This window comes from Daejeonella sp. (genome assembly GCF_030695525.1).
Classification (GTDB): Bacteria; Bacteroidota; Bacteroidia; order Sphingobacteriales; family Sphingobacteriaceae; genus Daejeonella.
This window is the reverse complement of sequence record NZ_JAUYSS010000046.1, coordinates 1-102,294: the sequence shown is the minus strand read 5'-3', so window position 1 is coordinate 102,294 and position 102,294 is coordinate 1. Positions and strand designations below refer to the sequence as shown.

Sequence of the window (102,294 nt, the reverse complement as noted above, 5' to 3'; positions counted from 1 at the left end):
CTTCTGCGATTAAACATACTATTCCGGGCGACTTAAATCATGCAACTTTATCAGAAGTTAAAGATCTGGTAGGTGGTGATGGTTCAGGACGTGTTCAGCGTTAAAGAATAATATTTATCAGAAAATCCGCCAGCGTTCCTGGCGGATTTTTAATATTCAGAAATTAATAAATAGAAAGACCATGATTATAGATACCCTTGAAAACGCTGGAAAATACACCTCCGTGCATCCTCTCTTTGCAAAAGCATTTGAATTTTTAAATTCAATTGACCTGAAACAGGTTGAAGCTGGAAAATACGAGATCAGCGAAGGCTTAAATTATGTAGTGGTAGAAAAAGAAGGAATGACAGCAGAAGAGTCTATCGCTAAATTTGAATGTCATAATAAGAATATTGACATTCAGCTTTGCATTAGTGGGAAGGAAAAACTGGGTTGGAAACCACGCAATAGCTGTAAATCGCTTAAAGGTGAATACAATTCTGAAAAGGATGTTTTGTTTTACAACGATACACCCGACACCTATTTCGAGTTAACAGACAATCAATTTGCAATCTTCTTTCCTGAAGATGTACATGCACCTATGATTGCTGATGGAATAATCAAAAAATTGATCGTAAAGGTCAGATTATAATAGTCAGAAAAGGGAAGGCAATATTGTTTAATCCCTTTTCTGATCAATTTAAATCAGGATGGGTAAATAATCCTGTTGTATTCCAAAGCCAAAGCCCGGCTCACTTCCCCCGGCTTCCCATCAGCTATTACATGTCCATCTACCTGAACCACCGGCAGAATATTTTTAGTAGTACTGGTAATAAAAACTTCTTTGGCATTTCTAAACTCTTCCATGCTAATATCCCGGGTTTCAGTTTCATAAGCGTCTGCTGAGATTTCAAGTACCTGCTTTCTTGTAACCCCTTTTAACATCCCTGATTCGGGAGTAAGTACTTTTTGGTCCTTTGTAACAATAAATATGTTCGCCCGCGGGCATTCACGAATCATTCCATCGGAATAATACAATACATCATCTGCCTTTTTCTCCTTCAGGATAGGCTGCAGCCAGATGGCCTGAAGATAATCCAGCGTTTTAGCATCCGAAAACTGCCGCTGATATTCATGGGTCAGGATACTGATGCCTTTCTCTGACATTGATCGCGGGATTTGAAAAGCCTGCTGGCTAATGATCAGGTTTGGTTCTGCGATATTGAATCCATCAGAAGAAAAACCACCTGTAAGAATAACTTTTATACCTGAATCATTCAGGTTATTCCTTTCAATGAGCCTTTTGATCCTGACTTTTATTTCATCACGGCTTTGCTTAAGCTCAAGCCGCATCAGTACAGCAGATCGGAATAAACGATCCAAATGATCTTCAAGAAAAACAGGTTTTCCATCTATGGTCTTAAAAAAATCAAAGATTCCGTAGCCTCTCTGTACTGCGAGGTCGGCAATATTTACGTTCGCTTCATCAGAAGGAATCAAAGAATCATTTACCCAAACGAATAATTTACTCATTTTATAGTCTATTGTATTTTTTAAGTATCGGAATCACTTTATTCAGGGGAAGGGATTCGATCTTACGCCCATTATTTCCTGTGCTAGTCTTAGCAGCAAAAAGGGAATTAATAACAGCCTCTTCCGTTGCTTCGATAGCCGCCATGAATAACTGTGAGGTAAAATCATTATGCAGATATCCTGACTGAATTACAGGCTGGGCAGGCTGATGAGGAACACGCAGAGTTTCGGCAGTAGAAAAAGCGATCACATAATCGCCGCTTCCGTTCGATGCAATCCCTCCCGACTTGGCCATTCCCATGAAGGCCCGCTTAGCTAAACGTTCCAGATTTCTCGAATCCAGGGGTGCATCTGTTGCCACAACAATCATACAGGAACCATCCACATTATTCAGCAATTTATCACTGAATGAGAACATTCCCAATTCCTCTCCCACCGGAACTCCGCCAATCTGCAAGACCCCTCCAAAATTTGTTTGAACGAGTACACCTACTGTATATCCTCCAAGACTCTGAGGTAATTTTCTTGAGGATGTACCTATTCCACCTTTATATCCGAAACATACCGTGCCTGTTCCTGCGCCAACATTCCCTTCAGAAACAGGACCAGCTGAAGCAGATTGAATGGAATATAGTACATCTTCCTTTTTTACATGACGGCCACGAATATCATTTAAATTACCATCATTGGTTTCTCCTACCACGGCATTTACAGACTGTACCATTTCATTGCCTTTCTGTGAAAGTGTATATTCAATCACAGCCTGAATACCCTCGGCAACATTGAGGGTATTGGTTAGTATAATCGGACTTTCCAAAGTACCCAGTTCATCAATCTGGGTAGTTCCGCTCAGTTTTCCGAAACCATTTCCTGCAAATACAGCCGCAGGGACTTTGGACTGAAAAAGATTTCCATCATGAGGAAGAATCGCAGTCACCCCTGTACGAACTGACTCTCCGATGATCAGGGTTTTATGCCCAACCTTAACACCGGGAACATCTGTTATAGCATTCAATGCGCCTGCCGGCAAAACTCCGATCTTCAATCCCATTTCTCTGGGCCGCAGGGAATTCTGAGCCATCAAAAGAGTCGGGATAAGGCTAAAAAGAACAATAATAAAGAGTTTTTGCATAGACACAATATTAAACAATAATCTTAAATAAAAAGTATTAAGGCTGACAGGGCTTAGGAAAAGGTTGACAGGGTTTAGAACCCTGTCAGCCTTTTATTTGTTCTTTTATCTTTCAAGGTGGAACGCTATCTTGCATAAAATTATCCCTGCTCCAAAACGAACAGATCAGCCATTTTATCAAAAAAAATAATTAACTAAAACTCTTGAAAAAGATCATTCCGGAAAACTTAAATAAAAACATGATGAACGCTTTATTATGTTTGTTCATTATGCTTTTATTCAGTACGGGCACTGAAGCACAGAAATTAAATAAACGAAAAGTAGCCAGAGTCTTTGCGGGTTCAGAGATTCTTCAAAACCACTATACCGGCTTCTCTCTTTATGATCTCAAAACCATGAAACCGGTATATGAACTGGATGCAAACAAACCTGCAATACCTGCATCAAATACCAAGCTTTTTACTTTATACACCGCAGTCCGTATGCTGGGTGATTCTATTCCCGGACTTCGATATATTAACAAAGGTGATTCCCTGATCTTCTGGGGGACAGGTGACCCTTCACTTCTTCATCCTGATCTGAAATCAACGCGGGTATATGACTTCCTCAAAAATTCAGGCAAAAAACTGTTTTACTCGCATAGTAATGCTGGTACCGAATTCAACGGTTACTCTATTTACCAGATCGCAATGGTTTCATTACCGGTAGGCGAAAACAGAGCTTTGGCATATGCAGATAATAACGGAAATTTAGCGATCAAACCTGCTTTTTTAAAGCAATACCTGCAAGCGGATACTTCTTACCATCCAAGAACATTCAATGTTCGCAGGGATGATAAAACCAATACCTTCATTTATCCACAAATGACCATGCCTGCAAATTACAGGCAAACACTTTACCTTGTACCGGGAGCAGATCTCACAGCCGCAACACTTAGTGATACACTTAAGCTAGCTGTCAATATCATCCATATGAATATGCCTCAAAATGCAAAGACCATTTATAGCGTACCATCAGATAGCCTGTACAGAAGAATGATGCTTCCAAGTGATAATTACCTCGCCGAGCAGATTCTGTATCTCTGCTCCTCCCTTCTTCCGGGAAAACTAAGTGTTGATTCGGCCATCTCCTATAGCTCAAAGAATTTCCTGAATGACCTGCCTGACAAATTCCAATGGAGAGATGGGTCAGGATTATCGAGATATAATTTGTTCAGTCCGCGTTCGATCATCAGGATTTTGACCAAATTAAAGGAAACGCTTGGCACTGAAGATAGGCTGCTTAATTTGCTGCCTGCCGGCGGAGTAAGCGGTACACTTCGAAATGCTTATGAAACTGATAATGGTCGACCATTTGTCTGGGCAAAAACAGGCACCCTTCAAAACGTTCATCTGCAAGGAGGATTTTTTGTTACCCGAAAAGGCAAAAAATACATGTATTCATTTATGAATAATAACTTTTTGATTCCAACGGCAGATATCAGGAACGAAATGGGCCGGATAATCACTTATTTTCATGAAAACTATTAATTCTGTCCATTATTCTAATATCAAATTCTCATGTATATTCTAAAACACAGAAAATTCTTTAAAATAAAGGCGATTTTATTACTAATTCTTGTTGGACACTTCCAAAATACTTTAGCGCAGCAGAATTCAACTAAAAATACTTTAAATGGTAAAATAATCTGTATCGACCCCGGTCATGGCGGTTCTGCGGCTACCGACAGTTACCGTCAGGGGCCTACTGGCGAAAGGGAGGAATGGATAGACCTTCGGGTTGCCTTGCTTTTAAAAGAAATTCTGGAAGAGAAAGGAGCAAAAGTACTAATGACCAGAAGCAGCGATGTTCCCTTCCCTCTTGCAGAACGCTCTAAAATGGCCGTTGAAAACAAAGCTGATTTCTTTATTTCCATTCATCATAACGCAACTGCCGACCCATCAGTTAATTTCCCTATCATTTACTATCATGGCCTTGCATCAGAAAACCAGGCGGGCGTGGCTTTTGGAAAAATGCTTGCAAAGAATCTTAAGAAATACATGTACAAAACAAAAACCCCCTACAGTGTAGTTTCTGATTTTACCATTTTTTCAGGTGCAGGATCTTCTGTATTGAGAGGTACCTATGGTATACCCGGTGTTCTTGCCGAAGCATCCCTGTTCACTAACCCGGAGGAAGAAGCCCGTTTAAAAACCAGGGAACATAATTATAATGAAGCTCATGCCATCGCCAAAGCAATTGAGAAATTCTTTAAAAAAGGGAATCTTACCATCAGCCCGAAAACACCATCCAAATTTCCTCCGCAGTTTGCCACCTTACAGGAGGCCGACCGGATGAGTGCCATTGCCAGACGCTGGCACCAGGATTATATTGACGGTAAAAAACTGATGAAGAAAAAAGATGCTGAGTCGCAGCAAAAAGCTTATGACTTATTCACACAATCTGCACGATCTTTTCCAGACTCTTATGTAGCCGCAAAATGTCATAAATACAGGGCCGCAATTTTGAGAAAACAGGGCAAAATTGAAGAAGCTTTAAAGGAAGAAATAAGGGTAAAGGAATTCTATCCAAATTGATAACAATCCACCGATTCTAAAATGAATAAGCAAATTCTATTGTCCATTTGTTTGGCAGTCCTTTTCTCGCAGGCACAGGCCCAGTCAAAGAAAAAATCGAATTTCAAAGTTGTTGGATACTATTCACTGAAAGCGGCAATGACTGCCGATTTAAAGACTGTCCCCTTTGATAAACTGACACATATCAATCTTTCATTTCTGAATCCCGATACCCTGGGCAATTTTAATCAGGATCTTTCTGCACTTGAACCCTTTATTAAAGCGGCGCATAAACACGGTGTTAAGGTCCTTCCATCAATTGCAGGCGGCGGAAGACATGAATATTACCATAAACTCCTGAGGGATGAGAATCGGGCTAGATTCATTAACGACCTCCTGCTTATTAGCTTAAAATACAATTTTGATGGTATTGATGTTGATATTGAGGGAAGTGACATTGATGAGAATTACGAAAATTTCGTAATCGGACTTGCCAGTGTACTGAGGCCTCATAAAAAACTGATTACTTCGGCGATCGCCATCTTTTATAAAGATCAGCTAAGTGACAGGGCTTTGGCTCAATACGACTTCATGACCCTGATGAGTTATGATCATACCGGTCCATGGAGACCTTCCAAACCTGGTCCACATTCAAGCTATGAGCATGCCCTTGCGGATCTTGACTACTTTAGAACCCAAAGAAACATCCCCAAAGAAAAAATTGTTCTGGGCGTCGGTTTTTATGGTTATGGATTCGGTCCTGAGCTGACTTCTAAAGCTTCAAGCATGAACTACAGACAGATCGTTACCACTTTCCCGGGAGCTGAAAAAACTGATGAGATAACAATGCCTGACGGAATGATCATGTATTACAATGGTGAAGATACAATCCGTAAAAAAACTCTGCTTGCAAAAGAAAATGCTTCCGGAATAATGATCTGGCAAATATTAGGGGATGCTGCAGGTGATCGATCTTTACTAAGTCTGATCAATAAGATTGCTTATTCAAAGTAAGATTTTATCGCGCTAGCGAGTCTGAAGACTCTTTTTTATTTAGCATCCGGAGAGACGCTGCGCTAAACTCTCCGGACAGCTGAGACAGCTGAGAGGTACGAGAAAACTCCCATATGCTTTTACAGAACAGGGGGTAGCTATGTTATCAGTAGTATTACGTAGCGAAAGAGCTATTCAGGTAAACATCCGGATAATGAGAATTTTCCTGAGATCGGATTTAAGGTTGGAAAGGGCTAAATTCAATAAAAAATCTCTCAATACCCAAACACATTTGGCACTGTTGTCACATCTTTAGTCAAATCCAATACATAACCATTAAGCAGTGCGTAAACGGGTTTTCCATCCCTGCTTAGCAAAAATTGAGCTTGCTGACCTATCGAAGCAGTTTGAATTGTATTATTTTTCTTATTGGTCAGGTTTAGGAGCCTTCCGTTCAAGGGGCCTGAGGGCGATGTCCCATCCGTCCATTTTACAAATAGATAGCCTGTTCTGATCAGGTCAAGCTCCTGCTGCGGACTTAATGCTTCCCATTCTCTTTTACGCATTAGTTTGATATTACCCGGAGTAAATGTCAGGCCTGAGGCTTCAATTTCGTCATAGCCATGAGTAAGTTCAACATCTCCCAGTTCTTCGATACGTCCATTATATGACATACTTCCGGAATCAGGACCTTTGATTTGGGAACGAACAATCCCCAGGTTGGTACGGAACTGGATACCTTCCTTATTTATACTTACATTTCTGACCAATACATCATACAAAGATCTGCTGTTTTCAGGAATAGCCTGATAATCAGCCAGCTTTTGACTTGCATAAGTTTTCTCAGCGATCGACACAAAAGCATTCAGAAGGGCATAAAAATTTAGTTTCCTGATAAATTGTTTTTCAGGGTCGGCATAATACCCTCCTGACTCAACCAGAATAGTTGAAATGCCCATCCCCTGAAAGGTATCCCCAAAACAACGGGGATCAAAAGCATCATCATATTTGGCGATCTTACCCGGAACTTTGGTCTGCAGTGCTTTATTCATCGTCAAAATCAATTGTGTGGCTCTTTTCCTGACCTCATTCATGCTCTTCGGATAATCATAAGCCGGAGCCAGAAAAGATATAGTAGCGGTATTTTCGTTTCTGCCGGCAGCATATAAGGTGCTTTGATCATGAAGATTAAAGCCAATTTCGGGTTGTATTTTCTTCGCAAGGCTCATCAATGCCCTACCCTCAGGTGTGACAAGCATACGGGCATCCCTGTTTACGTCAATTTCTATATCATTTCTTCTTTTCCATTGCTGAGCCCCATCGGGATTGAGCATCGGAACAATGTGGAGCTCCAGATTGCCCAGAATCAGCTTTCGCAGATCGTTATGTTCATCATCCGCTGCCAGAAAATTGAACAGATCGAATAAAGCCATGGTAGCCGTCGACTCATCACCATGCATTTGTGACCATAATAGAACCTTTGTTTTACCAGTTCCGATTGTCAAATGATTAATACTTCTTCCCCTAACAGACTGGCCAATCTCTTCGGAAATAAATAAGCCGGATGCAGTATGTTTATTTATCAGGGAAACGACATCGGAATGCTTAAGAAATCGATTTGTAATTACTGTTTCCTTGTATCGCTCGTAATGATCCCATACCTGATCTACACTTTTCAGATCTACCTGGCACATGGCTGCCTGAAACATCGTTAGCAGCAAAGCACACAACAATAAACTATTTGATCTGATCATATTTTCATAATATTTATGGGAACTAAAAATACAAATTATACTATTGTTATATTCGCCATTACTCCATTAAATTACGGAGTATTATGATGTATTCATTAATCCTGCCAATTCTACTTTTCATGTTACCATCAGGGCCAAAAGATCCGGAAGAACTCAGGAATAAGATAAAAGCAGAACTCTCAAAAAATAAGGGAGTATTTGCCATGGCTTATAGAAATCTGGCTAGCGGGGAAGAAATCCTGATCAATGAAAAGATAAATTTTCATGCCGCAAGTACGATGAAAACCCCGGTACTAATTGAGGCCTTTAAGCAGGCTAATTCCAGAAAATTTTCTATTAATGACTCGCTGATTGTTAAAAATGAATTCAAAAGCATAGTTGACGGAAGCACTTATTCACTAAATCCAAAAGACGATAGCGAAACTGAATTGTATACTAAAGCAGGCAAAAAAGTAAAGATTTATGATTTGCTTTATCTTATGATCATTCAAAGCAGTAACCTGGCCACTAATATTGTCATCGATCTCGTGGGGGCACATAATGCAAACAAAACCATGCGTGAGCTGGGAGCCAATGACATACAGGTTTTGCGAGGTGTGGAAGATACCAAAGCCTTCCGTGCGGGACTGAACAATACGACAACAGCCTACGACCAGATGCTTATATTTTCAAAAATGGCCAATGGACTTGCCGTTGACAAATCTTCTTCTGATGCGATGATCAATATCCTGCTCGATCAGAAATTTAATGACAAAATCCCTGCAAAACTACCCAAAAAAGTAAAGGTAGCGCACAAAACCGGCTGGATCACCGGAGTAAATCATGATGCCGGAATCGTGATACTTCCGGATGGGAGAAAATATGTTCTGGTATTATTATCGAAGGAATTGGATAACGATAAGTCAGCGGTGAAATCGATGGCGAGAGTGTCGAGGATGATATATGATTATTTTGTGAACAAGGAGTAGTTTTTTTGAGCCAGGAACCAGGAATCAAGACATTTTTGTTTATATTATATGAACTACTCTTTTGAAACAGATAGTCCGTAACATAAAGATTCCTCCTTCGTCAGGGATAACAGATTACTTCACCCCAAAATCTAAGACACAAAATTTATGTCTTAATACAGTTGGTCTTGATTCCTGATTCTTGGTTCTTAACTCAGGGAAGTACTCTATCAATCTCCTTCAAAAGATATTCATCCGGATCAGAAAAATACTCCCAAAAAAAAATACCTGCAAGTTTATGCTTTCTGATATACTTAGCTTTCATTCTGATTGAGCGTTCATCGTCGTAGGTAATAAAAACTTTTGTATCCGGATTAAAAAGGTATGGAGCTTTTGCATGCCTGTCCCAATGTCGTGTGTAACCATTCTTATTGATAAACTCATTCCTCATTTTGGTATAGCCTCCTCCCTGCCCGGCAGTTGCCTTCGAACCTGAAACTTGCGGCTGATTAAGTCCATTTTTTATTGCGTTCTCTGACTCCCTGCTCTTGCTGTAAAATGCAGCACCAAGTCCGATTTTATGGGCAGGCACTCCTCCCTCTATAAAATCCATCACCGATTTATGCGCTGAACTGGAATTCTCCATCCCTTTCGAAGGATAGAGATTGGTATGATGCGCTACCGTTTTACCCCCATAATCATAGGTCATGATCAGGATATAATCGAGAATTTTGGCAACTTCAGCCATTTCTGTATTGTTTACGAAGGATTTGGATCCACCTACTGCTGCTGTCAGAAGATATTTCCGATCCTTTTCAGCTTCCAGTTTATCTAATTCGGCACGAATCTCCCTGAACATGAGGGTGAAATTCTGCTTATCTTCAGGCCGGTACACATTCCCTTCCTCGCCCCTCATAGCCGGGTATTCCCAGTCGATATCCACCCCATCCAAATCAAATTGCCTGACAATATCCACGCTGCTTTTTGCAAATAATTTTCTGGATGTTGGGGTCAAGACCGCATCAGAAAAATTTTCACTCCATGACCATCCGCCGATGGAAATTACGATTTTAAGATCGGGATTGATTTTTTTCAGTCCGTTTAGCAGTCGGAAATTAGTAGAATCAGTCTTCAGATTGGTAAGAAATGCCAGGCTATCTTTTACATTCACAAAAGCGTAATTGATATGAGTTAATTTATCGGCATCAATCTCATCAACTTTAACTAAGCCACGATAGCCCCCAACGTAGCCATTCACTATAAATTTTTTAGGCTTTTGGGTCTGGGCATTGACTGTAGATACAAGCAAGACGATCAGCATAAAAAATGCAGGGATGAATTTTCTGAATAGTATAAGCGGATTACTCATTTTGAACAGAATGAATATGTAAATGATTAAATATATAAAAATACAGGATTAATCAATTCTCTTATATTTGATTAAGTTCAATTCTTGTAGAAAAATTCGTTAAATAATTAAGCCCGAATAAAAAAATGGCAATTCAAATTTTCAAAAAACAAAATTTTATTAACACTCTGTTAAAACCCGAATCTATTCTCTTCTCACTGGCATTTCTTTTATTTAGTTTATTTTCGATACAGAGTTTTGCCCAAAATGCTCCGATCAAACTTATCGTTCTGGATCCCGGCCATGGACATGCAACTTATATGCAGGGCAGAATGTATGAAGGGCTAGATCCAGAAGTGCATGTGTATGCACCCGCTGGTCCGGATGTAGAAACCTATTTAAAAAGCATCAATGGAATGAATTCCCGCTCTTCCAATCCCACTAAATGGAAAATGGTGGTTTATACCGGCGCAGATTACCTGGAAAGGATGCTGGCCGAAAAAAAAGGCAATGCGGTAATTATTTCAGGGAATAACAGCAAAAAAGCTGAATACATGCGCCGTTCCATTGAAGCGGGAATTCATGTTTTAGCGGATAAGCCACTGGCAGTAACACCAAAAGATTTTGAAATGCTGAAAAAATCCTTCAAACTGGCAAAGAAAAAGAAAGTCCTGATATTTGACCCGATGGATCTACGTTATGATATCAGCAATATTCTGCAGAAGGAACTGGCAGAAATGCCGGAACTGTTTGGAACACTCAAAAAAGGAAGTGTGGATGATCCCTCACTGATCCAGGAAAACTTACACCATTTCCTGAAATTCTCAGGCACAGAACCTGCCCGTCGCCCGGCATGGTTCTTTGACATTGAGCAGCAAGGTCATGGAATTACTGATGTGAGTACGCACCTTGTCGACATGACGCAATGGGCCGGATTTCCGGAAGTTAAACTCAAATACAAAAAGGACATCAAAATCCTGAGTTCAAAGGAGTGGGCTACTGATCTGACACCTTCCGAATTTAAAAGGGTTACCCGCGTCGATTATCCTGATTACCTGAAAAAATATCTAAAAGACAGTATTCTATCAGTCTTAGCCAATGGAGAAATCAATTATACCATCAAAGGGGTGCATGCTAAAGTGACTGTTAACTGGAAATACAGGGAGCCTGCAGGCTCAAGCGATACCCACTTTGCCCTGATGCGAGGTACTAAAGCCGACCTTGAACTCAGACAGGGAGCAGAGGAGAATTACCGGGCTACATTATACATCAAATCCGCTACAGGAATTCCGGCTGCTGAATTCACACCGGCCATCGAAAAGGTAAAAAACAAACTGCAGCAAAAATACCCCGGCTTGGACATCATTCAAAAAGGCAATGAATGGATCGTAAAACCAGGTACATTCAAACGCACAAACTCTGCTGAAGTGGCAATCGGGTATATTCTGAACAATACTATGCCTGCATGGGAAGTACCGAACATGATTGCGAAATATTATACTACGACTGGCGCATTAGGATATTAGGATTAGAGGATTTTAGGATTATAAGATTTTAGGATGTGTAGGGTTTTTAAGCAGGGTAAGATTTTGAGTATAAAAAATATTGTAATCCTACCAATCCTATTAATCCTACTCAGTTGTGGTAATAGAAGATTTCCATCTTACTCCCAATTCCAAATTTCCGGGTTCGCGCAGGGCACCAGTTATCAGATTACCTATTATGCCGCGGATGTAATTATCAGCTCACAATCAATCGAACAAAAATTTACTGAACTTGACAGCTCCCTTTCAATCTACAAGGCCTATTCCCTGATCAATCAGTTCAATAGTTCTGAAAAAGGAATAGAGATGGATGAGCATCTGTATAAGGTGGTGAAGCGATCTTTAAAGATCTGGAAGGAAAGTGATGGGGTGTTCGATATCAGCATTCTTCCCATCGTAGAGGCCTGGGGTTTCGGGGCGCAACGGCACAGTAATCAGCCATCAGATGAAATAATCAGCAAGGCAATTGCATGTTCAGGTTCAGATAAGCTACATATCATTGGCAGGCAATTGGTTAAAGATACTCCCTGCTTGAAGATTGATGTGAATGGTATTGCCCAGGGTTATAGTGTGGATGTGATTGCGGATTATATCGAATCGCAGGGCGTTCAAAATTACCTGATAGAAATTGGAGGAGAGATTAGAGTCAAAGGACGTAAACAGCCCGGAAATCAGATCATGCGGATCGGAATTGAACAGCCTTCTGAGGATAAGGATGAAGAAGCAGGTATCCAGAAAATCATCGAATTAAAAGGCGGTGCAATCACTACTTCCGGCAATTACCGAAAATATATCCAGAACGGATCAAAAAAGCTTTCCCACCTGATGGATCCGAAAACCGGCAGGCCGATTGAAAATGAAATGATCAGCGTGACTGTCAGAACCAGAAACGCGATGAGCGCTGATGGCTATGATAATGTTTTGATCGGCAAGGATTTAAAAAATGCTTTTACCTTTCTGAAAAAGCATAAAGGACTGGAGGCTTATTTCATCTATCAGGATAAACATGGCGCAATTAAAGATACGTCCAGTGCGGGATTTTTCAGATGAAATGCCGGCATAATAGTTCTTTGCCCTTACATCAATAGCAAAAGCTGAGCATAAAGCTTTGTGTCTAATCAAAAATAGATTAGCTTTTTGTTCTGTTCAGGGTATAAATTCCCCCGGCAAAAAGTGCAACCGCAAGTCCCAGAAAGAGGAAGCCCTCTGTTTTGCCCGAATTATCTGAGGCTTCGATTTTTATACCCAAAAAACTAACAGATTCTGTGCTTTGCGAAATTTTAGTAATTCCGATATAAGCAATTGCTAAACTGGCAATAATTAATACTGCCCCGATAACTTTATTCATAGCTTTATGATTAGATGTATTTATAAACTTAAGAAAAAAACGTTAAAATAGCCTGCCTTTAAACAAACATGAAATTGGTATTTAATTTGTAATCTTTAGATTCACGCAAAATTCCTTACAGTAGCGTAAATTTCTATTCATCGTCCTTTGTACTTGCTCGTGGGGCGCCTGGCACTGTTTTCAGTACTTCAGGCTTTTCATCCGACACCGGAATTCCAGCCTGTTCTGGCTGTTCTAAATCTTCAGGGTTTAACTTACTTTTTCTTTCGTTTGGATCGCTCAAAGAAGGTTTGCGATTATTGAAGTCCTGAAAGGTTTTTTGTTCTAACATAGTGCCGGCTTTATTCAGCCCCTGGCTATTTTTTCTTTTTGCCATTTTTTTTTTATAGTATCAATGTCATACTTTTTAAAAACATCAAGCACTAAATTTAATTCAGTTTATCTGAACTTTCAATTAGTGCTTGAATTTTAGGAATAAGCATTTGTGAAAAATCACTCTTTTAGAATTACACTATAGCATCTCTTAAAGCTTTCACTTTGTCATGATCAGCAACAAGTAATGTGTGTTGTGCCTTAATCATAGTTTGAAGTTCGGTACTTAAATGTTCTGTATCATTTTTTAATGCATGTTCATATGTGCCTTTCGCAACATCCTCACCATATTCACATGAGTTGAGAATAGCTTTGCGGTCTTTACCAGTGAGTGCTGCTTTTACATCCATCCATACTCGAAAGAACTTACCTGAGACCATGGTGCCTTCGGCCGGTGTACCGTTTAACTTGCTCACTTCAATGCTTAATTCTTGCTTGCATTTTTGGCTGGTTGAACTTAGTTGTGCAAACAGGATTTTTAAGTCCTGCTCTTCGGTTTCATTTGATGCTGTTTCATAACCTTCAATTCTATCGTTATTGATAGTGATGAGCGTATTTAGCACATCAATTGTCTTTGAATTTTCCATTGTTTTGTTTGTTTAATAGTTTTTACAGGTTGTATGAAATTTCAGCTTTGATTGTCCTACAGATTAGAAAACAATGACCTTGTGTCCGCAAAAAATATTTACACCCGGCAAGCAGACATCATTTTTAAAAACAGATCTTGTTTCCTGCAAAACCTTTGTTTTATGTTCTACAAAAGTGCAGTTCTATATTGAGGTAAATATTATAGAATTTCTGAAAAGAGTTGCAAGATTCTCATGTTCACAGGAATGATTATCATTACATTACTGTCTTAAGAACCCGCAAATGGCGAACCAAATACTCCAACTGCAAGTTCAGCCCAGATGAGAAAGAATACGAATAATACAGCTCCACAGATAATAATTCTATTAAGCCTGCCCTTTACTTTTCTCATTACGAGTTCACACAACAAGCCTGTGCCCGACAATAGGACGCCCATAATTAAAAAGTCAAAGATGTTCCAGTCGACTTCATTCGTGAACTGCATTGCAATCAGAGGAATGAGCAGAAGTATTCCTGCTATTGATAAAATGATAATTAATCTTCTGTTTTTCATTTTCTATTTATTTAAAAGTACTTTGAATTGCAAAGTAAATTATAAAATAGATATTTGCAAGCTTTTGCAAAAAAATAGCTGGATCTCTGGCTTTACACCACAGCAAGATGACGGATTGGGCTTTTTTATTTATTATGATAGATTCATGGGACAAACCTTATTTGGCCGAACAGGGAATTTACTGGAAGCTATCAAATATGAAATACGTGGAAAGGGAATATTATCCGAAGGTTTTGACACATTATCGGGTTCAGTGGGAATGTTTTCACAATTTAGCCGGCAAGCAGAAAATTAATTCAAAAATGGAGAAGAAATAAAAAATTATTCCAGAATTCCTGCTGTAGCATTTTATTTAAATTTAGCACGGGAGATCTCAACACCTTCTGGGGCAGTCAAATTTCCTTGCTTTTCTGCTGTAATAAAAATCTCCTTAACGTTAAATGGTGTTAAAGTTCTCAAAACAGTTTTTCTTGCATTTTTATTGGATAATTGCCCAACATTTTTTGTATCACCATTAGATGTGACAATCCAGACGCTATAATTATTCATAGGAGGATCTAACCTGCTTGCTTCCGCTAAATTTTCAGCTATCAATTCAATGACATAATTATTATTTGGATCTTGCTTTTTTGTTGCTTTGATTACTGCTGCTGGTACTGTAACTGATACAGGAAACATTGCTGTACTGGCACAGGAAGATATCAGAGCTATAAATCCGATTATTACTAAATTTTTGATTGTTTTCATTTTTCTAGATATAAATGGAGCAAGCAGCACCTTATGCACTTTCATCAAACATAATTTCGTCTGAACTGTCTGTTTTATGCAATGGTTTCTCAATAGGCAGGGTAAAATAAAATGAGGATCCTTCACCTTCAACACTTTCAACCCAAATTTCACCTCCATTTTTTTCTAAAAATCCTTTTACAAGTAACAATCCAATTCCAGCACCCTTATTTAATTTCCTTGCTTCAGAAAGAACTTTCATTTGCGGAGTAAAAAGTTTTTTCATTATTTCTTCTGACATTCCAGTTCCTGTGTCTTTAACCTGGACAATAATTTTATCATCCTTAGCATGCGCTGAAATAGTAACTGTATCTCCTCTATTAGAATGTTTTATCGCATTGGAAACGATATTTTGAATAATGGAAATCAACATTTTACCATCTGCAAATACTGCAGTATCGGGCTCAATTTCGTGATGAAGATTTATAGCGTTTATGGAAGCTGTGTCGGATAAAGTTTCAAAGACTTTATCAATGTATTGGGTTAATTTAATTTTTGTTGGAGTATATGCCTCAGATGCGTATTTGATTCTTGCCCATTCTACCAAATAGTCTAACATTTCTAAGCCATCCTTTGACGATTGAAAAAGCAGGTCAAGCATTTCCTGAACATCTTCGCCTTTCATTTTTTGAAAATCTTCTTTTAAATAGGCTAGAGTACCGACAATAGATGAAAGGGGGCTTCTCAAATCGTGCGAAAGTATTGCTAAAACACTCTCTTTATGAGTATTAAGTTCTTCCAATTCCCTGATATAATTTTTAATGGCATCTTCCGATTTCTTCCTTTCTGTCAAATCCCGTAAAATCTTAACATAGCCCAACAATTCTCCTTCAGTACCCATCAGTGGAAAAACCAGTCCATAAGCAAAAAAGAGACTTTTGTCTTTGGTAATGTGCCATCTATTATCTGTTGCCCTGCCTTCCTTTAATGCAGTATCAATTTCTTTTTTCTGAATACCATTTTTTAAATCTTCATCCGTAAATATTAAATCGAAGGGTTTTCCGATAGCTTCATCCGCTTCGTAACCAAATATTTTTGTTGAGCCAGAACTCCAACTATTTATTTTGTATTCTTTATCTAATGTAAAAATTGAATAATCCTGTAAGCTGTCAATAATTTGGCTATAAAACTCAGTAGTTGGTACATATCTATTTTTAAGAATTATCTGATTGTCCTGTTTGTTTTCCATTAGATTAATTTTTTCATTACATTAAATTAAAATGTAAAGGTTTCTGCGGCTTGGTGTATGAAATTTTCTTCCTGCTATAAAGACACCAAAACCGGTCAATTCCAGCAGTATTACGACAATTTTATTAAAATTTAAAAATATTCATTCTCTGAAACACTGTATACAACGTGTTTACTACACTCCCTGTATAATTGCTTAAAATAGATCAAGGATTATACACACATGACCATTTGAACTCATTTCACACATTCAAAGTTAGCTGTTAATGATTCAAGGTGGAATAACTCATAACTATATACAAATCCGATGCCGTACTTTATGAGAGCTGCTATATTTAGGTAGAATGTTGTTCTAATGTATTACTGGCTTCTGAAATATTCACTCTCTGATCGGGAGAAGGACTGAGAGAATAAATTTTACCCCCCCCGGTAAAATGGGTATTTGACGGTCATAATTGACCCTTTTCCTTTCCAGCATTCAACTTTAAGCTTTCCGCTTTAAGCTCTACTGAATCGCCCGGTCAAGATGGACGTAACCTCCATCCACATGGATCAATTGTCCGGTAGTATGTGAAGATCGCTCAGACAGTAAAAAGGCAACGGTATCTGCGATTTCCTTCGCTGTGGTCATGCGGTTCCCGAGGGGAATTTTACTAACAATGTTTTTCAACTTTTCTTCAGGGTTTTGAAGGGTTTTGATCCAGCTTTCGTACAGGGGAGTCCAGCATTCTGCAACAATTACGGCATTGACCCGAATACCATAGGGCAATAATTCAACTGCCCATTCGCGGGTTAAGGCATTGCGCGCGCCATTTGCTGCGGCATAGGCCGAGGTACCTCCCTGCCCCGTTTCGGCTGTTTTCGAACTGATATTTACGATCGCAGCATTTTTTGATTTTTTAAGTGCAGGCAAGGCATGAAGTGCAAGTAAATAATAATGAATCATATTCTTATGCAGACTGGCTACAAAACCTTCGTAAGAACCGTTCTCTAAACCAACACTATCATTTACCCCGGCATTATTTACTAATGAATCAATCCTTCCGAATTTTTCCAGTGTCAATTTAATCACCTTCTCACATTCTTCGGGCCTGGTTAACTCTGCCCTAATCTGAAAAGCCTCTGACCCTAAAGATTCGAGTTCAGCAAGTACCTTCAGATTATCAGTCTCATTTCTTCCAATGATCACTGGAATGGCACCTTCAGAAGCCAAAACTTTAACAATTGCCTTACCGATGCCCTTAGCACCTCCACTGACCAGAATTACCTTATCCTTTAATTTTAAATCCATTTGTTTGCTTTTTATTAAGCAGAATCCCCTCTAGTCGGTGTTATCACCGTACCATAAGTACACTCATATCTCCTGGTCGGTGAAAACACCGACCAGAGGAGCAATAACAAAGTACTGTGCTACCATTGACAGACGAAATGTACTAAAGTTTATAGAATTGTTCCGCATTCTTCGCCCAAACCAATTCCTGTTCCCTGATACTTAATTTACTCAGATATTCCTCCAGCAATCCACAAACCTCATCATACTCCCCTGCCAGTTTGCATACCGGCCAATCGCTGCCAAACATCAGTCGTTCTGCTCCAAAAAAATCGAAAACTTTATCCATGTAAGGAAATATATCTTCCTTCTTCCAGTTTCTCAGATCGGCTTCGGTTACCATGCCCGAAAGCTTGCAGTAAACATTTTCGAATGAAGCAATATGTTTCATTTCGGTTTCCCAATTGCCAAGAAGACCATTTTTGATATCCGGTTTTGCGAGGTGATCGATGATGAAGGCTTGATTGCCATGGCTCCTGAGCAAGTCCGGGATGACAGGCAGGTGCTGAGGGTAGATGAGAATATCATAGGTAAAGCCGAAAACATGTAAAGCCGATATTCCTCTTTGAAATTCTGGTTTGAGTATAAATTCAACAGGCTCGGACTGCAGAATATGTCTGAATCCTTTTAACGTTGAGAATTGAGAATAATGTTCGAGCCGTTCATGAATGTTGGGGGAGCAAAGATCCACCCAACCTACTACTCCTTTAATGAAATTATGCTCTTTAGCCTGAGCGAGGAGAAAATCTGTTTCGCTTTCCGACTGATCGGCCTGCACCGCGATGCAGCCCTCTATCCCATTGGCATAAAGCAGTGGTTTAAGATCAGGAGGAAGGAAGTCATGACGTATGACCTCCATTTCCTCTGTGATCCAATTATCTCTTATTGAATTAAATTTCCAAAAATGCTGATGGGAATCAAGCTTTAGCATAGGCTTTGGCAACTTGTCTGGATTCACCTAGTCCGTCGATACCCAGCTCAATCACATCACCATCTTTCAGGAATATTGGTGGTTTAAATCCTAATCCCACCCCTGCAGGTGTTCCTGTTGAAACGATATCGCCCGGAAGAAGGGTCATGAAATTACTCAGATAAGATACCAGAAAAGGAATATTGAAGATCAGATCGTCGGTATTGCTATCCTGCATGATCTTACCATTCAGTTTTAACCACAATCTTAATTTATGCGGATCAGCGATCTCATCTTTTGTCGCCAAAAATGGGCCAACCGGTGCAAAGGTATCGCAGCCTTTACCTTTATCCCAGGTACCGCCTCGCTCCAACTGCCATTCACGCTCAGAAACATCATTATGGAGGCAATATCCGGCTACGTAATCCATTGCTTCCGCCTCTGTAACATAGCTTGCTTTTTTACCGATTACAAAGGCCAGTTCTACTTCCCAGTCTGATTTTACCGAATTCCTGGGAATAGTAATATCGTCATATGGGCCTACTAAGGAGGTTGTTGATTTCATAAAAAGAATTGGTTCTGCCGGAATAGCCATTCCCGACTCTTCTGCATGCTTCACATAATTTAACCCGATACAAAGGATCTTGGAAGGACGGGCAACCGGAGAACCCAGACGCTCTGAATCAGCAATTACTTTCAATTTACCCTCATTTGTTTTCAAAAATGCAGACAAACGATTCAGTCCGTCGTTTTCAAAGAATGCCTCATTGTAATCTTCACCAAAAGCAGATGTATCGTATTTTACATCATTGATAATTACTCCTGTTTTTTCCTGTCCGGGTTTCCCCCATCTGATTAATTTCATCTGTTTATTGAATTTTGTATGGATGATCCTTTCTGTTTAGGCAACAAATAGTCCATCCGTTTAAAAAAATAGGCCCTGCGGCATTGTTTGAGTTGTATAGATTAGCTATTCAGCTTAATAAAACCTCCATCTATCGGATAATCATTCCCTGTTACGAAGCTGGCTTCATCCGAACACAAGTATAGTGCGATAGCTGCGATATCCTCAGGCCTTGCCATTCTGCCAACAGGCTGTGTTTTAGACAGTTTCTCGAACATTTCTTTTTCCTGACCAGGATAGTTTTTGGCAATAAATCCATCTACAAAGGGTGTATGTACCCTTGCAGGTGAGATACTATTGCAACGGATCTTATCATCAAGATAATCTTTTGCTACCGAAAGTGTCATTGCATAAATTGCACCTTTACTCATTGAATAGGCAAAGCGATCAGCTACACCCACAATAGCCACGATAGATGCCAGGTTCAGAATGGCACCACCGCCGCTTTTCTTCATCAATGGAATTGCAGCGAAAAGGCAATTGTAGGCGCCTTTCACATTGACATTATAGATCCTGTCCATATCTGCTTCAGAAGTCGTGTCGGCTCTTCCTACATGCGCAATACCTGCATTATTAACCAGAATATCGATCTGACCGATACTGTTAAACAGCGAAAGCACATCTGCCTGTTTTGAAACATCACAAGCATGTGCAGAAGCTATTCCACCATTATCTGTAATCTCTTTTACTACTGCAAGACCCGCATCCTGGTTCAATTCAATGATCTTCACATTGGCACCCTGGGCTGCAAACACCATTGCGATACCTCTTCCGATACCACTTCCGCCTCCTGTAATTACGGCTGTTTTTCCTTTTAAGCTAAACATAATATTTAAAAATTTGATAAAATTATAATGAAACACCACGTTTCCATGGGATAAAATCGTCCTGACCCAATTGCATAGCTTTAGGTTGCTCTTCGCCGCTAGCAACCCTGATCACATAGTCCAAAATCCGATGGGCGTTCTCCTTTATGGTCTCCGAACCGTCGATAATCGTTCCGCAGTTAATATCGATAATATCAGGCATTTTCAGAAATGTTTTTGTATTGGTACTCAGCTTGATAACCGGTGTAACCGGATTCCCCGTCGGGGTACCCAATCCTGTAGTAAAAAGCACGATATTGGCACCTGCGGCCACTTCTGCAGTGGTACTTTCAACATCGCTTCCAGGAGTACACAGTAGGTTCAGTCCCATTTTATTAATCTTTTCAGGATAATCAAGAACAGCTGTTACTGGTGAGGATCCACCTTTTTTAGCAGCTCCGGCAGATTTCATTGCATCAGTAATCAACCCGTCGCGTATATTTCCGGGGGATGGATTGGCATAAAAACCGGATCCATCAGCTACCGCCCTCGCATTATAAGTATTCATCAGATGCATAAATCGGGTTGCAGTTTCTTCGTCCACACATCGATCACTAAGTTCCTGTTCTACTCCACAAAGCTCCGGGAATTCTGAAAGAACAACTGATCCGCCCAATGATACCAGAATATCTGACACATATCCAAGCGCAGGATTTGCCGATATACCCGAAAATCCATCCGAGCCACCACACTCCAAACCGATACAAATCTTCGAAATTGGTGCCGTTTTCCGTTCATTTTTATTCGCTTCAATCAGACCAGCAAAAGTACGTTTCAAAGCCTCCTGCATTAAGTTCGTTTCAGTCCCCAATGCCTGTTGTTCGAGAATAGCCATTGGCTTACTGAATTGCGGATCACGCTTCCTTATTTCGTTCTGTAAGGTGCTGACCTCCGAATGCTGGCAACCTAAACTCAGTATTGTAGCCCCCGCAACATTTGGATGGGTTATATATCCGGCTATCAGCCCGCATAAACTATCCGCATCCAGCTTTATACCTCCACAGCCCATATCATGGGTAATGAATTTCACTCCATCCACATTAGGGAATAAACGGATTCTCTTTGCTTCATTGGGTGTAGCCTGTAAATCGGCATTCAGAATTTCTTCGGTTGATTTTCCTGTTTTGTAAAGGGAGATCAGACTTTCGACTTCATTTTCATAACTTTGAACCTTCTTGTAGCCCAATTTTTCATCCAGAGCTTCCTTGAGTACATTTACATTTCTGTTTTCACAAAAAACCAGAGGAATTACCAGCCAAAAATTCCGTGTTCCAACCGAACCATCTGCACGGTGAAATCCATTAAATGTTTTAGACCTAAAGGCCGAAGTATCGGGCTTATCCCAATGAGTTTTGCGCTTCCCAAGGGCATACTCACTGGAAGCATGATCTACATTATGCACTGAAATGGTTTCACCCTGCCCAATTTCCTGATTGGCTATACCAACAAGGACCCCGTACATGATAATCCTCTCCCCTTTTTTAAATGGCAGGAGCGTAAACTTATGTTTCGATTCTACAGCAGTACTGAGTACCAGTGTCTTTCCTCCAAAATCTATTACTTCGCCCTTAGCAAGATCCTGCAATGCAACCAGAACATTATCCTGTGGATGAATCTGCAGAAATCTGTGTTTTTTCCCCTCTTCGAAATTAGTATTCATTTGTAATTATAGTTGAAATATTTTTTCCATTAAAACCCATTTTTCACCCGGCTTTGCTCCCGGAATAGCTTGCTGAAAATTCCACATAAATTCCTCCCATTCCTGAACTTTGGGATCCGAAAGGTCGGCCGCAGCCTTTTTTTCAAAGCTGAATTCATCATTTACCTCCATAATCATGAAAAGACGGTTTGAATAACGGTATATTTTCATGTCCTCAATCCCTGAAGAACGGATACTCTGAATGATTTCGGGCCAGACTTTTTTATGCCATAATTCATATTCTTCAATGAGTTTAGGATCGTCCTTTAAATCGACGGCAAGACAATATCTACGCATAGTTTTTAATTTGAGGTTTTATGACTTTATATCCTTTTACTGCAAAAGCCAGGATCACGCAAAAACAAAGCAAACTCACAATCTGACCATATTGAACCTTCCCGCTAAGATCCGAAATATAGCCAAAAACCAAGGGCAGAACAGCTCCACCAAAAATAGCCATTACTATTAAACTGCTACCATATTGGGTATCACTTCCTAATCCCTTTATTCCCAATGAGAAAATTGTTGGAAACATAATAGACATAAAGAATGTAATTCCAATTACAGCGTAAATAGCTATGAATCCAAGACTAAAAGTGGCTACAAGGCTAAGTAAAATACAGATTACAGAATAAATAGCCAGCAAGCGTTCGGAAGCAATAAATTTCATCAAAAAGACACCAAAAAACCTCCCGATCATAAACGCTAATCCACAGCCCCAGCCCAGGTAATCTGCAGCCAGAACACTGTCAATACCAGCAACTTCTACTGCATACAAAATAAAAAAGCTGAAAACACAGACCTGAGCACCAACATAGAAAAACTGTGCTACAACCGCCCAGGTTAGATGCCGGTGTCTCAGTGCCCTGAATACGTTGAGGCTTTTGCTCTCATCCTTATCCTCTACTTCAGGAAGCCGCAGGAAATAAAAGATAAGTGCAATAAACAGAATAAAACTTCCCAGAATAAAATATGGGGCCTTCACCGTTGAGGCTTCAGAAGCCAGTGCGAGCTGCCTTGCATTCTCAGTCATAGCATTCAATTCCTCTTCGCTGTACCCTTCTGTTAAAATAAATCGTGCTCCTATGATCGGAGCGATGGTAGCCGCCAATCCGTTAAATGACTGGGCAAAATTAAGCCTGCTGGTTGCAGTCTCAGGATCACCCAACAATGAGACGTAAGGATTAGCCGCTGTTTCGAGAATCGTAAGTCCGCATGAAATAATAAACAAGGCTCCAAGAAAGAATGAATATTGCTGTGTGTTTGCTGCCGGAATAAACAAAAAAGAACCGATTGCAAATAAGACCAATCCTGATAAAATTCCGGTCTTATAACCATACCTTTTCATCAGTATCCCTGCTGGAATGGCCAGGAGCAGGTAAGCAATAAAAACTGCAGAATCTACCAGGGATGACTGCAATACATTCAGGCTGAAAGATTTCTTTAAATGAGGAATTAATATAGGATCCAGGTTATGAACAAAACCCCACATGAAAAAAAGAGAGGTAACCATGATAAAAGGGAAGAAGTACTTGTTCTTTGCCATATAATCCTGTAATAATATGTCCCGTAGTTAATGTATTTCCCTTAGTCTGAAAAATATTAATTTTAACATGACAGCCGGAATGGCCTGAGGATTACAATACAATAATACTAATTCGGGTGATTTTATTTTAAAGGATTCTCTTTATAAGTAATGTTTTTGAAATTTCCAATGAGAATCAGGCTTAGCCCAAAAAGAATGCCTGCATAAGTGAATCGAATGATGGTTCACGCATGCCGCTTGTACCACATCTAAATGCATGGGTAATCTGTTGAAATAACCAATTCCGTGAATATTTATAAACATATTGGGTAAAGTCCAATTTTGGTTCACGCGGCACGCGTGCACCAGCAGATGGCTTTCAAATCAGGATTTACCCAATCCTTACCGAGGTCATAGTCAATGAGCCTCCTACCGCTTTATCATTAAAAAATGAGACCACCTCGTTCTTTCCCTGGAGGCCTAAATTGTACAACAAGGGTAGGTAATGTTCGGTTGTGGGTATAGCCTTTGAAATATCCGGGCTGATCGTACTGAAATTAATCAATGACAGATGATCACCATTCGCAATCAATTGTTTAAACTTATCATTTAGTTCGTAAGCCCAATCGTAACCGAAACCGGGTTCATTCAAACGATCCCATGCAACCATACTTAAATTATGAACCATATTACCGCTTCCAAGAATCAGAACTCCCTTTTTACGTAAAGAATAAAGGTCTTTTGCAAGATCGTAATGGAGTTGCGGTCCCTTAGAATAATCGATACTCATTTGTAATACGGGGACATTGGCTTCGGGGTACATATGCCTGACCACCGTCCAGGCTCCATGGTCAAGACCCCAGTCATGATCTGGTTCTGCATGAACTGAGTGTAACAATGAAATAGTTTCATTCGCAAGCTGAATACTACCGGGTGCAGGGTATTGAATCTCAAACAGAGCCTGTGGGAATCCCCCGAAATCATGGATCGTAGTGGGGAAATCCATTGCGGTGACTTTGGTGCCTTTGCTTAACCAGTGAGCCGAAATAACCAGCACAGCTGCAGGCAGAGGTATTTCACGGGCCAGTTGTTTCCATCGCTGGGAAAATTCATTATCCTCAATTCCATTCATAGGTGAACCATGACCGATAAAAAGTACAGGCATCAGGTTCCCGTCTTCCTTTAAACCACTGGTAAATCTGTTGAATTTACTGAGACCTGACATGGCATTTAATCAATTATCGTTTACAAAAATAGCACCTGAAAATTCCGGTGCTATTGCTATGAGGTAAAAAGGCCTTGATCTGAATCAAGTTTTTATTTCATTTTATTGAGGCCTTTTAAACAGTCCTCCTATTACAGCTTTACCTAATATATGTCCCTGTATGGTCTGCATAATTTTAGCTCTGGTGTCGAAAGGGTCATTGTTTACTGCCGGAAAATCAAGTGTGATATCCAGGGCCAGAATTTCGAACATATAATGATGCAGCGGGCCATTTGCCGCTGCTCCGGGACCCCGGTATACCGGACCAGTCACGCTTATCTGGTAACTGCCATCTGGTAATTTCTCACCTCTTGGAAGACCTTCAGGAAAACCTGTGGAATTTGCAGGGATATTCCATACCAGCCAGTGTACCTGATCATCTGTGGTTTTATTCCTGACAAAATCAAGATCATGCATATGAAGCAGTAAACTTTTAGTTCCGGCAGGTACATTTCCCCAGGATAATGCAGGAGAAGTTCCTTCACCCGGTGCTGCTCCAGGAGCAGCCTGGCTGAATTTCACCGGTATGATTGACCCGTCAGCAAAAGCATTGGTGGAGAGAGTCATTGGTGCCGGAGTAGTTTGTGCATTGCTTAAGTAAGCAATACTAAGTAGTAATGCAGCGATTGAAAATATCTTCTTCATTTCGGTTAATGTTTAAAATACGAACGGCAAATTAGTAATTATATTGGTTCATTCAGCATGAAGCCTGTAAAATAAAGGATATCAAATTGAATGTCTTCAGAAATTGGCAAAGAGAAGAAAATAGGCTGATCCGGTAAGAAAAATAGCACAAAATCCAAAAAAAGCGGTTTTACGTAATTCGACACTTCCAATGCTGAGCACAATCATGAACTTGACCAGGGTATTGGACAATGCAGCTATTAAAATCGTGTTAATGGCAGTGGCAGAATCTCCTCCTGATTTAGCCATTTTAGCCATAGAAAGGGTGATCGCATCCACGTCTGTTATTCCTGAAATTGCACCGGCGATATAGGTTCCATTATCCCCGAAATTTACACCTGCAAATTTTACGAGCCACTGAATCGCTGCATATAGTATCGCAAACTTTATCGCAGTGGCTAGATCAAGTGGGTTTTTGAGAACAATTCCGTCTCCGCCAGGTTTACCCTTTCTGAAGGTATAGATCAAGTAAGCAGATCCAAAACCTGCCATTGAAATAATCAGTATAGGTACCCATAATTCCAAGAATAGTTCCCAATTAATCACATAAACCTCAAAAAGAACTCTTGGAAACATAATGGTACAGGCACTGATAATACCCATCGCATAATAAAAAGATGAACTTGCCGATGCTGATTCTTTACTTTTTCGCGAAAAGGTCAGAGCCACCGAAGTGCTGGAAACAAGTCCACCAACCAGTCCCGCGACCATTGTACCTTTCTCACCCATAAATTTGGCGATCATATAACCCACCAAACTTGTTCCAGAGACCAGCACTACCATTTGCCAGATTTCCTTCAGGTTCCATAAACCATAGGGCCCGAAATTATCATCCGGAAGAAAAGGAATAACCAGGGCCGACATCACCACAAATAGGATGATAGCGAGTAATTCCTTACGTTTCAGTTTCTCTACAAAGAGGTGTATAGTTGGTCTGAATGCCAGAAGTAATAGCATTGCCACCATGATAATTAGTGCAAACAAGACCATACCCAGAAACACCAGTCCTCCAAGCATATAAGTAATCAGAAGGGCGAATTCTGATGTTGCACCTTTATTACTGGGCAGCCTGGAAAACTGCATATAAGATATAATCACAAAGGCAAAAACACAAACCAGGACTGCACCAAATATCCATGCACCCATTACGGCAGAAAATATTGCGGATATAAACCCAAACATGGAAACCATAGTAAAGGTTCTGATTCCCGCAAATTGCTCCTCTTGCTCTTGAGTTTCCTTTGAAAATTGCCGCTCCATGCCTATCAGAAATCCTATTCCAATACTGATAAGCAGACCGCTTAGGTGCTCCAAATTTAAATCAGAAAACTGTGTGGCTCCAAATTCCATTCCGGGTAGTAAATTTTAGGCTAAGATAGACATCAGAATTCAGTTGTTGGTTGTCAGAGAATTATTGGTTCAATTTGAATCAAGTATTAATTGCTTGATTATCATTCACTCTTAATTCTCCCCTCTCAATTCTCAATTCCCTGACCTGATTCCAATTCAGTTGTTCGTTTAACCGATACTATCCTGAATTTACGAAGTCCTGTTGGCATTTCCCAATCAACTTCAATTCCCGGACGATAGCCCAATAAGGCCACTCCAATTGGTGCCAGAACAGAAAGTCTATTGGTTTTGTAATCTGCCTTATTGGGGCTGACCAGAATAAAATTATATTTCTGTCCGCTTTCAATATCCTCAATCTCTACAGAGGAATTCTCAGATATAACGTCATCAGGAATATCTTCAGATTTGAGAACTCTGGCTGTTTTTAATTCCAGGCTAAGCTTCTTTTTGTTAAATTCTGAGAGTTTGGTACTCAGATTTAGGTGGTTTTGCAAAAGTTCAAAATCATTTTTCGATAAGATCAATTGAGCTATTTTCATACTATTCATTATTAAAATTCCATATAATTGTTTGTTCTGTGTTAAAGGCACGGTTCCTTTGAGATAGCTGATTTTATCCTTAAGATTTCTTCGGGCTAAAGAAAACAGATTAGGATAACCTAAAGTCCTTAGCTTTTGAAACGAAATAATGAAAATAAAATGGATCGACCAGAAGGCCCCAAACCTGTTAAAAAAGGTTGGGGCTTAATTAAGAAAGTCCTTACTGCTTACCTGGAAAGAATATCCGATTGGAAAGTTGAGACGGTTGAACATGGCGCTAGAAATGTAGGCCACCTGCATTTTGACTGCAAGGCACTTTATTATTTCCGTAAAATTTAACACCAAATGTTTCATAAAAGCATTCACCCTTATTACAAAGGTACAGCTTAATACCGGATTAAAAAAACCAGCCCGGTATCAGAATCGGGAGTTTAAGGCGAAAAAACACGAGTTCCAGGGTTATTTAATGATTTTTAGATTCGAATAGTAATGTAGTAATGTGGTCCGCAATTCAGGCTACAATTTATACCAGTCCTTGCGCAAGCATTGCATCAGCGATCTTTACAAAGCCGGCGATATTCGCCCCTTTAACATAGTTGACATATTCATTATCCTCGCGTCCATAAAGGGCACAGGCCTGATGAATCTGTTCTATGATTAGCTTCAGTTTGCTGTCTATTTTATCACGGCTCCAGGAATAGCGGAGTGAATTCTGGGACATTTCCAGGCCAGAAACTGCTACCCCCCCGGCATTTGCAGCCTTACCGGGAGCATATAAAATTCTGGCCTCTTCAAAAACATGTATAGCCTCGGGAGTTGAAGGCATATTAGCACCTTCCGCTACACAAATACATCCGTTTGCAACCAGAATTCGTGCATCATTCTGATCCAGCTCGTTTTGGGTTGCATTTGGAAAGGCAACATCACACTTAACCCCCCATGGCTTTTTACCTGCATGATATTCACAACCGTATTTGACAGCATATTCTTTAATCCTCCCACGCAAGGTATTCTTCAATTCCATAATATACTCCAGTTTCCCCGAATCAATACCTTCAGGATCAAAGATATATCCTTCAGAATCTGACATCGTCAATACTTTAGCACCCTTTTCAATACATTTTTCTACAGTATATTGGGCCACATTCCCTGATCCGGAAATCACAACCTTCTTGCCCACAAGAGAATCACCTTTAAGCTTCAGCATGGCTTCAACAAAATAAACCACACCATATCCGGTTGCTTCAGGACGGATCAGACTTCCACCCCATTCATTCCCTTTACCGGTTAAAACCCCGGTAAATTCTCCGGTAATGCGTTTATATTGACCAAACATAAATCCTATTTCCCTGGCTCCCACACCAATATCCCCTGCAGGAATGTCCAGGTCGGGACCAACATGCCTGTAAAGTTCGGTCATAAAGCTCTGGCAGAATTTCATTACCTCATTATCTGATTTTCCTTTAGGATCAAAATCAGAACCACCTTTTCCACCACCCATTGGTAGTCCGGTAAGACTATTTTTCAGGGACTGCTCAAAAGCAAGAAATTTTAATACACTTAAATTAACTGAAGGATGGAAACGAAGTCCCCCTTTATACGGGCCGATTGCACTGTTCATCTGAACCCTGAAACCACGATTGATCTGTACTACACCTTTATCATTTAGCCATGGCACTCTAAAAATAATTACTCTTTCAGGCTCAGCCATCCGTTCAAGAACCTTATTTAATTTATACTTCGTATGCTTTTCACTATAAGGAATAATGGATTCAGCCACTTCAAATACAGCCTGCAAAAACTCAGGCTCATTCCCGTTCCGTGATTCCACAATCTTCATAAACTCACTAACATTCGTATCCATATAATTCTTTATAGGTTTGGGGGCTTATTTTTAATAAAACTTATTGAAGATTAACAAGGAAGGTGAAATTCCAAATTGATATTCTGTCGGCTAAAATAGATTAAAATTTTATTTATTGTAATTTTTTATCAATTTTCTTACACAAGACGGCATCAAATTCAATAAGTGTTAAAAATATTACAATGCAAAGGCCACAAAACTGTCTCCTTTGTGCATCCCCAGTTTCGTCCCACCGCAAGCAATAACGACATACTGTTTGCCATTAACCATATAAGTAGACGGCGTTGCAAAACCTGATGCTGGTAATGGATGCTCCCAGAGTAATTTCCCGGTTTTTTTATCAAAGGCCCTGAAGGTATTGTCTTTAGTTGCAGCGATGAATAACAAACCACCGGCAGTTACAAGCGGCCCGCCATAATTCTCAGTACCAGTTTGGGGAATACCTTTCTTACTCAGCTCCCTGAATTCACCTAAGGGAATCTGCCATACCTGCTCGCCGGTGTTCAAATCAATTGCACTGAGTGTTCCCCATGGCGGATTGATAGCCGGATAACCATTTTCATCAAGAAATTTATTGTATCCGTTAAAACGGTAAGGCACATCCGGATACTGATCTATGGCAGTGTTAGATAATTCTTCCCTCTCTTCACCAAAAATATAGGAAATAATGGATTGCTTCTCCGAATCACTGATCTGGCTAAATCCAGGCATCATACCCTTTCCATTCGTAATCAGGCTTGCTGTTACTGAGCGGCCAAGACGTTCCCTGATTCCAATCAAAGCCGGGTAGCCACTCTGAGGATTGCCCGAAAAATCAGACCGATGGCAGGATTGACAATAATTCAGGTACAAAGATTTACCCGAACTCAGGGTCTTTGATTTAACTTCATTTTTAGGACTGAGGCTAAATAACCAGGCCATTTCATTGGAGTTGACATACATAATACCCTCTTTGTCTACAGCGGCTCCACCCCACTCTGCGCCACCGTCAGGTCCCGGGAAAATGAGCGTCTGCCGAAAATCCAGTGGTTCAAAAGCTCCTAGTTTTGCCTGCCTGAAAACAGTTAGGAGGGAATCCCTCTTTCCGGAAAAATTAGTAATATCATCTTCAGTCAGGATTTGCCTTGCAAATGGCTTCGGCATACGTGGAACGGGTTGTGTTGGCCATGTTTTTTCTCCAGGAAGGGTAGATTGTGGTACCGGAACTTCATCTATCGGGAAAATCGGCTCACCAGTTACACGGTCGAAAACAAAAATATACCCTGATTTAGTCACCTGAGCCACTGCATCGATAATTTTACCCTCTCTTTTAATTGTGATCAGATTCGGTGGAGCGGGAATATCCCTGTCCCATATATCATGATGGACGGTTTGGAAATGCCATATATATTCCCCTGTTTTGGCGTTTAGAGCAATTAAAGAATTAGCATAGAGATTCTTACCTTCACGGTTACCTCCATAAAAATCAAATGATGCAGAACCTGTCGGAACATAGAGAATTCCACGTTTCCGGTCAACTGCCATACCTGCCCAATTATTTGCAGCACCAATTGCCGGATTTTTGTATGCATCTGCCGGCCAGGTTTCATATCCGGGTTCACCTGGATGGGGTATAGTTTTAAATACCCAGGCCAGCTTTCCTGTCCTCACATTAAATGCCTGAATATATCCGGGAGCAGAACCTGTGCCTTCTCCAAGCCTTAGCGGCATAATGATCAGGTCAGCATAAATTGTTCCGGGTGTTGTTGATGAAACGAATTTAGTTGCAGAATCATCTCCAAGCCCGCTTTTCAAACTTACTCTGCCTGCATCACCAAACGAAAGGATAGGTTTGCCTGTAAGGGCATTAATTGCATAAAGCCAGGTCTGAAATGCAAACATGATTCGCTTATCCTTACCTTTAGACCAGTAAGCCACGCCCCTATTTACATTCGATGCCCCCTTGCTTTCCGGGGCAAATCGCCATAACTCCTGTCCGGTAGCTGCATTTAGCGCAAACAGGTGATTCGAAGCACTTACTGCATACAATCGGTTTTCAATTATGATGGGATTACATTGTACCTGTCCTGAATCTCCGGTATGGAATTCCCAAACTGGCCTCAGGGAGCTTACATTCGAAGTATTGATATTTGAAAGTGCTGAATAATGATTTCTATCGGCCCCTCCAAGATATTCTGGCCAGTCATTTTCCAAAGGCTTAAGCAGATTAGCACGGAAACTTATAAACAACAGGCAAATGCCCGACACTACAGCAATCCTGAACAGGAGATTCTTCATTATAATATCATTAGACCTAATAATTTAGAGCAAGCTTCATCCCATTAAATTATAAAAATTTATGAGAATCAGCTTTACTGTCTGAACAAAATTTCAAACCTGATGTTCAGGAGATTCAGAATAAGCTCTTGTCTGAGACAGCTTAACTTTTCGGGTAAACCAGTAATGGCACTGATGAATTTAATGAATATTCTGCAGTACTGCTTGAAAGAAATAGTTTCTGAAAAAATCCCTGCTTTTGGTCAGTAAACATTACCAGTACCGAAGGTTTATGTTTTTTGATCACCGCCTGCAGGTTAACAACCAGATTATAAAGCAAATTAATGTTTTCAAGACTGTATTTAATGTGTGACTTGGGGTATTTGCGAATAATATTCTCAATCACTTTCGAGTTAAAAATAACATCTGAGGGATAGTTCATATGAAGTAATTCAATGTCTGCACCCAAAGGGCTTGCAAAGTCAACTACCCGTTTCATCTCCTTTTCAAGATCGGTAAGATCAGTTGCATATAAAACAGATTTAATTTTGGAATGCCGGTAGGTATTTGGAACCGCAATAACAGGCACTTCAGACTGCAGAATCAGGTTAGAGGTATTGGTACCAAAGATTTTTTTTATTTTGCCTCCACCTCTTCTGCTGATGCAAATAAAATCAAATGATTTGTCCTTGGCATATTTCATAATATTTGCGTCAGTTACAAAAGAACTGGTTATCACATGATTTATTTTACTAGGAACAGCACCCATTCCCTTGTATACCCCCGCCACAAATTTCTCAAGCTTGAGCTCAATCTTTCTGGCTTCATGACTTTGATAACTGGTGAAAGTCTTTTCACCCCAGGAAGTAGGCTTCATGATATAATAGGAATGAAAAAATGTCAATTCACATTCATGCTGTGAAGCCATTTGTATAGCAAAGCGCATTGCTGCTTTGGAATTTGATGAGAAATCAGTTGTTACCAGTATCTTTTTCATGTTGAGCGGATTGATTTAAAACACTAAGATACAAATTTGAAGTTTGAAGTTTATGACTCTCCTCAGGAAAGCAGATGACAATGATCATATAATAACAATATACAAACCGGCATATTTGAGAATATTCAATTACTGTTTCCGAGTAAGGCTCATATAAGTTTATTCAGATTGAAATAAATTTTAGAATGATTTTGACTAATTTAAAATCAGGAATTCACCGCTAATATTATCCAGCTTGTCAAAAAATCCATTCCCATTTAAAGGACTTAGCAGTGAAGAAGTCACTGCAAGGAAAAAAGATTATTTGCGTCCGGAATCGGAGCAAAGTGAATTCTTAATTATACTGAAAGAAACAGTACTTGAACCTATCTTCATCCTCTTGATTGCCTCAGCAGGTGTCTACCTGCTTCTTGGCGAATTTTCTGAAGCCATTTTTCTGATGTCTGCTGTTATTCTGGTATCTGCGATCTCATTCTTTCAAACTTACAGAAGTCGTAAGGCATTATCCTTGCTAGAAGTTTTGACAGCAACAAAGACAAAAGTTATCCGCGATGGTGAAGTGAAAGAAATCCGGTCGGAGGAAATTGTGAACGGTGATTATCTCATATCTGAAGAAGGCTCTCTGCTTGCTGCTGACGGAATTATTGTTCAAAGCAATGATTTTGCAGTAAATGAAGCTGCACTTACAGGAGAGTCCTTATCGGTAAGTAAGAATACCAGCAAGGAAAATAATGTAGTCTTTCAGGGCACATTAGCAGTATCTGGACTTGCAGTATATGAAGTAACTGCAAGTGGTGCAGAGAGCCGGGCCGCACAACTGGCAGCACTTGCAAAAAACATCAAAACAGAAAAGCCGCCATTATACAAACAGATACTTAGGTTTGTCAAAGCAATGACGCTGGTGGGACTGGTCTGTTTTCTACTTGTTCTGGGCATTAATTACTATCAAACTCGTCAATTTCTGGAAAGCCTGTTAAGTGCTTTAACCCTGGCTATGTCCATACTCCCGGAAGAAATCCCGGTTGCTTTCACAACATTCATGGCACTGGGAGCATGGAAATTATCAAAAACCGGCATCCTGGTCAAAGGTCTGAATACGGTAGAAACCCTGGGTGCCTCGACAGTAATTTGTATCGATAAAACCGGCACAATCACCGAGAACCGGATGGAACTTACGGCAGTATACAACTATAAAACAGATGAGACATTAACTAATGAAGATCTGACTGAACAGAAGTTACTGAATGAAGCAGCCGAATTCGGCATGTGGGCTTCAGAACCAGTTCCATTCGACCCCATGGAGATCGCTTTACATGAATTTTATAAAAAGCATACCATAAAAGATGAGAGACCTGCTTACAAAATGATTCATGAATACCCGCTGGGAGGGCAACCGCCAATGATGACCCATCTGTTTGAAAACAAGCAGGGGAACCGGATCATCGCAGCAAAAGGAGCACCAGAACAAATCATGAATGTATCAGGCCTCAAAAAGGGTGAAAAAGAAAAGATAAGCGAAAAAATAAAAGAACTGGCATCCAAAGGCTACAGAATCCTGGGAGTTGCCCAGGCGAAGTTTAAAGGCGTTTCTTTTCCTGAAAATCAACAGGATTTTCAATTTACTTTCATCGGCCTCCTTGCATTTTATGATCCTCCAAAACATAATATTGAAAATGTGTTTAAGCAATTCTACAATGCAGGGATTTCAGTTAAAATTATAACCGGTGATAATGCTTTAACAACATCTACAATTGCGAAACAATGTGGGTTCAGGGATGCAGAAAATACACTTGATGGGAAAGATCTGATTGACATGAGTGATAAAGATGTATTAAAGGCAGCCGGTAACTGTAATATTTTTACCAGAATGTTTCCTGAAGCGAAACTCAGGATTATTGAAGCACTGAAACAGAAAGGGCATGTGGTGGCAATGACTGGAGATGGTGTAAATGATAGTTTAGCACTGAAATCTGCCCATATAGGTATTGCTATGGGTAAAAAGGGCTCAGAAGTTGCCCGGCAGGCTTCATCCCTTATCCTGATCGACGATGATCTCTCCCATATGGTTGAAGCCATCGCCATTGGCAGAAGAATTTATGAGAATCTGAAGAAAGCCATTCAGTATATCATTTCCATACATATCCCTATCATTTTAATCGTTACTGTCCCATTAATACTCTCCTGGGAATACACCAACATCTTTACACCTGTCCATGTTATTTTTCTGGAATTGATTATGGGGCCAACCTGCTCCATAATTTTCGAGAATGAGCCTATCGAACCCGACTCTATGTCAAAGGCTCCCCGAAAACTTAGCACCAGTTTTTTCTCCTTTAATGAGCTGTCTATGAGTATTATACAAGGACTAGTTATTACGGGTTTTTGCCTTGGAATAGGTTTTTATTATATGAAAAATGAACACTCTATTGCTGAAGTGAGAACCATTATTTACAGTACCCTTATTCTAAGCAATATTTTCCTTACCCTTGCAAACAGATCATTCTATTATTCCGTGTTGACAACAATACTTTATAAAAATATCCTGATTCCCTTGATATTAAGTGCTTCACTGATCATTCTGCTGCTTTCAATTTATTTTACGCCATTCCAAAAAATATTTCAGTTTGTACCCCTTCAGGCCATTGATCTTAGTTATTGTCTGATTGCCGCATTTGCTGGTGTAATGTGGATAGAAATATTTAAATTTATAAAAAGAAGAACTTAAGTACTCGCTTTAAATTATTAATTTGAATAAAATTAGTGACACTGATCACGCAATTGTATAATCGGAGTCATTTCAGAGCAATGAATTAGCCATCATTTTTGAATGCATGAATAATTTAAGTCCACAAGCTGAAACAGAGGTAACAAAACAGTGCTATCACTGTGGAAATGATTGTTTGGATGAACAGTATCATTTTGATGAAAAGGAATTTTGCTGTATTGGCTGTCAGAGTGTTTATCAGATTCTTTCAGAAAATCAGCTCTGCAATTACTACGTTTACAACAATAATCCTGGCAAAACACAAAGTGATAAATTATCCCATTATGACTATCTGGATGAACCAAAGATTTCCGCTGCCCTAGTTGATTATTCAGATGATACAATCAGTATCATCACGCTTTATATTCCGGCAATTCATTGCAGTTCCTGTCTATGGCTGCTCGAACATCTTTATAAAATTAACAGTTCTATTGTCAATTCACGTATCGATTTCCTGAAAAAACAGGTCAGCATTACATTTAAACATCATGAACTCTCATTAAGTGGGCTGGTGATCATGTTAAGTTCAATCGGATACGAGCCTGTAATCAGTTTACAGGACGTAGTCAAGGAACAAAACAAGGTCTCTGACAGGGATCTGATCAAAAAGATTGCGGTTGCAGGATTTTGTTTTGGCAATGTAATGCTTTTAAGCTTTCCTGAGTATTTCGGTCTTGCGGGTTTTGAATATCAGTTTAAGTCTTTTTTTGGATGGCTCAACCTGGTATTTGCAATCCCGGTGGTATTTTATAGTGGCCGTGATTATTTTATATCTGCATGGAAAAATCTGAGAAACAAGGTATTAAATCTCGACTTTCCACTTGCATTAGGTATTGCAATAATGCTGATACGCTCTTTATATGAAATTATTAGCGGTACAGGTGCAGGTTTTGTGGATACTTTATGCGGACTAGTGTTTTTCCTGCTAATTGGTCGCTGGGTGCAGCAACGTACTTATCATCATCTTTCATTTGAGCGGGATTACAGGTCGTACTTCCCTGTTGCGGTAACCCTGATCAGCGAAGGATCCGAAAAACCAATTCCGATGGATGAGCTGAAAGTTGGCGACAGAATCCTGATCAGAAACAATGAAGTGATACCCGCTGATACTATTCTGATGAAGGGGGATGCTGTGATCGACTTCAGTTTTGTTACGGGTGAATCCTCGCCTGTACAGAAAGTATTGGGTGAAATTGTATATGCCGGAGGAAGGCAGATCAATGAAGCCATAGAACTTGAGGTGATCAAACCTGTTTCTCAGAGTTATCTGACCAGCCTTTGGAATAATGAAGCTTTTGAAGGGAAGAGAAAAAAAATAAATACCTTTAGTGATACCGTCAGCCGCTATTTCAGTGTTGTACTTCTGCTCATTGCATTTGGTTCAGCAGCATTCTGGTGGATAAGCAGCGAGAACTTAAAAGCATGGCAATCATTTACAGCGGTACTGATCATAGCCTGTCCATGTGCCCTTGCCCTGAGTTCCCCTTTTACATTATCGGCCGTACTAAGCATCTTTGACCGGAATAAATTCTACCTTAAAAATACAGCAATAGTTGAACAACTGGCACGTATTAACACCCTTGTTTTTGATAAAACAGGAACCATAACGGCTCCGGAAGGTTTCAAAATCAGTTTTGAAGGGGATCTTAATTATGAGGAGAAATGTCTGATCAGCTCACTTGCCAGAAATTCAGGACATCCGCTGAGCAGGGAAATGGTAAAATGGATCCGTATAAATGAATACTACCCGGTTAGCTCATACAAAGAAATTCCCGGTAAAGGAATCGAAGGTATGGTTGGAAAAAAGCTGGTTAGAATTGGAAGTGCATCATTCCTGAACATAAAGACTGCCAATACTGATACCGGAACTGTTTATATTCAAATAGACGATCATTATGCCGGATATTTTAGTTTCAGGCAAAAGTGGCGCCCGGGATTGAAAGAGCTTTTTGCTAAGTTAAGTAATTCAATGGGTTTACATTTATTATCAGGCGATCAGGATACTGAGCGTGAATTCCTTCTTCCTGCATTCCCCTGGAAGGATCAAATGCATTTCAAACAGAGTCCGCAGAACAAACTTGATTACATAAAAGCACTTCAGCAGATAGATAAAAAGGTAATGATGCTGGGCGACGGACTGAATGATGCCGGTGCATTGAAGCAGAGTGATCTGGGTATTGCGGTGACCGATAATCTCAATAATTTTTCTCCCGGATGTGATGCGATACTTGACGGAGCGGGTTTTGAAAAACTTCCTCGATTTATCCAACAGGCAAAAGATGCTATAAAAGTTATACATATCAGTTTTGGCATCTCAATAACCTATAATATTATCGGCTTATTCTTCGCAGTTCAGGGTTTATTATCCCCTCTTTTTGCTGCAATATTAATGCCTTTAAGTACAGTAACTATCATATCATTCACTAGTATCGCAACCCATTTGTTTGCAAGAAAAAATAAATTAACATGAGTATCCTCTATTTTCTGATCGGCTGCAGCGTATTACTTGCACTGATCTTTTTAATTGCATTTTTCTGGGCCATGAAAAATGGGCAGAACGATGATACTTATACACCGGGAGTGAGGATATTATTTGACGACGATATCCCATTGAAAACAAAAAGTGATAAAGATCATTAATTTGAATAAGTTATGTCACATGATTGTCATGTGATCTCTTTAATTTTACACCATAAATAAAAACATAAAGTATGCTTGAAAAATTCAGTTATGACAACAAGATTGTAAGGAATTTCGCGATAGCCACCGTGGTATGGGGACTTATCGGAATGACTGTCGGATTATTGATTGCATTGCAGCTCTTCAGTCCGGACATGAACCTTGGCAATCAGTACACTACTTTTGGCCGTATCCGTCCATTACACACCAATGCCGTAATCTTTGCATTTGTTGGAAACGGAATTTTCATGGGAGTTTATTATTCCTTACAAAGGCTTCTGAAGGCGAGGATGTTTAGTGATACACTGAGCAGCATCCACTTCTGGGGATGGCAACTGATCATAGTTGCCGCAGCCATTACGCTGCCTCTGGGTTTAACTACTTCGCATGAATATGCAGAACTTGAATGGCCAATCGATATTGCAATTACCCTCATTTGGGTGGTATTCGGGATTAACATGTTCGGTACAATTATCAAGCGCCGTGAAAGGCACATGTACGTAGCCATTTGGTTCTATATTGCGACCTTTGTAACCGTTGCTGTGCTTCACATTGTGAATTCATTTCAGCTTCCGATTTCAGCTTTCAAAAGTTATTATTTGTATGCCGGTGTTCAGGATGCTCTGGTACAATGGTGGTATGGTCACAATGCTGTAGCATTCTTCTTAACCACCCCATATCTGGGAATGATGTATTATTTCCTTCCTAAAATGGCTCAACGCCCGGTTTATTCTTATAAATTAAGTATTCTGCACTTCTGGTCACTCATTTTCATTTACATTTGGGCTGGCCCGCACCACCTCTTATATTCATCCTTACCGGGATGGGCTCAATCCCTTGGTGTTGCATTCTCCATTATGCTGATTGCACCGAGCTGGGGAGGAATGATTAACGGTCTTTTGACTCTGCGAGGTGCCTGGGACAAGGTGCGTGAAGATACCAATCTGAAGTTTATGGTGGTAGGTATTACTGCCTATGGTATGGCTACATTTGAAGGGCCCTTACTTTCACTTAAGCAGGTAAATGCTATTGCACACTTTACAGATTGGATAGTAGCACACGTACACGTAGGCGCACTGGGATGGAACGGATTCTTAACCTTTGCTATTCTGTATTGGCTAATCCCCCGCATGTACAAAACCGAGATATTCTCTAAAAAATTGGTTGCATTCCACTTCTGGATAGGTACACTTGGTATCCTCTTCTATGCGATTCCGATGTATCTGTCGGGATTTTTACAAGGCTTAATGTGGAAAGAGTTCACTCCTGAAGGGATGTTAAAATATCCAAATTTCCTGGAAACTACCCTTCAGCTTCTCCCAATGCATATGTTTAGGGCAATCGGTGGTTTATTATACCTGGTTGGTGTAATAGCGATGTGCTATAACCTGATCAAAACTGCTGCTAGCGGACAACTTGTTGCCGATGAGCCAGCCGAAGCTATGGCCCTTGAGCCAGCCTTTTCGCCTGGTAGTGGTGAAAAAACCTGGCACCGTTCTCTCGAGCGCAAACCAATGTATTTCCTGGTTCTGTCATTGATTGTGATTCTGATTGGCGGTATGGTTGAGATGATGCCAACGTTTATGATCCAGTCTAATATTCCAACCATCGCAAGTGTCAAACCTTATAGTCCGCTCGAATTACAAGGTCGTGATATTTACATCCGCGAAGGTTGTGTAAGCTGTCACTCACAAATGGTCAGGCCATTCCGTTCAGAAACTGAACGTTATGGCGAATACAGCAAAGCCGGTGAATTTGTATATGATCATCCATTCTTATGGGGATCTAAACGTACTGGTCCGGATTTACACCGTCAGGGAGGTAAATATTCCAATGCATGGCAATTCAACCACATGCTGGATCCGACAACCATGTCACCCGGAAGTATCATGCCTGCCTACCCATGGCTCATTGACCAAACCCTTGACACTACTACTACTGTTGCAAAGATCAATGCGATGCGTACTCTTGGAGTCCCTTATGAAATTGGTTATGAGCTAAAAGCAAATGCTGACCTGAAGACACAGGCAGATGCCATTACAGCTAACCTGGCAACAGATAATATTAAAGTTCAGAGCGATAAGGAGATCATAGCGCTCATTGCTTATCTGCAGCGGCTTGGGATTGATATCAAGGCAGGTGGAACAGGTTCAAATCAATAAGAAAAACACATAGAAACTTAATTCAAAAGATATGTTCAGACAATTTATAGATCAATCACTTGGCGCAGATGTCTATCTGATCACCTCGCTCGGTATATTTTTAGTATTTTTTATTGTGGTTACTGTAATGCTTTTCACGATGAAAAAAAAACACATCACTTATATGAGTGAGCTCCCTTTAAATGATGATAAAGCATAGAATTATGAAACGTTTGATTTACACAATTGCAATCCTGTTAACTGCCGGACCATTATTGGCTGCTGAAACATCTGCGGGCAGAAACACGGGAAATACTTTTTCAGAAGTAGTTGTGATACTATTTCTGATCGCCCTTCTCTTCCTGATTGTTTCCCTTGTCTTGCTCAAAACGGTGCAAATTATGGCCAATGAGATAAAGAATCCTTCATTGGTAACACTTGAAGAACCTAAACGGATGCTTGAATATTCGGAATGGGAGGCTACAGAAAAATCCAGTCCGGGTATTTGGTCAAAATTAATGGGTCTGAGACCGATTTCTGAGGAAAAGGATATCATGATGGATCACGAATTTGATGGTATTGTGGAACTCGATAATCCAACACCCGCCTGGTTCATGGGTTTATTCTATTCAACTATTCTTTTTGCAGTGGTTTACATGCTTAATTACCACGTTTTTGAATGGAGCCCGCTCCAGGATGAAGAATATGCGATAGAAATGAAAGCAGCTGAAGTTGAAAAGGCAGCATTTCTTGCAAATTCCGGTGAACTAATTGACGAGAATAGTGTCAAGGTAAGTACTGAGGCTGGAGTGATTGCGGCAGGCAAGGCGGTCTATACTCAGAATTGTATCGCATGCCATGGTGTATTGGGTGAGGGAACTGTGGGACCAAACCTGGCAGATGATTCATGGATCCATGGAGGAACAGTTAATGATATCTTCAAAACCATTAAATATGGAGTTCCTGAAAAAGGAATGATTGCCTGGGAAAAAACGCTGACACCGAAACAAACCTCCGACTTATCAAATTACATACTGAGTTTACAGGGCACAAATCCGCCTAATCCTAAAGCTCCACAAGGTGTGAAATTATAAACAACCCATTTATATCCAGCAAAAACCCGGATTCTTAATGAAATCCGGGTTTTTATGTTTTCATGTACCCCAATCTTTCTAATTGTCTTGCAAAAGTTAAGATTCATAAATCAGATTATCTGCTTGGGGATCCCATCATCATCGAAATCAAAAACTCCGTTAATTATAACCTCATCATCACAAACAGGACATTCGGTAACAAAATTCTCAATTTTCAGATCTTTTGTATTAGAAATGTGGACTCCTACAATCTCGATAGTTCCACCGTGCTCTGGACATATAAGTTTCATTACTATATTCTTTACGTTAAAATTTAATTATTCTAGGCGAAGGCTATTTTTAATCATAAAATCGCTTTGAAATATTCGGCCCCAGATCATGATAAATCGCAAAAAGGAAAATTGAATCTGATTAAAAACATCAGGAACAAATCATCAATCAGTTAACTCAAATGTGAAAAACCTGAATGAAATTAAGAATAGGCCGAATGGCCCCGATCTGAAAAGACCGGGGCTTAGGAAATGAAGTCTTTACTACTTGTCTGGAAGGTAAAACCTATTGGAAAATTGTCTCTATCATGTTGAATGTAAGAGAGATATAACACATGTATGCTGTTTGCAACACATAGCATTTTAACATTGTACATACTTGTAGATTCATCCATAATAAAACCCAATGGTTCTGATAATCTCAAATATAGCATTAAAAAGCTGGCTAAAAGATTCAGTGGCAGGTATGCTTGGATATAACAAAAACCTTTACAAGAAAATGATATTCAATTCTCTTTTCCCTTATAATATTAATGTATACCGGCTTTAATTGCTCGTTCAGACAATTTAAAAAGTCCTGTTCCAGCAATGACAATCCTATCAATATCCAAACTCGCCTCATGTCGGATTTCAACCCAGCCGTAGTGAAATACCCGTTCTTTTTTAATTCTTACACCAAGGTATAATTTTCGGCTGCCATTAAACATCCCTATCCGCTCTATATCCGACTGATAAACATACTTCTCCAAAAGAATACCATTGCTTCCTGACCATCGCTTTGAATCTGTTGAGGGTATAATGTCAAATATTACATCATTTGTTGGGAATGCATAAGCATCCAAAAGTCCACAGGCAACAAGTTGAACATTTTCGTTCAATGGCTCTGCGATATAAAAAAATGTGGTCATTAAATTTTCAGGTAGGACAGATAGCCTGAAGGCAAGATCATTTGTTCCATCCTTGTCCATATCCACGAAGAGTTTTGTACCCGCCTGACTCAACACAAGCGGGTCTGTAAATTCATTGAAAAGAACATTGCTCTCAGCAATAGGTTCGGGTACCCTATTTTTTGACTTTTTACAGGAGCCTGAAAAAATCACAAAACAGGTTAATAAAACTAAAAGAAGCTTTTTATCAATAACAATCATTGCATTAAAAATCAGTAAATTAAAAATTCACCTGCACCGCGAGTCACAAACCCGAAATACAGGCGTTATTTAGTAAGACGGAATTTTGCAGAAAAGTGTTACAAGCACAGCGAATTTTATACCCGGACGATATTAATTTAAAACAGAGGGGAAGCTTTTGATACAGAGACCTAATTAATCAACATCATTTCTGCCATACGCTCATCACGTTCATAAATATCCTTACGGAAATTAATCTTGCCATCCCTGTCGACAAAAGCTGTAAAATAAACAATGAATACTGGTACTCCTTCCTTCAGGGTTACCGTGCGCTCTGTTCCTGCATTCATGGCCGCATTAATCTTTTCATCATCCCAGAAAGGATCATTTTTGAGAAGAAACTGAGCAAGTTTAAAAGGTTCCTGAACACGCATACATCCATGGCTGAAAGCCCTGCTGGGTTCGTTGAACAGGGATTTGGCAGGAGTATCATGCAGATACATGTTGTAATTGTTAGGGAAAAGGAATTTTACAAGACCCAAAGAATTGGTAGGTCCGGGCCTTTGCCTGATCTCCGGAATCCCATCCCGGTAGCCTGTAATCTCCATGTTATTTTTATTAAGGTAATTTCGGTCGCGCCGCATATCCTTGAGCACCTCATTGATCACAATGCTTTTTGGAATATTCCAATACGGACTAAAGACTACGTATTTTAGTTCTCCGCTAAATACCGCTGTTTTATGGATTGGTTTACCTACTACAATATTACAGCTCCATAATAATTTATCACCACTGTTAACATGTAATTTAAACTCAGGAATATTTACAACCAGATATTCACTGCTAAGGCTGGCTGGCACCCAGCGGCTTCTTTCCATGTTGACTATTAACTGCTTAATTCTTTGCTTAAACGGAACATTCATTTCTGCAAGTGTAGTCTTTCCAATAATCCCATCATCCTTCAAGCCATGTCTTAACTGAAAGCTACTCACAGCTGTTTTGAGGTATTCATCATATAATGGGAGGCCATCATCAATTTTAAGATCCCCAAGTTCGTTCAGCCTCTGCTTGATATAAACAATCACATCAGAACTATCTCCAGGCCTTAATGACTTAACCGAAGCCTTAATTTCGAACCATTTACCCTTCTGTTCTAGTTCACTGTAATTTTGAAGAAATTTCCTCAATAGTCCATATTGCCTGTTCACCGGTCGCTTAAGATCTTTAATTTGCTCAGGAGCAGTTTTTAGAATACTATCAAGGAATACTTCATAAGAAACTCTTTTTCTGGGTAGATTCCAATCCACCTTCCTTGAAATACTGGCATCCATTCCTTCCCAAACAACATCCGCAAAAGCGAAATACTGTGCGGTGAGCATTAATTCCAATTTCAACATACTTGAATCAGGGAGCTTCTCCAGACTATTTTCAAAAATCAGTGAATCAAGTGATTGCAGGTAGGGTAACTCCTTATTTACTCCATCATATTGCAGGTTCCTAACCCGGTCGGTCAGGTTGGCGGCATGTTCGATCAGACCTTTCTTATCAAACCATGCAAAGGCCATATTTCTACGGCTATAAAAAGTACTGATGTTTCTTTCATACTTTTTTAACTTAGGATATTGGCTAAGGAAAACTCCAATCTCCAGACTATCGAATTTGGATTTTGATTGAGTACTGAAACTGCCCGGAATACTCTTGTTCCATTCATTCATATCATGATTCCTTAAAGAATCTTGACTATTCATTAAGGTGTTCTTCTTGTCCTGACTGCAACCCTGGAAAGGGAGAAGTGAGACCATGATTAATAAAAACAGGTACACTGGGTTATTAATATTCATTTATTTTGATCTGCTTTTTAGTATTAATAGTAAAAGTCTATGGTAGTCAATCAATAGCTATCTATCGGATGCTGAAGATAACATCAGCGGCTTGACCCCTACAACAAAATTAACAGTTACATCATCACTGGTATTTAAAGTTCCCATTAATGTCTTTTTGGGTACAACCTGATAAGTACTGAGTTTCAATTTATGAGTTCCGGAGAAGGTTATCGTTCCATCCTTTATCACGGTAGCGATGAGGTCCATATTAATCGCCTGAGTTACCCCGGCAATAGAAAGGTTTCCGGTGGCTTTTACGAGATATTGATCCTTATCATCCCATGGTTGGATTTCAGATGTGACATATCTGAAATATATTTTATCAAATGGATAGGATTTCAGGGTTCTGTGTGCAATCCGATCCATATAGGTATTGGGACTACTTAACTTTTGTACAGGGACCGTGAAATTTAAATTATTAATCGCTTTTAATTGTCTGTTCTGAAGTGTGATCAGTGCATTGCATTCCACACTATCCGTTTTCATTTTCCAATTATAATTATTGGTATAACCACTTACTTCTATCTCACCTGAATGATAAACATAGGACTGTTGTTGCCCAAAGAGAACCAGACTAGACAACATAAATAAAAAGCTAAGAAAAATCTTTCTTATGCCATTTTCGTTAAAATTGTTTATTGTCTTCATTTCAGTAATTTTAAAACAAGTTATCTGTAAAATACAGACTAATAACTATTTAATAGAAAACAATACTTAGAACCTGAATCTTGATTCAAATAACCAACCGAATGGTCGGATCTTTTCCTCAGGTTTCAATCCATGTCGTTTTATACTGTTTTCCTTTATCAACTCTACAGCTTCTTCAATAGAATCAGTCACCAGGAATAATTTCATATCAGAATCGGAAATTGTACCCATCTCCATCATCTTCTGGTTGTGCTCCAGCAATTTTTGATGGAATTCCTTACAAAAGATGATCACCGGAAAGTCCCTGATCTTTTTTGTCTGAATGAGGGTGATCGCCTCAAAATACTCGTCCAATGTTCCAAAGCCGCCGGGCATCACCACAAAGGCGAAGGAATATTTTATGAGCAACACTTTCCTCACAAAAAAATGCTTGATTTCAACCCATTTATCACAATATGGATTAACTCCCTGTTCCATTGGAAGCTCAATATTACAGCCAACTGAACGCCCGCCAACATCCTTGGCACCACGGTTTGCGGCTTCCATTATTCCCGGGCCTCCCCCTGTCATAATTGTAAACCCCAGTTTGGCAAATTCTGCAGAAGCTTTTCTTGCCAGTTTATAATATTCATGATCTTCTTTAAATCTGGCAGACCCAAAGACTGTAACACAAGGCCCGATAAAATGCAAGGCCCTGAATCCTTTGATAAACTGAGCGAATATATCCAGGGTGAATAAAAATTCTTTTCTACGTGATTGCGGTCCACCAAGGAATGTAATTTCGGATTTTGTCATACTAAACTCTATTTTTCTTTATTTTTTTTAAATTCTCAGGCTTTGCTTGTAGTAAGAACAGATCCTGACTGGAATTATCCTTTGCCCATTCTATACTCACCGGGCAATTATAATAATTCTCAAGAACTATACCCCAATTCGCAATAGTAAGTATTTCCTCATCAGTAAGAATATACTTTCCCCGCATTTCGGCGCTTGTTTCCACTTGTATCAGACTCTTGTGATCACCGCTGTCTTTATAAATCACCATATGGTGCTTGTTACCCAGTTTCTTCTGAATAATAGAATTAACACCAAGATGAAGATTTGGTTTGTAAACAATGAACTCATCATGAACCTGCGACTGGTCATAATCCCGAAGCCCGATTCCCCAAATTCCGGATACATGAATAACATCCACAAAACCGCTCTGCGGATCGCAGGTATAGGCATAACCCGAACAAGCCTCATCTGCCCTGATCATTTTTTGTACACCTACAGAAATCACCCTATCCTGCCAATCAGGATCTTCAATCAGAGCCTGATCCGAGTACAAGGATGCAAAACATTTTTTCACAGAACTGATCAACTCCTTTTCGCCGCTTACATTCAGGAAAGTATCATGTTTATCTTTCTCATTTATGGACAATGGATTATGATCAATAGAACTACTTCTTACTGCCAGTGTGCTATCGGTACCATTTAGAAGTTCATGATACGCAATTAATATTCTATCATAAAGATCACCAGGAATTCTGGCACCCAAAATCAGATCCCTTGCTTGTTTTGCAATCTTTGAAACACTCGCAGGGTCTGATTTATCAATCCCTGAAATTAACTGATTATGAACTCCATCGAGCTTATTATAGGCTATAAAATGACGATATGCTGTAGCTGTAATAACGAAACCATCAGGAACTCTTATAGATCCAAGTACCTTCTGAGTAAATATTTCACCCAGAAAAGCATTTTTTGCCCCAACCTCGTCAGCATCAGCAATTGTGATCTTTTTCAGTTTGAGAATATAATCCTTCATAATCTTAAATTATTTGTTGAATATTCAGGCTTCATTAAGTGAATCTACATAAATTTACAAAAAGGAATCTTACAACACGAAAATGCATGGTTTAAAGCTTTCTATTAATGATAGCAGTTATCAATTATAATGATCTAAGTCATACTCTAATATCATTATTAATTCAATTTTTACACGGTAATCAAAAGGACAGGGTTATCAACAAAATCCCTCTTTTACGAAGTTTGCCGTGTCTATCTGATTATCCTAATTAAATAAAATGGCCGAACCACAAAATTTCAGAGATCATATACCAACTATTACCGATACAGGAAATAAAAGGAAATGGATGTATCCGCAAATCATTAAAGGTAAACTTTACCATTATCGGGATGTGGTTAGTTATGTACTTCTGGCACTTCTATTCAGCTCACCATTTATAAAAATCAATGGTGAACAGATGATTCTTTTAAACGTAATAGAACGTAAATTCGTCTTTTTTGGTATCATTTTCTGGCCCCAGGATTTCTATCTGTTTGTTCTGGCTTTATTGACTTTTATGGTATTTATAGTCATGTTCACGGCCATCTTTGGCAGGGTTTGGTGTGGCTGGGCATGTCCACAAACAATTTTTATGGAGATGGTTTTCCGGAAAATTGAAAACTGGATTGAAGGAGATTGGATACATCAGCAAAAATTGAATCAGGCAGCGCTGAGTTTTGAGAAAATAGCAAAAAAAATCGCCAAACACTCCCTGTTTATTTTAATTTCCTTTCTTATTTCAAATGTTTTCCTCGCCTATATCATTGGTTCAGAAGAACTGATTAAGATCATATCAGAACCCATCGGGCAGCACATGAGCGGCTTTATCTCCATCCTGATTTTTACGCTGGTCTTTTACATCGTCTTTTCGTACCTGAGAGAACTGGTTTGTACTGTAATTTGTCCTTACGGACGACTCCAGGGGGTTTTACTTGACAATCAGAGTATTATTGTGGCTTATGATTATGAACGCGGCGAGCCAAGGGGTAAAATTGTTAAGAACACCGAACAGAATTTAGGGGATTGTATAGATTGTAAGGTTTGTGTACATGTGTGTCCAACGGGTATAGATATCCGTAACGGCACACAGCTTGAATGCATCAACTGCACTGCCTGTATTGATGCATGTGATATGGTCATGGAAAAGATCAATCGCCCAAGCCGCTTGATTGGATTTATGTCAGAGGACCAGATTAAAACCAAATCCCCCTTCAAACTAAGCAGCAAAGTCTATGCTTATTCTGTAGTATTACTTATTTTATTTTCAGTTCTGAGCTTTATGCTCATCAGCAGGACTGATATTGAAACTACTATATTACGCGCCGGAGGAACACTATATCAATTAAGGGATAATGGCACAGTTAGTAATTTATATAATGCCGAACTGGTCAATAAAACCACAAAATTGGTTAAATTTGAGATGCGACCTATCGATCCTGACACAAAGATTCAGTATATCAGGAAAGAAGATGAAATCCAAAAAGGAAGCAGTATAAAGGTTACCTTTTTTGTGTTAAGACCCCAAAAAAGTGTCAGTAAATACAAATCAGAGATCGGGATAGAAATTTGGTCTGAAGGTAAACTGATTGATAAGATCAAAACAAATTTTATAGCACCACCTAACGAATGAAGATGAACTGGGGAACAAAACTTGTAATTGGAATGGTACTCTTTATGTCATTCATAATAACGCTGGCAGTATTGATGATACGAAGTGATTCAGATGACCTTGTGGATGTAGATTACTATGAAAAAGGCATTGAGTACGATAAGGACTACGTACGTAAAACCCAACTTATTGATGACAAAGCAGAGCCGGAAATTATTGTCAATGACCAGCTGACAATCATCTTCAAAAGTCCGGCTATAGGCAATATCCGTTTTATACATCCATCAGATAAAACTAAAGACAGTACAATTAATCTTAATACAGGCACATCGAATCAGGTAGGATTCCGACTTGATAGCTTCAGAAAGGGACATTGGAAAGTTTCGATTGAATGGAAAAGCAATGGAAAATCTTATATGTACGATAAAAACATTGTAATCAATTGATATTCTATCAGTATCCCTATTAATTTAGAGAATTTGGCTTAAATGAACTATAACGAACTTGCATTTTTCACCGGACTATTTGGAAGTATTCATTGCATAGGGATGTGCGGTCCACTGGCTTTTGCAGTTCCAAGCATTCATCAGCAGCGCTGGATGATTATCTTCGATAAGCTGATCTATAATCTGGGCCGTACACTAACTTATACAGTGTTGGGTGTACTTATCGGACTTGCCGGACAACAGCTCTGGTTGGCAGGTATGCAACAAACAATCAGCATATTAACGGGCATTTTCATCATACTTGCTGCATCATCAAGAATTCTTAAAGTATCAATAGGTAATAGAATATGGTTTTCAGGGTTTGTGCAATCATTCAACAAATTACTCGGATATGCCCTTAGACATAAAGCAGGTCACCTTTTGGTTGGAATACTGAACGGTTTTTTACCCTGTGGATTTGTATACCTGGCAATGGCTGGCGCACTAAATACTGGTAGTGTAATAGCTTCTGCCCAATACATGTTCTGGTTTGGAATCGGTACCCTGCCCCTGATGATGGCTGCTATGATCAGTACTGGATTTGCCGGCCCTGTATTTCGCCGGCGGATAAACAAGACTATCCCATTTCTTATGCTGGGACTGGGGGTTTGGTTTGTGCTGAGGGGCATGAACCTGGATATCCCATACCTGAGTCCACCTATAATGGATACGGGGGTTGAGGTTTGTTCCGTTGCGGATCAGGTCCGCAATAACGACGGGGCAAGCCCGCAATGACAACGCATCAGGCTCGCAGCAATGACAAGGAATCAAGTCTGTGATGACAGTAGGATTCTGTCATTCCGGGCTTGACCCGGAATTAACCCGCCATACTAAACAACTGCGTTTCAGGCTGGCTGGCCCAAAGTCGGGCATCAAAGGCCATACAAATATTTCTAAGGAATCGTTTTCCCAGCGGGGTTACAATTAAACTGTGCTCCTTGATAATTAGCAATCCATCTTCCTGAAGTGTTTTCGCACGTTCCAGTCCTGTTTTCATTGCATCAATCAGTGGCTCATTTATATTCCAGTCTGTTTTCCCCTTGCACATCAGATTTAAGATATGCTTTCTGATAATCAGATCTTCCTCAGTTAAATGATGGGCTTTAAAAACAGGCAACTGGCCATTATTCACCAGTTCAAGATAATCTTCTACTCTTTTCACATTTTGAGTAAAAGCGAACCAGCTGTCACTGATTGATGAAACCCCTAGTCCGACCATCAATTGTGTGTATTGGTGGGTATAACCCATGAAATTCCGGTGAAGTTTTCCTGAATACTGAGCCTTAAAAAGGCTATCGGTACTAAGCGCGAAATGATCCATGCCAATCTCTTCATAAGCCATTGAGGTAAACATTTGACGACCTAATTCATATAATCGTTGCTTTTCATCTACTGAGGGAAGATCTGCTTCTGTAAAACTCCTTTGTCCGGGTTTGATCCATGGTACATGGGCATAGCTATAAAATGCGATACGATCGGGCATTAATTTCTCAACCAGAAAAATTGTATCTGCCAATCCTTCATATGTCTGGAGCGGCAATCCATAGATCAAATCAAAATTAATAGACGAGTACCCAATTTCTCTTGCCAGTTCAGTGACGGCCTTTACCTGTTCAAAGCTTTGCATACGATTGATTATCCGCTGAACCTTTGGATCAAAATCCTGGATACCGAGGCTAAGCCGTCGAAAACCCAAATCATATAAGGTTCTTAGATGATCCTCCCTGGTATTATTTGGATGTGCTTCAAAACTAAACTCCGCATTAGGATGCAAATCGGCATCTGCTGTAAGACCATTGATAAGAAGCCTGAGGTTATCTGCAGCAAAAAAAGTTGGTGTACCTCCTCCCAGATGAATTTCCCGGATCAGGGGTTTATCAGCAAACACCTCTCTGTACAATGCCCATTCTTTCAAAACTGCCTGAATATAAGGGTCTTCTACCTGATGATTACGGGTAATTCGGGTATTACAGCCACAATAGGTACAAAGACTTTCACAGAATGGTAAATGCACATACAAGCTGATTCCATTAACTGAATTGCTTTGATCGAACGAAAATCTAACTGATTCTTTCCATTCATTGATATTGGGGGCTTCAGTATTCCAATAAGGGACAGTTGGATAGCTGGTATAACGCGGTGCTGCCACGTGATATTTGTTTATTAGATTCCGGGTATTCATAATTGGTCAATTGAGTCTAAGATTTCAACGTTTAGAGCAGCCATTAACACATACACAGGCTTTTCCTGAACACTTTCCCGCTTGCCAGTTATCCAGATTCTTAATAATCACATTTGCAATTTCCTGAAGTGCTTCTTTAGTGAGAAATGCCTGGTGCGGTGAAATAATTACATTTGGGTATGACAATAATTCTTCCATGATCGGATCTTTTACCCGATCGTTCCGGTGATCGGAATAGAATATATCCTTTTCAAATTCATACCCATCCAAACCCAGCCATCCGATTTTACCAGTCTTTAAGGCCTTAATCAGATCACCTGATTTGATTAATCCACCCCTGCTGGTATTGATTAGCATTACTCCAGGCTTCATTTTGGAAATGCTTTGCGTATTGATAATATGTTTTGTCTCAGGGCTTAATGGAATATGAAGGGATATAATATCTGAATCAGCCAGAAGCTGCTCAAAACTTACTCTCTCAATCCCATCCAGGTTCGGAACCTCACTTATATCATGACCGAGGATTTCACAACCCAGGCTCCTGAATACTGAGGCAGTAGCCTTTCCAATCACTCCAAGACCAACTATTCCTACTGTTTTTTCTTTAAAGTTGAAACCGATATGCTGATCAATTCTGAAATCGAACTCCCGGCTACTATTTACTGTAGGAATAATCTTTCGGCCTAAAGAAAGTGCGAGCATCAGGGTGTATTCTGAAACAGCTGCAGGGGAATAAGACGGCACATTCGCCAGTTTGATGTTTCTTCTACCGGCAGCTATCCGGTCTATATGATCAGTCGACACTGATCGTGTGGTAATGTATTTAATGCCCAAATCAGCCAGTTTTTCGATTACCTCTTCAGAAAGCTCATCCTGAGTTGATACCACAACAGCCTCTTTGCCCTCTGCATATAAAGCAGTTTCAAGGCTTAGGGAATTAGATATCAATGTAATATCGTGTTGTTTTTGATTTGCACGAGCTACAAATTCCTTCTCAAACTCTCTGACACTATACGCAACAACTTTCATTAATAAAACATTTACTCCAAAAGTACTTTTAGGAATAAGTTTGCGTAATGAGTGAGGTCATAAAGAAAAATGATCTTTATCAGTTTTTCATTTTATGGAGCTTGGAAAAATCGATGATATCAATCACGCTACCTTTCTTTTCAATGATTCCTTCATCTTTAAAATCGCTCAGGGTTCTGCTTACTGTTTCTGTAGCCATGCCTGCCATCGAGGCAAGGTCTTCTCTTGAGATTCGGATTTGTGCTTCAGAACTTTCATGGGCATTTTGTTGCTTTGCCAGGCGGATCAGGATCTCAGCCATTCGTTTCCTCACTGAGTGATAGGCCAACTGAAGTAATTGTTCCTCCTTCTCAATCAGGTTGCTTGAAAGCACCTTAATAAATTTCTGACCAATATCTGTATAGGTATCGAGTAGCTGCTTTACAGTATCTTTTGGGAGAAGACAGATCGTAGTATCATCGACAGCTTCAGTAGTTTCATTATAATGATCTCCAGAAAGCATTGCCTGAATTCCCAGATATTCATCTGGTCCATACATTCCCGTAACCAATTCCCTTCCGTCTTCGCTTAATTTAACGGCTTTTACTCTCCCGCTCAGAATCAAATATATGCCTGTAATTGTATCACTCTCATAATAAATAATCTGCTTTTTTCTAACCTGTTTAACCTTACGGTCGGCAATAATTTTTCTCAATTCATCAAGACCCTGATTCTGATTGGTCAGGAGTTGAAGACTCTCAAACGATTTGCTGTAAAAAGATTCCATCTTTTCCTTTTTCTGAAAGCGGGACTCAATGGTATTTAGCAATTCCATATCATCAAAAGGCTTGGTCAGATAATCGTCGGCACCCATGTCCATACCTTTCCTCATATCAGCCCTTTCGGCTTTTGCGGTGAGGAAAATAAAGGGGATATTTGAGGTTTCCATGTTTTTTGATAAGAGATATAAAACGCCATAACCATCCAGTTCAGGCATCATTATATCACAAAGTATCATGTCGGGGATATGTTGCTGCGCCAGTTCAACACCTATTTTACCATTTTCAGCTTCCAAAACTTCATAACCGGCAAGTTCCAGAATTTCAACAGAACTATCTCTGATATCCGCGTTGTCTTCAATTAATAGAATCTTCTTCTTCTTCATAGAATTTTACTGTGGGAAATTCAGGTTAAAAATAGTTTTCTGTTTCGGGAGACTGGTAAAATTAACCTTTCCTCCCATCAAATTAACATAACGCATAATAATATTCAGCCCAAGACCTGTTCCCGGGATATTGCCGGTATTGTTAGCCCTGAAAAATGGCTCAAATAAATGCTTATGATCTGCTTCAGGTATGCCAATTCCATTATCCCTTACGGTAACAATACATTCTGTATCCGAAAGTTCAGTATTGAACTCAATGAAGGTATTTTCACCTGAATATTTGATGGCATTTGAAATTAAATTGATGATACAGTTCCGGAGCAGATTCTGATCCAGCAACACTGTGCTATGGAGTCCGGTATGCTGATAAATGATATTCTGATCTTTTTTAGCCATCATTTGCATCTCCTCAGTAATCTCTTCAGAAAGCTTGACAATATCGAATTTCGAAAAAGCTGTTTCAATTTTACCTGCCTCCAGTCGCTCGAGAGAGAGAAAATCATCCAGAATGGTCGTTAAATTACCTACAGAATTTTTAATCTTACTGACATGTTTTGATATATTGGTCCCATCATCCTGCAGTTTATACTTTTCAATCAATGAAGCAGATAATTGTATGGAACTAAGTGGCGTTCGGAATTCATGAGAAGCCATCGACACAAACCGGCTTTTCAATTGATTGAGCTCTTTTTCCTTTTCGAGAGATTGACTTACTGTTTCTTTTGCTACCTGAAGTTCCGTAACCGATTTCTGAAGTGAATTTGTACGATCTTCGACTAATTTTTCAAGTTGTGAAGCATAATGCAATATCTGAGCCTCTGCTTCTTTTTCCCTGGTCAGGTCATGGATAAATCCGGTATAGATTGTCCTTCCTGAATACTTTACCTCACTTACCGCAAGCCGGAAGGGAAACATTGTACCATCTTTCTTCAGGCCTTTTACGTCGCGCCCAGTACCAATGATGTGAGGGGTACCCGTCCGCTGATATCGGGCAAGATATTCATCATGCTGACCCCTATCAGGCTGTGGCATCAGCATAGAAACATTCCTGCCGGTCACTTCCTCTATTGTATAGCCAAACAAAGCACAGGCAGAAGGATTTATTGATTCAATTAATCCACGCTCATCTATTGTGATGATTCCGTCAATTGCATTTTCAATAATAGCATGTAACAATGCGCCTTTATTAGTCATATTGTAAAAATAGTCTTTTGAATATAAATTTGAAGATTTGACCCTGAAAGAAATGATTTAAATTCAGAAGATTTCTCTCCGGAGTTTGTAAAAATTCAGAATAGGATTAAAAAAAGTCTAATTCAAAGCCAAATATAGCAGAGCAGCAAAACCAGCTCCGATCATAGGCCCCATAACCGGTATCCAGGAATATGACCAGTCGCATTTTCCTTTACCGGCAACCGGAAGTATAGCATGCATTATTCGTGGACCCAGATCGCGTACCGGGTTAATGGCATATCCAGTTGTCCCTCCCAGCGAAAGCCCTATGGCCCAAACCAGAAACATAACAGGAATAGCACCCAATGATCCCAGGCCAACTGGTGTTTTAGTGTCAGCAATTTCAGCACTGGTGAAATGGAATATCACGAACAACAACACAAAAGATCCAATAATTTCACTGGTTAGATTGGAAAATGTGTTTCTTATTGCAGGCCCTGTACAAAATGCTGCAAGTTTTAATCCTTTGTCTTCAGTGGCGGCAAAATGATCTTTATATTTGAGCCAAACCAGTGAGGATCCGAGCATTGCTCCAAGCATCTGAGCGAGCATGTAAGCCGGGACATGTGCCCAATCAAACTTTCCGCTGATTGCTAAAGCAAATGTCACTGCAGGATTAAGATGCGCACCGCTGTAAGGGGCCGAAACAACCACTCCGACAAAAACTCCGAGTGCCCATGCCGTAGTGATAACTATCCATCCGCCGCCGTTACCTTTAGTTCCGGTTAAAACAACGTTTGCTACAACTCCATTCCCCAGTAAAACCAATAGTGCTGTTCCTAAAAACTCGGCTGTAAAAGGTGCCATATCCAAAAATTTAGATTTTAAAGATTTACATTAGCTTTTGCGGCTCTTACAGCCCGGTTCCAGCCATTTACAAGATCATCATAATTTTCCAGTTCCTCCGGTTCAAAATTTCTTTCAAGCTGCCATTGTTCTGCAATTTCCTCAACACTTCCCCAGAAACCTGTTGCTAGTCCGGCAAGATAGGCAGCTCCAAGAGCGGTTACCTCAGTAACCTTTGGCCGAATAACCCTGCATTTCATAATATCAGCCTGAAACTGCATCAATAAATTATTGGCTGTTGCACCTCCATCCACACGTAATTCACTGATTGGAGTACCCGCATCCGCTTCCATTGCCTTAAGTACGTCCATTGTTTGAAAAGCTATACTTTCCAGAGCTGCCCTTGCAAAATGGCCTGAATTTGTGCCCCGGGTAATCCCGGTTATTGTACCTCTTGCATGCTGATCCCAGTGCGGAGCACCCAATCCGGCAAAAGCCGGGACTATATAAACACCGCCGGTATCTTCCACTTTTGCTGCCAGTTCTTCCACCTCTGATGATGTTCTGATCAGGCCCAGCTCATCCCTCAGCCATTGAACTACGGCTCCACCAATAAAAATTCCTCCCTCCAAAGCATATGTCACTTCCCCATTTATCTTCCAGGCAATTGTAGTCAACAGATTATTTGAGGATATTTTTGGCTTTTTGCCTATGTTCATCAGCATGAAGCATCCGGTACCATAAGTATTTTTTACCATGCCAACTTTGGTACACATCTGACCAAAAAGCGCTGCCTGCTGATCGCCTGCAATTCCTGCGATCGGAATTTTCGAAGCAAGAATATCCCCTGCAGTTTCGCAGAATACTTCGCTTGATGATTTGACCCCGGGCAACATGGCCTCAGGAATATCAAATATCCGGAGCAATTCCTTATCCCACACAAGTGTATTGATGTCAAAAAGCATCGTTCGGGATGCATTACTCACATCAGTTACATGGCATTTACCTCCCGACAATTTCCAGATCAGCCAGCTATCCACAGTACCAAAAAGGAGCTTCCCCTGCTCAGCTTTTTCTCTTGCTCCTTTTACATTTTCAAGAATCCACCTCACTTTGCTTGCTGAAAAATATGAATCAATAATCAGACCGGTCTTTTTCTGGATTCCTTCACCATATTCCTTACGGATTGAATCACAATAATCTGAGGTTCTGCGATCCTGCCAAACAATTGCATTATAAACCGGAAGCCCGGTTTCTTTATCCCAGACAATGGTTGTTTCCCTTTGGTTGGTTATTCCAATGGCATGGATATCCCGGGGATTGATTCCCGCTTTAACCATGGCCTCGGTAGCTACTGCTACCTGCGTTGACCAGATTTCTACGGGATCATGTTCCACCCATCCGGGTTTAGGATAGATCTGTGCAAATTCTTTTTGAGAAACGGCAACTATACTGCCCTTACGGTTAAATAAAATGGCTCTGGAACTTGTTGTACCCTGATCGAGTGCTAAAATATAATCTGGCATATTGAACCTAATTTACTTGGCCGGATTGATAAGGCCTCATTAAATATGAGAAAAATATGTAATATTGAAACAAGATAAAAAATAGATTAATTTTTATCCATAAATACATCACCCCTTTAAACATGAATATAGGAATCATAGGCCTTGGCGACATGGGCTGTATCTACGCTAAGTCTTTTGCCAAAGCCGGATACAGGGTTTACGGATGCGACCTGCCAAATCGTAGGGAAATACTGGAAAATGAGTTAAGCCCATATGGTATAGAAATCATGGAGGATGGTAAAGCTGTTTCCCGAATTTCTGATGTAATCATTTATTCTGTTGAAGCTGAACGAATTGCCGAAGTGCTGAGTTTGTATGGTTCTTATACCAAATACGGAGCAATAGTTGCCGGACAAACTTCTGTTAAACATCCGGAAATAGAGGCCTTTGAAAAATACCTTCCAAAAGATGCCCATATTATAAGCTGTCACTCCCTCCATGGTCCAGGATTTGATCCAAAGGGGCAAAAAATGATTGTAATTCCTCACAGAACTACAAAGGAAGCCTATCAACGTATGACAGATCTTCTGTCGGCATTAGGTTCGGTGCTGGTAGAAATAGCTGATTTTCATGAACATGATAAAATTGTTGCCGATACGCAGGCTGTGACACATATGGGTTTCGAAAGCATGGGAACTGCATGGAAAGAAGCAGGTTTCTTCCCCTGGGAAAACGCTTCATATTTAGGTGGGATTGACAACGTTAAAATTTTGATTACCCTTAGAATCTTTAGTTATAAGGCTCATATTTATGGCGGACTCGCAATTTTGAATCCCTATGCCCGTCATCAGATCAAGCGCTATGCTATTTCTGAATCAGAGTTATTTAAACTGATGATCAAAGAGGAAGAAGCAGCATTCAGAAAGCGCTTATATCAGGCAAGGGACTTTATTTTTGGCCAGGACCATAAACCGGTGATGCTGGATGAAAAAGTGATGCAGGAATTCTCCTTATCGGCGGGATCAGAGAGCCGCAAGCCAAATTCTCACCTCAGTCTGCTAAGCATGGTTGATGCATGGTACCATCTGGGTATTAACCCCTACGATAACCTGATCTGTCAGACTCCCCCATTCAGATTGCGGCTTGGTATCGCAGAATACCTTTTCAAGAATGAAGAATTACTTGAAGAGTCAATCAATACCGCTTTATTTGACAAGACCATTCGGGGTGATGATCTGGAATTCCATTCAGCGGTGAGGGAATGGACCTCACTCATTGTTTACGGTGACATGGAGGGCTATAAACAGCACTTTGATCAGGTAAAAACATTCTTTGCAGGAAGACTTGATCAGGGCCGGGCCCAGAGTGCAGAGCTGATCAGAAAACTTGAAATGGAATAGGAATAATGCCTTCAATACCCTGATTCAGGATATTTATTAATGTATATAATAAAATCACATTGTAATTTCATTAATATGTGACCGCTATCATATTTTAAGAACTCTATAATACCCTTATTTGTACTCGTGGATTAACCCTTTTTAATTCTTTTCATGAGTCATACATTTCATATTCCTGTACTTGGCCTTGCCTATTCAGTAGACACACCAATAAAAGTAGCACGCTATGGCATCAGCTCGGTGGTGTCGATTGTAGATGATATTTTAATTGAACGAATGCGTCAATTATATACCGAAAAAATCAATGAGAAATTTGTTCCTATCGATCCTAAGGAAACTGATTCCAGAAGTAAAAGAATCAGAGCTTACCTTAATCTTGTTAAAAAGATCGTTGACAAACAGTTCGAAACACTGCGTCAGGAAGCATTTGCAGAGGGCACTGACCTAACAAGATATTTCAACCTCCTTCCGGAAAGTTCTCCGCTAAAAATAAAGTATCAGCATATGCTCAATGAGCAGGACTCAGTAAAGCGTACTGCCTTGCAGAATGAGTTGCGCAATGAAATTGAGAAGGGCGAGATTCAGGTCAACATTATGGCAAAGGTCGACCGCATGAACCCAAATACCAGCGGTGAGCAGATTTCGGATGCATTATCTGCCCTAAAGGGATTTGCAGAGAGTGAATTAAATACCCCTGTAGTCCTTTCAGCAGGAATGAATCCACGTCTTTACAGTTACCTGGAAAATTTTTCTGAATTCTTACCTGATCAGTTCAGCAATTTCAGGAAAAGTATCATCCTAAAAGTAAGTGACTTCAGGTCTGCATTGATACAGGCAAAATTTCTTGCTAAAAAAGGTCTTTGGGTTTCAGAATTTCGTGTTGAATCAGGTTTGAACTGCGGTGGACATGCCTTCGCAACTGAGGGTTATCTTTTAGGTCCTATTTTAGAGGAATTCAAAACCAGAAAGCAGGAAATGATTGATGAATTATACCAGATATATAGTAGGGCGATCGAAGAAAAAGGCATTCAGCTTTCAAGTGTTCCCAAATTAAAGATCAGTGTTCAGGGTGGGATTGGGACATCAGATGAAAACGATTTCCTTATGAATCATTATCAGCTTGATGCAACCGGCTGGGGAAGCCCCTTTTTACTGGTACCTGAAGCAACAAATGTGGATGCTGAAACACTTGAACTACTTTCCACGGCTACACATAATGATTTTTATATCAGTGGCTCATCACCACTTGGAATACCCTTTAACAATTTCAGAAAAAGCACTGCCGAGAAACAGCGTCTTGAACGCATTGCCAAAGGAAGGCCCGGAAGTCCATGTGTTAAAAAATTCCTATCGTCGAATACTGAATTTACTGAACAGCCAATCTGCACCGCGTCCAGAGAGTATCAGAATCTGAAAATCAAGCAACTGGAGGCAGAAGGATTGCAGCCTGATGAATTTCAGACAAAATTTGAATCGATAACTGAGAAGCTATGCCTCTGTGAAGGACTGGCAGCACCTGCATACTTGAAAAACAACATTCTTAAACCCAAAGAGAGTCAAGCTACAGTCATTTGTCCGGGCCCCAATATTGCTTATTTTAGCGGTAAATTCTCATTGGATGAAATGGTGAGCCATATCTATGGTAAACTAAATTTACTGAATGACTCTGATCGTCCTAATCTCTTTGTCAATGAGCTCAATCTTTATGTGGAATACCTCAAAAAAGATATCAGCAAGCAGATTCAGGAAATGAACGACAAAAAAGCAAAGTATTTCATAAAATTTAAAGAGCAGTTAGAAATCGGAATCGAATACTACAAACAACTGATCCCCAAAATTACTGACCAAACCGAGATCTACAGGAAGAAGATGATGAATGAACTCCTGGAAATTGAAGAGAAATTACAGCATTTAAATCCTGTTGTTGAGCAGAAGGTCTAAGCGACCGAACAATCAGCCGGCTCTATACAGGGCCGGTTTTTTTATGGAATCCTAAAAAATTCTATTCGGTTTAATTATTCAAAAAAACAAAGCCTTTAAAATCTTTTCTATCAAAAAATAATTACATAAAATATTGAATTTCAGATATTTAACAATCAAAAAATATGATTAAAAACTTATTTAAATATGACCAAAGTCATAGTATTAAGGAATAATAATAAATAAATTGGATGTAAGAAAACTAAATAAAAAATCATGAGAAAGATCTTATTAATTACAACTATGGTTGGCATTAGCGTGTTGATTAGCTGCAATAGCGGAACCGAGCAAGGTGCCGGTACACAAACCAGTGATGAAAGCCAGGCTGTGGGACAGTCAGGTGTTCAGGATGACTTGTCGCAAAAAAATGTTGTGCAGGTTGCAATTGGAAGTAAAGACCACACTACCCTTGTAGCGGCTATACAGGCAGCTAAACTGGTAGATGCATTGAGTAATGCAGGGCCATTTACCGTATTTGCCCCTACAAACGCAGCTTTTGATAAATTACCTGCAGGAACGGTCGACAATCTTTTAAAACCGGAAAGTATTGACGACCTGACTAATATTCTCCAGTACCATGTTTCGCTGGGTGTATTTAAAGCAGAGAATTTAACCGAAGGACAGATAATTGGCCAGGTGAACGGAAATGATATCAAAATAAGTATTTCTGATGGGAAAGTGATGATCAACGAAACTGCAATTATTGTTGCATCTGTACCGGCATCAAATGGCATTATTCATATTATTGATACTGTATTATTACCACCTGCTGCTAATTAAAATAAACCGAAGAAAGAGTTTTTTTAAATGAAAGGGGATTAATTAAAAGTAATCCCCTTTCTTAATTTACGTGAGTTCGATATTAAACAATCTAAAGATTAATATTTAACCACATAGATTGACTTTAATATGCTTTAAAGGAAACATAGATTGTAAATCATATAGATTGAAGCGAAGCTTCAAGGCTATCTTTGTCTAAAATTTAGGTAGAAGCTATAAAATGCTATGTTTCTATGTGGTTTTTAAAATAGTATTTCGAGTTCACGTTAATTAATTCAAGCCTGTGACCGCTTTCGGTTCTTTTTAATATTATTTCCGGGCAATCCGGCTTTAATATCTTTGGTTGTTTTCTGATATTCCAAAACCTTATCTCTTATAATACCTGAAATATTAATAGCCCTCTCCTTAGCGAGTTCAGCCTTTGAACCTTCAAACAATTGATCTACAGTTAAAACGAAAAGCTTATTCCACCGATCAAAATGAGTTTTACTAAGTGGTTCAATAGCGTGTAAGTGTTTGTGCAAATGTACCGGATTACCTTCATAAGATCCTGTAAACAGGATTACATTTTCCCAGAAATCATATAAGAGTGGAATATGTGTTAACCAATTAACCTTAGCAACATCCTGAAAAATAAACCCAAGTTGTTTATCTGCTAATACTTTTTTGTAGAAAGCATCAACCATAAGTTCAATGTCAGATCTATTTTCAATATCCCTTTTCAACTTATTTTTCTGTAAAAATATCTGCAAGCTTATTTAATACTTCCTCTGTACAGCATTCCTGAATCAGCGGAAATATCTCCCGATCTTCCTTACGCACATGGCTTTCGATTGTCCGTCCAAGCCTATCCAGCTGAGAAGAAAGTTCCTGATTTATATTTATGGAATTAAACAGGGAATGTAACTCCTGATGCTCTGCTTTCATAGAGGCAAGTAAATTATCCAACGTAACATTTATCCCCTTTAACATGGGTATCATTTTCTCTTCCTGTTCAAAATGTTCCAGCAGTTCTTCCCGGTAGTGTTTCATCGCATATTCTGCCTTCCCTATTGAATCAAGCGGAAGCCCTTTGTAAGGAGGAGCATCTGAACGTAACAACCTGGCAAGTATCAGAGTGCCGTGATGGTCTCTTGATAGGGGGATAAGTGCTTCATGTCTTTTCATATTACAGATCTTTTGAATTAAACTTTAAGGTAGAATACCAAACTGGAATTACAATCCAGGAAAGCAGCACAAAAAAAGAAAATATCAGGCCATTACTTGCTCCGAAAAAGTCTTTGAACACTGCACCTGTATAACCCATCATCGCCGAAACATCCAATTGGAGCAAAATAAGAATACGGCTTAAATCGATTGGATTTAATGCGCTTAAAGCTATCATTGCATTTTCCATCGGATAGTCCGCAAATTGAAATAAGATAAATAAAACCAATCCGTCGAACAAGAGTGAAAAGTACAACCACAGCATGATAGCAGCCCCTATTCCCTTAGCCTTGTCCCGTGTTTTTACTGTAGCAAGAAATGCAATAGCCGCAAAAATGACACTGAGCAACACCCCGGTTAAAATCATGGTGAGTCCGACTAAGTTGGCCTGATAAATCAGGACCGGAATACCTGCACCTATTAAAAATGCTATGGAGAGTGAAGAGGCCAGTCCGGTAAACAAACTGAGCCAGATTGCGTTTCTTTTCAAAGGCTGACTAACCAGGAGTTCTATGAACTCTGCGGAATTGTACATGTAAATGGTCGAAAATATGATGCTAACCAATGGAACAATAATCAGAATTATATTCAATAAACTTAACAGACCTTTACTGCTGTTATCTTCCAGGCTGAATACACTTAATGATGCAGCAAGTAAAAAACCGGTATAGATAAGCACAATTTTATTGCGCAGAATATCTGTAATTACATATTTTATAATCTTATTCATAATTGCTGATCATTACTTGTGCGATTGATTTTACCAATCTTTCTTCCCCTGTATCCTGTCTTAATTCTTCGATACTCTTATGGAAAATTAGCTTTCCTTCCTGCATGTATATGATCCGGGTGACCAGATCATCCAAATCACTCAGGATATGCGAAGTGATCAGTACTAGTTTTCCTTTATCCCTTTCAGCCAGGATCTTTTCTTTAAAAAGTTCGGATGCTACCGGATCAAGCCCTGCAGTTGGTTCATCAAGAATAAGTACGGAAGGATTGAACAAAAATGCGAGCGCTGCACTTACTTTCTGTATTGTACCGCCAGACAAAGTCCCCATACGCTTGTTCAATAAATTCTGAACAGAAAAAGCCTTTATCAGGTCCTCATCCAGACCTTCGGATTTGCCACGGATGTCTTTCATCATCCCCAGCACCTGTCCGATAGTCATATTATCAGGATAGCGGCCCATTTGCGGCATATAGCCAATCTGATCCCTGTACTGCCAATGGTTAATAATGTTATTACCCTGGAATGTGATAGCACCACTATCCGGAACTACCATCCCCAGAATAGTTTTAATCAGCGTAGTCTTTCCGCAACCGTTGGGACCAATCAGGGCAATACATTCTGATTTCTCACAGATTGTTGTTACACTGTCCAGTGCTCTTAGTTTCCCAAAGTGCTTACTGATATTTTTTAATTGAATCATAATTTTTTATTTGATCTCAGTCCAAGCTATTTATCAGGGAATAAGCCCTCTTAAAAGGCTCTCTTCATCATTGGAGCGGTATCTTTGAGGTTTTCAGGAGTGAGACTTGGTATTAGCTTCTCTGTTTTATCGAGCAGACTTGTTATAAAACTTCTGAAAAGGATCATTGCCGGAGGATATTTTTCAACGATCATTGAATACATACTTACCGGACGGTAAGGAATATCTCCAATCTTATCCTTATCAAGATCATATCCTTCATATTTATCCCAGTAATTGTTTTTGAACTTATTGAGAACCAATGAGCCATTGGTACCCACATCAAAAGTATTTCCAATGAAATTATTGAGTTCCAGCACTACATCCATACAACTTGCCTGAATTTTTAATGCCCATCCATTGTTCTCAAAAACATTCCGTTTCATATAGATCCTGTTGGCTCCTTCCATATAAATTCCACTGGTATTCCTGGTGAAATAATTACCTTCCATAAAACCATCAGAAATTTCTTTGAGCAAAATCCCATGAGCCGCATCACCCCAGTTCTCTTCAAAATAATTACTGAACATCTTGATCCGGTTAGAGTACATGACCGATACTCCTGAACCGTTGTTTCTGAACACATTGTTCACATACATATCATCATTGGAGAACATAAAATGCAATCCATACCGAAGATTGTTTTTTGATACATTTCGCCAGATGACAGAATTTTTTACAAACTCAAAGTATATTCCATCCCGGTGACCGGATATTTGATTACCGATTACTTTCAGGCTATCCCCTTTCCAGCAATGAATTCCATTTCCACTCTGCTGCTCTTCAAAACCTACTGCAATAAGTTGGTTGTTTTCTATACTGCAGTTTATACCATTCTGGATATATATACCAAAAAAAGTATCTTCAAGAATATTATTCCTGATAACAACATCCCTGCTGTCATAAACCTTAATTCCACTTAAATCTTCAAGGCTTGAAACACCACTGTGTATTAATTTAAATCCGTCCACAACAGCTCCATTTGCTGTTATTGAAATAATCTCATATTTTTTTTCACCATCAAGTACCGGGAAATCAATCCCTTTCAGGATAATGCTTTTATCAATAATCAGATTCTTTTCTCTGTAATGGCCGGCATCAACGAAAATTGTATCTCCGTCCCGGGCAGATAATATGGCTGAGCTTACCGTCTTATGGCTACGCTTTGCTCCAACATATATATTAGCTGCTGTAGCACTGCAATACAAAAGGGTTAAAAATATGAAGGGAACCAATCTCACTTCAATATCTCCTTCCAGGTAATTTTATTGCCGTAATAAGTTTGAACAGCATTTTCCAGACTATCATTATGACTGAAAGCTGCAATATTTCCATTCATCGGACTTTTTAAGGCAGGACTTTGCAGAAAGAATGCATTTTCCACATTTATAAGATCATGCGGTGCATTAAAGTCGACAAAATAAACACCTGCAATATCCTCATCTTTAACTTTATCCTCATATAAAAACTGTGAAAGGCAATGCTGGTCATCGAACTTATGCTTTTTCCCCTTGTTTGTTACGATTTGAGCTCCAAATCTGGAATCACTAATGGTCATTTTACAAAACTCACAATTATCCTTCCCAATTCGAATTGGATCAGGTTCAGTGCTGCATGAACTGAAAAACAGAGAAAGTAGTCCGACAAACACCAAATTTAAAGCACTTTTAGGATGCAGGCTTTTGTTTTTTCTTTTCCACTCTAAAATAACCACTCCCAATAGGACAATACCAGCACCTATAAAGATCCATCCACCGGTATCAGGAATAGAATAGGCTCCGAAATTTAGTAACTGTTTAAATCCAATCAAAGGTGGCTGATAAGCCATACCCGGCACTATGATTGCTGCATTGGGATCCAAATTGTGCCCGTAGTCGTATTCCCATCTCCAGAAATCAACCATAGCCAATACTCCAAAGAGAACAAATAATCCTAGCAGGACTTTAATAAGCTTCCTTCTTGCAAGCAGTCCGGCAAGAACAAAAAAAGCAGCAAAAAACAATATGATGCCCGGAAGCACCTTAAATTCAACAAAATCATCTGCATGAAGGGTCTTCATTCCAATGTAATGATTCAATCCGTTTATGATTTCCACATTCCCGGCTAGTTTATTTGCATGGATTAATAGACTTAATCCTTCTGGATATTGAGGGGCGTCCAGTTCGATTCTCCAGATTGGAGTAAAGAGTACCAGAACTAAAGAAAGACCACAAACAATTAACGCAATACTGCTTGTTTTGGCAATTTTATTATTATTCATAATAAATTGTTAAAAAAAGAGAGATATAAAATTGCTGTAAGCATATTTTATACCTCTCCTGGATGAAATTATTTTTTAGCAGTACCCTGCCCTGCTGGCTTATCCTTTTCAGGGATATTAGTACCGGTACTAAAACTTATCGGCACATTACTTCCTGCAGGAGAAACCCGTACATATCCTGACATTTCCTGGTGTAATGCGCTACAGAAGTCGGTACAATACATAGGATACATACCGGCTTTTAATGGAATCCACTTCAATGTTGTGGTTTCACCCGGCATAACTAAAAGTTCGCCATTTAAAGCCCCTTTTATTGCAAAACCATGTGGAACATCCCAATCTTGTTCGAGGTTAGTGGTATGGAAGTAAACTTCATCTCCTACCCGAACACCTTCAATATTATCAGGGGTAAGGTGTGAGCGCATCAATGTCATGTTAATATGCACTTTATTGCCTTCACGCCATACTTTTGCCTCTTTCTCACCTTTAGCAACATAAGGGTGTTTATTTTCTTCGATCTTAAAGAATTTAACTGAATTATTTTTGATCACATCAGCCGCAACTGCCTGAGCATAGTGTGGCTCACCAATGGTTGGGAAATCTAATAATAATTGCATTTTATCACCGCTGATATCATACAACTGAGCACTCTGAGATAGCTCAGGCCCGGTTGGCAAATAACGGTCTTTGGTAATTTTATTATACGCTACAAGGTATTTTCCAGTTGGCTTTCTAGAGTCTCCTCCCGGGATCATCAGGTGACCCACAGAATAGTAAGTTGGAACCCTGTCTAAAACTTTAAGATCCTTTACGTTCCATTTTACAACTTCACTTGAAACGAACATGGAAGTATACGCATTCCCTTTATCGTCAAACTCTGTGTGCAAAGGCCCTAGCCCTGGCTTTTTAACTTCCCCATATAAAGCAGCTTCGTACTTAATGACTGGAATACCATCATACTCGCCATCAAAAGCCTTATCCGCAATAGCTTTCTGAATTTTATCAAAACTAAATACAGGAATTAATGCTGCGAGTTTACCGCTACCAACGATATATTCACCGGTTGGATCAACGTCACAACCATGCGGGGATTTAGGACATGGAATCATATAAACCAAACCGGGATGATCTTTCATATCCAGAACGGTTACCTGATTCTTGATCGTTGAAGTTGCAGTATGAGTGCTTTCATCAAAACGGTTACTGGCATATTTTACAGCCTGCTTGCGTCCTTTACCATCTTTGATTAATTGTTCAGCCAACTTCCAGTTCACTGCCATAATAAAATCCTTATCACGTTTGGATGCATTCACTTCCAATAAGGTATTAGCCTGCTCAGTATTATAAGTACTAAAGAAAAACCAGCCATTGGATTTTCCTTTTCCGGCATGACTCAGGTCAAAATTAACCCCCGGACCCTGCAATTGGAAAGCAACATCCATGTTTCCATGCTCCTTATCTACACTAATAAAGCTGATGGTACCTTTAAAATTTTCTTTATAAGTATTGATGGGAACATCTCCATTTTTATCATCCGGTGGAACACTAAATCTGGTACCTGCAACAATATATTCTGAATTCTCTGTAATAAAAGGTGAAGAGTGGTTACCTCCGCTGTTTGGAAGTTCCAGAATCTCTGCTGTACGAAATGTTTTCAAATCAATTCTGGCAACACGCGGCGTGTTATTTCCGTTCGCAAATACCCAGCGACCATCTATCTCACCATTGGTCTGAGACATGGATACGTGGTGAAGATCATCCCATGGAACATTGCCATGAGAGGTATTTAACATTGGCTTTGTTTCTTCTGAATAGCCCCAGCCTTTCTCCGGATCTACTGAAAAAACAGGTATTACCCGGAGTAATCTACCGCTGGGAAGTCCATAAACGGAAAGCTGACCGCTAAAACCCCCTGATACGAAATTGTAATATTCATCATATTTCCCGGGGGCAACATACACTTTTGAGGCAGCATCCCCGCTTACAACGGAGCCCGCATCTTTAGGCTTACAAGCATTCATGCTTGCTAATAATGCAAGGGCAGCCATCCCCTGTACATATCTGGAATTTATCTTCATTTTTTTAATGATTTGGTAATTAATAATTTTTAGTGTAATCCTCTTATCTTGAAATAATTAGGGCAAAGCATCCCTGTTAAGCATTGAAATGAATGCCATTAATCTCTTTTTAGAAATTTAAAGCCTGATTTGAGCCTATTTTACCCCATCATTCTGCCGCATGTATTCAAGCAGATTTCTTGCATCATCATCTGAAAGATTCTGATTAGGCATTCGAACCAGACAGAGTTCAAGCTGCGCTTGTACCTCAGGATCTTTATCTATCATGACATCCGTATTGGTAATGAAATTCATAATCCATTCCGGCTTGCGGCGTGTTGTTACTCCCGCCCAGCCCGGTCCAACCAGCCTCTCATCCGTCATTTTATGGCAACTGTTGCACTTAACCTGAGAAACCTGGTTTCCTAGCTCCGCTTTTGCGACATCTAAGGTCGGGGAAAGTTCTACGTTGGTAAATTTACCTTCACCTCTGTGTGGATCATAAGAAGGGTTATCCCCATCTGATGCGGCTGTAGATTCTGTGCCCACCTCAGTAGTTTTCTTCGAATCACCGCTACCACCGCAAGAAGCTGCAGCAACAATAACCAAAGTAATAATGCTTAGTGAAAGAAGTTTTTTCATATTTCAGAATTTAATTTTTAAGAATAATTTGCTTGTACAATTTTACCTAAGAGTGGAGGATCTTCTTATGCGTTCAATCATAAATGATAAATATCATATATTTGGATAAGCAGGGTCACAATTGGGAGAGCCTCCTGTATTAATTTTGTTTGTCGCTCATAACATCAAAACAAATGATTGATATTAACTTATTACTGGCTTGGGGTGCTACTTATAAAAAAATAAGTTCAGGCGAAACTATCTTCCACGAAGGGCAGGTTTGCACCTACTATTTTCAATTAATAAGTGGAAATGTGAGATGGATAAATATGGATGCTGAGGGCAGGGAATGTATTCACAGCATTATTGAACCGGGCGAATCCTTTGGCGAGTTTCCACTATTTGATGATGGACCCTATGCTGCATCAGCGATTGCGGAAACTGACTGTATTCTGATCAGGCTTTATAAACCAACATTTATTAACCTGCTTAAAGAAAACACAAGTTTACTTTTTGACTTTACCAGATTATTAACCAAAAGATTGAGATTCCGGTATTCTGTAATTCAATCATTTGCCTGTCATAACCCTGAAACAAGAATAATTAATCTGATTAATCATTTAAAAGCAGAAAACAAGAATTTCTGTAAAGAATGTAATCAATTAAAATTAACCAGGCAACAGATCGCTTTCATGACCGGTATGAGAGTAGAAACCGTCATCCGAACCATGCGCATCATGCATGAAAAGGGAGAACTGGTTATCAATAAAGGGAAGGTGTATTGCAAGGATATGATTGAAGTCATAGAGGTATAAATAATTCCGGGCTATTTTTGTTTTAAACATGAATAGATTTATTTCGGGATGGCTCAGCATATCAATTCTTAATCTGCTATTTGTTGCAGCCCTGGGTTTAATTCTACGTTACAAAATTGCCTATTCACTTCCCTTTCTCGATCAGAAACATTTACTTCATAGTCATTCACATTTCGCATTTTCAGGTTGGATCACCCAAACGCTGATGATTCTGATGATATTTTACCTTGGCACAACATTGGGAAAAGAAATCAATAAGCAGTATAGCTGGCTATTATTAGCTAATCTGATCAGTTCCTATGGTATGATGATTACATTCATCATACAGGGGTATGGTTTGTATTCCATAAGTTTTTCAACACTTAATATTTTTGCTTTATACGCCTTTGCAATCTATTTCTGGCAGGATCTTAATCGTATAAAGACGAAAAGCACAAGTATCCTGTGGTTCAGGGCGGCTTTGATCTTTGGCGTCATTTCATCATTCGGAGCGTTTAATCTGGCCTATATGATGGTAAACAAAATGAGTAATCAAGACTGGTACCTGAGTTCAATTTACTTTTTTCTGCATTTTCAATACAATGGTTGGTTCCTCTTTGCATGCCTGGGCCTGCTCAGCGACAGACTGGAGATCATTACAGGTGAACAAAAGAAACTATACAGGGTATTCCAGCTTTTTTGCTTTGCCTGCATACCCGTCTATTTTCTTTCAATCCTTTGGATGAAATTTATAAGCAATATTTATATTTTGCTCATTGTTGCGGTTATTGCACAACTAGTTGCATGGGTAATTCTAATGAAGATTTGCGTTAAGTTCAGGACAGAAATCAGCCCTAAAATTACACATTACGGTAAAATCCTGCTAATCTTGTCGGGTTTAGCCTTTACAATTAAATTAATCCTGCAAACAGGATCCATACATCCTGAGCTCAGCCATATTTCTTATGGATTCAGGCCTATTATAATCGGTTATCTCCATCTTGTGCTATTGGGAGTAACAAGCATATTTCTTTTGGGATATAGTGTTTCCCTTAAGCTGATCCCAATCAACAATCGATTTATAACGGGCATATTTATATTTGTAGCCGGAGTAATTATCAATGAGCTGCTGCTGATGATTCAGGGCGTAGGGGCTTTGAGCTATACCGGAATACCTTATATCAACGAACTCCTTCTTGTTGCCGCAATTATACTGTTTAGTGGTATTCTGATCATGCTGATTAGCTGTTTCAAATATCGGCTACAGGATTAAAACCCCGCGAGGCTTGAAATTTTCGTTAAAATTCAATATTTAAAATTCGTAAGGCCTGGAGCAAATGTCTTTTATTATGCGCCAGAAGGAACCTGAAAGTATCCCCCAGCCTGATACCGATCCAGCGTGAAATGGAAACAGGTACCTTTACCGAGGCCATATCTATGTGTTTGGCATCACCCAGATACACCAGTAATAATTCTTCCTGTCGAAGGAATTCGCTGATAACCCTTTTTGAATCCAGCATTCCCTTGGGCTGATGATCTTTGAATGCTTTAAACTTTTTAGTACCGGTTTCAGGCGACATAATCTTTGTAAAATAATCCCCCAGCCAGCCGCTATGGTAGATTGAGGTTTCCGATCTCTCAGCTTTTTTTAGTGCATCACTGATCTGCGGCAGATAATACAGTCCATAGCTGTTTAAATGATCGAGACATTGTACAATGCTCCATCCTCCGGAAGCAGAAGGGCTCTGCAATTCAGTTTCAGAAGCATTTTCAAAACATGTTTTAACCTGATCGATCTGACTTCTGATCTCAGTTTCAAGCTCTTCTATCAGCTTGTATTTGTCGAGTTTCATGATAGGATTTGAAACAGCAAAATAATGCAGTTTTTAGATAAAAAATAATGGTTTTTACCAATATTTTTAAATAATAACCCTGTTAATCAGCTTACTGAAGTTACTGGGGTCGATCCCCAAATAATTTGCAAGGTATTTATGTGGCACGATATTGAGAATGTGCGGACTGCGGCTCATTAATTTTTTGAACTTCTCTTCTGATGAAAAACATTGCAATTCTGCCAATCGCTCAAGCACTCCGGCCAATGCTCCAGAAACCCCGGTCATTATAATGGATCTTACTCCCTGATATCTGAACATGAGATCTTTCAGATCGGAAAAGGAAACCCTTAAAAATTCAGACCTGCTTAGGGTTTCATAATTATATTTCGAAACCTGCTCATTCAGCATGGAATCGAGAACTCCACCAAATGAAGGTGAATACGTAAATACCAGGGTTGCTTCCCTTCCATATTCATCATGGTAGTAAACCCGCTGAACACCTTCCAGAACAAAATAAAGATACCTTTCCCTTTCACCTGAACGGGTAATAATTTCCTTTCTTTTTGCAGTAAAAGGAGTCCATATCGAAGAAAAAGCTTCCCATTCCTCCTGATTCAATTTATGTATCTGATCACTAAGGAGTTTTAACTGGCTTAATGAGTTTTCTGTTGTCTGTTGTCTGTTACCAGTCATGGATTATGAGTTGAAGCCAAACAGCACATTTACTAATCTGCTAATTTACACATTTGCTAATTCACGAATTAACAACCGCGTCTATCTCAATATCGTCACCGCCCCCGAAATAACCTTCCGCCCTTTAGTTTTAGGATCAATAATATAGTAATAAGTACCCACCGGTAAATCTATACCATTAAACTGTCCGTTCCAGGGTATAGCATAACCTTTATTGCTTTGATAAACTATTCCACCATACCTGCTGAATACCTTAACTGTGGCATTGGCATAACTCTCAAGGTATTTCACATTCCAAAGGTCATTCATCCCATCATTATTGGGACTAAAAGCATTTGGCACTTCAGGTTGTTTCAATACCTTAACAAGGATATTATCCCTGGAAACACAAGCCTGATCGGAAGTGACAGTCAAAGTATAGGTAATATCTTCTACAGGGCTTGCCACCGGATCTGGGATATCATCCCGGCTTAAACCGGTGGAAGGAAACCATTTATAGGTCAGGTTAGTACCACTTGCCACTGCATTCAGTTTAGTTTCACCGCCCTCAAGAATTAGGGTGTCCTTACCGGCATTGACCGAAGGAGTTGGCATAACTGTTATAGTCTGAGTAATTGATTCAGAACAACCATTAGTTGAAGTAAAGAGATATTGCAGAGTATGCGTACCAACTCCTGCCTGAGCAGGATTAAATATCCCCGTTGAAGAAAGTCCGGGACCAGAATATGTTCCAACTCCCATCTGTCCTGACAATTCGCTTGCCTGAGTAATACGAAAAGGAGCGACTTCCTGACAAATATTAGCCATTGGAGAAAAACTTACGGATGGAGCTGCCAACAGCGTAATGGTTTGAATATCATCATCAAAACATATACCTCCTGAATAAGCTACCTTTCTTACCCTGATTGGCTTTGTAGCCTGTGAACTAAAAACAGGATAGGTAAAGCGATATTCCTTGTCTGGAACTGGGTTCTCATCCACCACTTTATTCGCGGGATCTTTATCATAATCAAAATACCATTCTATTTTACCAATACTTCCAAAATCAGCAAAGGATTTATTGCGAAATACTACTTCTTTATTGCTGCAAAGCCCTTCAGCATTCAAAACAACAAAATCTGCCTTTGGGATGGCTCCGTTTACAGTAAATGTCTTGACCAGTGTGCTTACACAGCCTGTTTTTGACGTTACAGTTAGACTAACCTGATAATTACCGGCCACAGTATATCTGTGTGTCGGATTTTTCAGTGTTGATGTATTTGTGCCAGGTGCCGCTGCTGCATTACCGAAATTCCAAAGATAAGTCAGCTCAGAGCCATCTGAGATTGTTGTAGAATCAGTGAATTGAGCAAATACATCTTTGATACAAACTTCAGGTACCCCGAAATTGACCAATGGAGTTGGATTAATCAGTATAGATTTTTCAAATGCAACGCTCTCACAGCCTTTATCTGTCAGCACTTTTAGAATAACCTTATAAGTGCCACTGGCGCTAAAGTTATGGGTAAAGGGAACCGCTGAATTCCTTTCTTCAATGGCTTTACCATCTCCAAAATCCCAGGTCCATTTGATTATCTTGCCTTCCGAAGTTGAAGATATATCTGAGAATGTAACATCCTGACTTGCGCAGACGGGGATACTTGAATTGAAATTTACGACAGGAAGCGCTACAACATGAACAATTTGGGTAATCACATCAGATTGACATCCGGTTTCACCTTCAACCATCAACTTAACTGTATAATCGCCGCTTTTAGCATAAGTATGAACAGGGTTTTGGTCTGTTGAGAATTCATTGTCTCCAAAATCCCAAAGCCACTTCGTAATATTTTTACCATTCCCCATACTGGCATCAGTGAAGGTTGTTGCTGCATTCACACAAGTCTGCCCTACAACTGTGATTACGGAGCTTGGAGGATTAACAGCAGAAAACTGCAGTTCCGTTATCTCTATACTGCCGCAACCATCTGATGAAGTTTTATTGGATGTGACAACTATTTTATAATCCTTAAGCTCATTATAGATTACTTTATTAGGGAATAAATATTCAAATATGCCATCAATAGGGTTCGAATCAACCGGAACCGGGTTCAAAATTTCGAATGGTGCAGATCCATCCCCTAAATCCCAAAGTAACTTGTTTGTTGTTGAAAATAATTTTACACTCAAATTCAGCTCTTCTTTCACACAAACAGTAGAGACCTGTTTTTTACTGGTGGCCTTTCTGATTTCAACACCAAGACCCTTTACATTAGCCCCCGCAGCATAACCATAAGACTCTGCATTCCCAAAACCATATGCAATAGCATTAAACCCAGCATTTGCCTGTAAATTATGTGTGCCGGCCGATACTGGTATTTGTGCGTATGCATATTCGGGTTTTCCTGTTACTGACTGGAAATAAGAAGCCTGTGAAACCCCATCAATTGTAAAACTGGAAACTGCACTCTGAGGAATCACTACATTGATAAAATGCTTAATAATCATGTGAAGCTGAGTAGAATACATCGTAATCTGTGAAAGGGTCTGTTCCAAAGGATTTAAAAATATCATTTCAGGATCACCTACATCACCAGGCACGTTGGTACAATTAATAGATTTACCCTGAGTAACAGCGTAAAGAACAACCTGAATGGCTTTGTCTGATTCTATATTATTGACGGTCTGCCCAGCAAACTCGTAGTAAAAATTATTTGTAAAACTTGCAGATGGAATTACAGTACCATTCAATCTGACTTCAGCATTCGGGTCACTTTTAAAAATTCGATAGACATCATAATTCCTGTCTTTTGAAGGCACTGTAATGAATGTTTTCCCCCAGCTGGAGGTAGGATATGCCTGTTGAAAAAGATTATCTGCTGAGCCTGCATAGCCGGTATTATCCAAACAACCAATAGCCATCTTACCACTTCCTGAAAATACTGCAATTTTTTTACAGGATTCGGTATTACTTGTTGAGACCGACTGAATCCTTGTTCCTGTAAGATCACCTCCTTCAGTTGTATACTGGGTAACATTTTGTCCTTGAATATTCCTTACTATTCTGGACTTAGATGAAGTCTGAACTCCTAAGACCTGATAAACTTCCCCCTTATTTAATTTAATTGTAGCCGAAGGAATTCCAGCCTTTAAGCCCCCCTGAGTATCAACAGATGGGGTAATCACAATCTCCGTATTATCTTCAGTAGCCACAACAAAAAAGAATGAATGGGAATTTGGGCTATTCGAAATTTGCTGATAGTTGAGAGAATAATAGTCTTTCCCAAGAGTATTAGTTGGCAATACCAATGTGGCGCCAGAAACGGCCTGATCATAAATATGAGCGTAAACAACGATTGGCAAAAGCGAAGTTATATGAATGCCTTTGTCCTTAACTATACCATCAGCGTTACCAATATAGGCAGTTTGAGGCACGGTAACATTGGTAATTGCATTGGCAGTAACCTGAAATGGGATACTTGTTCCCCCCACCTCCAATACTCCTGAAGTACTCACATCAGATGTAATGTAAACAACCATTTCCTGACCTATTACAGCGGTATACCCTGCAACATGATTGCCATAGGCAAGCCAGAAATCAGTCCCTTTGTTTGAAGTACTTTGTGCAGAAGCAGTTTGGAATAAACCGGCAAACAAGCCAAAAACAATTAGTACTATTCCTGGTATATGTTTCAAAGTTATTTTAAAATTCTATGAAGATGATTAATCAGAAAAAATCCGCTTTTAAAACTACGTAAACTTTTGATTTGATGTTGGACATTTAAAAATTCAGTTAGTTTAAAATTGAGATCAACAAAATAAATCTGCTTAATCAATCGGCACAAACTTGACCAGAGATGGTTTGTCAATTTGCAATTTTTCACCTGTGGGACTTAGTTTCCCTGTTTCCTGATCACGCTTAAATACAATGATTTCATTACTTGCCTGACCTGTAGAGAGAAGCCAGTTGCCACTCGGGTCAATATCAAATGTGCGGGAACTTCTACCCATTGAAGGTTGCCTATCAATCAGACTAAGCATTCCTGTTTTCTGATCAATTGAAAAGATAGCTATTTCATTCAGAGTACTTCTGGTACTTGCATAGAGAAACTTCCCATCGGCAGAAACATGAATGTCTGCACCATGCCCCGGCCCGGTAAACCCTTCAGGTACCATAGAAACAGATTGAATCTGGTTTAGATTTCCCTTTTTATATTGAAAGGCATATACTTTGGAGTTAATTTCTGTAACTGAATAGAGAAATTTTTTATTAGGATGAAAACTTAGGTGTCGGGGGCCCGCGCCAGGATCCAGCGTAACAAATGGCTGAGCTGCTTCTGATAATGCCGCAGGCCTGCTTTTGGCACGGAACCTGTAAATATTAATCTTATCAGTCCCCAGATCTGCAGTTAAAACAAATTTGTTATCCGGAGATACTACCGCTGAATGAACAAATGGCTTTTTCCTTGCAATACTGCCTCCTTCATGCTTAATATCCTGAATATCCGCCCCCAGAGTACCATCAGCCTCCACTGGCAATGCTGTGATAGACCCTCCCCCATAATTGGCGGCAAATACATATTTCCCTTTCGCATCAACAGATATATAAGTCGGCCCGTTGCTGCCTGAAGGCTGACTGTTTAAATATTTCAATTCCCCGGTTTGGGCATCAAATGCAAAGGAACTAATTTTACTTCCTCTTCCTTCTGTTACAGCATATACAAATTTCCTGTCCTTTGTCAAAGCAAAATAGGAAGGGCTTTCTATTAATGCCTTCGACTTATAAGTCATAGAACCATTCTGACTGTCAAATTCATACACATAGATTCCTTCACTTTTCCCCGGAGAAGTATAGGTACCAATTAGTAAGTGGTATTTTGTACTCTGAGCCATTAAGCTTGAAGTAAAAAGCACTAAAGCAAAAAGTAGGGTAATCTTTGTTGTAGGCATAATTATTTTTTTTGTTGGTTTCAAAAATATTAAAAAAAAGGGGAGAAATCTGCATAGAACAGATTCTCCCCTTTTTTAATATTCTCCGGAAGAAATTCCCGGAGATCATAAACCTTAGTTCTGTACGGTATGTGTCACACCGGAGGCTGTAATTGTCAAACCTCCAATCTGCCCGCTTTTCAAAACAAAATTTGCTTGTGTATCACCCCATATCAAATTGAAACCATAGCCCCCGCGTGGCGCTCCTGTCCCAACATTTGTAGCAGGATAATTGCCAGGATCACCAATCACAATACGGTCACTCAATTGAGACAAATTAATCCGGCTACCATTCAAGGTTAAATATTGCGCTCCGTCCCTTGCACCGATACCGCTGTCAAATAACCAGTCAAAATTAGTTTTTGAAGGGCCGTATTCGAAAATCTTCCATTCCGTACGTGTGCCAAAATTAGTTCCGACATAATTGTTTTCAGAAGATATGACAGCATAATTTCCTAATCCATCGGTTACCCATATATTCAGATAAGGCACAATGCCCGAATTTCCTGATAGCAAAGTCCAGTTCACATCTTGAATTGTCTTAAGTTTCTGCCCGTCAAAAAAATCTGTACCATAGCCTACTTTTTGTCCGGCGCGCGGAGTGCTGTATAAAAAGCCATCTCCTGCAGCATTTTCAGTCAGGAGAACATCCGAATCCCAGGGCGCAACAATCGTACCCGCATTATTTCGAATATTAAATATGACGAAATCGGGACCGCAATTTTCATCAATAATTCCATTGCAGTTATTGTCTTTCTCATCACCGCAAATTTCAGCAGCTCCGGGATAGATTGTTGCATCATTATCATCACAATCATCCTTTGAGCCGTAACAAGCTCCAACAGCTGTAAAACCATCACCATCAGCATCCAGCACAAAATCACCATGAGCCAAATGCGCTTCCAGTGCACTCACTTTTATTTCAATCACAGTTATTTTGCCTTTCCCAGCCTGATGACAAACTTTTACTTTCTTTCCATGCCCATTCTTTATGGCATCTATTAAAAGGTCAGTCTCAACTTTCTTACAGGAAGACAGAATCAATAAAAAAGAAAGACCCAAATATATTAGCTTTTTCATGATTGGTGTTTTGTTTAATAATAGTTACAGGGTATTTATACTCCGTTCTCAGAAAATAGTTTTAAAAAATTATCGCTATTAGAAAAAATATTTCAATCAATAAGCGTATTCATGTGAAAATCAGGGAAAAATATCCGATTAAAGCATTATAGACTGATAGATAAAAATCATGAGATTAAATCCAGTAAAATCCTTACAAAACAAATAATGTCTTTCATTTTTTGATATGAATTAAATTACTTTATATTTATGGGTACGTACACAATCTATCTATGAGAACAAAATTCAGCTCTTTGCTTTTTATCTTTGTGACCCTTGGGCTTGAGTCTTTCTCCCAAAAGCAGGTCAGGGTTATACCGCTACCCGACAAAACAGGTTTTACAGTAGAAAGCTCTACAAAGGATTTGGGTAATGGTTTCTTTGACCATGGTGTCGCTTCTCCAATCAGTAATCATCGTGGAGTAGTTACCACGGTTGACGGCAATGGAAAAAATATTGTTCTGGTATGGCTTTTTGATCATCGCGGAGGGTACTCCCTATTAATGATCGATGCAGAAACAGGAAAAAGTGAAGAGTTTACTATTCCATTTAATCCTAAACAGGATACGCCTTACTCATCAATATTATCGACCAGCAATAAATTCTATACCCATTTCAGCGATCACTTTACTGAATTTGATCCGGTTAAACGGGCTTTTACCTTCACCCAAAAAACTATGCCTCAGATGGCGATGGCAATGACAGAAGATGATAAGGGCAAGATCTGGGCAATTACATACCCCAATAGCGGAATGGTTTCATTTGATCCAAATAACAGGGAACTGAAAGATTATGGCTTTGTACACAAAGAGAACTGGCGTCAGTATCAGCGATCACTAGTTGCAGATAATGCAGGCTGGATCTATTTTGGATTGGGAAATGCCTCCAGTCAGATTATTGCTTTCGACCCAAATACAGGAAAGGCCAATGGAATTCTTCCTCAAAATGAACGAAAACTCGGAACTGCGGCAGTTTATCGGGATGAAAACGGCAAAGTTTACGGTCGCGCATTAGAATCAATCAAAGATCAGTGGTACGAGCTATATAAAGGGGAAGCCAGAAAAATTGGTGAATATAATGACCTGAAACCGGTAAAAATCATAACAGGCTCACAAAGTCTGTTTCATAGAAATTTTCCTGATGGCACTGTTCTAAAGGATCTTGATCTTGTTAACCGCATCCTCATCACAGAAAATCCGAAAACAAATACTACAAAAGAGGTCTCCTTTGATTACACCAGCGACGGAGCAATCGTAATGGGTATTGGCACTGCGCCTGACGGTACTATTGTTGGTGGTACTGCATTTCCTATGCGTTTCTTTAATTATGACCTGAAAAAGGACAAATGGGTAAACCGATATGCTTTAGGGCAGTTCAATGCATTGGTTAACCAGAACAATAAAGTTTATTTTGGGGTCTACTCCGGTGGGCATCTGATAGAATGGGATCCGTACAAACCATGGATACAAACAAAACTGAATGATAAAAGTTCAAATCCGCTTCATCTTACTACAGTTTCTCCTGAATTAATCCGCCCATTTCGCATTATTGCACACCCCGATGGAAAAACCATAATCATGGGAGGCACCCCGCAATATGGCGCTACCGGCGGTGGATTATTGCTTTATGACAATCAGACAAATAACAGAATACTTCTAACTGACAGCATGGTGGTGAAGGATCAAAGCAGTATGAGTCTTGTACCTCTAAAAAATGGCAAATTACTGGCCGGGACAACTACCACCCCTGGAAGCGGTGGTGAAAAAAAGGCGAAAGAAGCTCAAATGTACATCATGGACATGGCCAGCAAAAAGATTGAATGGCAGCAAGCTGTATTTCCGGGAGTTCAGGAATACAGTGAGATGCGTATGATGCCAGGTGGAATGGTATACGGGATTACCGATAAGAGGCAATTCTTCGTTTTCGATCCGGCAAATAAACAGGTAGTCTATAAGAAAGATATTTTTTCTGAATTCGGACCTACAACTGCGGAGCAAAGTCCGAGGATATTTGTTACCGGGCCAAAGGGCGAAGTATACATCCTCTTTGCGAAAGGTGCAATCGTTGAGGTTTTACCAAAAACCTACGAAATGAAGCTGATAGCTACCGCTCCGGGACCAATAAAAGCAGGAGGGGATTTTGCCCATGGCCGAATATTCTTCGTATCAGGCTCACATTTAATGAGTTATAAACTATAATAATTACAAATCATCAGAAAAAAACAATTATCCAATCTATGAAACATATAATCCGCTGCTGTTTAGCCATTCTGACACTCAGTGCACTTTCACAGTTCAGTTTTGCCCAGCGTCAATATGGTGGTTTCTACACCCGGGAAAAGATTCAAAACCTCAGAAACAATTGCAATACATTCGACTGGGCTAAGGAATTGAAAAAGTCTGTAATTAATAATGCGAAAAACTTTGCCAATAAAAGTGATGATGATATATGGTCTTTGGTTCCCGGACAGAATACTCCGCGCGTTATTGATGTTACACTCGACCGCCTGGCGAAAGGCCCTAAAGTTTTAGGTTGTTTAAAATGCGGTCTGGATGTACTTAAATTCGGCAATTACCCCTATGAGCCCGAATTTGAAGATAAACCATGGAAATTAACTTGTCCATCCTGCAAAAGCGTATTCCCAAGCAATGATTTCGGTAAATTTTATGCGAGTGCATTAGATGAACGGGGTCAGTTTGATGTAACAAAAGGCGACAAAAGCCTGCTATTCAATACAGCCCATCCTAACCCATCCGATCCGCTGCATAAGTATGGAGTTGATGATGGATATGGATTCATTGACCAGAACGGCCGGGCCCATCGCTTTATTGGCTACTTCGTCTGGAAGAAATGGGATTACATCAGCAAAGGGCTGGCGGATTTAGCTGAAGCTTATTTATATACAGGCGATAAAATGTATGCACGCAAAGCTGCAATCATTTTAGACCGTATTGCAGATGTTTATCCGGAGATGGACTGGAAACCTTATGCCGACAAGGGATGGTATCATTCTGACGGAGGGCGCAATATGGGCAAAATACATGGATCGATCTGGGAAACCCAAATCATCACATCTTTTGCTGATTCGTATGATAAAATTATAAGCGGTACAGTTGACAATAGTGAATTATACAGCTTCCTGAAAAAACAATCCGAAAAATACAAAATTGGAACAAAAGGAACCCGGGCTTTGTTAATGCAAAATATAGATGACGGGCTTTTGCGAACCGCTTACAAAGCTGTTCTCTCAACGCAAATAAGAGGTAATCAGGGAATGCATCAATTAACCCTTGCAACCTGCGCAATTGCTCTCGATTCGCAACCCGAAAGTAATTTATGGATCGACTGGATCTTTGCAGCGGATGGCGGAAATATCCCCGGCCTGATGATTTCCACTTTCGACAGGGATGGCACCTCCAATGAAGGTGCGCCGGGTTATACGCTGATGTGGGGCCGTCTGATTACTCAGGTTGCTGAACGCCTTCAGGGTTATCCGGCATATACTAAGCACAATATAATTAAAGAATTCCCTCAATTCAATACCACATTTCTTGCAGCTTACAGGATGGCAGCACTGGGTTTAGCCATACCAAATATGGGTGATAGCGGCTCAACCGGAACTGTGAGCAATGGATATGCTGATCCCAGGTTTATAGCCAAGGGTTATATCTTCACCAAAGATCCTGAATTTGCTAAAGCTGCTTACATCTCCAATAAAAATTCGGCAGATAAACTTGGCAGGGATATCTTTTCAAAAGATCCGGATGCAATCAGCAGGGAAATACAAAAAATAGGTGAACGTTCAGGCACAAGACCTGAGGGTGGATATCTTATGAGTGGTTTCGGATTAGCCTTACTGGAAAATGGGAGTGGAAACAGCGGAGTTGCTATTGCGAATAATTTTGGAAGAACCATCATGCACGCGCATCCTGACCTAATGAATTTTGATCTCTTTGCTTTTGGCAAATGGCTTGCACCTGATCATGGGTATCCTGAATTTGCTACAAATATTCCAAGCAATCGCGACTGGACAGGAAGTACGGTTTCGCATAACCTCGTTTTTGTGAATGAAAAGCCTCAGAAGGAAATCTGGGGTGGACATACCCGATTATTTAAACAATTGAAAGGTTTCGGTGTATTCGAAATCGATGGACAAAAAGCCTATCCTGAGACAAAAACCTATCAAAGAACGATGTTTCTCGTAGATGCCGGGTCTGGTGAGAACAATTCCTATGTCATTGATATTTTTAAGGTAGATGGCGGAAAGGACCATTTATACAGTTTTCACGGCCCTCCGGGAGAAATTAGCACTTCAGGACTGAAGTTAACGGCCCAAAAAGCAGGAACCTATGCCGGAGAAAATATTGAGAAAGGAATTGCTGCCAACGGTTTTCCGCAGGGTTATTCATTTTTTTACAACGTAAAAAGAGATCCAAATCCTGCCTCAGTGTTCATGATCGACTGGAAAACTGAAACCGGCTATCGCGGTACGAAAGCAGATGATAACATACATTTAAGAATGCATGCCCTTAGTCAGGCAAATGATGTTGCCCTTGCGGATGGGGATCCCCCGCAGAACAAAGCCGGGAATCCAAAAAAATTGGGTTATGTGTTGATGCATAGAAAAGGTGAGAATCTCAACAGTACTTTCATCTCAGTATTCGAACCTTATCGTCTAAATCCTTTCATTAAATCTGTGAAACGCATCGACAATGGCGATGAATCACAGATCGCATTGCAAATAGAACATACCAATGGCAGTATTGATCATGTTTTATATAATCCGGATTCAGACAAACTGATGAAACTACCAAATAATATCTCTATGAATGGAAATATTGGCTATGTAAGGATGCAAAATAATCAGCTAAGCAAGGCTGTACTTATAAATGGGCGTGCATTAAGTTATGGGGAATTGAATCTGAAATCCGAAGGACAAATAAAAGGCAAGATCGTTAAAATGAATAAAAATCCTTCGGGAAGTGGCTGGGTGCTGGTCGATCAGCTTCTTCCTGAAAACGGCAGTTTGATCGGTGAACAACTAATTATATCCACTGCAGGAGAAAGAGATGCTACTTACACGATTAAAAGTGTGAAAAGAGAAGGGAAATATACCAGAATAGATTGTGGGCCAATCACTTTTGCAATGGGATTAAAGAAAAATCCATCAGCGGATCCGAGAGATCCCTATAGCAATTATATCTACGAATTTGAAGAAGGGGCTGCATTCAGCATTCCTACACATACAGAATGGTTATCTAAAAAATAAAACATGGGAATAAAAAATTTTAACAGAAGACAATTTGTAACTGCGGCATCATTAGGCTCGCTGGCTGCATTCAGCTCAATTACTCCGGCAATCGCAAATGATATAAATTCAGCTCCGGAGTATGCCAAAAAAGAAAAACCTACCTGGAAAAAAATAGGCAATGCTATTTACGGGGCTAAGGCAGATGAAGGCGGACCTATTGGTGGTGGTAAAGGGTATACAAAAATCATTACAAGTGGCGATTACACTGTCGACAGCCTCGAATCACTGATTGATGCCCTTGGCAAAGTAAAATCAGGGCAGGTTGTTTTTATTCCTGGCGATTTGATTATCGACATGACGACCTTCATTTATATTGATAAAATCATGCTAAAAATCCCCGGCGGAGTAACTCTGGCGAGCGACAGAGGACATAATGGTTCAGCAGGTGCACAAATTACAAGTGATAGTCTGGATACCCCGGGAATGATCTCTATTGAAGGTCCGGGTGTACGGCTTAGCGGTATCAGGCTGCAGGGACCAAATTCAAAACGTTACCTCGACCATCATAAAAGATCTTTTGGTCCGGGAGGCCCGGGTCATACCTATTACTATAAATTTCCTACTTCAAGAGGAATCATCACCAAATTTGGAAACCTGGAGATAGATAATTGTGAGATTTCGGCTTTCGCCAATGCAGGTGTCAGTTTACAAAAAGGCACAGGAAGTCATATTCATCATAATCTGATTCATAAATGCCAGTATAACGGACTTGGTTATGGTGTAAGTCATGATGAAGCCAGCTCGCTGATTGAGTTCAATCAGTTCAATGAGAACCGTCATTCATTAGCCGGAACAGGCAGGCCTGGCTGTGGGTATATTGCACGTCATAATGTGGAATTAGGAATTTCGCTCAGCCATAACTTTGATATGCACGGAGGCCGCGATCGTAAAGACAATACAACAATCGCCGGTACAACCATGGAAATGTACAACAATACCTTTTTGGGGCCACAAAGAGCGGTAGTTATCCGGGGAGTTCCGCAGGACAAATGTGATGTGCACCATAACTGGATGCCGACCCATAAAGATGCGGCATCAGCGGTAAGGGCTGAGGAAAAAACGTATACCACAAATAACCTTTATGCAGATGGAAAGGTTTCCTGATTTGCTTTAAAATAAAATGAAAGCTCTTTCAAAACATGAAGGAGCTTTTTTATTCCAGCATTCGCCGGAAATTAAATAATTACTAAATTGATTTTTTGCAAAGCCTGACTAATGAGAACAAAATATATGCACTTCCTATTAAGGGTATCAATAGTACTATTGATTGTCCTGTTAAGTACCTTTTCTTCAGCACAAGAGAAAAAGAAGCTCTTAATCGTCACTTTCGGTAATTCCACAACAGCACCAAGAAAAGGAATTGAGAAGGTTTATGCAGTTCGTATACATGAAGACCTGAATGAAGCCGGGATAGCAAATAACGTAATTAATTCAGGTGTTGGAAGCAATCACAGCGGATCGGTGAAGGATAATGATAGTCCTAAAATCGAACATGCGATGGACAGGTTTGAAAAAGCTGTATTAAGCCATCACCCTGATTGGGTAACTCTTAATTTTGGTCTCAATGATGCTTATCAGGATAAGGGAGAAGGCAGCGCATCTCGCATTCCCCTGGAAGCCTATATTGCCAATCTGAATCATTTCATTACTGAGATCAAAAAAATCAATGGCAGAGTCATACTTCTGACCCCGAATCCGCTTAGCTCTAAACTGGAACCATTCAGGCATAAGCGCCTGAAACTTTACAGGAATGCGGTAATCAAACTGGCAAAATCAGAGCGTGTTGAGCTGATCAATTCCTGGAAAGTATTTGGAAAATATGCCAGAAAAGACCCTGCCGGAATGGAGGGGCTATTACCGGACGGCACCCATCCGATGGATACCGGGCACCGGCTTATTGCTGATGAAATAGTGAAAATCATTAAAAAAAGGAACCGCTAAATTTAGAGGCGGAACATCTTTTTAGCATTATTGTACAGGATTTTTCGCTCAATGGCTTTACTCGCTGAGAGTTTTTTGATTGCTTCAATAGTTCCAGCACCCTGGCAAGCCGGGCCGTGACCTGCATAGTCATCGCAATCACTGCCATACAACAGTTTGTCCTGATGCTTACTTAAAAATGCACGTGCATGATCTTCATCCCTTGTCATGGAACTCAGTCCGGAGCCTCCTGAAATGTCACCATACATATTTGCATAATCGCTCATTAATCGATCAGTTAAGCCACCCGGTGTTACCTTGCCCCGGGGATATAAAATATTCTGATCAGGATGGTTCTTATCGATATTGGCCCAGAAGGTTTGTGAATGTCCTAAAAAATTCACTTCAGGAAACTTTTCGAGCATTTTATGGAAACGCTCAAAGCCACGGTTATACATATTGTATTGCCAGTGCATCAATACAGGCACATCATATTCCTGAGCTAACTGATAGATCTTTTGCATTTCTGGGGAATCGCAATCCACATTGAATTTTAACTCCCCAATCATTTTTGCACCCAATTTCAGGTACTTTTCAATTTCAGGAATCGCCCCGGGAAAATCAGGCACCTCACAGGCCCCGAAAAGCATTTCGGGAGCACGGTCTTTCGCATATTGATAACATACCTCATTCCCTCCTGCTTTGACCTGAAGGCCATTACTTACTCCATAATGTGTCGAGCCATAATTCAATGGCCTACCACCGGGCAGGAGAATCGTAGTAGTAATCCCCATCATCCGCTGATGTGCGAGCATTTTATCCTGTGTTCTCCCGGCATAATCGGTATGCTGGTGAATATCAATGATCGGTTCAGCAGGCTGTAGTACAGCTCCATTGAGTCTCAAACTATAGCCCGCGAGCAGCAAACCTGTTCCTGCTATAAAATGGCGGCGTTTGATTGTATTTTTTGTTTCCATAATAACGTTTACGTACCCAATTTACATAATGTATGTCAAACTCGAAAATTTTAAGACTTGCGAAATCACTTAGCCGAGCGGAAAGTAGATTTCGTCAGTCGCTTGCTAAAAGGGTGACTGACGAATTTATCTTGCAAGGCGCCTAAGTAAATTCGTAAGTCTGAATCCTAAGACTTACGAAATCCCCTAAACAAATTAGCCCGTCATTTCGAACACGCGAGCAATATTCTTCTATTTCCAACAATTAAAATGCGTGGAGAAATCTGTTCCAATTTGCATTGCCTTGAATTTGAGAATTATCCTAAAGGCAACAGTATTGCTCCAAGCAACAGATTTCTCGGTCGTACCTGCCCGTCCGGTCAGGCGGGCCTCCCTCGAAAATGACGGTCAATGTGAAGTGTTATTGCGAGTAATACCACATTCCGTCCTCCCCTCAGTCACCTCTATTTTACAGACAAATACCATAGATTAATCAAATCTTATTTAACTTTAAATCTTCAAATAAAACTATGAAAGCAGTAAAAGCATATGCCGCCCAAAGTGCGGAAAGTCCACTGGCACCCTGGCAATTAGACCGCCGTGAACCCGGTGCAGACGATGTTGAAATCGAGATCCTTTTCTGTGGTGTTTGTCACTCAGACATACATACCGCGAGAAACGAATGGAGAGGTACAGTTTACCCGGCCGTTCCCGGTCATGAGATCGTTGGAAAAGTAACCCGTGTAGGTGATTCAGTTAAACGCTTCAAAGCTGGCGACACTGTTGGTGTAGGTTGCTTTGTCGACTCCTGCGGACATTGCAGTAATTGCAATGACTATCTGGAACAGTATTGCGAAAACGGACATACCCAAACCTATAACTCCTTAACACAGGACAAAAAATCGATTACCCTTGGCGGATATTCTACTCATATCGTGGTTAGGGAACGATTTGTTCTGAATGTATCCGATAAACTCCCATTGGAAAACGTTGCCCCCCTGCTTTGTGCCGGAATTACAACCTACTCTCCCATCAAACACTGGAATGTAAAAAAGGGCGATAAACTGGCGGTTCTTGGTCTTGGTGGATTAGGGCACATGGCTGTTAAAATAGCCTCATCAATGGGTGCTGAAGTTACAGTGTTGAGTCGTTCAAAAAGCAAAGAAAAGGATGCTAAACGTCTGGGTGCGACACATTTTAAACTTACATCAGATCCTGAAGTAATGAAATCACTCGCCTCAAGCTTCAATTTCATCATTGATACAGTTTCTGCAGATCATGATTATAATGAATACCTGGCACTCTTGCGTTCAAACGGAGTAATGATTCTTCTGGGGGCACCACCAAATCCTGCGGATGTATCTGCCTTTCAACTGATAGGTGGCCGCCGGAGTCTTGTTGGATCTCTGGTCGGGGGCACCAAAGAAACTCAGGAAATGCTGGATTACTGTGCCGAACACAATATTACATCAGACATCGAACTGATTAATATTGACCAGATCAATGAAGCCTATGAACGCACACTCAAGGGAGATGTTCACTATCGATTTGTGATTGACATGAAATCATTGAAATAAGGCATGATTAATGCAGATATTTAATTAATTTGTAAAATTATCTTAAAAAAACCATTAAAATGACAAAGAAATTCCATGTTTTTGCTGTAAGTACAGCAATAATTTTTACTTCTTACAGCAATAATGCCAATGCATTTGCAAAATATCGCCCTATTCAGGACACTACAAAAGCACCTGTTGAGAAATTAGCTCCAAACAATAATTATTCCCCTGCATTCGCAGGTCAAACCAGAATTGCAGGAATAAAAACCAAAACTGCATTGGATATAAAAATACTTGCAGAAGGATTGAAAAGACCCTGGGGAATTACCATTTTACCTGACGGACGTCTTCTGATTACCGAAAAAATCGGTGCCATGAAAATTATCACCACTGCAGGAAAAGTAAGTGAGCCCATCACAGGTTTGCCCGAAGTAAATTCAGGAGGTCAGGGAGGTTTACTTGGCTTAACCCTTGATCCGGCTTTTTCAAAAAACAGAATTGTCTATTGGGTGTTCTCTGAAAAAACCAGCACTGGTAACCTGACTGCTGTTGCGAAAGGAACTCTTTCTGCTGATGAGAAAAAGATGGAAAATGTTAGCGTCATTTACAGAGCTGATCCTGCACACCCAAGTATGGGACATTATGGAGGCAGAATCCTAGTGGACAAAACAGGCAATCTATTAGTTACCACCGGAGAACGTTCTTCATTGGAAACCAGACCACAGGCACAATATCTAACATCTGCGAATGGTAAAGTATTACGTATAACCAAAGATGGCAAACCTGCACCAGGCAACCCGGTATGGAGCGCTGGCGCAAAACCTGAAATTTATTCTTATGGTCACAGAAACGTTCAGAATCTTGCATTCCACCCGGTAACAGGTGACATCTGGACCGCTGAGTTTGGTCCTCTGGGCGGCGATGAACTAAATCTGGTAAAACCGGGCAAAGACTATGGCTGGCCAACAATCACCTATGGTATGGAATACAGTGGAGCCAAGGTAGGTGAAGGTTTATATCAAAAAGAAGGTATGGAACAACCTGTCTACTACTGGAATCCATCAATCTCTCCAAGCGGAATGTCTTTTTACACTGGCAACATGATTCCTGAATGGAAAAATAACCTGTTTATTGGGGCATTGAGTGGCAAACACATATTGAGATTGGTACTGAAAGACAATAAAGTTGTTGGAGAAGAAAGATTACTGGCTGATCAAAACCAGCGGTTCAGATCAACAATGACAGGAAAAGATGGAGCACTTTATGCGATTACTGATGAAGGTAGACTTTATAGAATAGCTAAAAAGTAAAAAGAATAGCGGCTCAGAAATAATCAGTACTAAACGGCAATTTTCTATTTGAAAATTGCCGTTTATCATTCAGGCCAAATCCAAGCACAGGTGCATTTAATTGTTGTGGCTGCGTTAACGATGGGAACGACATCATTTTTGGCTTTTTGAAGCCAAAAAGATACATTAGGTGGTCCTTTTGCCGGACTGCCCGTCCCAATGTAATACAAACCTGGGTAAAATAAACCTTGCCGGAGGAGGTAGCTTCCGGCTGGTAGTAATTTGAAAGAGAAGACGATTTCGTGCCGGAACTAACCGGAGGAAAGGGCTGAACCTACCTATAACACACAGGTATTGATTTCCAAAATCAAATCATTATGAGTCCAAAGCCTTATATGACCAATTAAAACCTTATCATTTCACTCGTCCTTATATCGAACTCAGGTTTAAATAAATATTCAAACTAGTTTTCTATCGCTGATTTTTACCTTTTCACCCTGCTTCTTTTAATTCATTATGTTCCAAACCTTAATTTTTAAAATAAAATTGAGCATATTTATTTTTCAATTGCATACACCGTTCATGAGAGCATTTACCCTTCTTTTCAAATCATTATTCCTTTGCTTAATTTTATTCCCTTTACTCACATTAGCCCAGGAGAATGATTTTGAAACATATACTCAGAGCCTTGAAGGAACAGATCTGAAATTTGATATGATCGCGATTCCGGGGGGAAGTTATACGATGGGCAGTCCGCTAACTGAAGCAGGGCGGCGCCCGGATGAAGGTCCGCAGCATCAGGTAAAGATCAGTCCTTTCTGGATCGGGAAACATGAAGTTACCTGGGACTTTTTTGAACCTTTCGTTTACAAAAACCAGGAAATAAGTCGCAGCAAAGCACCTCTTAAACAGCAGGTTGATGCCTTAACCCGTCCAACGAAACCCTATGTAGATATGACCTGGGGCATGGGGAAAGAAGGTTTCCCGGCGATAGGTATGACTCAGTACGCTGCAATACAATTCTGCAAATGGCTCTATGCAAGAACTGGTGAATTTTACCGGCTTCCAACAGAGGCTGAGTGGGAATATGCATGCAGGGCAGGAACCAGCGGTGCTTACTCATACCCTGAGGGATCAAAACTGGACGACTTCGCCTGGTACAAAGCAAATAGCGAGAATAAAACACATCCGGTAGGTGAAAAAAAGCCTAATCCATGGGGTTTGTATGATATGCATGGAAACGTTACCGAATGGACTTATGACCAGTACAAGCCTGATAGTTATTCTAAATTCGCCGGTACAATCGCTCAGGATCCGGTAGTTCCTTTTGAGACTTTATATCCAAATTCTGTCCGCGGAGGATCATATGAAGACTCTGCCACAGATTTGCGCTCGGCAAGCCGCAGGGGATCAGTAGCTGAGTGGAAGCAAATAGACCCCCAGATCCCAAAAAGTAACTGGTGGTTAACCGGAGGTACATTTGTTGGGATACGCGTGGTGCGGCCACTTATAAAACCTTCAAAGGAAGAAATTGAAGCATACTACAATCGTGAACCCATAGCTGACTTTTAATTCAAATTATTCATAACATGAAGAACGAAATTTTTGAAACTAAACAAAGGAGGAGTTTTCTAAAAACCTCAGCCATCCTTACAGGTGGTGCATTACTAAGTGGAATTCCTCTGGCAGGCGCCTATGCAAGCGGCTCTGACGTCATTAAAATTGCCCTGATTGGCAGCGGTAGCCGCGGAACAGGAGCTGCATTCCAGGCATTGAGTACGAAGTTCAACCTAAAACTTGTAGCCATGGCTGATGCTTTTCCCGATAAACTTGACAAAAGCTACCAGGCCCTTCTGACAAAATTCGGCGCTGAGAAAATCAGTGTACCTGATGATAAAAAGTTTGTTGGCTTCGAAGGTTATATCGCAGCAATGCAGGATGCTGATGTAGTGATGCTTTGTACGCCTCCGGGATTCAGACCTGCTCATTTTGCCGAAGCAGTAAAGCAGAATAAACAAATCTTCATGGAAAAACCGGTTGCCACTGATTCGCCGGGAATCCGAAGTGTATTGGCGACTGCTGAAGAAGCTAAGCGTAAAAAGTTGAATGTGGTGGTTGGCCTTCAGCGTCATTACCAAAAAAATTACCGTGAAATCATTGACAGAGTACATCAGGGAGGAATCGGAGATGTGTTATCCGGACAGGTATACTGGAATAGCGGCGGGGTATGGGTAAATCCACGTCAGCCAAACCAAACTGAAATGGAATATCAAATGAGAAACTGGTATTATTTCAACTGGCTATGCGGTGATCATATCGTTGAACAGCATGTTCATAACATCGACGTAGCCAACTGGGTGAAAAATAAATATCCCGTTTCAGCCTATGGAGCTGGTGGTCGCTTTTTAAGGACCGGAAAAGATTATGGAGAAATTTATGACAGCCACTCTGTTGAATTTGTATACGACGATGGCAGCGTAATCTCCAGCCAATGCCGGCATTATACCGGAGGTGCAAACAGGATTGATGAATCATTTCAGGGTACTAAAGGCAAGATTTATCTCGATTCGAGTAACAAGGGGAATATTTGGGATCATAAAGGCAAGGTGCTGTTAAATTATGAAGGAAAGGGCGATGCCAATCCATATCAGACTGAACATGATGAACTATTTGCAGCTATCACTGCCAATCAGTTCAAATTTTCGGATGCTGAAAATGCTGCAAAAAGTACAATGACGGCAATTCTGGGACGTTACGCCTCCTATTCCGGCAATGTGGTTAAATGGGATGAGGCACTGAATTCGGAAATCAGCCTGATGCCTAAACGCCTTGCCTGGGATGCTCTTCCAAAAGTTTTACCAAATTTTGATGGCACCTATCCCTATGCTATTCCGGGAATAACAAAAGTAGTCTGAGAAGCTTAAAAAATAAAAACGATGAAACGAAGTGAATTCATAAAAAGCAGCCTGATGCTCGGTTTAGGTGCTACTGCAGGTAGTTCAGTCCTTGCTGCGGGTATTTCTTCCGGTAAAAAGGCAGAAAAAACTTTCAATTTAGATTATGCACCGCATGCTGGCATGTTTGCTGCACATGCCGGAAATAATTTTATTGATCAGATTAAATTCATGCATGATCAGGGTTTTAGAAGCATTGAGGACAATGGTTTAATGAAGCGTCCGCTAGCTTTACAGGAAGAAATAGGCAATACCCTGGCTAAGCTTAACATGACCATGGGAGTATTTGTTGTCGATAAAGGCGGAAACGGTGCTAATACCCTCGCAGCAGGCAAAAAAGAACACATCGACATCTTTTTAAACGGATGCCGTCAGGCTGTGGACGTGGCCAAGCGGGTAAACGCGAAATGGGCAACGGTAGTCCCGGGTGATTTTGAGCGCTCCCTTCCCATTGGCATACAAACCGGAAATGTGATCGAAGCATTAAGACGCGGTGCCGAAATTCTGGAGCCGCATGGATTGATCATGGTACTTGAACCGCTCAGTGATACCCCTGACCTGTTCCTGCGCCATTCCGACCAGACCCATCTGATTTGTAAAGGTGTAAATAGTCCTTCCTGTAAAATCCTGTATGATATTTACCATATGCAGAAAAATGAAGGCAATCTGATCACAAACATGGAGAAATGCTGGGATGAAATCGCGTACATTCAGATCGGCGATAATCCGGGAAGAAAAGAACCCGGAACCGGTGAAATCAATTATCGGAATGTTTTCAAATACATTGATGGTAAAGGCTTTAAGGGAGTCCTTGGAATGGAACATGGAAATGCAATGCCGGGTAAAGAAGGAGAGCTGGCACTGATCAAAGCTTATCGGGAAGCTGATAAGTTTAAATAATCTGATTTGGATTTTAAATCTTAAAGGGTAAGATATAGAGAGGCTTTTCCTTTATGCTGCTAAGGTTTTATTAATTGAAAAACAGCTATTCTGCAATATTTAATGGTAGCCCCGCTTTGCGCTCATACTACACAAGCCTTAAACACAGGCCGGTATCCGCTACAATCGGGTTTAAGAACCAAAGCCATTACAAAAAAACCTAATCAGTCCCAATTAAAAATGGACTTATGATTTGAAAATTCTGATGAACCTGTCCCGCATTGAGGGACAGGCTCATTTACTATAAGAAGAAAGCTTACAATCAATCTACTTTTATGATAGTTCCCTGAATCGACCTCGTTCCGCTATCCTTATTGAAATAATAAACTACCAGAACCCGCTTTTTATCCAACTGAACCGGCCAGGTATAGCCAATATCCCCACTCCCAGCATCCTCCCGCAGAATAATCTCAGGAGCTGTTTTAAAGTCAGTACACTCTTCATTCAAAATCCGGGCACGGATGCCAAAAGGCTTATGCCGGTAACCATAGGTAATCAGCACCCGTTTATCCGGAAGGCGGAGGGCATTTAAAGGATGTCCTTGAAATCCCATTCCCTCCCATTTGCTAAAAGTTTTGCCACCGTCAGTGGAACGGGCTATGCAGGCCTGATCTTCAAAGCCTGCAGTCCTGAGGAATGCGAGAATATCCCCTTTGGGAGTTTCATAAACCGAGGTCTCATTGAAAGAAATTTTATCGTCAACAGCCACAGGAGCCGAATAGCTCCAGGTCTGACCCTTATCATCCGAATTAATCAGATGAACAGAAGTTTTACCGGGGGCATGACTTGCTGCCACCGCCCAGAAAATTCTTCCGCTCTTGCCTTCATACAGCGCACCACGGTTGTAAGCAGGGACAGGATCACCCATCGGATTAATATTTATCTCAGGCTGAATATGAGGTGGATAGATTGGATGCTCCCAGCTCTCTCCGCCATCTTTTGAACGTAGCAGATAACCTCCTAAAAATACAGCCCCTCCTGCCAGAAAATGAGGCTTTTTGAGCTTTGACATGCCATCGGGTCTGACAAAGGCCCATCCATAACTTGTACACAATAAAGTGCCGTCTCGCAGTTGAAGCAAACAAGGATCCTGAGATCCGCCAAATGGGTGTGCATAAATCAGTTCCGGATTTTTCGTCCAGTTCTCCCCATCTTTTGACCTCAGTGAAACAAGGTAACTGTTAGGATCAACATGATTAGTATGGCTTTCCCCAAATACCTTTCGATCGGGTGCACGTCTGAAAGCCAAGAAAAATTCTCCATTAGGACGGTTTACAATGGATGGAAATGAGGAATAGAACTGAGGGTCTTCATAAATCATGATGTCCTTGATCTTCTGAACTCCGGGGATGCTGTCCTTCCTGAGTGCCTGATCCTGAAAATTCGCTATGCTATTGTTGACGAAACCCAGGGCAAAAACACAAATTACAAATGCCGTCAATAATCTTAATTTTTTCATAAAAAAGGATTGGAAAAGAGAACTATCTCCACCAGCCATTTTGAGGAGACACGATTTGTTCAGAGAACAAATTAATAAAAAGAAAGAGGAAATGTTTGTTGAACTTTCTTTAAGGACAAATTTTTTTCAAGAGCGCTAAGTTCCTTCTCTTCGTTCAGGATGACAGGCTGGAAGGCTCCTTAGAAGAAATAAGGTGCCAAATCCCGAAAGCTGCCCTTCAGCAGTTGAGGGAACTCAGTGATTTTAGATCAAATATTGATTCATAAGCACGAACTTCCTCGCTGCGTTCAGGATGATAGGCTGGAAGGTTGCTAAACAAATCAATAATCCCCCATCCCCAAAACTCATCATTCTACTTATTGAAATCATTTATGATTATATCGGTTTGCTTCTATCCCCTAAAATACTGATATTCAGAAAAAGATTGCAAATCTGATTCATACCTAAACTTACATCTATGGCAATTCATACCCAAATTTCATTCAAACAGTTTAACCAAAAATCGCTGAGGTTTACACTAATCATTCTCCTGGGAACTTTTCTTATTTCCTGCGGCAAATCAGGCTTTGATAATTTATCTGTTAAAGGCCTGAAAGAACCTGTTGAAATTATCCGGGATGAGTGGGGAGTGAATCATATTTATGCAAAAAATCAGCATGATCTGTTCTTTGCCCAAGGCTATGCCGCAGCCAAAGACCGTCTGTTTCAATTCGAAATTTGGAGAAGACAGGCTACCGGGACCGTCGCAGAGATTCTTGGCGAAAGGGAAATCAAACGGGATATTGGTTCCCGTCTATTTAAATTCAGAGGGGATATGAAACAGGAAATGAATCATTATCATCAGGATGGTGAAGAGATCATTACTGCCTATAGCGAGGGCGTGAATGCCTACATTGAAGAAATCCTTAAAACACCCGAAAAACTGCCCATAGAATTCAAACTCTTAAACATAAAACCCGGCAAATGGACACCTGAAGTAGTGATATCCAGGCATCAGGGTTTATTGGGAAATATTGGAGTAGAATTAAAGACTGGCCGTGCCGTAGCCCGGCTGGGATCTGAAAAAGTGAAGGAGCTTTCGTCATTTCATCCACAGGATCCTGATATAGATCTTGATCCTGCGATCAATAAGGAATTATTATTTGATGATATCCTGGAATTGTATGATGCTTTTCGGGCGACCGTAAAATTTGAACCGGAAGATGTTCAGGCGGAGTATCGCGGAGATAAGAAACTGACCGCCAGTCTGGATATGCTACCTGCTGATGAATCAAAAGAAGATAAACTTTCGATTGGCAGTAATAACTGGGTAGTGGGAGCCAATAAAATGGCAGATGGAGCTGCTTTCATGGCCAATGATCCACATCGTACGATTTCTGTTCCATCACTTCGTTACATGAGTCACCTGGTTGCACCGGGATGGAATGTAGTGGGTGGCGGAGAGCCGGAAATTCCAGGTATCTCAATAGGTCATAATGAATACGTTGCATGGGGTTTAACCATTTTCGGCACCGATAGTGAGGATCTGTATGTTTATGAGCTCAATCCCAAAAATCTCCGCCAATACCAATACCAGGGGAAATGGGAGGATATGAAAGTCATTCAGGAAACAATTAAAGTAAAAGGGAAGTCTGATAAACCAGTTGATTTGCTTTATACCCGTCATGGCCCGGTAAGCTATGTCGACAGTCTGAATAAAAAGGCCTATGCAGTTCGCTGCGGATGGCTGGAACCGGGTGCAGCGCCTTATCTGGCATCTTTGAGAATGGATCAGGCCAAAACCTGGGAAGAATTCCGTGAAGCCTGCTCTTACAGTCACATTCCAAGTCTGAATATGGTTTGGGCTGATAAACAAGGAAATATTGGCTGGCAGGTTGTTGGTTATCAGCCAATTAGACAAAAATCTAGCGGCCTGGTTCCTGTCCCGGGAGATGGTCGATATGAATGGGAAGGCCGTTTGCCAATTAAGGAACGTCCGAATACCTTTAATCCGGAAAAAGGCTTTTTTGCAACCGCTAACCAGAATCTGACCCCTGAGAATTTCAATCGCTGGGATGCAACGGGATTCGCCTGGGCAGATCCCTACCGCGGAAACCGCATTAATGAGGTCTTAGGCACGGATAAAAAATTAACAATGGATGATATGAAAGCCCTGCAGGTTGATTATCTGTCTATCCCGGCCAGAACAATCACTCCCCTGCTGAATAATTTATCCTTAACCGGAAAAGAGGCAGATGCCAGAGAACAACTCAAGGGCTGGGATTTTAAACTCAATCCGAACTCCATTGAAGCTGCAATCTATGTTTCCTGGGAGAATCAAATCAAATCAAAAGCAAGCGAACGATTTATTCCGGAATCAGTCAAAGGTCTGATCAGTCTGCAGACCAAGAAAATAATCGACTGGATCATGAGTCCGGATAAAAAATTCGGTTCAGATCCTATTGCCGGCCGCGATCGCTTTTTAGCTGAAACCTTTAGCGCCGGATTAAAAGACCTTGAAGAAAAGCTGGGCCCCGACAAGAGCAAATGGCAGTACGGACAGGAAAAATATAAACACAGCTATATGGCTCATGCATTGGGGCATCTCGTAAAGGACAGTATAAAAGCCGGCTTAGACCTCGGCCCCCTGCCCCGCGGCGGTTACGGGGATACTCCGGGTTCAACCAGCGGAAATTTACGCCAGAGTGCAGGCGCATCTTTCCGGATTATTGTCAATACCGGCGATTGGGATGCCGCAGTTGCGACCAATGGCCCGGGGCAATCGGGTGATCCTGCGAGTCCCTTTTACAGAAACCTTTTTGAGCCATGGACCAAAGATCAGCATTTCCCGATCTATTATTCCAGAGATAAGATTGAGCAGGTAAGCGTAAGTAAGACACTGCTGAAGCCTGAATAATCCACTCTAGACCAGCTTCAAAGGACAAGCTCTCAGACCCTGAGCTTGTCCTTTTTGCATGAAATTAATGTCATTTACTGCCATATGCTTAATTTGCGTCCTGAAAAATTAAATAACCTATGGATATCCTACAAAATGTCAATTTACTAAAGATAGATCTTGAAAATTTACCAAAACCGGGCGGTTCTTATACCGCAGTCAATAACCGCGGCAATATTGCTTATGTTGCAATTCAGTTTCCGATAAAGAATGGTCAGCTTCAACATGCCGGCCGTTTGGGTGATCAGATCAGCACAGAACAGGGTTATGAAGCTGCGGGCATCTGTGCAAGGAATATCATCGGACAGATCCAAAAATTCATTGGATTTGAAAATGTTGAAGGCCTTAATCATCTGGATATTTATTTTCAAAATACGGAAAACTGGAATGATGGTCCGGCAGTTGCCAACGGAGCTTCTGATCTCTTTAATGAGGTACTCGGAGAGGCCGGAAAACATACCCGCACAATAATCGGGGTGCATTCACTTTCAAGAAATTCCTGCATTTCAATAACCAGTTCGTTCACTTTAAAATCGAAATAGTGTCCGCATCCTATACAGAACAAACACTAAGTCTCGGGGCTCTATGAATCAGTTTATTCTGCAAAATATAAAGGCCTTTGAAATGATCGGGGTCATCATGCGAATTTTCAGCTTTACCCTCGTTAGCTGGCTAGGTCCCGATAGCCCATTCCTTTTTGTATGGGTTTTCAATACCTTGGATGCCATTCTGCTTTCCTGGTGTGCTATTCTTAAAAAAGACCGAGCCTACACCCTGTTAAATGTGTTCTGGATTCTTGTTGGGATTATTGGAATTTTGAGAGCCATTGGCTACATTTAGTTTAACCTGATATAGACCTGATAAATAGCTTGTTTAGGAATTGAACAATTAAAAGAACATGAAAAATTTAATTATTGCAGGCATTTTGTTCCTTTTAGCTTCCTGCGGACAAAATGCCGAATTACAAGGACCGGATGATCAGGTCAGATTTGTGAATTACGTAAAATCAATCCGGGATGCTGTAAATGTCTCAGAACAGGATAAAGCCAATCGGAGTATTCTGCTCGACAATGGGGTAATTTCTACAAAAGCCTATATCAAAGACAGTCTGTCACTAAAATTTGATTTCTGGCAGGCAACAGTAGTTGAGATTATCGAAAAACCGGCTTCTATTGAAATTAATTTCAGTATTATTCTGGATCCTTCAAATAAATCCGCCCAGAAATCAATTATTTTTAACTGTATTCTTGATAATAGCAAAAAGGAGATGATTCAGGGATTTAAAACGGGTGATCATGTAAAAATCAGTGGAAATTTTATTGAAAAAGAGGGATTTATTGACATAGACAATTACAGTAATTATAAGTTTTCAAAGAATGTGTTTGATAATCCGGAATTCAAGATTGAGTTAGGGAGTATTGAGTAATGGGTATTGAGTATTGAGTAATGGGTATTGAGTATTGGGTATTGAGTACAGATAATATTACTCAGCGGTATGTCATCCCTGCCTGCCGGCAGGCAAGGCCGACGCTTAGGGAACTTAGAAATTGAATTGAGAGTGGAGAGTTGGTAGGGAAATAGCTAAGTGTTTGAAATGAACCAACTAATTACTGACAACAGGCAACTGACAACTGACAACTGACAACTAAATTATATACATGGGAAGCGATAAAGTTAAAAATTTATCAAGGTTAAGTTTTTTAAAGAACACCGGTATAGTTGCAGCGGGGCTAACTTTTCTGCCGGATATGTTGAGTGCTGAATTGAAGGATAGTCTATTGGGCAGGCAAATGACCGGGGATGGGATCTTAGATTACCAGATCATTATTCCGGCCCAGGCGAACGCAATTGAAAAGGAAGCGGCTCTGGCTTTGCAGAAGTATTTATCGAAATTATCGGTTAAGACGGTTCCCGTTTCAGAAGAAGGGAAATCAGTAGTTAAGAACGGTATTTACCTTGGTGAAACAGAGTATGCGAAAGCCGGACAAATCAATTTTACCCAACTACCTGAAGCCGGTTTTATCCGCAAAGTGGAAGGAAACAATATTATCATAGCCGGTGGTGCGAAAAGAGGTTTACTTTTTGGAGTTTTTGATCTGCTTGAGGGATTGGGTTTCAGGAAATATTCACCGGAGATTGCGACTAGTCCAAAAGCTAAGACTTTCCATCCGCCCCGGGCTGAAAAGCTTGTGGAGCCGAAAATCAAATACAGAACTACCTCATACAGCCAGATGGCTGATCAGGAGTATTCAGACTGGCATAAACTTTCGTCGAGGGATGACTGGGGATTATTCGTACATACCTTCAATACGCTGGTCCCGCAACAGGAATATGCCAAAACCCATCCCGAATATTATTCATTGATCGATGGTGTAAGACGGCCGGGAACCCAGTTATGTTTGTCGAATCCAGAAGTGTTAAGACTTCTTGTTGCCAGTCTTAAAAACAAAATTAAGGAAAAGCCGACTGCCAGTTATTGGTCGGTTAGCCAGGACGATAATGACAGGTATTGCCAATGTGCTGGCTGTAAAGCATTGAATGAGAAATACGGCAATGTTCCAAGTGGTTCGATTATTTATTTTGTAAATCAGGTCGCACGCGAAATTCCTGATAAGATCATTTCAACCCTGGCATACTGGTATTCGCGCAAGGCTCCAAAAAATATCGAAATTGAGCCCAATGTGAATATTATGCTTTGCAATATTGAAAGTTCAAGACAGGCTCCGGTTTATGTCACAGACCCTGCTTTTTCCCAGGACCTGAAAGATTGGGGTGCACTCTCAAAAGATATCATCATATGGGATTATAATATACAGTTCACCAATTATATTTCCCCTTTCCCAAATCTGCACACCTTAAAACCCAATATTAAATTCTACACAGATAATCGCGTGAATGCTTTGTTCATGCAGGCAAACAACGAAGCAGCAGCCGAAATGGCCCTGCTCCGCTCCTACCTGATCAGCAAATTAATGTGGGATCCGGATGCTGATGATAAAGCCATTATCAATGAATTCCTCAACGGATATTTCGAAGCGGCAGCTCCCTTTATCCGGCAGTATATTGAAAGCATGCAGGAATCACTCGTAAAAAGCGGCATGGTGCTGAGTATTTTCGGAGATCCTATCCACGCTAAAAATACCTATTTGTCGGCAGCAATGATGCAGCAATACAAGCAGCTTTTCGACAAAGCTGAAAATGCCGTAGCTTCAACCCCTGAATTATTAAAGCGCGTCAAAACTGCCCGCCTCCCCCTCATGTATGCCGAAATACAGATTGGCCGGACAGAAATCAATACAGAGCGAAGCATGTTCCGAAAAGACAGCAATGAGCGGGTTTTACCTAAACCTGAATTTAAAAACCTGGTCAATAATTTTGCGGATGGCTGTACCCTGAATAAAGTCAAACTGGTGCGGGAAAGAAGCGGAACACCTGAACATTATCGTACATCCTACATGCGGGTATTCAACAATATGGAAGGAATCAGCACTGCTATATCATTCCGGAAAAAGATCATCCCTGTCAGCAAAGCGAACCCTAAATCAAAAGCTTTAGAGAGCCTGACAGATGGCATTTTTGCCTCTTATGAATCCTGGCAGGAAGCCGATCAGAACTGGGTTTATTGTACCGCCGAACACATGGGTTTTATTCTTGATCTGGGAGAAGTCATGCCTGTAAATTCTGTAAACATGGATTTCCTGAACCCGCAGGCACAACCCGACTGGCATTTGTTTGCTCTACCAAAACATGTAATCTATTCCCTTTCTTCGGATGGTAAAGAATACAGCGAAGACATCACAATCAGCAACCCTCACAATCCCAACCCGCTTGAAAACCCGGGAATCATTAAAATCTCATACCTGCCCTTTCTGGCAGAACTAACAGCAGACACGAGAGCCCGTTACATTAAAGTCCATGCAGAAAGTTTACTTAAAACTCCATCCTGGCATATCCGTTCTGGGCAACCGCTTTCTATTTATACTGATCAGATTGTGGTGAAGTAAGGGGGAGATGATTACTTAATATCGGGTTAAATTTAGGAGGTACCACAATTAATCTTCTGTCCGTAAGGTTTCCATCGGTTACCATAATTGATTGTCCGGTATACAGTATTTAGCTGTTGTAAAGTTTCAGAGCAGCGCCTCCGGATTATCGAATGATAAAGAGCCCCGCCTACGCTATTGTCTGAACCATGATTCAGATGATATATTTGATTATTATGAATCATGACAATCAAGCTAATCAAAAAAATCATAGTTCAGACAAAATTCTAACACCCCTGTCCGTAGCGTTCAGCGCAGCGGATCTACGGATTAGTCAATAAAAAAGAGTCTTCAGACTCGTTTCTAAATTATTCCCTTGTGCCTCGTCCTGAAATAGCTTAGTTTATCCCGCACATGGCCGCGGAGGCCTAGTCCTTTTTCTTCAGGTGGCTGTTGCACAACTCACAATGGTTGATAACTATAATTTTTAAAGAAAGTTGATTTTGTGGAAATTAGTTCATGCAAGGCAAGAAAAAATATCAGGAAAAGCTCTTCTTAAATTTCCAGCTTTCATCCGCTGTTCC

General features: G+C 40.2%; 86 protein-coding genes. 36 read left to right on the top strand and 50 right to left on the bottom strand.

The features are described 5' to 3' along the window. Positions 1-181 precede the first annotated feature (181 nt). Complete coding sequence (locus Q8S11_RS10175; RefSeq protein WP_305661989.1) at positions 182-631, top strand: YhcH/YjgK/YiaL family protein; 450 nt, start codon at positions 182-184, stop codon at positions 629-631. 53 nt (positions 632-684) lie between these two features. Here Q8S11_RS10175 and Q8S11_RS10170 read toward each other — a convergent pair whose 3' ends face one another. Further along, the gene (locus tag Q8S11_RS10170) at positions 685-1,512 is read right to left on the bottom strand and encodes an aminotransferase class IV (protein WP_305661988.1); all 828 of its coding nucleotides are present in this window, start codon (positions 1,510-1,512) and stop codon (positions 685-687) included. A gap of 1 nt (position 1,513) precedes the next feature. After that, positions 1,514-2,644, bottom strand: coding sequence for a P1 family peptidase (locus Q8S11_RS10165; RefSeq protein ID WP_305661987.1), 1,131 nt, complete (start codon positions 2,642-2,644; stop codon positions 1,514-1,516). 203 nt (positions 2,645-2,847) lie between these two features. Between Q8S11_RS10165 and Q8S11_RS10160 the strand changes: the two genes are divergently transcribed. The 3 genes from Q8S11_RS10160 to Q8S11_RS10150 are packed head-to-tail and all read left to right on the top strand — an operon-like array spanning position 2,848 to position 6,213. Further along, complete coding sequence (locus Q8S11_RS10160) at positions 2,848-4,173, top strand: D-alanyl-D-alanine carboxypeptidase (protein WP_305661986.1); 1,326 nt, start codon at positions 2,848-2,850, stop codon at positions 4,171-4,173. 30 nt (positions 4,174-4,203) lie between these two features. After that, positions 4,204-5,220: an N-acetylmuramoyl-L-alanine amidase gene (locus tag Q8S11_RS10155; protein WP_305661985.1), complete on the top strand. Its 1,017-nt coding sequence runs from the start codon at positions 4,204-4,206 to the stop codon at positions 5,218-5,220. Positions 5,221-5,241: 21 nt separating this feature from the next. Next, positions 5,242-6,213: a glycosyl hydrolase family 18 protein gene (locus Q8S11_RS10150; RefSeq protein WP_305661984.1), complete on the top strand. Its 972-nt coding sequence runs from the start codon at positions 5,242-5,244 to the stop codon at positions 6,211-6,213. Between the two features lie 254 nt (positions 6,214-6,467). Here the strand turns inward: Q8S11_RS10150 and Q8S11_RS10145 are convergent, their stop codons facing one another. Next, on the bottom strand, positions 6,468-7,946 hold the full coding sequence (locus Q8S11_RS10145; protein ID WP_305661983.1) for a M14 family zinc carboxypeptidase: 1,479 nt from the start codon (positions 7,944-7,946) through the stop codon (positions 6,468-6,470). An 83-nt stretch (positions 7,947-8,029) separates the two neighbouring features. Here Q8S11_RS10145 and Q8S11_RS10140 point away from each other — a divergent pair, with 83 nt between their 5' ends. Beyond that, on the top strand, positions 8,030-8,914 hold the full coding sequence (locus Q8S11_RS10140; RefSeq protein ID WP_305661982.1) for a serine hydrolase: 885 nt from the start codon (positions 8,030-8,032) through the stop codon (positions 8,912-8,914). A gap of 193 nt (positions 8,915-9,107) precedes the next feature. Here Q8S11_RS10140 and Q8S11_RS10135 read toward each other — a convergent pair whose 3' ends face one another. Then, a complete protein-coding gene (locus Q8S11_RS10135) occupies positions 9,108-10,262 on the bottom strand; it encodes a glycoside hydrolase family 18 protein (RefSeq protein ID WP_305661981.1) in 1,155 nt (384 codons plus the stop codon). A 125-nt stretch (positions 10,263-10,387) separates the two neighbouring features. On the opposite strand from Q8S11_RS10135, the gene Q8S11_RS10130 reads away from it, so the two are divergent. Both Q8S11_RS10130 and Q8S11_RS10125 read left to right on the top strand, forming a co-directional pair. After that, complete coding sequence (locus Q8S11_RS10130; protein ID WP_305661980.1) at positions 10,388-11,767, top strand: putative oxidoreductase C-terminal domain-containing protein; 1,380 nt, start codon at positions 10,388-10,390, stop codon at positions 11,765-11,767. Positions 11,768-11,830: 63 nt separating this feature from the next. Further along, on the top strand, positions 11,831-12,835 hold the full coding sequence (locus tag Q8S11_RS10125; RefSeq protein ID WP_305661979.1) for an FAD:protein FMN transferase: 1,005 nt from the start codon (positions 11,831-11,833) through the stop codon (positions 12,833-12,835). Positions 12,836-12,914: 79 nt separating this feature from the next. Here the strand turns inward: Q8S11_RS10125 and Q8S11_RS10120 are convergent, their stop codons facing one another. From Q8S11_RS10120 to Q8S11_RS10040, 17 genes are all read right to left on the bottom strand, one after another. Further along, positions 12,915-13,133, bottom strand: coding sequence for a hypothetical protein (locus tag Q8S11_RS10120; protein WP_305661978.1), 219 nt, complete (start codon positions 13,131-13,133; stop codon positions 12,915-12,917). Between the two features lie 133 nt (positions 13,134-13,266). Further along, positions 13,267-13,509, bottom strand: a complete 243-nt coding sequence (locus Q8S11_RS10115; protein ID WP_305661977.1) for a hypothetical protein — start codon at positions 13,507-13,509, stop codon at positions 13,267-13,269. A gap of 130 nt (positions 13,510-13,639) precedes the next feature. After that, positions 13,640-14,092 (bottom strand): PA2169 family four-helix-bundle protein, encoded by a 453-nt coding sequence (locus Q8S11_RS10110; RefSeq protein ID WP_305661976.1) that lies wholly within the window; start codon positions 14,090-14,092, stop codon positions 13,640-13,642. Positions 14,093-14,361: 269 nt separating this feature from the next. After that, the gene (locus tag Q8S11_RS10105; RefSeq protein WP_305661975.1) at positions 14,362-14,646 is read right to left on the bottom strand and encodes a hypothetical protein; all 285 of its coding nucleotides are present in this window, start codon (positions 14,644-14,646) and stop codon (positions 14,362-14,364) included. A 348-nt stretch (positions 14,647-14,994) separates the two neighbouring features. Continuing rightward, a complete protein-coding gene (locus Q8S11_RS10100) occupies positions 14,995-15,438 on the bottom strand; it encodes a hypothetical protein (protein ID WP_305661974.1) in 444 nt (147 codons plus the stop codon). Next, positions 15,425-16,621 (bottom strand): PAS domain-containing sensor histidine kinase, encoded by a 1,197-nt coding sequence (locus Q8S11_RS10095; RefSeq protein WP_305661973.1) that lies wholly within the window; start codon positions 16,619-16,621, stop codon positions 15,425-15,427. Before Q8S11_RS10095 ends, Q8S11_RS10100 begins: the two co-directional genes overlap by 14 nt. 504 nt (positions 16,622-17,125) lie before the next feature. Then, positions 17,126-17,911: an SDR family oxidoreductase gene (locus Q8S11_RS10090; protein WP_305661972.1), complete on the bottom strand. Its 786-nt coding sequence runs from the start codon at positions 17,909-17,911 to the stop codon at positions 17,126-17,128. Positions 17,912-18,053: 142 nt separating this feature from the next. Further along, positions 18,054-18,881, bottom strand: a complete 828-nt coding sequence (locus Q8S11_RS10085; protein WP_305661971.1) for an amidohydrolase — start codon at positions 18,879-18,881, stop codon at positions 18,054-18,056. Then, positions 18,868-19,725 (bottom strand): fumarylacetoacetate hydrolase family protein, encoded by an 858-nt coding sequence (locus tag Q8S11_RS10080; RefSeq protein WP_305661970.1) that lies wholly within the window; start codon positions 19,723-19,725, stop codon positions 18,868-18,870. Before Q8S11_RS10080 ends, Q8S11_RS10085 begins: the two co-directional genes overlap by 14 nt. A gap of 101 nt (positions 19,726-19,826) precedes the next feature. Continuing rightward, positions 19,827-20,591: an SDR family NAD(P)-dependent oxidoreductase gene (locus tag Q8S11_RS10075; protein ID WP_305661969.1), complete on the bottom strand. Its 765-nt coding sequence runs from the start codon at positions 20,589-20,591 to the stop codon at positions 19,827-19,829. Positions 20,592-20,613: 22 nt separating this feature from the next. Next, positions 20,614-22,290, bottom strand: a complete 1,677-nt coding sequence (locus tag Q8S11_RS10070; RefSeq protein ID WP_305661968.1) for a UxaA family hydrolase — start codon at positions 22,288-22,290, stop codon at positions 20,614-20,616. A gap of 6 nt (positions 22,291-22,296) precedes the next feature. After that, positions 22,297-22,626, bottom strand: coding sequence for an L-rhamnose mutarotase (locus tag Q8S11_RS10065; RefSeq protein WP_305661967.1), 330 nt, complete (start codon positions 22,624-22,626; stop codon positions 22,297-22,299). After that, positions 22,619-23,875 carry an L-fucose:H+ symporter permease gene (gene fucP / locus Q8S11_RS10060; RefSeq protein WP_305661966.1) on the bottom strand — a complete coding sequence of 419 codons (1,257 nt, stop codon included), beginning with the start codon at positions 23,873-23,875 and terminating at the stop codon, positions 22,619-22,621. Before fucP ends, Q8S11_RS10065 begins: the two co-directional genes overlap by 8 nt. 370 nt (positions 23,876-24,245) lie before the next feature. Then, positions 24,246-25,079, bottom strand: a complete 834-nt coding sequence (gene ygiD / locus Q8S11_RS10055) for a 4,5-DOPA dioxygenase extradiol (protein WP_305661965.1) — start codon at positions 25,077-25,079, stop codon at positions 24,246-24,248. 102 nt (positions 25,080-25,181) lie between these two features. Then, a complete protein-coding gene (locus Q8S11_RS10050) occupies positions 25,182-25,763 on the bottom strand; it encodes a YbhB/YbcL family Raf kinase inhibitor-like protein (RefSeq protein WP_305661964.1) in 582 nt (193 codons plus the stop codon). 96 nt (positions 25,764-25,859) lie between these two features. Beyond that, the gene (locus Q8S11_RS10045) at positions 25,860-27,152 is read right to left on the bottom strand and encodes an MgtC/SapB family protein (protein ID WP_305661963.1); all 1,293 of its coding nucleotides are present in this window, start codon (positions 27,150-27,152) and stop codon (positions 25,860-25,862) included. A gap of 125 nt (positions 27,153-27,277) precedes the next feature. Beyond that, on the bottom strand, positions 27,278-27,691 hold the full coding sequence (locus Q8S11_RS10040) for a GreA/GreB family elongation factor (protein WP_305661962.1): 414 nt from the start codon (positions 27,689-27,691) through the stop codon (positions 27,278-27,280). Positions 27,692-27,850: 159 nt separating this feature from the next. On the opposite strand from Q8S11_RS10040, the gene Q8S11_RS10035 reads away from it, so the two are divergent. Then, positions 27,851-28,030, top strand: a complete 180-nt coding sequence (locus Q8S11_RS10035; RefSeq protein ID WP_305661961.1) for a hypothetical protein — start codon at positions 27,851-27,853, stop codon at positions 28,028-28,030. A 184-nt stretch (positions 28,031-28,214) separates the two neighbouring features. On the opposite strand, the gene gdhA is transcribed toward Q8S11_RS10035, so the two are convergent. From gdhA to Q8S11_RS10020, 3 genes are all read right to left on the bottom strand, one after another. After that, positions 28,215-29,555: an NADP-specific glutamate dehydrogenase gene (gdhA, locus tag Q8S11_RS10030; RefSeq protein WP_305661960.1), complete on the bottom strand. Its 1,341-nt coding sequence runs from the start codon at positions 29,553-29,555 to the stop codon at positions 28,215-28,217. Positions 29,556-29,732: 177 nt separating this feature from the next. Continuing rightward, a complete protein-coding gene (locus Q8S11_RS10025; RefSeq protein WP_305661959.1) occupies positions 29,733-31,832 on the bottom strand; it encodes a PQQ-binding-like beta-propeller repeat protein in 2,100 nt (699 codons plus the stop codon). A gap of 142 nt (positions 31,833-31,974) precedes the next feature. Continuing rightward, entirely contained in the window at positions 31,975-32,808 is an 834-nt protein-coding gene (locus Q8S11_RS10020; RefSeq protein WP_305661958.1) for a universal stress protein, read from the bottom strand. Positions 32,809-33,043: 235 nt separating this feature from the next. Between Q8S11_RS10020 and Q8S11_RS10015 the strand changes: the two genes are divergently transcribed. The 6 genes from Q8S11_RS10015 (at position 33,044) to Q8S11_RS09990 (ending at position 41,486) form a co-directional block, all read left to right on the top strand. Further along, positions 33,044-35,533, top strand: coding sequence for a cation-translocating P-type ATPase (locus Q8S11_RS10015; protein ID WP_305661957.1), 2,490 nt, complete (start codon positions 33,044-33,046; stop codon positions 35,531-35,533). Between the two features lie 106 nt (positions 35,534-35,639). Continuing rightward, the gene (locus tag Q8S11_RS10010) at positions 35,640-38,042 is read left to right on the top strand and encodes a heavy metal translocating P-type ATPase metal-binding domain-containing protein (protein WP_305661956.1); all 2,403 of its coding nucleotides are present in this window, start codon (positions 35,640-35,642) and stop codon (positions 38,040-38,042) included. Further along, positions 38,039-38,212 carry a cbb3-type cytochrome oxidase assembly protein CcoS gene (gene ccoS / locus Q8S11_RS10005; RefSeq protein WP_305661955.1) on the top strand — a complete coding sequence of 58 codons (174 nt, stop codon included), beginning with the start codon at positions 38,039-38,041 and terminating at the stop codon, positions 38,210-38,212. Before Q8S11_RS10010 ends, ccoS begins: the two co-directional genes overlap by 4 nt. Positions 38,213-38,283: 71 nt before the next feature. Further along, positions 38,284-40,413, top strand: a complete 2,130-nt coding sequence (ccoN, locus tag Q8S11_RS10000) for a cytochrome-c oxidase, cbb3-type subunit I (RefSeq protein ID WP_305661954.1) — start codon at positions 38,284-38,286, stop codon at positions 40,411-40,413. Positions 40,414-40,444: 31 nt separating this feature from the next. After that, a complete protein-coding gene (locus Q8S11_RS09995) occupies positions 40,445-40,612 on the top strand; it encodes a hypothetical protein (protein WP_305661953.1) in 168 nt (55 codons plus the stop codon). Positions 40,613-40,616: 4 nt separating this feature from the next. Then, positions 40,617-41,486: a cbb3-type cytochrome c oxidase N-terminal domain-containing protein gene (locus Q8S11_RS09990; RefSeq protein ID WP_305661952.1), complete on the top strand. Its 870-nt coding sequence runs from the start codon at positions 40,617-40,619 to the stop codon at positions 41,484-41,486. A 799-nt stretch (positions 41,487-42,285) separates the two neighbouring features. Here Q8S11_RS09990 and Q8S11_RS09985 read toward each other — a convergent pair. The 5 genes from Q8S11_RS09985 to Q8S11_RS09965 form a co-directional block, all read right to left on the bottom strand. After that, positions 42,286-42,903 carry a hypothetical protein gene (locus tag Q8S11_RS09985; protein ID WP_305661951.1) on the bottom strand — a complete coding sequence of 206 codons (618 nt, stop codon included), beginning with the start codon at positions 42,901-42,903 and terminating at the stop codon, positions 42,286-42,288. Positions 42,904-43,073: 170 nt separating this feature from the next. Beyond that, a complete protein-coding gene (locus Q8S11_RS09980; protein ID WP_305661950.1) occupies positions 43,074-44,723 on the bottom strand; it encodes a murein L,D-transpeptidase in 1,650 nt (549 codons plus the stop codon). Positions 44,724-44,780: 57 nt separating this feature from the next. Further along, a complete protein-coding gene (locus Q8S11_RS09975; protein ID WP_305661949.1) occupies positions 44,781-45,413 on the bottom strand; it encodes a YceI family protein in 633 nt (210 codons plus the stop codon). A gap of 66 nt (positions 45,414-45,479) precedes the next feature. Next, a complete protein-coding gene (locus Q8S11_RS09970; protein ID WP_305661948.1) occupies positions 45,480-46,208 on the bottom strand; it encodes a TIGR00730 family Rossman fold protein in 729 nt (242 codons plus the stop codon). A gap of 1 nt (position 46,209) precedes the next feature. Next, the gene (locus tag Q8S11_RS09965; RefSeq protein ID WP_305661947.1) at positions 46,210-47,223 is read right to left on the bottom strand and encodes a PEP/pyruvate-binding domain-containing protein; all 1,014 of its coding nucleotides are present in this window, start codon (positions 47,221-47,223) and stop codon (positions 46,210-46,212) included. Between the two features lie 259 nt (positions 47,224-47,482). On the opposite strand from Q8S11_RS09965, the gene ccoG reads away from it, so the two are divergent. The 3 genes from ccoG to Q8S11_RS09950 are packed head-to-tail and all read left to right on the top strand — an operon-like array spanning position 47,483 to position 50,073. Beyond that, a complete protein-coding gene (ccoG, locus tag Q8S11_RS09960; protein ID WP_305661946.1) occupies positions 47,483-48,874 on the top strand; it encodes a cytochrome c oxidase accessory protein CcoG in 1,392 nt (463 codons plus the stop codon). Positions 48,875-48,876: 2 nt separating this feature from the next. Beyond that, positions 48,877-49,299, top strand: a complete 423-nt coding sequence (locus Q8S11_RS09955; RefSeq protein ID WP_305661945.1) for a FixH family protein — start codon at positions 48,877-48,879, stop codon at positions 49,297-49,299. Between the two features lie 42 nt (positions 49,300-49,341). Beyond that, positions 49,342-50,073 carry a sulfite exporter TauE/SafE family protein gene (locus tag Q8S11_RS09950; protein ID WP_305661944.1) on the top strand — a complete coding sequence of 244 codons (732 nt, stop codon included), beginning with the start codon at positions 49,342-49,344 and terminating at the stop codon, positions 50,071-50,073. An 82-nt stretch (positions 50,074-50,155) separates the two neighbouring features. On the opposite strand, the gene hemN is transcribed toward Q8S11_RS09950, so the two are convergent. The 6 genes from hemN to glpK form a co-directional block, all read right to left on the bottom strand. Continuing rightward, positions 50,156-51,520, bottom strand: coding sequence for an oxygen-independent coproporphyrinogen III oxidase (gene hemN, locus Q8S11_RS09945; protein ID WP_305661943.1), 1,365 nt, complete (start codon positions 51,518-51,520; stop codon positions 50,156-50,158). A gap of 24 nt (positions 51,521-51,544) precedes the next feature. Beyond that, on the bottom strand, positions 51,545-52,549 hold the full coding sequence (locus Q8S11_RS09940; RefSeq protein WP_305661942.1) for a 2-hydroxyacid dehydrogenase: 1,005 nt from the start codon (positions 52,547-52,549) through the stop codon (positions 51,545-51,547). A gap of 79 nt (positions 52,550-52,628) precedes the next feature. Continuing rightward, the gene (locus tag Q8S11_RS09935; RefSeq protein ID WP_305661941.1) at positions 52,629-53,693 is read right to left on the bottom strand and encodes a response regulator; all 1,065 of its coding nucleotides are present in this window, start codon (positions 53,691-53,693) and stop codon (positions 52,629-52,631) included. Positions 53,694-53,699: 6 nt separating this feature from the next. Beyond that, a complete protein-coding gene (locus Q8S11_RS09930) occupies positions 53,700-54,887 on the bottom strand; it encodes a PAS domain-containing sensor histidine kinase (RefSeq protein ID WP_305661940.1) in 1,188 nt (395 codons plus the stop codon). A 117-nt stretch (positions 54,888-55,004) separates the two neighbouring features. Then, the gene (locus Q8S11_RS09925; RefSeq protein ID WP_305661939.1) at positions 55,005-55,733 is read right to left on the bottom strand and encodes an MIP/aquaporin family protein; all 729 of its coding nucleotides are present in this window, start codon (positions 55,731-55,733) and stop codon (positions 55,005-55,007) included. 17 nt (positions 55,734-55,750) lie between these two features. After that, the gene (gene glpK, locus Q8S11_RS09920; protein ID WP_305661938.1) at positions 55,751-57,238 is read right to left on the bottom strand and encodes a glycerol kinase GlpK; all 1,488 of its coding nucleotides are present in this window, start codon (positions 57,236-57,238) and stop codon (positions 55,751-55,753) included. 122 nt (positions 57,239-57,360) lie between these two features. Here glpK and Q8S11_RS09915 point away from each other — a divergent pair, with 122 nt between their 5' ends. From Q8S11_RS09915 to Q8S11_RS09905, 3 genes are all read left to right on the top strand, one after another. Continuing rightward, a complete protein-coding gene (locus Q8S11_RS09915; RefSeq protein WP_305661937.1) occupies positions 57,361-58,620 on the top strand; it encodes a prephenate dehydrogenase in 1,260 nt (419 codons plus the stop codon). Positions 58,621-58,773: 153 nt separating this feature from the next. Continuing rightward, complete coding sequence (locus Q8S11_RS09910; protein ID WP_305661936.1) at positions 58,774-60,561, top strand: hypothetical protein; 1,788 nt, start codon at positions 58,774-58,776, stop codon at positions 60,559-60,561. A 255-nt stretch (positions 60,562-60,816) separates the two neighbouring features. Beyond that, positions 60,817-61,380 (top strand): fasciclin domain-containing protein, encoded by a 564-nt coding sequence (locus Q8S11_RS09905; protein ID WP_305661935.1) that lies wholly within the window; start codon positions 60,817-60,819, stop codon positions 61,378-61,380. A gap of 275 nt (positions 61,381-61,655) precedes the next feature. On the opposite strand, the gene Q8S11_RS09900 is transcribed toward Q8S11_RS09905, so the two are convergent. From Q8S11_RS09900 to Q8S11_RS09865, 8 genes are all read right to left on the bottom strand, one after another. Next, on the bottom strand, positions 61,656-62,105 hold the full coding sequence (locus Q8S11_RS09900) for a group III truncated hemoglobin (RefSeq protein ID WP_305661934.1): 450 nt from the start codon (positions 62,103-62,105) through the stop codon (positions 61,656-61,658). A 1-nt stretch (position 62,106) separates the two neighbouring features. After that, positions 62,107-62,547: a hemerythrin domain-containing protein gene (locus Q8S11_RS09895; RefSeq protein WP_305661933.1), complete on the bottom strand. Its 441-nt coding sequence runs from the start codon at positions 62,545-62,547 to the stop codon at positions 62,107-62,109. A 1-nt stretch (position 62,548) separates the two neighbouring features. Then, on the bottom strand, positions 62,549-63,316 hold the full coding sequence (locus Q8S11_RS09890; protein ID WP_305661932.1) for an ABC transporter permease subunit: 768 nt from the start codon (positions 63,314-63,316) through the stop codon (positions 62,549-62,551). Then, complete coding sequence (locus Q8S11_RS09885; RefSeq protein WP_305661931.1) at positions 63,309-64,019, bottom strand: ABC transporter ATP-binding protein; 711 nt, start codon at positions 64,017-64,019, stop codon at positions 63,309-63,311. The genes Q8S11_RS09890 and Q8S11_RS09885 overlap by 8 nt, the downstream gene beginning before the upstream one ends. A 50-nt stretch (positions 64,020-64,069) precedes the next feature. Then, positions 64,070-65,299 (bottom strand): nitrous oxide reductase family maturation protein NosD, encoded by a 1,230-nt coding sequence (locus tag Q8S11_RS09880; protein ID WP_305661930.1) that lies wholly within the window; start codon positions 65,297-65,299, stop codon positions 64,070-64,072. Beyond that, positions 65,296-66,318 carry a nitrous oxide reductase accessory protein NosL gene (locus Q8S11_RS09875; protein ID WP_305661929.1) on the bottom strand — a complete coding sequence of 341 codons (1,023 nt, stop codon included), beginning with the start codon at positions 66,316-66,318 and terminating at the stop codon, positions 65,296-65,298. The genes Q8S11_RS09880 and Q8S11_RS09875 overlap by 4 nt, the downstream gene beginning before the upstream one ends. Positions 66,319-66,386: 68 nt before the next feature. Continuing rightward, positions 66,387-68,396, bottom strand: a complete 2,010-nt coding sequence (gene nosZ, locus Q8S11_RS09870; protein WP_305661928.1) for a Sec-dependent nitrous-oxide reductase — start codon at positions 68,394-68,396, stop codon at positions 66,387-66,389. A gap of 135 nt (positions 68,397-68,531) precedes the next feature. Further along, entirely contained in the window at positions 68,532-69,017 is a 486-nt protein-coding gene (locus Q8S11_RS09865) for a c-type cytochrome (protein WP_305661927.1), read from the bottom strand. Between the two features lie 173 nt (positions 69,018-69,190). Between Q8S11_RS09865 and Q8S11_RS09860 the strand changes: the two genes are divergently transcribed. After that, positions 69,191-69,811 carry a Crp/Fnr family transcriptional regulator gene (locus Q8S11_RS09860; protein WP_305661926.1) on the top strand — a complete coding sequence of 207 codons (621 nt, stop codon included), beginning with the start codon at positions 69,191-69,193 and terminating at the stop codon, positions 69,809-69,811. A 28-nt stretch (positions 69,812-69,839) separates the two neighbouring features. Continuing rightward, positions 69,840-71,063, top strand: coding sequence for a hypothetical protein (locus tag Q8S11_RS09855; RefSeq protein ID WP_305661925.1), 1,224 nt, complete (start codon positions 69,840-69,842; stop codon positions 71,061-71,063). Positions 71,064-71,088: 25 nt separating this feature from the next. On the opposite strand, the gene Q8S11_RS09850 is transcribed toward Q8S11_RS09855, so the two are convergent. The 5 genes from Q8S11_RS09850 to Q8S11_RS09830 form a co-directional block, all read right to left on the bottom strand. Then, positions 71,089-71,643, bottom strand: a complete 555-nt coding sequence (locus Q8S11_RS09850) for a DinB family protein (protein WP_305661924.1) — start codon at positions 71,641-71,643, stop codon at positions 71,089-71,091. A gap of 66 nt (positions 71,644-71,709) precedes the next feature. Beyond that, a complete protein-coding gene (locus Q8S11_RS09845; RefSeq protein WP_305661923.1) occupies positions 71,710-72,318 on the bottom strand; it encodes a Crp/Fnr family transcriptional regulator in 609 nt (202 codons plus the stop codon). Between the two features lie 81 nt (positions 72,319-72,399). Next, on the bottom strand, positions 72,400-75,993 hold the full coding sequence (locus Q8S11_RS09840; protein WP_305661922.1) for a PKD domain-containing protein: 3,594 nt from the start codon (positions 75,991-75,993) through the stop codon (positions 72,400-72,402). Positions 75,994-76,125: 132 nt separating this feature from the next. Then, the gene (locus Q8S11_RS09835; RefSeq protein WP_305661921.1) at positions 76,126-77,247 is read right to left on the bottom strand and encodes a lactonase family protein; all 1,122 of its coding nucleotides are present in this window, start codon (positions 77,245-77,247) and stop codon (positions 76,126-76,128) included. Between the two features lie 114 nt (positions 77,248-77,361). Continuing rightward, complete coding sequence (locus Q8S11_RS09830) at positions 77,362-78,366, bottom strand: putative metal-binding motif-containing protein (protein WP_305661920.1); 1,005 nt, start codon at positions 78,364-78,366, stop codon at positions 77,362-77,364. 272 nt (positions 78,367-78,638) lie between these two features. On the opposite strand from Q8S11_RS09830, the gene Q8S11_RS09825 reads away from it, so the two are divergent. The 4 genes from Q8S11_RS09825 (at position 78,639) to Q8S11_RS09810 (ending at position 85,657) form a co-directional block, all read left to right on the top strand. After that, positions 78,639-80,603, top strand: coding sequence for a hypothetical protein (locus Q8S11_RS09825; RefSeq protein WP_305661919.1), 1,965 nt, complete (start codon positions 78,639-78,641; stop codon positions 80,601-80,603). 38 nt (positions 80,604-80,641) lie between these two features. After that, on the top strand, positions 80,642-83,674 hold the full coding sequence (locus Q8S11_RS09820) for a heparinase II/III family protein (RefSeq protein WP_305661918.1): 3,033 nt from the start codon (positions 80,642-80,644) through the stop codon (positions 83,672-83,674). 3 nt (positions 83,675-83,677) lie between these two features. Beyond that, a complete protein-coding gene (locus Q8S11_RS09815; RefSeq protein WP_305661917.1) occupies positions 83,678-84,820 on the top strand; it encodes a right-handed parallel beta-helix repeat-containing protein in 1,143 nt (380 codons plus the stop codon). A gap of 126 nt (positions 84,821-84,946) precedes the next feature. Next, complete coding sequence (locus tag Q8S11_RS09810; RefSeq protein WP_305661916.1) at positions 84,947-85,657, top strand: GDSL-type esterase/lipase family protein; 711 nt, start codon at positions 84,947-84,949, stop codon at positions 85,655-85,657. Between the two features lie 2 nt (positions 85,658-85,659). Here Q8S11_RS09810 and Q8S11_RS09805 read toward each other — a convergent pair whose 3' ends face one another. Next, a complete protein-coding gene (locus tag Q8S11_RS09805) occupies positions 85,660-86,613 on the bottom strand; it encodes an amidohydrolase family protein (RefSeq protein ID WP_305661915.1) in 954 nt (317 codons plus the stop codon). Between the two features lie 509 nt (positions 86,614-87,122). On the opposite strand from Q8S11_RS09805, the gene Q8S11_RS09800 reads away from it, so the two are divergent. The 5 genes from Q8S11_RS09800 to Q8S11_RS09780 all read left to right on the top strand — a co-directional run bounded on the left by Q8S11_RS09800 (position 87,123) and on the right by Q8S11_RS09780 (position 93,294). After that, complete coding sequence (locus Q8S11_RS09800; RefSeq protein ID WP_305661914.1) at positions 87,123-88,169, top strand: NAD(P)-dependent alcohol dehydrogenase; 1,047 nt, start codon at positions 87,123-87,125, stop codon at positions 88,167-88,169. A 59-nt stretch (positions 88,170-88,228) separates the two neighbouring features. Beyond that, the gene (locus Q8S11_RS09795) at positions 88,229-89,461 is read left to right on the top strand and encodes a PQQ-dependent sugar dehydrogenase (RefSeq protein WP_305661913.1); all 1,233 of its coding nucleotides are present in this window, start codon (positions 88,229-88,231) and stop codon (positions 89,459-89,461) included. Positions 89,462-90,022: 561 nt separating this feature from the next. After that, positions 90,023-91,012, top strand: a complete 990-nt coding sequence (locus Q8S11_RS09790; RefSeq protein ID WP_305661912.1) for an SUMF1/EgtB/PvdO family nonheme iron enzyme — start codon at positions 90,023-90,025, stop codon at positions 91,010-91,012. A 17-nt stretch (positions 91,013-91,029) separates the two neighbouring features. Then, positions 91,030-92,355, top strand: a complete 1,326-nt coding sequence (locus tag Q8S11_RS09785; protein WP_305661911.1) for a Gfo/Idh/MocA family protein — start codon at positions 91,030-91,032, stop codon at positions 92,353-92,355. 21 nt (positions 92,356-92,376) lie between these two features. Continuing rightward, positions 92,377-93,294 carry a hydroxypyruvate isomerase family protein gene (locus Q8S11_RS09780; protein WP_305661910.1) on the top strand — a complete coding sequence of 306 codons (918 nt, stop codon included), beginning with the start codon at positions 92,377-92,379 and terminating at the stop codon, positions 93,292-93,294. Positions 93,295-93,595: 301 nt separating this feature from the next. Here the strand turns inward: Q8S11_RS09780 and Q8S11_RS09775 are convergent, their stop codons facing one another. Then, positions 93,596-94,792, bottom strand: a complete 1,197-nt coding sequence (locus tag Q8S11_RS09775; protein WP_305661909.1) for a sialidase family protein — start codon at positions 94,790-94,792, stop codon at positions 93,596-93,598. Positions 94,793-95,249: 457 nt separating this feature from the next. On the opposite strand from Q8S11_RS09775, the gene Q8S11_RS09770 reads away from it, so the two are divergent. The 5 genes from Q8S11_RS09770 (at position 95,250) to Q8S11_RS09750 (ending at position 101,731) form a co-directional block, all read left to right on the top strand. Beyond that, positions 95,250-97,688: a penicillin acylase family protein gene (locus Q8S11_RS09770; protein ID WP_305661908.1), complete on the top strand. Its 2,439-nt coding sequence runs from the start codon at positions 95,250-95,252 to the stop codon at positions 97,686-97,688. Positions 97,689-97,807: 119 nt separating this feature from the next. Then, complete coding sequence (locus tag Q8S11_RS09765; protein WP_305661907.1) at positions 97,808-98,269, top strand: RidA family protein; 462 nt, start codon at positions 97,808-97,810, stop codon at positions 98,267-98,269. 43 nt (positions 98,270-98,312) lie between these two features. Next, a complete protein-coding gene (locus Q8S11_RS09760) occupies positions 98,313-98,567 on the top strand; it encodes a hypothetical protein (protein ID WP_305661906.1) in 255 nt (84 codons plus the stop codon). Between the two features lie 58 nt (positions 98,568-98,625). After that, a complete protein-coding gene (locus tag Q8S11_RS09755; protein WP_305661905.1) occupies positions 98,626-99,153 on the top strand; it encodes a hypothetical protein in 528 nt (175 codons plus the stop codon). Between the two features lie 232 nt (positions 99,154-99,385). After that, positions 99,386-101,731: a DUF4838 domain-containing protein gene (locus Q8S11_RS09750; protein ID WP_305661904.1), complete on the top strand. Its 2,346-nt coding sequence runs from the start codon at positions 99,386-99,388 to the stop codon at positions 101,729-101,731. Positions 101,732-102,294 lie beyond the last annotated feature (563 nt).

Excerpts from the sequence above, each read along its gene's own strand:
- Q8S11_RS10165 (WP_305661987.1), bottom strand. The coding sequence starts at position 2,644 with ATGCAAAAACTCTTTATTATTGTTCTTTTTAGCCTTATCCCGACTCTT.
- nosZ (WP_305661928.1), bottom strand. The coding sequence starts at position 68,396 with ATGAAGATAAATTCCAGATATGTACAGGGGATGGCTGCCCTTGCATTA.
- Q8S11_RS09805 (WP_305661915.1), bottom strand. The coding sequence starts at position 86,613 with ATGGAAACAAAAAATACAATCAAACGCCGCCATTTTATAGCAGGAACA.
- Q8S11_RS10065 (WP_305661967.1), bottom strand. The coding sequence starts at position 22,626 with ATGCGTAGATATTGTCTTGCCGTCGATTTAAAGGACGATCCTAAACTC.
- Q8S11_RS09885 (WP_305661931.1), bottom strand. The coding sequence starts at position 64,019 with ATGATTCAATTAAAAAATATCAGTAAGCACTTTGGGAAACTAAGAGCA.
- Q8S11_RS09785 (WP_305661911.1), top strand. The coding sequence starts at position 91,030 with ATGAAGAACGAAATTTTTGAAACTAAACAAAGGAGGAGTTTTCTAAAA.
- Q8S11_RS10115 (WP_305661977.1), bottom strand. The coding sequence starts at position 13,509 with ATGGCAAAAAGAAAAAATAGCCAGGGGCTGAATAAAGCCGGCACTATG.
- Q8S11_RS09905 (WP_305661935.1), top strand. The coding sequence starts at position 60,817 with ATGAGAAAGATCTTATTAATTACAACTATGGTTGGCATTAGCGTGTTG.
- glpK (WP_305661938.1), bottom strand. The coding sequence starts at position 57,238 with ATGCCAGATTATATTTTAGCACTCGATCAGGGTACAACAAGTTCCAGA.
- Q8S11_RS10020 (WP_305661958.1), bottom strand. The coding sequence starts at position 32,808 with ATGAAAAAGATACTGGTAACAACTGATTTCTCATCAAATTCCAAAGCA.
- Q8S11_RS09810 (WP_305661916.1), top strand. The coding sequence starts at position 84,947 with ATGCACTTCCTATTAAGGGTATCAATAGTACTATTGATTGTCCTGTTA.
- Q8S11_RS10135 (WP_305661981.1), bottom strand. The coding sequence starts at position 10,262 with ATGAGTAATCCGCTTATACTATTCAGAAAATTCATCCCTGCATTTTTT.
- Q8S11_RS10155 (WP_305661985.1), top strand. The coding sequence starts at position 4,204 with ATGTATATTCTAAAACACAGAAAATTCTTTAAAATAAAGGCGATTTTA.
- Q8S11_RS09750 (WP_305661904.1), top strand. The coding sequence starts at position 99,386 with ATGGGAAGCGATAAAGTTAAAAATTTATCAAGGTTAAGTTTTTTAAAG.
- Q8S11_RS09890 (WP_305661932.1), bottom strand. The coding sequence starts at position 63,316 with ATGAATAAGATTATAAAATATGTAATTACAGATATTCTGCGCAATAAA.
- Q8S11_RS10025 (WP_305661959.1), bottom strand. The coding sequence starts at position 31,832 with ATGAAGAATCTCCTGTTCAGGATTGCTGTAGTGTCGGGCATTTGCCTG.
- Q8S11_RS09985 (WP_305661951.1), bottom strand. The coding sequence starts at position 42,903 with ATGATTGTTATTGATAAAAAGCTTCTTTTAGTTTTATTAACCTGTTTT.
- Q8S11_RS10045 (WP_305661963.1), bottom strand. The coding sequence starts at position 27,152 with ATGGAATTTGGAGCCACACAGTTTTCTGATTTAAATTTGGAGCACCTA.
- ygiD (WP_305661965.1), bottom strand. The coding sequence starts at position 25,079 with ATGTCAGGTCTCAGTAAATTCAACAGATTTACCAGTGGTTTAAAGGAA.
- Q8S11_RS09835 (WP_305661921.1), bottom strand. The coding sequence starts at position 77,247 with ATGCCTACAACAAAGATTACCCTACTTTTTGCTTTAGTGCTTTTTACT.
- Q8S11_RS10035 (WP_305661961.1), top strand. The coding sequence starts at position 27,851 with ATGGATCGACCAGAAGGCCCCAAACCTGTTAAAAAAGGTTGGGGCTTA.
- Q8S11_RS09915 (WP_305661937.1), top strand. The coding sequence starts at position 57,361 with ATGAATATAGGAATCATAGGCCTTGGCGACATGGGCTGTATCTACGCT.
- Q8S11_RS09910 (WP_305661936.1), top strand. The coding sequence starts at position 58,774 with ATGAGTCATACATTTCATATTCCTGTACTTGGCCTTGCCTATTCAGTA.
- Q8S11_RS09790 (WP_305661912.1), top strand. The coding sequence starts at position 90,023 with ATGAGAGCATTTACCCTTCTTTTCAAATCATTATTCCTTTGCTTAATT.
- Q8S11_RS09775 (WP_305661909.1), bottom strand. The coding sequence starts at position 94,792 with ATGAAAAAATTAAGATTATTGACGGCATTTGTAATTTGTGTTTTTGCC.
- Q8S11_RS10110 (WP_305661976.1), bottom strand. The coding sequence starts at position 14,092 with ATGGAAAATTCAAAGACAATTGATGTGCTAAATACGCTCATCACTATC.
- Q8S11_RS09925 (WP_305661939.1), bottom strand. The coding sequence starts at position 55,733 with ATGGCACCTTTTACAGCCGAGTTTTTAGGAACAGCACTATTGGTTTTA.
- Q8S11_RS09965 (WP_305661947.1), bottom strand. The coding sequence starts at position 47,223 with ATGAAGGATTATATTCTCAAACTGAAAAAGATCACAATTGCTGATGCT.
- Q8S11_RS09975 (WP_305661949.1), bottom strand. The coding sequence starts at position 45,413 with ATGAAGACAATAAACAATTTTAACGAAAATGGCATAAGAAAGATTTTT.
- Q8S11_RS10090 (WP_305661972.1), bottom strand. The coding sequence starts at position 17,911 with ATGGATTTAAAATTAAAGGATAAGGTAATTCTGGTCAGTGGAGGTGCT.
- Q8S11_RS09875 (WP_305661929.1), bottom strand. The coding sequence starts at position 66,318 with ATGAATAATAATAAAATTGCCAAAACAAGCAGTATTGCGTTAATTGTT.
- Q8S11_RS10070 (WP_305661968.1), bottom strand. The coding sequence starts at position 22,290 with ATGAATACTAATTTCGAAGAGGGGAAAAAACACAGATTTCTGCAGATT.
- Q8S11_RS10095 (WP_305661973.1), bottom strand. The coding sequence starts at position 16,621 with ATGGAAAACAAACAGGACAATCAGATAATTCTTAAAAATAGATATGTA.
- Q8S11_RS09800 (WP_305661914.1), top strand. The coding sequence starts at position 87,123 with ATGAAAGCAGTAAAAGCATATGCCGCCCAAAGTGCGGAAAGTCCACTG.
- Q8S11_RS09980 (WP_305661950.1), bottom strand. The coding sequence starts at position 44,723 with ATGAATATTAATAACCCAGTGTACCTGTTTTTATTAATCATGGTCTCA.
- Q8S11_RS09940 (WP_305661942.1), bottom strand. The coding sequence starts at position 52,549 with ATGAAAGTTGTTGCGTATAGTGTCAGAGAGTTTGAGAAGGAATTTGTA.
- Q8S11_RS09970 (WP_305661948.1), bottom strand. The coding sequence starts at position 46,208 with ATGACAAAATCCGAAATTACATTCCTTGGTGGACCGCAATCACGTAGA.
- Q8S11_RS10105 (WP_305661975.1), bottom strand. The coding sequence starts at position 14,646 with ATGAAAAACAGAAGATTAATTATCATTTTATCAATAGCAGGAATACTT.
- Q8S11_RS10010 (WP_305661956.1), top strand. The coding sequence starts at position 35,640 with ATGAATAATTTAAGTCCACAAGCTGAAACAGAGGTAACAAAACAGTGC.
- Q8S11_RS10085 (WP_305661971.1), bottom strand. The coding sequence starts at position 18,881 with ATGCTAAAGCTTGATTCCCATCAGCATTTTTGGAAATTTAATTCAATA.
- Q8S11_RS10040 (WP_305661962.1), bottom strand. The coding sequence starts at position 27,691 with ATGAAAATAGCTCAATTGATCTTATCGAAAAATGATTTTGAACTTTTG.
- Q8S11_RS09815 (WP_305661917.1), top strand. The coding sequence starts at position 83,678 with ATGGGAATAAAAAATTTTAACAGAAGACAATTTGTAACTGCGGCATCA.
- Q8S11_RS10175 (WP_305661989.1), top strand. The coding sequence starts at position 182 with ATGATTATAGATACCCTTGAAAACGCTGGAAAATACACCTCCGTGCAT.
- Q8S11_RS09895 (WP_305661933.1), bottom strand. The coding sequence starts at position 62,547 with ATGAAAAGACATGAAGCACTTATCCCCCTATCAAGAGACCATCACGGC.
- gdhA (WP_305661960.1), bottom strand. The coding sequence starts at position 29,555 with ATGGATACGAATGTTAGTGAGTTTATGAAGATTGTGGAATCACGGAAC.
- Q8S11_RS09950 (WP_305661944.1), top strand. The coding sequence starts at position 49,342 with ATGAACTATAACGAACTTGCATTTTTCACCGGACTATTTGGAAGTATT.
- Q8S11_RS09845 (WP_305661923.1), bottom strand. The coding sequence starts at position 72,318 with ATGACTGGTAACAGACAACAGACAACAGAAAACTCATTAAGCCAGTTA.
- Q8S11_RS10075 (WP_305661969.1), bottom strand. The coding sequence starts at position 20,591 with ATGTTTAGCTTAAAAGGAAAAACAGCCGTAATTACAGGAGGCGGAAGT.
- Q8S11_RS09825 (WP_305661919.1), top strand. The coding sequence starts at position 78,639 with ATGAGAACAAAATTCAGCTCTTTGCTTTTTATCTTTGTGACCCTTGGG.
- Q8S11_RS10145 (WP_305661983.1), bottom strand. The coding sequence starts at position 7,946 with ATGATCAGATCAAATAGTTTATTGTTGTGTGCTTTGCTGCTAACGATG.
- Q8S11_RS09955 (WP_305661945.1), top strand. The coding sequence starts at position 48,877 with ATGAACTGGGGAACAAAACTTGTAATTGGAATGGTACTCTTTATGTCA.
- Q8S11_RS09990 (WP_305661952.1), top strand. The coding sequence starts at position 40,617 with ATGAAACGTTTGATTTACACAATTGCAATCCTGTTAACTGCCGGACCA.
- Q8S11_RS09860 (WP_305661926.1), top strand. The coding sequence starts at position 69,191 with ATGATTGATATTAACTTATTACTGGCTTGGGGTGCTACTTATAAAAAA.
- Q8S11_RS09930 (WP_305661940.1), bottom strand. The coding sequence starts at position 54,887 with ATGACTAATAAAGGCGCATTGTTACATGCTATTATTGAAAATGCAATT.
- Q8S11_RS09820 (WP_305661918.1), top strand. The coding sequence starts at position 80,642 with ATGAAACATATAATCCGCTGCTGTTTAGCCATTCTGACACTCAGTGCA.
- Q8S11_RS09755 (WP_305661905.1), top strand. The coding sequence starts at position 98,626 with ATGAAAAATTTAATTATTGCAGGCATTTTGTTCCTTTTAGCTTCCTGC.
- Q8S11_RS10130 (WP_305661980.1), top strand. The coding sequence starts at position 10,388 with ATGGCAATTCAAATTTTCAAAAAACAAAATTTTATTAACACTCTGTTA.
- Q8S11_RS09865 (WP_305661927.1), bottom strand. The coding sequence starts at position 69,017 with ATGAAAAAACTTCTTTCACTAAGCATTATTACTTTGGTTATTGTTGCT.
- Q8S11_RS10100 (WP_305661974.1), bottom strand. The coding sequence starts at position 15,438 with ATGAAAGTGCATAAGGTGCTGCTTGCTCCATTTATATCTAGAAAAATG.
- Q8S11_RS10150 (WP_305661984.1), top strand. The coding sequence starts at position 5,242 with ATGAATAAGCAAATTCTATTGTCCATTTGTTTGGCAGTCCTTTTCTCG.
- Q8S11_RS10170 (WP_305661988.1), bottom strand. The coding sequence starts at position 1,512 with ATGAGTAAATTATTCGTTTGGGTAAATGATTCTTTGATTCCTTCTGAT.
- Q8S11_RS09765 (WP_305661907.1), top strand. The coding sequence starts at position 97,808 with ATGGATATCCTACAAAATGTCAATTTACTAAAGATAGATCTTGAAAAT.
- Q8S11_RS09760 (WP_305661906.1), top strand. The coding sequence starts at position 98,313 with ATGAATCAGTTTATTCTGCAAAATATAAAGGCCTTTGAAATGATCGGG.
- Q8S11_RS09935 (WP_305661941.1), bottom strand. The coding sequence starts at position 53,693 with ATGAAGAAGAAGAAGATTCTATTAATTGAAGACAACGCGGATATCAGA.
- Q8S11_RS09830 (WP_305661920.1), bottom strand. The coding sequence starts at position 78,366 with ATGAAAAAGCTAATATATTTGGGTCTTTCTTTTTTATTGATTCTGTCT.
- hemN (WP_305661943.1), bottom strand. The coding sequence starts at position 51,520 with ATGAATACCCGGAATCTAATAAACAAATATCACGTGGCAGCACCGCGT.
- ccoN (WP_305661954.1), top strand. The coding sequence starts at position 38,284 with ATGCTTGAAAAATTCAGTTATGACAACAAGATTGTAAGGAATTTCGCG.
- fucP (WP_305661966.1), bottom strand. The coding sequence starts at position 23,875 with ATGGCAAAGAACAAGTACTTCTTCCCTTTTATCATGGTTACCTCTCTT.
- Q8S11_RS09770 (WP_305661908.1), top strand. The coding sequence starts at position 95,250 with ATGGCAATTCATACCCAAATTTCATTCAAACAGTTTAACCAAAAATCG.
- Q8S11_RS10050 (WP_305661964.1), bottom strand. The coding sequence starts at position 25,763 with ATGAAGAAGATATTTTCAATCGCTGCATTACTACTTAGTATTGCTTAC.
- Q8S11_RS09850 (WP_305661924.1), bottom strand. The coding sequence starts at position 71,643 with ATGAAACTCGACAAATACAAGCTGATAGAAGAGCTTGAAACTGAGATC.
- Q8S11_RS09855 (WP_305661925.1), top strand. The coding sequence starts at position 69,840 with ATGAATAGATTTATTTCGGGATGGCTCAGCATATCAATTCTTAATCTG.
- ccoG (WP_305661946.1), top strand. The coding sequence starts at position 47,483 with ATGGCCGAACCACAAAATTTCAGAGATCATATACCAACTATTACCGAT.
- ccoS (WP_305661955.1), top strand. The coding sequence starts at position 38,039 with ATGAGTATCCTCTATTTTCTGATCGGCTGCAGCGTATTACTTGCACTG.
- Q8S11_RS10140 (WP_305661982.1), top strand. The coding sequence starts at position 8,030 with ATGATGTATTCATTAATCCTGCCAATTCTACTTTTCATGTTACCATCA.
- Q8S11_RS10080 (WP_305661970.1), bottom strand. The coding sequence starts at position 19,725 with ATGAAATTAATCAGATGGGGGAAACCCGGACAGGAAAAAACAGGAGTA.
- Q8S11_RS09780 (WP_305661910.1), top strand. The coding sequence starts at position 92,377 with ATGAAACGAAGTGAATTCATAAAAAGCAGCCTGATGCTCGGTTTAGGT.
- Q8S11_RS10120 (WP_305661978.1), bottom strand. The coding sequence starts at position 13,133 with ATGAATAAAGTTATCGGGGCAGTATTAATTATTGCCAGTTTAGCAATT.
- Q8S11_RS09995 (WP_305661953.1), top strand. The coding sequence starts at position 40,445 with ATGTTCAGACAATTTATAGATCAATCACTTGGCGCAGATGTCTATCTG.
- Q8S11_RS09795 (WP_305661913.1), top strand. The coding sequence starts at position 88,229 with ATGACAAAGAAATTCCATGTTTTTGCTGTAAGTACAGCAATAATTTTT.